This is a genomic window from Streptomyces sp. NPDC104381, from assembly GCF_055583745.1.
Map to the genome: position 1 here is coordinate 506814 of NZ_JBVJNK010000002.1, position 112404 is coordinate 619217.

The following is a 112404-nucleotide window of genomic DNA, read 5'->3' on the forward strand; positions in this document are numbered from 1 at the left end:
AAAGTCCCTGCCGGCACGGTCGGCGCTCGGGCAGAATGGGCCGATGAGCGCCGACCCCTCCTCCGCCCGGGCGCGGGCCCTCGGTCATGTCGCCTCGCTGTCGACCGGGCCGCCCCTCGACCCGTCCCTGCGCGTGACGCTGAACTTCCACCCCGACCGGGTCGGCGGTGGCCTCACGGTCCTGGAACGGATGGCGCGGGACGGTGTGTACGTCTCCCAGTTCGTCACGGGCACCAGCAACGGCGGCCTCACCGCGCACCCGGGCGGCGACCGGTGGCGCTGGGAGAGCCGGATCTTCGGCGGCGCCTACGACGGGGCGAGCGCCCATGAGCGGCCCGTCTACGGTGCGCTGGACTTCCGCCGCTCCCCCTACGGGGCGGCCCCTCGCTTCGGCTCCGCGCACTTCAGGCTGAGCGCCGAGGCCCTGCCCCACGCCACGTTCTGCTATCCGGACAGCTTCCTGGAGCCGACGGACTTCGGTGTGGCGGCGGCCGGGCACCGGCTCGTGGCGCTCGCCGAGGCCGACGCGCGGGACGCCCTGGACGACTACATCGAGGCACAGGTGCACGGCCCCGTCCGGCTCGACCGTCATGTCGAGGCTCTCGTCCTCGACCCGTGTTTCCAGGGCACGGAGGTGGAGAAGGCGGCCGGCGCGCTGCCCTGCCCGGTGGAGTGGCACGGCGGATTCCGGCTGTCCACCGAGGAGTTGGGGCGCCATCCCGAGTACCGGGGCCCGGAGTACGTCGAGCTGGGCACCGCCCTGGCGGTCGGCGGATTCCTCGACGCGCGGATCATCGGGGAGGCGGCCCTGACCGGCCGGCACGATCCGCAGGACCTCAAGCGGGTCTGGCACTGCCTGGCGCGCTTCGGGCGGTGAGACGACGGTGGTCCCGCACCCCACGCGGGGTGCGGGACCACCTCGTACGGACCGTTCAGCGGGTCACTTCAGGCCGAAGGCCCTGATGATCTCCTGGTCGACGGCGAGGCCGCCGGGGCCCTCCGCGTGCGCCTTGAGCGAGACGGACGTGGCTCCCTTGCCGGGCGTCCTGAACCGGGCGGTCCAGGAGCCTTCCGCCCCCTTGCGCAGCTCCACGGCGCTCCAGGTCTTCCCGTCGTCGTAACTGACCGACAACGAAGCCTTCCTGGCCTTCACCGCGCCGTCCAGCCACTCCTGCGTACCGGAGGACAGGCCGATCTCGGTCCAGCGGCCGGCCTTGACGTCACCCGCGAGGTCGATGTCGACGTCGAAGTCCAGCTGAAGCATCGGGATGTCGGCCTGCTGCGTCCCCTCGGGCAGAGCACCCGAGACGAAGCCCCACTCGGAGTGCGTCCGCGTGGAGGTCTTCCACGTGTCCGCGTCCCGGACGGAGTCGATGACCAGCCGGTACGGCAGCCTGTCGGCGGACAGGTCCCCCGCGTATCCGGCGCGTCCGGCGCCCTTCCTGAGCAGGGTGTCGCCCTGGTAGAAGGCGTACGAGGTCGTGTCGTACTCGTCCGCGGGCATCGAACCGGAGTGTCCGGCCCCGGAGTCCGTCCACGGGGTGATGTTGAACTGCAGGTCGTTGTAGACGGTGCGGAACGGCCCCCAGTAGCCCGTCCCGAGGCGCGGGCGGGTGACCGGCGCGAACCACTCGGCGCGGTAGGTGCGGCCCGCCGTGTAGTCCAGCTCCCCGCTACGCATCTCGGCGGCGGTGTCGGTGGCGTCGGCGTTCAGCACGGAGTGGTTCTCGTACCAGAAGGAGTCGCCGGGCAGCGGGTTGACCCACTCGGTGCGGGTGCCGGGGAACTTCTCGTACTCCTCGAAGCCGAGGCCCGGCCCGTAGTCCGGGATGTCGTAGCGGTAGCCGCCGCCGAGTGTCGCCTTGTGGCCGTAGAAGGTGTTCTCGACCTTCGCGAGCTGACGGGCCGCCGGAGCGAAGGCCAGCGAGCGGTCCGGGACCGTGCCGTCGTGACGGTCCACCAGGTCGTAGACGTACGAGGCGTACTTCTTCTGGTCGACGGAGAGCTTCTTGCCGCGCTGCGCCGCCTTGATCAGGGTCTGTCCCGCGAGCTTCTGCACGGATGCGACGGGGATGGTGGTCTGCTCGCCGTACGGCGCGTAACTCTCCATCGCCCGCCCGCGGCCGTCGTTGACGACGAAGAGCGCCTTCGCGCCCGCCGCGAGCGCGTTGGCCAGCCGGTCGGCGGGCGGGACCGCGTCGCTGCGGGTGACGACGACGGCCTTGCCCTTGACGCTGCGGCCCTTGTAGCCGGCCGTTCCACCGTCGCCGGCGTAGACCGCGGTGAGCTTCTGCTCGCTGTCCTCCGCGAGGGCGGAGCCGCTCTGCACGGTGACCGGGACGTCGTGGCCGTCGGCCGTCAGATCGATCAGCTCCTCGCCCTGGCGCCAGCGGGTGAGGAAGCTGAAGCTGCCCTGGGTGACCTTCTTCGTGGGGCTCGCCCACAGCTGGTCGTAGGTCAGCGGGATCTGGAACGCGTCGCGCTGGACCGTGCCGTCCGGGGCGGTGCGTGCCATGTCGTAGCGCAGCTGCCGGGTCTCGGTCTCCTTGGGCGTGCGCACGCTGACCTTGCGGGCCTTCGACGCGTCCAGGGTGACCGTGGTGGCCTTGTCCAGGATGGTCTCGGGGGCCGCGAGGAAGGCGACGGCCTTGGAGTCCGCGCGGTCGCCGTCGATGTCGGCCGACGTCCAGGCGGTGTAGTTGCCCGGGGGCAGCCGCAGGGTGGTGTCGCCCGGGACGGCCACGACACCCAGGTCCGGGTCGCCGAGCTCGGCGATGACGACGACGCCGTCCATCGGCTCGCCCGACCGGTCACGCAGCCGGAGCGTCAGGTCGTAGAGCTCCTGCTCCTTGTTCAGGGCGAAGCCGGTGTGCGCGACGGTCGCGCCGGTCTCGTCGACGGCGACGACCTGCCCGGAGAACCGGGTGGCGTTCGGGACCTTGGACGGGTCCAGCGACAGCACCACCTCGGCCTCGGAGCCGGCCGGCACGGTCACTGTGGACGCGGAGAGCGTGTACGCCTCCGAGTCCGTGTCGGTGGCCAGGATCAGGGTGACGTCCCGGGCCCCGGTGTTGCGGTAGGTGATCGTGCGCTCGGCGACCGGGTCGGACGCGGAGTGCGGCCAGTCGTACGAGGCGACCTCGACGGAGCCGGTGGCCTCGATCGTCGTGTCGACGGCCGCCTTCACGTCGAGACGGCCGGTGCCCTGCTCGTACGGCGAGTGGTCGGGCAGCGCCTTGGAGGAGCTCATCAGCGCGTCCTTGATCCGCTCGCCGGACCAGTCGGGGTGACGCTGCTTCAGGATGGCGGCGGCGCCCGCGACGTGCGGGGTGGCCATGGACGTACCCGACATCGACTGGTACATGCCCTCGATGCCGGGCACCGACTGGGAGGCGGCGGCGTTGATGTCGACGCCCGGGGCGGACAGGTCGGGCTTCAGACCGTAGGACCGCACGAGCGGGCCCATCGAGGAGAAGTCGGCGCGGTGGTCGCTCTTGTCGACGGCGGCGACGGTGAGCGCCTTGGCCGCCGAGCCGGGTGAGCCGATGGTGCCCGCGCCGTAGGCGTTGCCGGCGGCGATCACGAAGAGCGGGCCGCCGTCGGCGGAGAGCGCGTCGACGGCCTGGGACATCGGGTCGGTGCCGTCGTCCGGGACGCTGGAGCCGAGGCTCATGGAGACGACGTCGGCGCCCTCGGCCTTCGCCCACTCCATGGCCTCGATGATGCCGGAGTCGGCGCCCGAGCCCTCGTCGCTGAGGACCTTGCCGACGATCAGGTCGGCGGCGGGGGCGACCCCCTTGTTGACGCCGTCCGACGCCGCGCCCGAGCCCGCGATCGTCGAGGCGACGTGGGTGCCGTGGCCGTTCCTGTCGACGACCTCCTCACCGGGGACGAAGCTCTTCGACTGCGTGATCCGGTCCTTGACGTCCGGGTGCGTCGCGTCGATGCCGGTGTCCAGGACGGCGACCGTGGTGCCCTTGCCGTCGTAGCCCTCGGCCCAGGCCTGCGGGGCGTTGACCTGCGGCACGGAGTCCTTGAGGGCCGCCTCCACCTTTCCGTCGAGCCACAGCCTGGCGATGCCCTTGTCCAGCGAACGGCTCGTGCCCGTACGGGAGATGTCGCTCCAGAACGCGCGGGCGTCGTCCTTGTCGGTCTTCAGCGCCGCGCCGTTCACCGACTCCAGCAGGCGGACCCGCTCGCTGCCGCGCGGGGCGGCGGGCAGCGAACGCGCCGTGCCCGCCGGGTAGGTGGCGATCAGCGGGATGCCGCCGGAACGGGCGTCGTCGTACCCCATCGCGACCAGCGTCGAGATGTCGAACAGCCGGCGGTCGAGCTTCCCCGCGGCGATGAGGGCGCTCGCCTCGTCGGGGATGACGAAGATGTCGTCCCCGGCCTGCTGCACGTGCACGCCGCCCTCCGCGCCCTCGGGGCGGTCGACGGTGACGGTGTCCTGGTTGCCGGCGCCGTCCGTGTAGTGGACGACGTCGCCGGTGATCAGCGTGATGTCGTGGTCGCGGGGTGCCTCGGGGCCTCGGCGGTCCTCGGTGACCGACGGCTTCGGAGCCGCGGTCGCGGAACCCGCCGCGGGGAGCATGACGCCGCTCACGAGCGCGACCGAGGTCGCTATGAGCAGTGCCCTGTGTCCCGTGCGAGCGGGTCTCGCCCGGCCGGAAACGGAGGAGAGGGAAAATGTCATGCAGCTGATCTACCGGTAAATCCGGGGCCGCGGACTGCTTCGCCCCTGGCGTGAAGCCGCCGTGGCGGCAACCCGCCCGGTGTGATCGGCCGCAGGTCGTACGGATCAGGCCACCGAGGCCAGTTGTGTGCCGCTCTCGTGGTGGATCGGGGTGTGGGCGCCCTTCAGCGGCAGCCCGCTGCCGCCGCGCCGCTCGGCGACGATCTCCGCCGCGATCGACAGCGCCGTCTCCTCGGGTGTACGGGCGCCGAGGTCCAGCCCGATCGGCGAGTGCAGGGCGGCGAGCTGGCGGTCGGTGACACCGACCTCGCGCAGCCGTTCGTTGCGCTCCAGATGGGTGCGGCGCGAGCCCATCGCGCCGACGTAGGCGACGGGCAGCCGCAACGCCAGTTCCAGCAGCGGCACATCGAACTTGGCGTCGTGCGTGAGGACGCAGAGCACGGTGCGCGCGTCCACCTCGGTGGCGGCGAGATAGCGGTGCGGCCAGTCGACGACGATCTCGTCGGCGTCCGGGAAGCGGGCCGCCGTGGCGAAGACGGGACGGGCGTCGCAGACCGTGACGCGGTAGCCCAGGAAGCGCCCGGCCCGTACCAGGGCGGCGGCGAAGTCGATGGCGCCGAAGACGATCATCCGGGGCGGCGGGACGCTCGACTCGACGAGCAGGGTGACGGGGCTGCCGCAGCGGGAGCCCTCGGCGCCGATGACGATCTCCCCGGTGCGGCCCGCGTCGAGCATCGCGCGCGCCTCGGCGACGGCCGTACGGTCGAGCTCGGGGTGTCCGCCGAGCCCGCCCTCGTACGCCCCGTCGGGGTGGACCAGCAGCGGGCGGCCGAGCAGGGTGTCCGGCCCCTCGGTGACGCGGGCGACCGCCGCGGCCCGGCCCCCGGCCGCGGCGGCGAACGCGGCGGCGAACACCGGGCGCGCGGGATCGTCCGCGCGCACCGGTGTCACCAGGATGTCGATGACACCGCCGCAGGTCAGGCCGACCGCGAAGGCGTCGTCGTCGCTGTAGCCGAAGCGCTCGCGCACGGGGGTGCCGTCCTCGATCGCCTGCCGGCACAGTTCGTACACCGCGCCCTCCACACATCCGCCGGAGACCGAGCCGACGGCCGTTCCCTCGCTGTCCACGGCGAGGGCGGCGCCCGGCTGCCGGGGCGCGCTGCCGCCGACGGCCACCACGGTGGCCACGGCGAACACGCGTCCCTGCCCGACCCACCGGTGGAGCTCCTCGGCGATGTCCAGCATGGCGTGTCTCCTTCTGACTGAGGGTGCGGAGGGGCGGTGCGGCGTCAGCTGACGCCCAGCCAGCTCTCGATGGGGTGCAGGGCGAAGTAGACGAGGAAGACCAGCGTCAGGACCCACATGAAGGCACCGACCTCGCGCGCCCTGCCCTGGGCGGTCTTGATGGCGACGTACGAGATGACACCCGCCGCGACACCGGTGGTGATGGTGTACGTGAAGGGCATCAGGACGACGGTGAGGAAGACCGGTACCGCGACGGAGCGGTCCGCCCAGTCCACGTGGCGGGCGTTCTGCATCATCATGGCCCCGATGACGACCAGGGCGGCGGCGGCCACCTCGGCCGGCACGATCGCGGTGAGTGGGGTGAAGAAGAGGCACGCCGCGAAGAACAGCCCGGTGACGACGGAGGCGAGCCCGGTGCGGGCCCCTTCCCCGACGCCGGTCGCCGACTCGACGAAGACGGTCTGTCCCGAGCCGCCGGCGACACCGCCGATGGCACCGCCGGCGCCGTCGATGAACAGCGCCTTCGACAGACCCGGCATCCGGCCCTTGTCGTCGGCGAGATTCGCCTCGGTGCCGACGCCGATGATGGTGGCCATGGCGTCGAAGAAGCCCGCCAGGACCAGCGTGAAGACGATCATGCCGACCGTCAGCACCCCGACATCGCCCCAGCCGCCGAACTCGACGTCGCCGAAGAGGGAGAAGTCCGGTGAGGAGACGGCACTTCCGCTCAGCTCGGGCGGGCCGCTGCTCCATGCCTTGGGGTCGATGTCACCGACGGCGTTGACGACGATCGCGATGACGGTTCCGACGACGATGCCGATGAGGATCGCACCGGGGATGTTCCGTGCCTGCAGCATGAAGATCAGCAGCAGGGTCACGGCGAAGATGAGCACCGGCCACCCGGTGAGCGCACCGGTCGGGCCGAGCGACAGCGGGGTCGCCACGCCCTGGTGGACGAACCCGGCCTTGACGAGGCCGATGAGGGCGATGAAGAGGCCGATCCCGATGGTGATGCCGTGCTTCAGGGCGAGCGGGATCGCATTCATGATCATCTCGCGTAGCCCGGTGACGACCAGGAGACAGATGATCACACCGTAGATCACGCACATGCCCATGGCCTGCGGCCAGGTCATGGCCGGTGCGACCTGCGAGGCGAGCACTCCGGAGACGCTCAGTCCCGCGGCGAGCGCGAGGGGCACCTTGCCGACGAAGCCCATCAGCAGGGTCGTGGCCGCAGCCGCGAGAGCGGTCGCGGTGATCAGGCCCGACTGACCGAGGAGCTGGCCGTCGACGTCCTTGCCGCCGAGGATGAGCGGGTTGAGCAGGAGGATGTACGCCATGGCCATGAAGGTCGTGACGCCGCCGCGCACTTCGCGTGCGACGGTCGATCCGCGTTCGGATATGTGGAAGTACCGGTCGAGCCAGGACCGTCCGGCGGGGACGCGCGAGCCGGGGCCCGCGTCCTCCGCGCTCGTCCTGGGTTCCACGGACTGCTGGGTCATGTTGCCTGACTCCCAAGGTTCACAGGGGCACCCGCGTGGAGCTCTGGAGACTGCGGGATTTGGGATGACTGCGAGGCGCACGACCCGGGGGACGGCCCGAGACGAACTCTTCGTGCAGGTACAGCGGTGGTGCGTGGACTCCGGACGGTGCGCGGCGCGGGGAAGTGTGACGTTCACGGCAGGTACGCACCGCCCGGAGGGTATTGACGGCCCGTCAGGTACCGGTGATGTGCTCGGGGCGCACCGGTGTCCTGTTGAGCTCCAGGCCCGTCGCGTTCCGGATCGCCGCGAGGACGGCCGGGGTGGACGACAGGGTGGGGGCCTCGCCGATGCCGCGCAGCCCGTACGGGGCGTGGTCGTCGGCGAGTTCGAGCACGTCGACCGGGATGGTCGGCGTGTCGAGGATGGTGGGGATCAGGTAGTCGGTGAAGGACGGGTTGCGCACCTTCGCCGTCTTCGGGTCGACGATGATCTCCTCCATGACGGCGACACCCAGCCCCTGGGTGGTGCCGCCCTGGATCTGGCCCTCGACCGACAGCGGGTTCAGGGCCTTGCCGACGTCCTGGGCGCACGCGAGCTCGATGACCTTGACCAGGCCGAGCTCGGTGTCGACCTCGACGACCGCGCGGTGCGCGGCGAAGGAGTACTGGACGTGGCCGTTGCCCTGGCCGGTGCGCAGGTCGAAGGCCTCGGTGGGCCGGTGGCGCCACTCCAGCTCGACGTCGACCGCCTCGCCCTCCAGCACATCGGCCAGCGGGGCGAGCACCTCACCGCCGTCGGTGACGACCTTGCCGCCCTCCAGGAGGAGTTCGGCGGTCGCCCACGCGGGGTGGTACGTGCCGAACTTACGGCGGCCGATCTCCAGGACCTGTTCCCGGACGGCCTCGCAGGAGTTCTTCACGGCTCCCCCGGTGACGTACGTCTGCCGGGAGGCCGAGGTGGAGCCGGCGGAGCCGACCTGGGTGTCCGCCGGGTGGATGGTCACCTGGTTGACGCCCAGTTCGGTGCGGGCGATCTGGGCGTGGACGGTCACGCCGCCCTGGCCGACCTCGGCCATCGCGGTGTGCACGGTGGCCACCGGTTCGCCGTTGATGACCTCCATCCGCACCCGGGCGGTGGAGTAGTCGTCGAACCCTTCGGAGAAGCCGACGTTCTTCAGCCCCACGGCGTAGCCGACGCCGCGCACCACGCCTTCGCCGTGGGTGGTGTTGGACAGCCCGCCGGGCAGCGCGCGTACGTCGACGGAGCTGCCCCCGGCGTCGGCGGAGAGCCACTGCTGCTCGGGCGGCAGGGGCCGGGCCTTGACGCGGCGCAGCAGTTCGGCGACGGGCGCGGGTGAGTCGACGGGCTGGCCGGTGGGGAGCAGGGTGCCCTGTTCCATGGCGTTCAGCTGCCGCAGCTCGACCGGGTCCATGTCCAGGGCGGCGGCCAGCTTGTCCATCTGCGCCTCGTAGGCGAAGCAGGCCTGGACCGCGCCGAAGCCGCGCATGGCGCCGCAGGGAGGGTTGTTGGAGTAGAGCGCGATCGCCTCGATGTCGACGTCCTCGACGACGTACGGGCCGACCGCGAGCGAGGAGGCGTTGCCGACGACGGCCGGGGACGCGGAGGCGTAGGCCCCGCCGTCCAGCACGATCCGGCACTTCATGTGGGTGAGCTTGCCGTCCCTGGTGGCCCCGTGCTCGTAGTGGAGCTTCGCGGGGTGCCGGTGGACGTGCCCGAAGAAGGACTCGAAGCGGTTGTAGACCATCTTGACGGGCTTGCCGGTGCGCAGCGCGAGCAGGCAGGCGTGGATCTGCATCGACAGGTCCTCGCGCCCGCCGAAGGCGCCGCCGACGCCGGAGAGCGTCATGCGGACCTTGTCCTCGGGGAGGCCGAGGACGGGGGCGATCTGGCGGAGGTCGGAGTGCAGCCACTGGGTGGCGACGTACAGTTCGACGCCGCCGTCCTCGGACGGCACGGCGAGTCCGGACTCGGGGCCGAGGAAGGCCTGGTCCTGCATCCCGAAGACGTAGTCGCCGGTGACGATCACGTCGGCCCGTTCGGCGGCCGCGGCCGCGTCGCCGCGGACGATGGGCTGCCGGTGGACGATGTTGGGGTGCGGGACATGGCCGATGTGGTGGTCGGTGCGGCCCTCGTGGACCAGGACGGCGCCGGGGGCGGTCGCGGACTCCTCGTCGGTGACGAGCGGGAGTTCGGCGTAGTCGATGCGGATCTTGGCGGCGGCGCGGCGCGCGGTCTCGGGGTGGTCGGCGGCGACGAGCGCCACGGGTTCGCCGTGGTGGCGGACCTTGCCGTGCGCGAGGACGGGGGTGTCCTGGATCTCCAGCCCGTAGTTCTTCATCTCGGCGGGCAGGTCGTCGTAGGTCAGGACGGCGTACACCCCGGGGGTGGCGACGGCCTCGCCGATGTCGATGGAGCGGATCTCGGCGTGCGCGACGGTGGAGCGGAGCGTGTGTCCCCACAGCATGTCCTCGTGCCACATGTCCGAGGAGTACGCGAACTCGCCGGTGACCTTGAGGGTGCCGTCGGGGCGCAGGGTGGACTCGCCGATGCCGCCCCGGGTCTGCGACCCCTGGGTGATCTTGGTGGGGGTGCCGGCCGGTACGGACGCGGCTCGTGGGTGCAGCGCCATGGCTATCGGACCGCCTCTTCCTGACGGGCGGCCGCGAGGCGGACCGCGTCGAGGATCTTCTCGTAACCGGTGCAGCGGCAGAGGTTGCCGGAGAGCGCCTCGCGGATGTCCTGGTCGGACGGGGAGGGCTGTGTCTCCAGCAGCTCGTCGGCGGCGACCAGCAGGCCGGGGGTGCAGAAACCGCACTGCACGGCGCCCGCGTCGATGAACGCCTGCTGGACCGGGGAGAGTTCGCCGGATTCGGCGCTCTGCCCGTCGGTGGGCCTGGCCTGCCACCGCTGGGCGGCGTCGAGCGAGGTGCCGCAGGTGCCGGCGGCGCAGCCGTTGCCGGGGTGGGCGTCGTCGCGGTGCCGGGCGTAGTCCGCCAGGCCCTCGACGGTGACGACCTCGCGCCCCTCCGCCTGGCCCGCGGCGACCAGGCAGGAACAGACCGGCACACCGTCGAGGCGGACCGTGCAGGAGCCGCACTCGCCCTGTTCGCAGGCGTTCTTGGAGCCGGGCAGGCCCATGCGCTCGCGCAGGACGTACAGCAGGGACTCGCCCTCCCAGACGTCGTCGGCTTCCTGCTTCCGGCCGTTGACCGTGAAATTCACTCGCATGGTTATGCAGCTCCTTCGAGGGTGCGTCCCGCTCCGCGGTACTGCTCCCAGGTCCAGCCCAGCGTGCGGCGGGCCATGATGCCGACGGCGTGCCTGCGATAGGCGGCGGTGCCCCGTACGTCGTCGATGGGGTTGCAGGCCCCTGCGGCGAGCTGGGCGAACTGCTTGGCCACGGACGGCGTGATGATCTTTCCGCTCTCCCAGAACCCGCCCTCCTCCAGTGCGGCGTTCAGGAACTCCTCGGCGTCCCTGGCCCGGACCGGGGTCGGGGCGGCGGAGCCGATGCCGGTGCGCACGGTGCGGGTCTCCGGGTGGAGGGCGAGGCCGAAGGCGCAGACGGCGATGACCATCGCGTTGCGGGTGCCCACCTTGGAGTACTGCTGCGGGCCGTCCGCCTTCCTGATGTGCACGGCCCGGATCAGCTCGTCCGGGGCGAGGGCGTTGCGCTTGACGCCGGTGTAGAAGTCGTCGATCGGGATCATCCGCGTCCCCCGTACGGACGCGGCCTCGACCTCGGCTCCCGCGGCGAGCAGCGCCGGGTGGGCGTCCCCGGCGGGCGAGGCGGTGCCCAGGTTGCCCCCGACACCGCCGCGGTTGCGGATCTGCGGCGAGGCGACGGTGTGCGAGGCGAGGGCGAGACCGGGCAGCTCGGCCCGCAGGTGCTCCATGACGGCGCTGTACGGCACGGAGGCGCCGAGGCGCACGGCGTCGGATCCCACCTGCCACTCGGACAGCTCACCGATGCGGTTGAGGTCCATGAGGTACTCGGGCCGGCGGTGGTCGAAGTTGATCTCGACCATCACGTCGGTGCCTCCCGCGATGGGCACAGCCGTCGGGTGCTCGGCCTTGGCGGCGAGCGCTTCCTCCCAGCTGGCGGGGCGAAGGAAGTCCATTGAGTGGCTCTCTTCTTCTCGATCGGGTCGTTCGGCTGGGCTGGGGACGGCCGGCCCTGGACGGGTCGTTCATGTGGTGTTCACGCAGTGTGTGACCCAGTACACAAGCCATGCTCCACCCGGTGCAGTCACCGAAACCATGAAGGAATTGGCTGGTCCCCGTCCGTGTCTTGTAGATTCGAACGAATGGCGGGTACCGGTGACCTCACCGCAACTCACAGGTGACCTCCGCCCTCCCCCGCACCCACGAAGAGATCGGCGGCAATCGACGATGCGGCTGCGCGCACTGCTGGACACCGAGGCGCTGGGCCTCCGGCTGCTCGGCGGCGAGGACGAGCTGGACCGTTCGGTCCGGGGCGTCATGACGACCGACCTGCGCGACCCCAGCCGCTATCTCTCGGGCGGCGAGCTGGTCCTCACGGGCCTGGCGTGGCGCCGGGACGCGTCGGACACGGAGCCCTTCGTACGGATCCTGGCGGGCGCGGGCGTGGCCGGTCTGGCCGCGGGCGAGGCGGAGCTCGGGGCCGTTCCCGACGATCTGGTCGCGGCGTGCCTGCGGCACCGGCTCCCGCTCTTCGCGGTCGACGAGACCGTGGCGTTCGCAACGATCACCGAGCATGTGGTGCGCCAGGTCTCCGGCGAGCGGGCCGGTGACCTCGCCGCGGTCGTCGACCGCCACCGCAGGCTGATGACCTCGGGCCCGGCCGGCGGTGGCCCCGAGGTGGTCCTCGACCTGCTCACCTCCGACCTGGACCTGCGCGCCTGGGTCCTGTCCCCCACGGGCCGGCAGATCGCCGGGGCGGGCGAGCCCCTCCCCGGGCGCACCGGCGCGGAGCTGGCGGGCCGCCATCTCGCGGCGACCCGCACGGGACGCCCGGGGCCGCACCGGGCGGAGGTGGGGGGTACGGCCTATTCGCTGTTCCCGATCCGGAACACCGGGCGTGGGGCCCTGCCCGCCCCGTCCCGCGATGTGCGCGAGTCCGTGCTCTCGGAGTGGCTGCTGGCCGTGGCGGCGGACGCGGGTGACTGGCCGGAGGCCCGTCTGGACCTGCTCCAGGGCGTCACCCAGCTGATCGCGGTCGAACGCGACCGCCGCGACGCGGCCCGCGCGGTACGCCGCAGGCTCGCCCAGGAGGTGCTCGAACTGGTCCAGACGGGCGCGGCCCCGGCCGAGATCGCCGCCAGGCTGCGGGTGGCCGCCCCGGTCCTGCTGCCCGGTGTGGGCACGGCGCCGCACTGGCAGGTCGTGGTGGCCCGGGTCGAGTGGTCGGCGGACGGCCCGGAGCTCTCGGGCGGCCGGGCCGCCCAGGCCCTGCTGGAGGAGATCCTGGTCGACCCGGCCGTGGCGGGCCCCGACTCGGCCGACCGGATCGCCGTGGCGTACACGGGCGAGGAGGCCATCGCCCTCGTACCGCTGACCGCGCTCCCCGCGCCCGGTGCCGACGGGGCGGAGGCGTCCGGGGAGTCCGGCGCCGCGGAGCCGCGGGACACCGCGCTGCACGCGGACGCGCTGCTCGACAGCGTCCGCGCGCCGCTCTCCGCCGGTCTCGCGGACGACGGCCGCCTGACACTGGGTGTCAGCGCCGCCGTCCACTCCGCGGAGGGACTGCGCGGCGCGCTGGAGGAGGCCCGCCACGCCCGCCGGGTCGCCGCGGCCCGCCCCGGCCCGGTCTGCGCGGCCGGCCACCACGAGCTCGCCTCGCACGTGCTGCTGCTGCCCTTCGTCCCGGACGACGTCCGGCGCGCCTTCACGGCCCGGCTCCTGGACCCCCTGCGCGACTACGACCGGCGGCACCGCGCGGAGCTGATCGAGACGCTGGAGGCCTTCCTGGACTGCGACGGTTCCTGGACCCGCTGCGCGGCCCGGCTGCACCTGCACGTCAACACGCTGCGCTATCGCGTCGGACGTATCGAGCAGTTGACGGGACGTGACCTCTCGCGCCTGGAGGACAAGCTCGATTTCTTCCTCGCCCTGCGTATGAGCTGACTTCCCGGGCTCCTCACCGCCCTCCCGGACTTCAGGTGATTGTGAAATCTTTCACCTGACATCGATCCCACCCCTTGGCCCGGCGTGCCATTCCGTGCTGAGATGCGCGCAGACCCTGGCCGGTCCCGGCGTTCGCCGGCCGGCCTCCACAGCTCGATGGCGCGCTCGGGGAGGGCAATGTGGCGCATACCGCCATGTCTGGTTCCGGAACGACCGCAGATGACGATCCGCCGCTCCAGACCGCGGTATGGCGGCTGCGCTCACGGGCCTGCTGGACGGACGCCGCCGCGCTGCTCGGTCCGCAGGCGGCCACCGACCCCGCGGCCGCACTCCAGCGGACCTCGCTGCTGACCGAGCGGTGCCTCTACACGGGGACCGGCTGGACCGACGCCGAGGACGCGCTGCGCGCCGCGGAGGCGCTCGCCCAGGACGACTCCGAGCGCGGGGCCGCCGCCTGCGAGCGCGGCTATCTGGCCTACGCCTCGACGCTGCTCGGGGCGCGCGACCGGGCCGACGAGGCCAGCGTGGCGCTCAGCAGGGCCGCAGCGCTGCTCTCCCCGGCGGCCCCGGGCCGTCCGCTGCTGGACTTCCGCCGGGGCCTGATCGCCCAGAACATCGCCGACTCGCCCCAGTCCGCCCGCGCCGCGTACCGCAGGGCGCACGCCGGTGCCACGGCCCGGGGCGACGCGCTCCTGCTCTCCTTCACCTGGCGGCACCTCGCCTCGCTCGCCCTGGGCGAGGGCGAGCTGGCGGAGGCGCGGCACGGCTTCGCGGAGTCGCTGCGGATAAGGGAGGAGCTGGGCTATCTCGTGGGCACGGCCCCGGCGCTCATCTCGCTCGCGGACGCCGAGCCGGAGCCCGAGGCGGCCGCCCGGCTGCGCGCCGAGGCGGGCCGGCTGTTCCGGCTGCTGGGCGGCGTACCGACCTGGCTCGCGCCCCGGCTGGAGCCCCCGGCCCCGGAGACCGTCGAGGCGAACTGAGCACCCGGCGGCGCCGGGACCTCAGACGTCCGCGCCGTTGAAGTGTTCGCGTACGAGGGACTGCACCACCGTCAGGTCCCGGGCGATGAGCGCGTCCAGCAGCGCCGTGTGCTCCGAGGCGTCGGCGAGCAGGTCGGCCCGGCGGCCTGCCGGGCTGTTGACCAGCGGCCACTGGGACCGGCGGTGGAGCTCGTCGGCGACCGCGACGAGCTGCTGGTTGCCCGACAGCGCGAGGACGGCGCCGTGGAAGGCGCGGTCGCTCTCGGCGTACGCCGCCCGGTCGCCGACGGCCGCCGCCGCGACCGTGGCGTCGGCCAGCGGGCGCAGCGCGCACCAGCCGGCCGCCGGAACCGCGTGGGCGAGCCGCAGCATGACGGGGACCTCGATCAGCGCGCGCACCTCGGCGAGCTCCGCCAGCTCGCGGGGGCCCCGCTCGCTCACCCGGAAGCCGCGGTTCGGCACGACCTCGACGGCGCCCTCGACGGCCAGCTGCTGCATCGCCTCGCGCACCGGGGTGGCGGACACCCCGAAGCGGGCGCCGAGCACCGGGGCCGAGTAGACCTCCCCGGGCTCCAGCTCCCCGCCGACCAGCGCGGCGCGCAGGGCGTCCAGGATCTGCCCGCGCACCGAGTGCCGCTGGACCGTACGGGGCGGGGACGGCTCGCCGTGGGTGTGCTCGCCGCGCGCCTGCTCGGGCACACGGACGTCCTGCGGGGTCCCCGCGGACGCGTACGGCCGCGCGCTCTCCCGCGCTCTGCCCTGCTCCACCGGAACCTCCTCGCACTGGCGGGCCGACTCGCGCGCGCCCGGCCCCTTGTGCACGATAGGCGGAGCGGGCCTCAGTTCAAACACCGATCTCTTCGGGTAAGGTAAGGCTTACCTGCAAAAGATCGTGATTCGGTGGTCCCTGAATGACCGTGCCCGCTCTGCTCGCCGCCACCGCCCCGTCCCCGCTGACGGCGGCGTACACCCGCCTGGCCGAGGTCTTCCCCGGGCTGCGTGCCGAGGTGCTCGCGGACGGCGCCGATGCGCCCTCGGGCAGCGGATGGGTCGGCGCCGCCGAGCTCGCCGCGGGCGGTGCCGCACTGGACGACTTCCTGGCCTGGGACGAGGCACAGGTGCTGCGGGACTACGGCACCCGGGCCCGGCCGGACGTGGTGGCGAGCTTCGGTCTGCACCGGTACGCCTGGCCCGCCTGCCTGCTGGTGACCCTGCCGTGGTTCACGCACCGGCGGGTGCCCCGGATCCCCGTCGCCGACGTCTCGTTCCACCGCGGCCTGGGCCATCTGACGCTGCGCGTCGGCGAGTTCGCCTGTCTGCCGGACGACCCCGCGGCGGACCTGCCCGGCGCCCGGGTGGTTCCCGACGAGCAGGCGCTGCGGGCCGAGGTCCTCGACTCCGTGGCCCAGCACCTCGAACCGGTGCTGGACGGCTTCCGGCCGCGGATGCGGCGCGGGAAGCGGGCCCTGTGGGGCATGGCGACCGACGAGATCGTCGAGGGCCTCTGGTACATCGCCCACCTCCTCGGTGAGGAGAGCCGCGCGATGAAGGAGCTGGAGCTGCTGCTGCCGGGCACCACCAAGCCGTACGTCGGCACGGCCGGCTTCCGTGAACTGACCGGCCCCGACGGCGAATCGCTCCCGACGCGCGACCGCGCGAGCTGCTGCCTCTTCTACACCCTGCGGCCCGAGGACACCTGTGTGACCTGCCCGCGCACCTGCGACGCGGAGCGTGTCCGGAAGCTCACCCCCGCCGCCTGAACCCCCGAGGGCCTCCACCACCCGGGCGAGCGACTGGAATTCGAACGCAACTCGGCTTCTCCGCCCGGGCGTTCGGTTGAATTCCACCCATAGGGAGGCCGCGCGAACCCAATGACGTCCGCTAGTCCCGAAAGCGGCGGGGAGGGACGTTATTTCCGCCAGAATGGCGCCCGAAACGTCCTACGTGACACAAGGGACCGCGCATGAGACTGACCGACATCTCGCTCGACTGGTTGCTTCCGGGCGCCGTACTGCTCGTGGGAGTTCTGGCGGCGGTGACGGTGGTCGCGCGCGGCAAGCGCGCCGCCGAAAAGGCCACAGCCGACGACAGCTGGGAGCGCAGCGAGGAACGCCGCAGGCGCAAGGAAGCGCTCTACGCGACCGCCTCCTACGTCCTGCTGTTCTGCTGCGCCGCCGTCGCCGCCGCCCTCTCCTTCCACGGGCTCGTCGGCTTCGGCCGGCAGAATCTCAACCTCTCCGGGGGCTGGGAGTACCTCGTTCCCTTCGGGCTCGACGGGGCCGCGATGTTCTGTTCGGTGCTCGCGGTCCGCGAGGCCAGCCACGGCGACGCCGCGCTGGGCTCCCGGCTGCTGGTGTGGACGTTCGCGGGTGCCGCCGCCTGGTTCAACTGGGTGCACGCGCCGCGCGGGATGGACCACGCGGGCGCCCCGCACTTCTTCGCGGGGATGTCGCTCTCGGCGGCGGTGCTGTTCGACCGCGCGCTGAAGCAGACCCGCCGGGCGGCCCTGCGCGAACAGGGCCTGGTGCCCCGCCCGTTGCCGCAGATCCGGATCGTACGGTGGCTGCGCGCCCCGAGGGAGACCTTCGGCGCCTGGTCGCTGATGCTCCTGGAGGGCGTACGCACCCTGGACGAGGCGGTGGACGACGTCCGCGAGGACCGCCAGGAGAAGGAGCAGAGCCGGCACCGCCGAAGGGACCAGGCCAAGCTCGACCGGGCCCGCATCAAGGCGCTGAACCGGCAGAACCGGGTCTGGGGGCGCGGCGGCCGGGCCGGCCGTCAGGTGGACGTCCAGGCCCTCGTTCCGGCGCCGGGCGGCCCCGCGGCCGTGGAGCCCGCCCCGACGGAGCCGGGACAACTGCCTCTTCGCCCGCGGCCCTCGCTCCAGGCGGTGAACGGAACGCCTCCCAGGGGCGCGTCGGCACCGGCGGCCGCGGGTGAACCGGCGACCGTCGACCTCACGGCCGAGGACGACACCCAGGCCCTGCCCCGGCTCGATTCGCTGGAGCAGAAACTGAAGGACCTGGAGCAGCAGTTCGGCTGAGCGTCAGGTCGTCCCGGCATTCAGCTCGAACCAGACCACCTTGCCCAGCGCCTGCGTCATGACTCCCCAGGAGTCCGCCAGGCTCTGGACGAGGAGCAGCCCCCTTCCGTGCGTACCGTCGTCGGCGTTCGGTACGTACGGCGCGGGCTCCTGGCCCGTCACGAAGTCGCGCACCTCGACCCGCAGTCTCGCGGGTACCGAGGTGACCGTGACCACGGCGCCGTTCCTCGTGTGGATGAGGGCGTTGGTCACCAGCTCGCTGAGCAGCAGCTCCGCCACCTCCGTCTCCTCCGGTCGCCTGCGACAGCGCAGGAACTCCCTGAGCGCGGCACGCGTCTCTCCCACGGCCGAGAGGTCGGCGTGCCCGAGTCTGCGGTACAGCCGCATGGGCGGGCTCTCCTGTCGTTTCTTCATGTCCCCCGCACGCACTCCGAATCGGCCTCCTTGGTCCGTTTCATGACGTCATGTCTCGAACGCCTTCACCGGATGCATGCCCCACAGCGCCGCCGTCACGCGTCCCGAGGCGTCAACATATGAACGGGCGGTCACGCGGCCCCGGGCGGACGGCCGGCGTGTGACGTTTTCGTACTCACGGTTAACTTCCCAAAAATTCACTCGTGTTGGCGTTGACGGATGGGGTTCTACGCGCGTCATCATGGTGGGCATGCGAATCCCCCCACGGATCACCACGCTCGGCGGCATCGCCGCCCTCCTGTCCGTCCTCTTCGTCGGCGGGCCGGTCACCGCATCGGCCGCGACGGCTCCCCACGCCGCGGCGGTCGGCAGCGTCTGCTACTCCGCGCTGCCGTCCCAGGCCCATGACACGCTGGATCTGATCGACGCGGGCGGCCCGTTCCCGTACGAGCAGGACGGCACCGTCTTCCAGAACCGCGAGGCCCTGCTGCCCAGCCGGAGCACGGGCTATTACCACGAGTACACGGTCATCACGCCCGGCTCCTCGGACCGCGGGGCCCGCCGGATCGTGACGGGCGAACAGGCCGAGGAGGACTACTACACCGCGGACCACTACGAGTCCTTCGACCTGGTCGACCACGACTGCTGAGCCGCACACCCCGGTCCGGTCCGCGCCGTAGTCCCCCACCTGCGGCGCGGGCCATCGGGCCGAAGCCGGAACGCACGCGCTTGTACGCTCCACACATGACCGTGACCTATGTGATCGACGGCTCCCGGATCACCGGCCTGGACAGCTTCTGGGATGTGGTCGGGGAGGCGGTGAACGGCCCGGGCGGCCGTTTCGGCCGTAATCTCGACGCCTTCGCCGACTGCCTCGGCGGTGGCTGCGGCACACCGGAGGACGGCGACTTCGTCTTCGAGTGGCACGACCACGCCCGCTCCGCCCGCGTGCTGGGCCACGAGGAGACCGCCCGCCGGCTGGAGGCTCGGCTCCCCCGGGTGCACCCGACCAACAGGGCGCGGATCGAGGGGGAGCTGGCCGAGGCGCGGGCGGGCCGCGGCCCGACGCTCTTCGACGCCCTCGTCGGGATCTTCGATGAGCGGACCGGGCCCGGGACCCTGCGGCTGCTCTGAGTCCCACGCCCCGAGGCCGCTACGAGCCCACGCCGGCCTCCTCCCGTACGTGGTGCCGGCCGATGGGAAGCATCAGGGGCTTCCCGGAGACCGGGTCCTCGATGATGCGGCTGCGGAGGCCGAACACCGTCTCGACCGTCTCCTCCGTCAGCACCTCGGCGGGGCTGCCGGCGGCGTGGATGCGCCCCGCCGCCAGGGCGATGAGGTGATCCGCGTACCGGGCCGCCAGGTTGAGGTCGTGCAGGACCATCACCACCGTCGTGCCCCGCGTCCGGTTGAGGTCGGTCAGCAGGTCGAGCACCTCGATCTGATGGCTGGCGTCGAGGAACGTGGTGGGCTCGTCGAGCAGCAGCAGATCGGTCTGCTGCGCCAGGGCCATGGCGATCCAGACCCGTTGGCGCTGTCCGCCGGAGAGTTCGTCCACCGCGCGGTCGGCGAGCTCCGCGGTCCGCGTGGTCTCCAGGGCCGACGCCACGGCGGCGTCGTCCTTCTCGCTCCACCGGGTGAAGACCCCCTGGTGGGGGTGGCGCCCGCGGCCCACCAGGTCGAGCACCGTGATGCCCTCGGGGGCGATGGGTGACTGCGGCAGCAGCCCCAGGGTGCGGGCGAGTTCCTTGGCGGGCATCCGGTGCACCTGCCTGCCGTCCAGGAGCACCTGGCCCTTCCGGGGCGCGAGGAGCCGGGACATCGAGCGCAACAGCGTCGACTTTCCGCAGGCGTTGGCCCCGACGATGACCGTGACCTCGCCGGGCGGGACCGTCAGATCGAGGGACTCGACGACCACCCGGTCGCTGTAGCCGAGCGTCAGCCGCTCGGCGGTGAGGGAGTGGGACGTGGTCATATCGAGCCTCCAGCCCGATGGGTGCGGACAATCAGGTAGACGAGGTACGGCGCGCCGAGCACCCCGGTGACGACGCCGACCGGGTAGCGGGTGTCGAAGGCGAACTGGCCGGTGAAGTCGGCGACCAGGACCAGGAGCGCCCCGACCAGTCCGGCGGGCACCAGGAGGGAGCCCCCCGCCCCGACGATCCGGGCCGCGATCGGTCCGGAGAGGAACGCCACGAAGGCGATGGGCCCGGCGGCGGCCGTGGCGAAGGCGATCAGGCCGACGGCGGCCACGATGACCGTGATCCGGGTGCGCTCGACACGGACCCCCAGGGCCGAGGCGGTGTCGTCGCCGAGCCGCAGGGCGGACAGGTTACGGCCCTGCGACAGCAGGACGGGGGTCAGGACGACGACCGCGATCACGGCGGGCACGGTCTGGTCCCAGCCCACGCCGTTCAGGCTGCCCGTCAGCCAGCGCGTGGCCTCCTGGAGGTCCCACTCGGCGGCGCGGGACAGGACGTACGAGGTGATGCTGTCGAGCATCGCGGAGATCCCGATGCCGATCAGGATGAGGCGGGTGCCGACGACGCCGTCCCGGAAGGCCAGGGTGTAGACGAGCAGGGCGACGACGAGGGCGGCGACGATCGCGAGGGCCGACACCTGGGTCTCGTCGAGCGACAGGGTGACGATCGCGATGGCCGCGGCGGCGCTCGCCCCCGAGCTGATGCCGATGACGTCGGGGCTGGCGAGCGGGTTGCGCAGCATCGTCTGGAAGGTGACGCCGGCCATGCCGAAGCTGAACCCGGCCGTCACGGCGAGCACCGCGCGCGGCAGCCTCAGCCGTCCGACGGTGAACGACGCCCCGGGCACCTGCTCCCCGAGGATCACCCTGATCACGTCGCGGGGCGGGTAGAAGGTCTGGCCGGCCATCAGGGTCACGGCGAACGCGGCGACCACGAGCACGGCCAGGACCAGCGCGACGAGGCGCCGGCGGGAGGCGTTCCTGACGCGTCCGCGGGTGACCTCGTGGAGGACGGAGGGCCGGGTGACGGCGGGGGCGCTCACAGGGCACGCACTTTCTGACGGCGGACGGTCCAGATGAAGAACGGGGCGCCGATCAGCGCCGTCACGATGCCCACGTCGACCTCCGAGGGCCGTGCCGCGATCCGGCCGACGACGTCGGCCGCGGTCAGGAGGGCGGCCCCGGTCACCGCGGAGAACGGCAGCAGCCACCGGTGGTCGACGCCGACCATCAGCCGGCACGCGTGCGGGACGACGAGTCCGACGAAGCCGATCGGTCCGGCGGCGGCCGTCGCGGCGCCGCACAGGACGACGGCGCCGACCGCCGCGGTGGCCCGGGCGACCGCGACCCGTTCGCCGAGCCCGGCGGCGAGTTCGTCGCCGAGGGCCAGCGAGTTGAGCGCCCGCGCGGAGAGCAGGCAGATGAGCGCGCCGACGCCGAGGAACGGCAGCACATGGCCGATGCGTTCGTAGGAGGCGCCTCCGACGCCGCCGATCTGCCAGAGCCGGAAGGACCCCGAGATGTCGTTGCGGGGCAGCACGACCGCGGTCACCAGCGAGGCGAACGCCGCCGAGGTGGCGGCGCCCGCGAGGGCGAGCTTGAGGGGCGTGGCACCGCCGCGCCCCAGGGAGCCGACGGTGTAGACGAACACGGCGGAGAGGCCCGCGCCGGCCATGGCGACCCAGACGTATCCGGTCGGCGACGTGAGCCCGAAGAAGGCGACGCCGGTGACCACGGCCAGCGAGGCGCCCATGTTGACGCCGAGGATGCCCGGGTCGGCCAGCGGATTGCGGGTCACCCCCTGCATGACCCCGCCGGCCAGCCCGAGGGCCGCACCGATCACCACGGCGAGCAGGGTGCGCGGGATCCGCTTGGTGACGGCCGCCTGTTCCAGCGTGCCGTCCGCGCCGCCGAGCGCGCTCCAGACGTCGGACCAGGCCACGGTGCGCGAGCCGACGGCGACCGAGAGCACGGACACCGCCGCCAGCAGGAGCAGGGTGAGCAGCAGCCACAGGATCCGGACACGCGCCGGACGCCGCACCACGGCGGCGTCCGGTGTGTGTCGGGTGTCGAGCGTCGTCACTTGACCTTGTCCGCGGCCTTGGCGAGCTCGGCCACGTAGTCCTCCAGCACCCAGGAGATCGACAGCGGCGTGGGGTTCGCGGCGGTGGCCAGCGGGGCGCTGCCCGGCAGCAGGTAGACGGAACCGCGCTCCACGGCGGGGATCTTGGAGAGCAGCGGGTCCTTCTGGAGCGTCCTGAGCAGTTCGCCCTTGTCGTCGCCGTAGCCGGTGATGATGTCGACGTCGTCGAACGCGTCGATCTGCTCCGCGCTCTTGGTCAGCGCGAACTTGTCGGTGCCCTTGGACGCCTCGGCGATGCTGCCGGGGATCTTCAGGCCGAGGTCCTCGAAGAACAGGGTGCGGGTGTCGTGGCTCGTGTAGAAGCCGACCTCGCTCACGTCGTTGGGGTCGACGTGCGTCATGAACATCGCCGACTTCCCCTTCAGCTGCGGGTACTTGGCGACGGTCTTCCTGATGTCGCCCTTGACCTCGCCGATCAGCTTCTCGCCCTCCTCGGCGCGGCCGATCGCCTTGCTGTTCATCTGGATGATCTCGCGCCACGGGGTGGCCCACGCGGCCTCCGGGTACGCCACCACGGGGGCGATGTCGCTCAGGGTCTTGTAGTCCTGCTTCGTCAGCCCGGAGTACGAGGCGAGGATGACGTCCGGCTTCGTGTCGGCCACGGCCTCGAAGTCGATGCCGTCGGTCTCGTCGAACAGGACCGGGGTCTTGGCGTCCAGCTCCTTCAGCCTGTCGGCGACCCAGGGCAGGACGCCGTCGCCGTCGTCGTCACCGAAGTTCGCGGCCGCCATGCCGACGGGGACGACCCCGAGGGCCAGCGGCACCTCGTGGTTGGCCCAGTTCACCGTGGCGACGCGCTTGGGTTCGGACGGGATCGTGGTCGTGCCGAGCGCGTGCTCGATCGTCATCGGGAAAGCCCCCGAACCGGCCTTGCCGCTCGTGCCCTTGTCGGACTCGGACTCCCCGCCGCAGGCCGTGAGGCCCACCAGCAGGGCAGCCGCGACGACGACTGCGCGAAGGGGGTGTGGACGCATGGATCCGTACTCCAGTTTCAGGATGGGCGGTGCCGCCTCACACGTCCGCGTGGGCGGTGCGCCGGAAACGCTCAAGGCACTCGCTCAAGGCACTTAGGTAAGGCTTGGCTTCCCTGTGACCTTATGGAACCCATAGGTTTGTCGCAATCGACCATTTGAGACAGCGCTTGTAGCGATCGGGACATCAGGAGCGCACGGAACCGTCGGGCAACCCCGCGAGGGGCACGCTCAGCGGCCCCGGAAGGATCCCGGTGTCAGTCCGGTCGTACGGCGGAAGGCGGCGCCGAACGCGCTCGCGGAGCGGTAGCCGACCTCCTCCGCGACGGCCTCCACCTCCCAGCCCCGGGTGAGGAGTTCGACCGCGTGCTGTGCCCGGACACCGGCCACCCAGCGCGCGAAGCTGGTGCCGGTCTCGGCGTTGAAGGCACGGGTGACCGTGCGGGTGCTCACGCCCAGCTCGGCGGCCCACCGCGACAGCGTCCGCTGGTCGCCCGGGTTCTCGCGCACCGCGTCGGCGATCGGGCGCAGCAGCGGCGACGTCGGGACCTGGACCAGCAGCTCCCGGGGGGACGGGGTGAGCACGTCCAGCACCATCGCCTCCGTCGCGCCCCGGGAGCCGGGGTCCAGACCGGCGTCGCCGAGCCGTTCCAGCAGCAGGCGGAGCAGCGGGGTGATCTCGACGGCCACGGGGACGTCGGAGAGCGAGGGCGTGGTGGCACGGCCGAAGAAGGTCGCGCGGAACCACGTCCCGGCGACGGCGGAGCCGGAGTGCACGGTCCCGGCCGGCATCCACAGGCCGAGGGTCGGGGTGATCGTCCAGGCCCGCGCGCCCACCACGGCCATGGAGGCGCCCCGCTCGTTCCAGAGCAGTTCGTCCCAGGGGTGGGCGTGGGCGTTCCAGCTGGTGTCGCGCGCGACGGTCTCTTCGTACCCGTGGATGACGAACGACGCCCGCACCGCCGCCGGGTCCTGCTCCGGCACGGTGCGGGTCTCCCTGGTCACGGCGCGGCCCCCGGCCCGCCGGTGGCCGGCACCGGGCCGTCACCGGCGGGAGGGGTCAGTCGCATGCCCTCAACATTACCGAGGCCACCGGGCGGCCCCGGTCACGGCTCGGGTCAGGGCCGCGGGACGTTACGCAGGTTGGAGCGGGCCATCTGGAGCATCCGGCCGACCCCGCCGTCCAGGACGATCTTGCTGGCGGAGAGCGCGAAGCCGGTGACCATGTCGGCGCTGATCTTCGGCGGGATGGAGAGGGCGTTCGGGTCGGTGACCACGTCGACGAGTGCGGGCCCCTTGTGCTTGAAGGCGTCCTTGAGCGCGCTCTCCAGCTGCTTGGGCTTCTCCACCCGCACCCCGTAGGCGCCGGCGGCCCGCGCGATCTCCGCGAAGTCGGGGTTCTTGTTGGTCGTACCGAACGAGGGCAGCCCCCCGACCAGCATCTCCAGCTCGACCATGCCGAGCGAGGAGTTGTTGAACAGGACGACCTTCACGGGCAGGTTGTACTGGACGAGCGTGAGGAAGTCGCCCATCAGCATGGTGAATCCGCCGTCGCCGGACATCGAGACGACCTGCCGGTTCCGGTCGGTGAACTGGGCCCCGATCGCCTGCGGCAGCGCGTTCGCCATCGAGCCATGACTGAACGAACCGATGACCCTGCGCTTGCCGTTGGGCGTGAGATAGCGGGCCGCCCACACATTGCACATGCCGGTGTCGACGGTGAAGACGGCGTCGTCGTCCGCGAGTTCGTCGAGGACCGAGGCGACGTACTCGGGGTGGATCGGGACGTGCTTCTCGACCTTGCGGGTGTACGCCTTGACCACGCCCTCGAGCGCGTCGGCGTGCTTCTTCAGCATCCGGTCGAGGAACTTGCGGTCGGTCTTGACCTTCACGCGCGGGGTGAGGGCGCGCAGCGTCTCGCGCACGTCGCCCCACACCGCCAGGTCGAGCTGGGACCGCCGCCCCAGGTGCTCGGGGCGCACATCGACCTGGACGATCTTCACATCGTCCGGGAGGAACGCGTTGTACGGGAAGTCGGTGCCCAGCAGGATCAGCAGATCGCACTCGTGGGTGGCCTCGTACGCGGCTCCGTAGCCGAGCAGCCCGCTCATGCCCACGTCGTACGGGTTGTCGTACTGGATCCACTCCTTGCCGCGCAGCGCGTGACCGACCGGGGACTTCACCCGCTCGGCGAACTCCATCACCTCGGCGTGCGCGCCCGCCGTCCCGCTTCCGCAGAACAGCGTCACCCGTTTGGCCTTGTCGATCATCTCGCAGAGCTTGTCGATCTCCTGGTCACCGGGTTTCACGGAGGGCCGTGAGGTGACCAGGGCGTGCTCGATCGACTTCTCCGGCGCCGGCTGCGAGGCGATGTCGCCGGGCATGGTCACGACGCTGACGCCACCGCGCCCGATGGCGTGCTGGATCGCCGTCTGGAGCAGCCGCGGCATCTGCTGCGGGTTGGAGATCATCTCGTTGTAGTGGCTGCACTCCTGGAAGAGCAGCTCCGGATGGGTCGCCTGGAAGTAGGCGAGGCCGATCTCGCTCGACGGGATGTGCGAGGCGAGGGCCAGCACCGGGGCCATGGAGCGGTGGGCGTCGTAGAGGCCGTTGATGAGGTGGAGATTGCCCGGCCCGCACGACCCGGCGCAGGCGGCCAGGGTGCCGGTGATCTGGGCCTCGGCACCGGCGGCGAACGCGGCGGTCTCCTCGTGCCTGACCTGGACCCACTCGACGGCGGGGTTGCGCCGGATGGCGTCGACCACGGGGTTGAGGCTGTCGCCGACGACGCCGTACAGCCGCTTGACCCCCGCCCGCACGAGGATGTCGACGAACTGTTCCGACACGTTCTGCTTGGCCATGGGTGCGCACCCTCTCTGCCTCAGGCTGTCCGTGCCTCCATCAACCCACGGCGTGCGCGGTTACGCCTCCCAGACGGCGGCGCTCGTACGGTCGTCGGCGTACCCCTTGATCCTCAGCTGGGTGTCGGCGAGATAGGCGGGCAGCCCGGGCGGGCCGTCGGTCCCCCAGCGCCGCGCGAGCTCCTCGGCGAGCGCCGGCTCGTCGCGCATCGGTTCGGCCAGGCCGTTCCCGCAGAGCAGCAGGGTGTCCCCGGGGCGGGCGACGGACGCCCGGAAGCGGAAGGGCTCGGCGGGCGGTGGCGGCGGGCCCCCGGCATACGGGGAGGGGTGCGTGGTGATCTGGAGGTCCATCGTCAGCCGGTCCCCGCCGGGGGTCTGTTCGCCCACCGCCCCGCCGGTCGCGGGGAGCTCCGGGTCGAGGTCCTGCCAGGCCCCGTCACGGAGGCGGAAGAGGCCGCCCGGCCCCGTGCCGAAGAAGACCCGGGTGCGGCACTCCGGGTCGGCGGAGAGCAGCAGACAGCGCAGGCCGGCGGTGTACGCGGACGGTTCGAGGCCGAGTTCGGCGGCGCGGGCGCGCAGCTTGCCGTGGGTGCGGTCGGTGAGGCGGTGCAGCCCGGACCTGAGGTCTCCCCTGCGGCCCTGCCGTATGTCGTCGGAGAGCCGGGCATGGCTGCGGGCGACCGATCCGCCGATCCAGCGACAGGCGTCGGCCGCGGCGCGGTGCGCCTCCTCCGGACCCCGGGCGCCGCCGGCCACCGCGACCAGCACCAGGGCGCCGTCGCCGGTGCCGAAGCGGGCGGTGAGCAGCGCGTCGCGGCGGGGCTCCCCACGGAAACGCGCGGAGTCCCCGCGCACGGAGGCGGCCCGCAGGGTGTACGTCCCGTACCTGGCGCCGTCGAGGACCGTGTCGGGGACGAGGGCGTCGAGGTCGTCGGGGCCGGAGGCGGGGAGCGCGGCGGGCTCGGCGTCGTAGGTGGGCGGCCGGTCCCCGATGTGGCCGACCTCGGGGCGCACCGGCGGGCCTGATGCGGCCGAAGGCGCCGGGGCCTTCTCCGGCGCGGGAGCCGGAGGCGCGGCGGGCGTCCGTACGGCGAAGGTCCGCGGCCCCGCGGGCCCGGCGGGAGCCTCCCAGGGGGCGCGCCCGACCGCGACGGTGGGCGGGGGCGAGGGTGCCACTGGGGCGGTCCCGGGCTCGGCGGTGGGCGGCGGGGGCGGGGATACCTCTGCGGCGGACCCGGGATCGGCGGTCCGCGGCGCGGGGCCCTTCGGCGGCCGCGGGCCAGGACCGGGGGCGTGGTCCGTCTCCGGCAGGCGCGGGTCGGGCAGCGGCACCGCCGCGGCCGGGCGGCCCACCGGCTCCGCCTCCGGCCCGCCCACGGCGTCCGACGCCGAGTCGAAGCGGTCGTCGAGGCTGTCGGCGGCACCGCTCGGCCCGGTGTCCGGAGCGGTCTCGTCGTACAGCGCGCGCCACCAGTCGTCCTCGTGGGCGGCCGGCTTCTCCCCCTGCTGACTCATGACCGTATTGTCGACCGCTCGGGCCGCGCGAAAACGGGTCATCGGGAAAAGTGGCCCGGAAGTGGCACCACGAGGTGACCCGCCAGGCGTCCCCACCCCCCACGGGAAGGTCGCCCGGCGGGCCGGTCTCTACGATCAGCCCACCGCCCGTGGGGCGGCTGTTGCTGCGGTGGCGCCAGATTGACAGAGAGACAGGTGCTACGGGGCATGATGGGCCCGGCGGGTTTACGCCGTGGCTCTTTTCCGCCACCGCGCGCCCCGCCCGACGGGCGCAGGCTTGCGCGAGCACCGATCCGGGGAGGGCCCGAGGATGCTGTCAGCGATAGGTCTCGACGAGAGACAGGAAGCGGCTTACCGGGCGCTGGTCGCGGCCGGTGCCGCAGAGCTCTCCGACCTCGCACGCCGGCTGGCACTTCCGGAGGCGGACACCGAGCGCGCGCTGCGCCGGCTGGAACAGCAGGGGCTCGTGGCCCAGTCGTCGTCACGGGCGGACCGCTGGGTAGCCGCGCCGCCCGGGGTCGCGCTGGGCGCCCTGCTGACCCAGCAGCGTCATGAGCTCGAACAGGCGGAGCTGGCGTCCGCGCTGCTCGCCGAGGAGTACCGGGCGGAGGCCGCCGAACCCGCGGTCCACGACCTGGTCGAGGTGGTGACGGGCGCCAGCGCCGTGGCGCACCGGTTCCATCAACTGCAGCTGGGCGCCACGTCCGAGGTCTGCGCGCTGGTCACGGGGAAGCCGATCGCGGTCACCGGGATGGAGAACGAGTCCGAGGAGCGGGCGGCGATGCGGGGCGTGTCCTACCGCGTGGTCGTCGAGCGCGACGTGCTGTCGCTGCCGTCCGGGATCGTGGAGCTGTCGGCGGCACTGAGCCGCGACGAGCAGTGCCGGGTGGTGGACCGGGTGCCGACGAAGCTGGTGGTCGCCGACGCCGCGCTGGCCATGGTGCCGCTGACCGGCCGGGGGGCCGAGCCCGCCGCGCTGGTCATTCACGCCAGCGGGCTGCTGGAGTCCCTGATGGGCCTCTTCGAGGCCGTCTGGCGGGACGCGATGCCGCTGCGGCTCGGCACGGGCGGGATCAGCGAGGAGAACGGTCCGGGTGCGGACGCGACCGATCTGGAGATCCTCTCGCTGCTGCTGGCCGGTCTGACGGACGCGAGCGTGGCGAAGCAGCTCGACCTGGGGCTGCGGACGGTGCAGCGGCGGGTGAAGGGGCTCATGGAGCTCACCGGGGTCACCACCCGGCTGCAGCTCGGCTGGCACGCGTACGAACGCGGCTGGGTGGCCCGCGCCCCGCGCTGACCGCCCCGGTCGGCGCCTTCGGCCGCTCGTGGAGCCGCGCTGACGGGCGGGACCCGGCGTCCTCCTGCACGCTGGTCGAATGAGTGTGTGGCAGCTCGTTGCCGTCGGGGCGGTGATGCTGCTCGGCCTGGTCGGCGTACTGGTGCCGGGCGTGCCCGGGCAGGCGATCGTCTGGGCCGCGGTGCTGTGGTGGGCGCTGACCGATCCGACGCCGGTCGCCTGGGGCGTGCTGATCGGCGCGACCTGTCTGCTGCTGTTCAACCAGGCGCTGAAGGCGCTGCTGCCCTCGCGGCGCCCCCGTGAGTCGGGGGCGCCGCGCAGAACGCTGATGGCCGGCGGGATCGCGGCGATCGTCGGCTTCTTCGTGATCCCGGTGGTGGGCGGGGTCCTGGGGTACGTGGGTGCGGTCTACGGTGCCGAACGCCTGCGCCTGGGCAGCCGCGCGGCGGGCTGGACCTCGCTCAGGTCGGTGATGCGGGCGACGGGGTACTCGGTGCTGGTGGAGCTGTTCTGCTGTCTGCTGGCCGTGGGGGCCTGGCTGGGCGCAGTCGTCTGGGGCTGAGGACTGCTGGGCTGAGGACCGCCGGGGCCGAGGACCGCCGGGGTGGCCGTGTGGCCACCCCGGCCGCCCCTTCAGCGCAGCCTGCCCCGCTTCATCTCCATGGCGGCCCGGCCCTCGGCGCCCCTGCGCTTCCATTCGCGCAGGGTCTCCGAGCGCAGCCGTGCGTCCGTCTTCGCCGCGATGCGGTGGTTCTCGCGGAGCAGCTTGCGGTAGCTGTCGAGACGCCGCTCGGGCAGCGAGCCGTCGTCGACGGCGCCCAGCACGGCGCAGCCGGGCTCGGCCTCGTGGGCGCAGTCGTGGAAGCGGCACCGCCGGGCCAGGTCCTCGATCTCGGAGAAGACCTGGCCGACGCCGGCCTCCGCGTCCCAGAGGCCGACCCCCCGCAGCCCGGGGGTGTCGATGAGGACACCGCCGTCCGGCAGCACCAGGAGGTTGCGCGTGGTCGTGGTGTGACGGCCCTTGCCGTCCACGTCCCGCGCCGCCCGCACGTCCATCACGTCCTCGCCGAGCAGCGTGTTGGCGAGGGTGGACTTGCCGGCGCCGGAGGTGCCGAGCAGCACGCTCGTACCGCCGCCGACGATCGCGCGGAACACGTCGACGCCCTCCCCCGTGGTGGAGCTGACGGGGAGCACCTGCACCCCGGGGGCGATGCGTTCGACGTCCTCGACGAGGTGGGACAGCGTGGTCGCGTCGGGGACGAGGTCGGCCTTGGTGAGCAGCACGAGGGGGTGTGCCTCGGCCGCCTCGTGATGGCCGGGCGGGGTCCCGTCGCCGAGCAGGGCGGCTCCGTCGGTGCTGGACATGGCCAGCGCCAGGAACCGTTCCAGCCGTCCGAGGTCCAGCTCGACGGCGAGCGAGACACAGATGACGACGTGGTCGATGTTGGTGGCGAGCACCTGCCCCTCGGAGCGCTGCGAGGAGGTGGAGCGTACGAACGCGGTACGGCGGGGCAGGAGCGTACGGACGAACCGCGGGTCGCCGTCCGGGTCGACGGCCACCCAGTCGCCGGTGCAGACGATCCGCATCGGGTCACGGGGCACCACGAAGGCGGTGTCCGCCTGGAGGGTGCCGGCCGGGGTGACCACGTCGCACCGGCCGCGGTCCACCCGCACCACGCGCCCCGGCAGGAGTCCCTGCTCGGCGTACGGGGCGAAGGTGTCGGCCCACGCGTCGTCCCAGCCGTACGGGGCCAGCGGGTGCGACGGGGTGGAAGCCTGGGAAAGGGAGAAAGACAAGGGAAACCCTTCACAAGGGCGGCCCCGGCACCGCGCGTTCGAACGCGGAGGGAAAGAGTGAAGGTCAGCCGGTGGCCGCAGGGGTGGGAACGATGTACTCCGGGACGTGGGCAGCGCCCACCGCGACGACAGTCATCAATGTCCTCACCTCCTGGTTCCTCGAACTGCGCACACCCTAGCCCGGGCACTCCACGGGCCGTCAACGGGTTTTACCGGGCCGGGGCACCCCGCACCGGATTGGACCGAGTTGGCATCGATCTTCCCCGATCAGGTGATACGGGTGCACAAGGACCGGTCTCGGGCCGTTAGGGTGCCGGACATGACCTCACCCACATCCCCCACCGCCCCTTTCTCCCCTGCCCAGTTGGGCACCCAGATCCTGATCGGCTGGAGCGGGGCGAATCCCGGAACGGGGCGTGAGACCGCCTTCCTGCTCACCTACACGCTCGGCGACGCGCCGGGCGGACCGGAGGCCGGCGAGAGGGCCATGCACATCGCTCTGGAGCGCAGCGGTCTGCAGGTGGGGGGCGAGACGCTGGACGCATCGGAGCAGCCGAACCTTCCGGTGAAGCTGCTCGTCCAGGCCGGGCAGGCCGTCCTGACGCTGCCTCACTTCACGGCGCAGTACACCGTGCCGCGCGAGTGGCTGGCGGCGGCACGGTCGGAGGGCACCGTGCACGGGATGTTCGCGACGCGCCCGTGGCCCGAGGCGGTCCCCGGGCGGCCGGTCGGCGAGGACCAGCTGCGGGCCTTCGTGGGCGACCCCGAGACCATCCGCACCTCCGCCCACTGCCTCATGCCCGTACGCAGCCTGGGCTGACCCGCGCCGCGCGTGACGGTGCCCACCACCCCCCGTGGAGTGGTGGGCACCGTCATGTGTGCCGCACAGCCGAAGGCGGGCGGCCCCGCAGGCGTGATGCCCCGGACCGCCCGCCCTCGGTGGTGTCAGTTGTTGCCGACGCCGTTGCCCGAGAGAACCGGGATGTCGTTCAGGATGTGCGACAGCGGCTCGTCACCCTTGGCCTGGGTGGAGTTGTCCGCGCACTGCTGGTTCTGCGGGTTGGACAGGACGTTGACGTCCTGGACCGCGATCGGGATGAGACCGACCAGCGAACCGACGTTGGCCTTGACCGGCAGAGCGATGCACGGCTTGTTCAGCGAACCCTGCACGAGGCTGAGCTGCGGGCTCTGGTCACCCTTGGTCGCGCTGTTGCCGTACTCGGCCTCGGCGCCGTTGCCGTTGACCGTGGTGGTGCCGTGGTCGTCACCGATCGCCATGGCCGAGGGGGCCGCGGCGGCGGAAAGGCCGATCAGGGACACAGCCACAGCGGCGGCGGCGGTCATCTTCTTCATTGCGCTTCACCTTTCGGAGCGTCCCGTTGTGGAACGTCCTGTCCAACCGCAATCGGAGCGTTTGGTTCCGGTTCACCACTCGAAAGGGTTGGATCTTTCGTCCAGGTCGACGCGGCCGTTACCCCCGCCCCTTCTCCGCGCGTGCGGCGGGGACGAACGCGCCGGTGCGGCCGCGTGCGGAGCCCCGGGCCGCCGTCCCTCCGGACGACACGTCCACCGGGTCCGGCCCGGTCTCGCGCCGCGCCGCGTCCCGCCATTCGGCGAGCAGCCGGTCGTAGATGGGCGTGGAGCTCTCGGACAACCGGTCGTGGCCGGGCGCGTGATGACTGTCGTACGGGTCCATGAAGCGCATCTACCCGGCCCCGTGGGCGGCGCGGGCCCTCCGTACGGCAACCGGCCCAATTCCCGCACCATCGGGCTACCCGACGTGCGGACCGGTGGGTGACCGGCGGGCGCGGACATGCGCGTGGGGCCGTCCCCGGGCGGAACGGCCGGAGGCCGGCCGTGGCACGGAGGGAACGGCCCCACGCGGTTTCGCGAACTACGACGAGGCGGGTAACGGTGCGCCCTGGCCTGGTCGGACGCAGGGAGAGCCGGGGTGGCGGGGCGTCAGCTGTTGCCGGCGCCGTTGCCCGAGAGGATCGGGATGTCGTCCAGGATGTGCGACAGGGCCTCGTCACCCTTGGCCTGGGTGGAGTTCTCCGTGCACTGCTGGTTCTGCGGGGAGGACAGGACGTTGATGTCCTGGACCGAGACCGGGATGAGCCCGAGGAGCGAGCCGACGTTGGCCTTCGCCGGCAGCGCGATGCAGGGCTTGTTGAACGAGCCCTGGATGAGGCCGATCTGCGGGCTCATGTCGCCGTGCGTGCTGCTGTTGCCGTAGTACTGGTCGGCGCCGTTGCCGTTGACCGTGGTGGTGCCGTTGTCGTTGCCGATCGCCATGGCCGAGGGGGCCGCGGCGGCGGAAACACCGGCGACGGAGGCAGCGACTGCCGCCGACGCCAGAATCTTCTTCATCATGAACGTGCCCTTCTGGTATTTCTGTTGCCCGCCTGTCCGGAGCATTCTGTTCAACTCCGCCCGGGGACATTCGGTTGCGCCATTTCACCCGAACGATTTCACCGCCGGGGCCGTCGCCGAATTCAATGGGCGACGGCACGGTGACAACGGCGCGGAGAAAGTGCGGCCGGGCGCCGCGAGGCGGGATCAGCCGCCGAGCGGCAGCCCGCCCAGGAGCGAACCGGCCTCTCCCGCCACCCCGGTCACCGTGTCGGCCGACCTGGAGACCGTGCCGTCCTCGTGCACCGCTTCGGCGGTCTGCCCGACCGCGTCCACCACGGGGTTCACCACCTGGTCGGGGATCTGCGGCGCGGTGGACGTCAGCTCGTTCACACCGGTGGTGAGGCTGAGCCTGGGGGCCGTGGGGGTGGTGGCGGCGAACGCGGGAGCAGCCGCCCCGAGAGCGGCCACGGAACCTGCGACAACGGCGACGGTCTTCGCGTACTTCACTTTTCCGAAATCCCTTCCTCGGGCGGCGTTCCGCCGCCTCTGACCGGGACAACGATCAGGCCGCACACGGGGAAACTGCACACGTCCGCATTTCTCCGCGGAAAGCGAGAAGGCCCCGGAACGCCGTAGCGCTCCAGGGCCTTCTCAAGTCGAGCTGTGGGCTCGGTGCACGAAGATCAGTCGTTGATGCAGGCGTTGCCGAACGCCGGGTTCAGCAGACCGATCACGTTGATCGTGTTGCCGCAGACGTTCACGGGGATGTGGATCGGAACCTGCACGACGTTGCCGGACAGGACGCCCGGGGAGCCGGCGGCGACGGCACCGGCACCGGCGTCGGCCATGGCCGGAGCGGCGGCACCCAGAGCCATGAGGGTTCCGGCGGCGACGGCGGCAACCTTGGTGTACTTCACTTTCGTCCCTTTCTGCAGCGGAGTCCTGGACGGACACGTCTTTCGTGCCGTACGAGCACTTCTTGCGAATCCACTCGTGACTCCGGAGCTGTAATCCGTAACGATTGACGGGCGACATCGAAACGCTATGGGAGCCGTTTCCCGGAAAACCGCCCGAATGCTGCAGGCCCGGGCCGCACGATGGAGGAGTGTCGGCGGCCCGGACCGGTCGTTGTGGCCCGGTCAGCTGTTGCCGGCGCCGTTGCCCGAGAGAACCGGGATGTCCGACAGGATGTGCGACAGCGGCTCGTCACCCTTGGCCTGCGTGGAGTTGTCCGCGCACTGCTGGTTCTGCGGGTTGGACAGGACGTTGACGTCCTGGACCGCGATCGGGATGAGACCGACCAGCGAGCCCACGTTGGCCTTGACCGGCAGGGCGACGCAGGGCTTGTTCAGCGAACCCTGCACGAGGCTGAGCTGCGGGCTCTGGTCACCCTTGGTCGCGCTGTTGCCGTACTCCGACTCGGCGCCGTTGCCGTTGATCGACGTCGTGCCCGTGTCGTCGCCGATCGCCATGGCGCTGGTCGCCGAGAGACCGAGGATGGAGGCGGCGACGGCGCCCGTAGCCAGAACCTTCTTGATCACGATGAACCCTTCTCGTACCGAGTGCCCCGCAGCGGAGCGCCCTGATCAACTCGAAGCCGGGCGTTTGGTTCCCCCCGTTCGCCCTCGTTCACCCGAATGCCAGAACTCCCGCTGTTGGACGAACACCCGTGCGTGACCCTTTCGAGTGGTTACACAATTTCCACGGATCTCCAAGTTTCCCCCGCAACCCCCGCGTCGTTATGGATACGTCCGCGTCGATGGAATGACCGCCATCAGGGTCACCGCCCACGCGAAATTTCCCGGAGAAGGGCATGTAATGCGACAGGTTCTGAATAAAAGCATGATCGTCATGGCGGCGGCGTCGGGCATCCTGACCGCTGCGGGCGGGTACGCCCACGCCGACGCCTCGGCCGACGGTGTCGCCGCGAACTCCCCCGGTGTCGGCTCGGGCAACGCCGTGCAGGTTCCGGTGCACGTTCCGGTCAACCTCTGCGGCAACACCGTGAATGTGATCGCCCTGCTCAACCCGGCCTTCGGCAACAGCTGCGCGAATGTCAGCTCGGGCGACGAGCACGGTGACGAGCAGGACGACGCGTACGGTGACGGACACGGCGACGACGCGTACGGCGGCGGGAGCGGTCACCACGGCTCCGGCGCGAGCGCGGACGGCAAGGCCGTCGGTTCGCCCGGTGTCCTGTCGGGCAACCTGGTCCAGGCCCCGGTCCACGTCCCGGTGAACGCCTGTGGCAACAGCGTCAATGTGGTCGGTCTGCTGAACCCCGCGTTCGGCAACACCTGCGTCAACGAAAGTGGTCACGACCACCCGCCGGTCGAGCCGCCGGTGGTGGAGCCCCCGACCGTCGAGCCCCCCACCGTCGTGCCGCCCACCACGAAGCCGCCGGTCGAGCCGCCGGTCTCCGAGCCGCCGGCCCAGGAGCCGCCGGCCAACCCCGGTCCGAACACGCCTGACACGCAGCTGGCCCAGACCGGTGCGGGTGACATCGGCATGGCCGCCGGCGCGAGCGCGGCGCTGCTGCTGGGCGGCGCGGTGCTGATGCGCCGCACCCGCCGCAACTAGGACATGTCTTGAGAGGAGCGCCGTCCGCCCGGAGGGCGGGCCCGGCGGGACTCTCGGAACACCCCCCGGTCCCTCGACGCGGAAAGGGGCCGCCCGGCAGCGAAGTCGCTGCCGGGCGGCCCCTTCGCACGTTCCGGGCCGGCGCGTCAGACGCGGGAGAGACCCGCCCGGTCCAGGTAGGCGGCGACCGCCGCCGTCTCACCCTCGTCCAGCCGGCGCATCGGCGGGCTCATCACGTTCGTCGCGATGACACCGCGCAGCATCAGGGCCGTCTTGAAGGCGCCCAGGCCGGCCGCGGTCGCCGAGGCGGTGCCGGGTGCGGCGGCCGTGACGATGTCGAACAGGCCGACGAGGCGGTCCTGTTCGGCCTTGGCGGCGGCCCAGTCACCGCGCACGGCGGCCTCGTGCAGGCGAACGTAGCCGTGCGGGTCCACATTGCCCAGGCCGGGTACGGAACCGTCGGCGCCGCTCAGCATCATCGCGTCGACGACCAGTTCATGGCCCGTCAGCACGGAGAAGCCGGGGAGCTCCCGTGCTCCGATGGCCAGCCGGCGGAACGAACCGTCGTCCCCGCTGGAGTCCTTCACACCCGCGAGCACCCCGTCCGCGGCGAGCGGGAGGAGCAGTTCCGGGTCCAGCTTGCTGTGGACGCAGACCGGCACGTCGTAGGCGAGGAGCGGGGCGTCCACGGCCGCGGCGATGTCGCGGAAGTGGCGGTCGATCTCCGTGGCGTGGGTGCGCGTGTAGAAGGGGGCGGTGGCCACGACCGCGTCGGCGCCGAGGCCGACCGCGGCGCGGGCCCGCTCGATGGCCCGGTTGGTGGTGGTCTCGATGGCGCCGACGAGGACCGGCACCTGGCCCGCGGCGGCCGAGGTGATCACCTTGATGACCTCGTCCTGCTGTGCGGGCGTCAGATAGGCGGTCTCGCCGGAGCTGCCGAGGGCGAAGAGTCCGCTGACACCCCCGTCGAGCAGGTGGCCGACGACCCGCTCCAGGGACGCCCTGTCCAGTTCTCCGTCCGCGGTGAGCGGCGTGACGACGGGAGGGATCACTCCGGAGTAGGAGGTGATGGCGGTCATGCGGTGCTCCTTGCGGGCGGTACGGGGGTCCGGTCCCCGGCGGGGGACGCGGGGGTCTGGGGGTGGACGCAGTGCCAGCGGTGTTCGCCGGGGCCGAAGGTCTCGGCCGGGAAGACCGTGGAGCACTCGGCGTCCGCCTTCCAGCAGCGGGTACTGAACGGGCAGCCGGGCGGGGGGTTGGTCGCGGAGGGCACCGGGCCGGTCAGCACGATGCGCTCCGTCGCCTCCAGCAGGCTGGGGGTCGCGGAGAGCAGCGCCTCGGTGTACGGGTGCCGGGGGGCGCCCCCCACGTCGGCGGCCCGGCCCTCCTCGACGATGCGGCCGAGGTAGAGGACGGCGATGCGGTCGGCGAGGTAGCGCACGGTCTGGATGTCGTGCGAGATGAACACCATGCCGAGGCCCAGGCGGTCGCGCAGGTCGACGAGGAGGTTGAGCACCTGGGCGCGTACGGAGACGTCGAGTGCGGAGGTCGGTTCGTCGGCGACGATCAGCTCCGGTTCCAGGGCCAGGGCCCGGGCGATGGCGACGCGCTGGCGCTGGCCGCCGGAGAGCTGGCCGGGCAGGGCGGCGAGGGTGTGGCCGGGGAGCCCGACCAGGTCGAGCAGTTCCTCGACGCGGGCCTCGCGCGCCTCGCGGGTGCCGCGCCGGTGCACGTCCAGCGGGTCGCGCAGGATTCGGCGGACCGTGAGGCGGGGGTTGAGCGCGGTGGAGGGGTCCTGGAAGACGACGCCTACGGCCGAGCCGAATTCGTCGCGCCGCTCGGCGCCCGTCATGTCCCACAGGTCGCGCCCGTGGAAGAGGACCTCGCCCTCGGTGGGCTTCTGGAGCCCGGTCAGTACACGCGCCATGGTGGACTTGCCGCAGCCGGACTCGCCGACCAGGCCGACGATCTCGCCGCGCTTCACCTCCAGGGTGGCGTCGGTGAGCGCGTGGACGGCGTCGCGGCTGAACAGGCCTCCGCTGCGAGCCTTGTGGCGTACGTGGACGCCGTCGAGCCTGATCACAGGGCGCTCCCTTCCAGCTTCTTCGCGGCGGCATCGGCCGGGTGGTGGCAGGCGAAGCCGTGGTCCTTGGTGGTGCCGCGCCCGCCGAGTACGGGGGTCGTGGTGCGGCAGAGGTCGGTGGCCGCACCGCAGCGCCCGGCGAAGCGGCATCCCTCGCCGAAGCCCTGGGGCGCGGGGACGACGCCGCGGATCTGGTGGAGCCGTTCGGCGCCCGCCTCCAGGGAGACGACGGAGCCGAGGAGGCCGCGGCTGTAGTGGTGGGCGGGGTCGGTGAGGACGGCGCGGGTGTCGCCGACCTCGGCGAGCCGGCCGGCGTACATCACGGCGACCCGGTGCGAGAGGTCGCCGACCAGGGCGAGGTCGTGCGAGACCAGCACCATGGCGAAGCCGAGCTCGTCGCGCAGCCGGATGAGGAGTTCGACGACCTGGGCCTGGACGGTGACGTCCAGGGCGGTGGTCGGCTCGTCCGCGATCAGCAGGCGGGGGCTGCGGGAGAGGGCCATGGCGATGAGGACGCGCTGGCGCTGGCCGCCGGAGAGTTCGTGCGGGTAGCTGCGCAGGGTGCGCTCGGGCGCGAGGCCGACGAGTTCGAGGAGTTCGGCCGGGGTCTTCGTACCGCCGCGCGAGGTCAGCTGCTTGAGCTGGGTGCCGACGAGCACGGAGGGGTTGAGGGAGGAGAGCGCGTCCTGGTAGACCATCGCGATCTCCGGGCCCATCAGGGCGCGGCGTTCCTTGGGCGGGAGCTTCAGCAGGTCCCGGCCGCGGTAGAGGATCTCGCCGCTGACCTCGGCGTTGCGGGCGAGGAGGCCCATGACGGCGAGGCTGGTGATGGATTTGCCGCAGCCGGACTCGCCGACCAGGCCGAGGGTCTCGCCCTCGTGGACGGTGAAGTTCAGCTTGTCGACGACGGGGATCTCGCCGTAGCGGTCCGGGAAGCGGATGGCGAGGTCGCGTACGACGAGGAGTTCGTCGGCGTCCTCGCGTACCGGGGTGATGGTGGGCCCGGTGGACCCGATGTGCCGGGCGAGCTCGGCGAGGGCCGCGTCGATGTCGACGGTGGCGGCGGCCTCGACCGGGTCCGGTGCCGTGGTGGCGGTGGGCTCGGCATGGGCGCGGGCGCTCGTGGGCGCCGCGGAGGCGTCGGTGAGGCCCTCGGAGAGGATGTTGAGCGCGAGGACGGTGATCAGGAGGGCGAGGCCGGGGAAGAAGGTGGCCCACCAGCCGCCGGCCAGGAGGATCTGCCGTCCGTAGGCGAGGACGCTGCCCCAGCTGGGGTCGGGGTCCTGCACGCCCGCTCCGATGAAGGAGAGGCTGGCCTCGAAGATGATGGCCTCGGCGACCATGACGGTCGCGAACACCATGACGGGGGCCATGCAGTTGACGGCGACGTGGCGGAGCACGATGTAGCCGCGCCGGGCGCCGATGACCTTCTCGGCGGCGACGTAGTCCTCTCCGTACTGGGCGAGGACGTTGGCGCGTACGACGCGGGCGAGCGAGGGGGTGTAGACGAAGGCGATGGTGAAGATGATCACCGGGATGCTGGTTCCGAAGACGGCGACGAGGACGGCCGCCAGCGCGATCGGCGGGAACGACATGACGACGTCGAGGGTGCGCATGACGGACTCGTCACCGAGCTTGCGCGAGGTCGCGGCGAGCGATCCGAGGAGGGCGCCGGCGACCAGGGCGACGGCGGTCGCGCCGAGGCCGATGACCAGCGAGTAGCGCGATCCGTGCACGACGCGGGCGAAGACGTCGCGTCCCGCGCGGTCGGTGCCGAACCAGTGGTCGGCGCCGGGGGCCTGTACGGGCGTGCCCGTGGTCAGCGGGTCCTGGGTGAGCAGGGGGGCGAGTACGGCGCCGAGGACGACCACGACGAGGACGCCGAGGGCGACGCGTGAGGTGACCGGGAGGGCGCGGAAGGCGACGCCGGGTCGGGAGAGCTTCTTGGCCAGACGGCCCGTGGCGAACATGTCACACCGTCCTGATGCGCGGGTTGACCAGCAGGTAGAGCAGGTCGACGATGACGTTGACCACCAGGAAGGCGATGGCGATGGTCAGTACGGTGCCCTGCACCAGGGCGACGTCGCCGCCGGTGACACCTTCGAGGATGAGCTTGCCCATGCCGGGCAGGTCGAAGATCGCCTCGATGACGACGGCTCCGCTGAGCAGGTAGCCGACCTTGACGCCGAGCACGGTGAGCGGGGTGACGAGCGCGTTGCGCAGCACCGAGCGGATCACCAGGAAGACCGGGAGGCCGTTGCCCTGTGCGGTGCGGACGTAGTCGCGGTCGAGTTCGGCGACCATCGAGGTGCGGACGAGGCGGGCGAGCGACGCGGCGACGGGCACGGCGAGCGAGACGGCCGGCAGGGCCATGGTGGTCAGCCAGCCGCCGAACGAGTCGGCCGGGTTGGTGTATCCGCCGGTCGGGAAGATCCGGGTGTTCAGTGCGAACTGCTGGATGAGCAGGACACCGAGCCAGAACGAGGGGATGGCGACCCCGGCCATGGACAGGATCCGGAAGAGCTGGTCGGGCCAGCGGTCCCGGTACACGGCGCCGAGCACTCCGCCGACGACGGCGAGGACGATCGCGAGGGCCAGCCCGAGGAAGGTGAGCTGGAGGGTGAGCGGGAAGGCCGCGGTGATCCGGTCGATCACGGGCTGGCTCGGGGGGACGGTCATCCCGAGGTCGAAGTGGAGGAGCCGGCCGAGGAAGTCGAAGTACCGAACGGGCAGCGGGTCGTTGAGCCCGTTGGCCTCGGCGAAGGCCTCGCGGGCCTCGGGGGTGGCGCTCTCACCGAGCGCGTTGAAGGCCGGGTCGGCCGGCGAGAACTGCAGCACCACGAAGACCAGCAGCGCGATGCCGAGGATCATCACCGGCATCATCGCGACGCGTCGCAGCGCGAGCCGGAGAAAAGCAACCATCGTCGGGTTCCTTGCGATTGGGCGGACGGCGGGTCCGGGCCGCCGGGGAGGGCGGCCCGGGCCCGTGGGCGTCAGGCGCGGCCGACGTCCACGAAGGACAGGCCCGTGGTGGGCAGCGGCTCGAAGCCGGGCAGGGCCTTCTCGTTCCACGCGGTGGGCAGCTTGCGGTGGAGGATCGGGTAGAGCGCGGCCTCTTCGGCGACGACGTCGGTGATCTGCCCCCACAGCTGCTTGCGGGTGGCCTCGTCGGCGGCCTGGGCGGCCTTGTCGAGGAGCTGCTTGACCTTCTTGTACTCGGCGGTCTTAGCCCAGCCGTAGCGCTTCTCCGGCCAGAAGCCGTAGTAGAACCAGCGCAGCAGGAGGTCGGCGTCGTTGCCGAAGACCGAGGGGTCGCCGGGGGCCACCATGACCTCGAAGTCGCCCGCGTCGACCTTGGCCCACTGGGCCGGGGACTGGGCGATGTTCAGGGTGGCCTCGATACCGGCCGCGGCCCAGCTCTCCTTGAGGAGCGGGGCGATGTCCTTGACCCAGCCGGTGTCGGTCGTCAGGACGGTGAACTTGAGCTTGCCCACGCCCGCGTCGGCCAGCAGCTTCTTCGCCTTGGCCACGTCGTGGGTGTAGACGGTGGCGGCCTTGTGGTAGTCGGGGTGCGTCGAGGGGACGTATCCGGTCGCGGCGGCCGCGTTGCCGACCATGGCGGTGGAGATGATCTTCTCGGTGTCCAGCGCGTAGTGCAGGGCCTGGCGGACCCGCTTGTCGGCGAACCGCTCGTCGGCGGTGTTGAACATCAGGAAGAGGAGGCCGAAGGACTGCACGGACTCGGTCTTCGTGGTCGCGGAGAGCCGCTTGACGTCGATGTACGGGACGTCCTCGATGGCCTGGACGCGGCCGGACTCCATGGCGCTGACGCGGGCCGACTGGTCCGACATGAGGCGCCAGATCATCTTCTTGGCCTTGGCCGGGTGGGAGCCGTTGTACGCGTCGAACTTCTCGAAGACGATCTTGTCCTCGCGGGTGGCCTCGACGAACTTGTACGGACCCGAGCCGACGGGCTTGGCGTCGAATCCCTTCACGTCCGCCTCGACGATCTTCTTCGGCACGATCCGGGCCACCGCGATGCGCGAGGGGAAGAGCGCGAAGGGGTACGTGAGCTTGAACTCGACCGTCTTGGCGTCGACGGCGGTGATCGTGTCGATGAAGGGCACGAACTGGGCCATCAGCGACGCGTTCTTCGCGTCCAGGATGCGTTCGAAGCTGAAGACGACGTCCTCGGCGGTGACCGGTGAGCCGTCGTGGAAGGTGGCACCGTCGCGCAGGGTGGCGCGGTAGGTGGTGGCGTTGATCTTCTTGGGCATCTCCGTGGCGAGCGCGGGACGCGCCACGAGCGTGGCCGGGTCGAGATCGACCAGGCCCTCGAAGATGTGCATGTTGGCGGCGTACGGCGTGGCACCCGACGTGATCATCGGGTCGAATCCGGTCGACAGGGGATACGACAGGCCGGCCTCGATGGTGCCGTTCCCGTCGCCCCTGCCCGCCGCGCCGTCGGCGGTCGAGGAGGGCCCGCCGCACGCCGAAAGGCCCGCCGTGATGGCGGCGGCCGCCCCGATGGCGCTGGTGTAACGCAGGAAGGTGCGGCGCTCGACGCCGGCCGGCCTCAGCTCGGGCACGGGTCCTCCAAGGGACGTTGAGGATGAGGAATGGGTGGGGAACAGCTGTTTCGGCGGTTCTCGGCACTCCGATGAACCACTGAGCATCAGACGTCAGATGTCTGATGCCTTGATAGCGTGGGAACGTAGCTTGACAATCGAGAGGGGTCAAGAGGTGGGGAGTTCACATATGTCCGGCACGCGACCCGGTCGCACCCTGTTGAGACAGGAAGTCGTCGAGGGCATCAAGCGCTACATCCTCGACGAGCGGCTGCGCCCCGGGGACCCGCTCCCCACGGAGCCGGCCCTGTGCGAGGCGCTCGGCGCGAGCCGGTCCAGCGTCCGCGAGGCCGTCAAGATCCTGGACGCGCTCGACATCGTCGAGGTGCGCCACGGCCACGGGACGTACGTCGGCCGGCTGAGCCTGTCCGCGCTGGTGGAGAGCCTCACCTTCCGCGGCCTGCTCTCCCCCGACGACGACTTCCAGGTGATGGCGGACCTCGTCGACGTACGCGAGCTCTTCGAGCGGGGCATGGCCGACCGGATCATCTCCTCGCTCAGCCCCGAGCAGCTCGACTCCCTGGACGCCCTGGTGGCCACCATGCGCACCACCGGCGCCGGTGACGGCCACGGCTTCGTCGCGGCGGACCGGACCTTCCACGCGCTGCTCGTGGCGCCGCTCGGCAACGCCCTGATCGGCCAGCTCTCGATGGCCTTCTGGGACGTCTACACGATCGTCGCGCCACACCTCGACGGCTTCACGCACGCCGACGAGACCGCGACGATCGCCGCCCACCAGAACATCGTGGACGCGGCCCGGGCGGGCGACGTCACCGCGTTCCTGAAGGCCCTCGGTGAGCACTACGAGCCGGTCAGGCGCCGGATCGCCGAGGCCAGGTCGCGCGGGACCGACCAGCCCTGACCCCGGACGCCGCGCCTCCGCCCCCGCCCTCCGGGGGCGGAGGCCCCGTCGGGGCCCCGCTCTTGACGCCCGGCCACAAGGCTCCCTAGGGTCCGGTTGCCACCAGGACATCTAACGTCTTCTGTCCTGTCGCTTCCCGCGTCCCCAGGAGGGCACAGCCATGCCGTCGGCCGATCTCCCGCTCGAGGAATGCCTCACCTACCGGCCCGAGCTCCCGCTGCCCGACGGCTTCGACGCCTTCTGGGCGGACACCCTGGGCGAGGCGCCCTTCGACGGCGTCCCCGACAAGCCCCGCTACAAGCAGGTCGACTGCGGGCTGGCCCAGGTGCGTACGTACGACGTGAGCGTCCCGGGGTACGGCGGACGTCCGGTGCGCGGGTGGCTGCACATGCCGGCCGGGGCCACCGAACCGCTGGGCTGCGTCATCGAGTTCCTCGGTTACGGGCGCGGCCGGGGCCTTCCGCACGAGCAGCTGATGTGAGCCTGCGCCGGATACGCGCACCTGATCATGGACACCCGGGGCCAGGGCTGGTCGGCGGCGGGCGGCGTCACCGCGGACACCGACGCCGGGGCCGCCGGGACCGTTCCGGGCTTCGTGACCCGGGGCGTCGAGAGCCCCGGAACCCACTACTACCGGCGGGTGTTCACCGACGCGGTCCGCTGTGTGGAGGCGATGCGCGAGCACCCGGAGGTCGACCCCGCGCGCCTCGTGGTGACCGGGTTCAGCCAGGGCGGCGGCATCGCGCTGGCGGTCTCCGGACTCGTGCCGGGGCTGGCGGGAGTGATGCCGGACGTGCCGTTCCTGTGCAACATCCCCCGGGCCGCGCGGATCGCCGGGGTGCCGCCGTACACCGAGATCGCCGCCTACCTCCAACTCCACCGCGACCGGACCGAGTCGGTGTTCCGCACGCTGGCGTACTTCGACGCGGCGCACCACGCCACCCGGGCGACCGCTCCCGCGCTGTTCTCCATCGCGATGATGGACGAGACCTGCCCGCCCTCCACCTGCTTCACCGCCTATCACCGTTACGCGGGCCCCAAGGACGTACGCGTCTACGAGTTCAACGGGCACGAGGGCGGCGCCGAGCACCACCGGGCGGAACAACTGGCCTGGGTGCGCTCCCTGTTCGCCGGTCTGCCGTCCGGGCCAGGAGCGGCGACGACGGCCAGGCCCTCCTCTCCCTGCCCGGCGGCGGGCTCCACCGCCGCGAGCGGGGCCCTTTCCACCCCCTGACGCGCCGGCCCCGCGCCGTGCGCTCCGCTCCCTCTCCGCAGCTCTCCCCCTCACGAGAAGAGAGACCGCTCATGCAGCGCAGAGTCACCCTCGCCCTGTTGTCCGCCGCCGTCATGGTGGCCACCGCGGCCGGCACCGCCCAGGGCGCCCCCGCCGCCGCGGCCGCCGCCGGTGAACTGGCCTCGCAGGACATCGCGACCGCCGGCGTCGGGTCCCCGTACTACCGCATCCCCGCGCTGACCACCTCCGTCAAGGGCACCCTGCTCGCCGCCTACGACGCCCGTCCCACGCTCGGGGACCTGCCCGGCAACCTCGGGGTGGTGCTGCGCCGCAGCACCGACGGCGGCGCCACCTGGCAGACCCAGCAGGTCGTCCGCAAGGAGGCCGCCCCCAAGGGTTTCGGCGACCCGAGCCTGCTCACGGACACCACCACCGGCCGCATCTTCGTCTTCTACGCGGCCTCCGTGAACCAGGGCTTCTTCGGCTCCGCCACCGGCAACGACGAGAGCGACCCGGACGTCCTCCAGGCCGACTACAGCTACTCCGACGACGACGGGCTGACCTGGACCCACCGCCGGATCACCAGTCAGATCAAGAACCCCGCCTGGGCCGGGATGTTCGCCGCCTCGGGCCAGGGCATCCAACTGCGCAACGGCACGTACAAGGGGCGGCTGATCCAGCAGTACGCCATCCGCGACAACGGGGCCAACTACGCGGTCAGCGCCTACAGCGACGACCACGGGGCGACCTGGAAGACGGGCACCCCGGTCGGTCCGGGCGGTGACGAGAACAAGACCGTCGAGCTGAACGACGGCCGCATCATGCTCAACAACCGTTCCGCGCCCTACCGCACGATCGCCTACTCCTCGGACGGCGGCGTCACCTACACACCGTTCACGCAGGACACCAGCCTGCCCGACCCGGCGAACAACGGCTCGGTCATCCGCTACGCCCCGGACGCCGCCGCCTCCGACCCGCAGTCCTCCTGGCTGCTGTTCAGCAACACCGAGAGCACGTCCTCGCGGAGCAACCTCACCGTGAAGATGTCCTGCGACAACGGGAAGACCTGGCCGATCCGGAAGGTCGTCGACGCCGGGAGCGCCGCGTACTCGACGCTGACACGGCTGCCCGACGGCCGCCTCGGACTGCTGTACGAGCGCGGGGGTGTCGACGCCATCACGTACTCCTCCTTCGACCTGAAGTGGCTCGGCGGCACCTGCGCGGACATCACCATCACCCCGCCGGCCACGCTGAAGGCGGGGACCACCACGGAGGTGACGGTCCGCGTCGTCAACCGGATGGACGTGACCCGGAGCGCGGGGACGCTGGATCTGACGGTGCCCTCCGGCTGGACCACGAAGCAGGTGGCGTTCCCGGCGACGAGGCCGGGCGAGGGCGCCACCATCAAGGTCCCGGTCACGATCCCGGCGGGCGCCTCCGGGAACGTCGAGCTCACCGCGACCTACCGGGCCGACGGCAAGCAGGCCTCGGGCCGCCGGACGGTGACCGTCACCCCGTAACACCCCTCCCCGGCGGTGGTGTTGTTCACCCGTCCGCACCCGGTCGGCTGCGACGATGGTGAACGACACCTCCCCGGGAATCCCGGGCCGGCGGACGGAGGGCGGCGGCATGGCGGCGACGACGACGGGCCTGCGGATGGGCGTGGTCGGCGGCAGCATCGCCGGGTGCGCGGTGGCGGTCGCGGGCCTCAGGGCGGGAGCGGACGTCACCGTGTACGAGCGCAGCGCCGGCGCGCTCCAGGACCGGGGGCTCGGGATCGTCATCCCGCCCGCCCTGCACGGACGGCTGGTCGCCACGGGGTATCTGGACGCCGCCATGCCGACCGCCCCGGTGGCGGCCCGCGTCTGGCTGACCCGGGCGCCGGACGGATCGGCACGCGAGTTCGCGCGACAGCCCAGCCCGGTCACCCCCTGCAACTGGGGTCTGCTGTGGCGGGCGTTGCGCACCACCTCCGCCGGCGCCCGCCATCACCGGGGGCTCCCCGTCACCGCCGTCGGGCAGACCGCCTCGGGCGGCGCCTTCGTCCGTACGGCCCGGGGCGAGGACACCTACGACATCGTCGTGGGCGCCGACGGGCACGCCTCGCTCACCCGCCGCGTCCTGGCACCGGGCCTGCGCCCCTCCCCCGCCGGGTACGCCGTGTGGCGCGGCACGCTCCCGCCGAGCGCGACGGCGGACCACCGCCGGCCCCGGGAGCTGCTGCGCGAGGCCTGGGTGACCATCGGCTTCCCCGGCGGGCACGGCATCTTCTACCTGATCCCCCGGGGCGACGGCTCGGGTCCGGACGGCCGTCTGCTCGCCTACGCGATCTACGCACCCCCGCCCGGGCGTTCGCGGGACGAGGCCGGGTACGTACGCCGGCTGGCCGTGGAGCACTTCCCCCGGGAGTGGGCCGAGATCGTGGCCCGGGGCGAGCACACCGCGATGACCTGCCACCCCGTCGCCGACGTGCACGCGCCGGTCGCGGCGGACCCGCCGTTCCTGCTCGCGGGCGACGCGGCGGGGGTGACCCGCCCGCACACCGCGAGCGGGGCGACCAAGGCGCTCCAGGACGCCCTCTGCCTGGAGGAGACGCTGCGGACCGCCGGCTCGGCCGCCGGGGCGCTGCGGCACTACGCGCGTGAGCGCACGCCCGAGGGGGCGCGGCTGGTGGAGCTGGGCCGCCGGCTCGGCCGCGCCCAGGTGGAACGCACCCCGGACTGGACCGCGATGGACCAGGGCGCGGTGGACGCGTGGTGCCGGGCCACCCTGGCGGGCGCGAGCAGCTATCTCTACGCGGGCACGGAGGGCGGCGCGGACTGAGGTCCGGGAGGGCCGGACTCCAGGCGGTGGCGGATGCCGTCGAAGTGGGTGCGCATCGCGCGTACCGCACGGGCGCCGTCGGCCGCCGCGACCGCCTCGACGATCTCGTGGTGCTGGGCGCAGGTGACGGCCGGGTCCTGATGGCCGTCGTCGACGTCCTCGCGCACCCGGTCCATGGCCGCCCAGAACGCGTCCAGCACCTCGCTGAGCAGGTGGTTGTCGAGGGAGGCGTAGAGCGCGAGGTGGAAGGCGCGGTCGGTGGCGCGGGCCACCCGGCCGCCCTGCGCGGCCTCGCTCTCCATGGTCCCGACCAGCGCCCGCAGCACGGCCAGGTCCTCCGCGGGCACGCCCGCGGTGACGGCGCCGACCAGCCCGGTCTCCAGTGCCTCGCGCACCTTCATCAGCTCCAGCAGGCCGGGTTCCCCCTGCCCGTGCCGGACGGCGGCCCGGAAGGCCAGCCCCTCCGCGAAGGGTGACAGGGAGAGGGAGCCGACGAAGGTCCCGAAGCCTCGGCGGATCTCGACGACGTTCATCGCCTGGAGAGCCTTGAGCGCCTCGCGCACCGAGACGCGTCCGGCCCCGAACAGCTCCATCAACTCGGCCTCCGTGGGCAGCGGGTCGCCCGGTCCGAGCCTGCGTTCGAGGATCAGTTCCTTGATCCTTCGCTCGATGTCCTGAGCCATGGTGGGGCGGGCCACAACGGTCCTCCTGCGGTGTCGCCGGCTTCCGGGACCTCTTGACCGGCCGCCGGTGCATCTGTTTAAGGTGAGTCCAGACATAGGACATCTTACGTCTCATGTCGCGGCCTCGTCTCCCCTTCCGGGCGACGGGCGCGTTCCGAACGAGCTGGAGCCCCACACCATGTCCTTGACCGCACCGCTGCACGGCGTCGTACCGCCGGTCTGCACCCCGCTCGACGACCGCGGGGACGTCGACACCGCGTCCCTCGCCCGGCTCGTCGGCCACCTCGTCGACGGCGGCGTGCACGGACTCTTCGCCCTCGGTTCCACCAGCGAGGTCGCCTATCTGACCGACGACCGGCGCGCCACCGCGCTGAGGACCGTCGTCACCGCCGCCGCCGGCCGGGTCCCGGTCCTCGCCGGGGTCATCGACACCACGACCGCCCGGGTCGAGCAGCACGCGCGGACGGCGGCGGAGCTCGGTGCGGACGCCCTCGTGGCGACCGCGCCCTTCTACACCCGTACGCACCCCCAGGAGATCGCCGCGCACTTCCGCGCGCTGCGCGCCGCCGTCGATCTCCCGCTCTTCGCCTACGACATCCCGGTCGCGGTGCACTCCAAGCTCTCCGCCGCGCTGGTGCGCGAGCTCGCCGAGGACGGCACCCTCGCCGGCCTCAAGGACAGCAGCGGCGACGAGGGCGGACTGCGCCGGCTGATCGTGGAGCTCGGCGGGCGCGAGGGCCGGGCACGGGGCCCGGTGCCGCACTTCAGCGTGCTGACCGGTTCCGAACTCACCGTGGACGCGGCGCTGCTGGCCGGAGCCGACGGCGTCGTACCCGGCATCGGCAACGTGGACCCGGCCGGTTACGTCCGGCTGTACGACGCCGCGCGCGCCGGTGACTGGGATCTCGCCGCCCGGGAGCAGGAGCGTCTCGTCGAGCTGTTCGCCATGGTCGACGTCGGCCCGGAGCAGGACATGGGCCGCAGCTCATCGGCGCTCGGCTCCTTCAAGCACGCGCTGCGGCTGCTCGGCGTCATCGACGACGGCGCCACCGTCTTCCCGCAGATCCAGCTGTCCGACGACTCCGTCGCGCTGATCGCGGAGCGGCTGAGCGCCGCCGGTCTGCCCCCGGTCCGATGAGCGCGCAGGCGACCGGCGCCGTGGTGACCGGCCTCGACCTCGGCGGTACGAAGATCGCGGCCGCCCTCTTCGCCGCCGACGGCACGGTGCTGGCCCGGCACACCCGGCCCACCCCCGCCCGGGACGGTGCCGGGGCGGTGCTCGACGCGCTCGCCGCGGCGGCGGCCGAGGTGGACCCGGGCGGTCTGGCCACCGCGCTCGGCGTCGCGGCGGCCGGGGTCGTCGACCCCCGCAGCGGCATGGTCACCAGCGCCACCGACTCCATCAGCGGCTGGGCGGGCACCGCGCTCGGCGCCGGACTCGCGGACCGTACGGGTCTCCCGGTGGCCTGCGACAACGACGTACGGGCCACGGCGGGGCCGGAGCTCGCCGCGCTGCCGGCCGGCCGGGGTTCGCTGCTGTTCGCGGCCGTCGGCACGGGCGTGGGCGGCGCACTCGCCGTCGACGGCCGGATGCTGCACGGCGCCTCCGGGATCGCGGGCCACCTCGGGCACCTGCCCAGCGCGGAGGCGGCCGGACTGCCCTGCACCTGCGGGGCCACCGGGCACCTGGAGGTCATCGCCTCCGGGCCGGGCATCACCGCCCACTACGGGCGGCTCACCGGCGCACCGGTGGACCGACTCGAAACGGTGGCCGCCCGCGCCGCCGAGGGCGAGGCGGCCGCCGTGCGCGCCATCACCACCGGCGCGGCGGCGGCCGGGCGGGTCCTCGGCGGACTCGCCAACGCGCTCGGCCCCGACCGGGTCGTCGTCGGCGGCGGCGTCCCGCGGATCGGCGCGCTGTACGGCGACGCGCTGGCCGCCGCCTTCGCCGCCGAGCTGATGCCACCGCTGCGCGGGCTCCTCCCCGGGCCCCCGCTCTTCGGCCACGACGCCGCCGTCCTGGGCGCCGCCGCCCTGACCACCACTCTTCCCCTCCACCACCCGGGAGCTCTCCGATGACCGCACAGGACCTGGCCGACGCCCTGAAGGGCCGGCTGATCGTCTCCTGCCAGGCGCCTCCCGGCGACCCGATGCGGGAGACCGCCACCCTCGTACGCCTCGCGCTCTCCGCCGTCGCGGGCGGCGGCTCCGCGATCCGCGCCAACGAGCCGGAGGTCGTCGCCGCGATCACCGCGGCCGTGGACCTCCCGGTCATCGGCCTGTGGAAGGACGGCGACACCGGGGTCTACATCACCCCGACCGTCCGGCACGCCCTGGCGATCGCCGAGGCCGGAGCGGCCGTCGTCGCCGCCGACGCCACCGACCGCCCGCGCCCCGACGGCTCGACCTTCGCCGAGCTGGTCACCGCCGTGCACGCGGCGGGCGCCCTCGTCATGGCGGACGTCTCCACGCTCGCCGAGGGGATCGCCGCCGCCGGTCAGGGAGCGGACTTCGTCTCCACCACCCTGTCCGGATACGTGCCGGGAACCCCGCAGCAGACCGGCCCGGACCTGGACCTTGTGACATCTCTCTCGGCCGCCGTATCTGTACCGGTGGTCGCCGAAGGCCGTATCAATACCCCCGAGGAGGCTGCCGAGGCTCTCGCCCGCGGCGCCCACAGCGTCGTGGTCGGCACGGCCATCACCGCACCCACCGCCCTGACCTCCCGCTTCGTCGCCGGCCTCGCCCGGCCCTGAGCAGCCCTCACCACGCGGGACGGCGCCCGCCCGACGCGACGCCGCCGTCCCGCACCATGGAGCGCACCGTGCAGAAAACATCCCCCACGCTCCCCTGGTACCGCGAGGTGAGCGGTACGCAGTGGAAGTCCTTCTTCGCCGCCTGGATCGGTTACGTCCTCGACGGGTTCGACTTCGTCCTGATCACCCTCGTCCTCACCGAGATCAGTGACGACTTCGGGCTGAGCACGGTGCAGGCGGCCAGCCTGGTCTCCGGTGCCTTCATCACCCGGTGGCTGGGCGGCGCGGTCCTGGGCGCCATCGGCGACCGGTACGGCCGCAAGCTCTCCATGGTGCTGAGCATCCTGCTCTACTCGCTGGGCACCTTCGCCTGCGGGTTCGCCTGGAACTACCACAGCCTCTTCGCGGCCCGGCTCGCCATCGGCATGGGCATGGCCGGTGAGTACGGCGCCAGCGCCACGTACGTCATGGAGAGCTGGCCCGCCCGGCTGCGCAGCCGGGCCAGCGGCTTCCTGATCTCCGGCTTCTCCGTCGGGTCGGTCCTCGCCGCGCAGGTCTACGACTGGGTGGTGCCCTCGCTCGGCTGGCGCTGGATGTTCTACCTGGGCCTGATCCCGATCGCGGTGGCGCTGTGGATGCGCAGGGCCCTGCCGGAGGCCGAGGAGTGGACGGCGGACGTCGCGGACCAGGGCGCCAAGCCGAATCCCTTCAGGCCGCTGTTCCGCACCTCGCGGCTGGCGGTGGCGAACACCGTCCTGATCGTGGCGGCGACCCTCGCGCTCTTCATGGTCTTCACCCCGGGCGGCGAGGGCATGGTGCCGGTGCTGTCGGTGGTCGCGGGTCTCGCCCTCGTGGCGCTGGCGGTCCAGCTGGGCGGTGAGCGCGGCTGGCTGCTGTACGTCTCGATGATCGTGACGCTGTTCTTCGCGTTCCTGTACTCCTGGCCGATCCAGGCGCTGCTGCCCACCTATCTGAAGACCGACCTGGGCTACACGACCGGCCAGGTGACCGACGTCCTGTACTTCGCGGGCTTCGGCACCATGGTGGGCTGCTGGGGGGCGGGCTTCCTGGGCGACCGGATCGGTGCGAAGAAGGCGTACGCGCTGACCCTGCTGGCCTCGCTGGCCTTCGTCTACCCGGTCTTCGCGGTGCAGGACAACCTGCTGCTGCTCGGCTGTCTGCTGTTCCTGCTCCAGGCCACCAGCTTCGGCATCTCCGGGCTGCTGCCGCGCTGGATCGGCGGCCACTTCCCGACCGCGAGCCGCGGGGCCGCGCTGGGCTTCACGTACAACGTGGGCGCGCTCGGCGGGGCGGTGGCCCCGGTGCTCGGGGCGCACCTGGCGTCCGGGATGGAGCTGGGACAGGCCCTGGCGGTGCTGACCTTCGCCGGGACGGTGATCGTGGTCCTGCTGGTCGGCTTCGACGTACCGGCCAGGCTGAACCGGCTGACGGACCCGGACGCGCAGGCGGACCACCTGGACGCGCCGGAGGGCCCGGCCGGTCAGCAGGCGGCGGACCGCGTCGGCTAGCGCGTCCGCCCACGCACGAAGGCCTCGCCCGGGATCCCCGGGCGGGGCCTTCGTGCGTGCTCCGAGCCCTACGGGTAGAAGTGCGTCAGCGACTCGGCGACGCAGGCCGGCTTCTCCGACCCCTCAAGTTCGAAGGTGAAGCCCCGCGTCATCTGTACGCCGCCCCGCGCGACCTCCTTCACCTCGGTGACGGACGCGTGCAGCCGGACCCGGCTGCCGACGGGGACGGGCGCCGGGTACCTGACCCGGTTCACCCCGTAGTTGAGCGCCCGTCCGACACCGGTGACCTGGAGCAGTTCGCCGAACATGGGGATGCCCCAGCTCAGCACCATGTAGCCGTGGGCGATGGTGCGTCCGTACGGCCCGGAGGCGGCGCGTTCGACGTCGGTGTGGATCCACTGGTGGTCCCCCGAGACGTACGCGTAGGCGTCGATCAGCTCCTGGGTGACCTCCTTCCACTCCGAGCGCCCGAGGTCGCGCCCGCCGAGGGCGAGGATCTCCGGGATGCCGTGGGCGGTCAGGGGCATGGGCGTACTCCGTTCTGCGGGTGGGGCGGCAGGGGGTCAGGCGGTGACGGGCGCGGTGCGGGGCGCGGCGACCGGCTCGGCGGCCTGCTCGTCGTGGTTGGGACGCTTGAGCAGGAGGAGCATGCAGCCCAGGGTCAGCGCCACCTGGAAGACGGCGTACGCGATGACGGCGGTGATCGAGCCGGTCCGGTTGAGCAGGAACTGGCCGATGATCGGGGTCGTCCCGCCGAGCAGGGTGCCGCAGAGCTGGTAGCAGAGCGAGATGCCGGTGTAGCGCAGATGGGCGGGGAAGCGGCTGGCGAGCATGCCGGCGAGGGCCGCGTAGTAGAGGCAGTGCGGGATCGTGGCGACCGCGACGCCGACCATGGCGAGGCCGTAGTTCTCGGTGCTGATGAGGACGAACATCACCGGCATCAGGATCAGTTCGGGGACCAGCATCACGATCACCGCGCGCGACCAGCTCTTCATCCGGGTGGCGATGAGGGCGCCGAAGGGCTGCACGACGATCTGGGTGATGTTGGCGACGAGGATGATCGTCAGGAACGAACTGCGGTCGAAGTCCAGGGAGGTGGTGGCCCAGGACAGGGCGAACGTCGACTTGAAGTACGTCGCCGACAGACCGATGGTGCAGGCGCCGATGCCGAGGACGATCAGCATGGGGTGGCTGCGCAGGACCTCGGAGAGCGGGAGCTTGGCGACTTCCTTCTTCTCGATGAGCTTGGCCATCGCCGGGGACTCGGCGACCTTCAGGCGGACCAGCAGACCGACCATGACGAGTGCGGCGGAGGCGAGGAAGGGCACGCGCCAGCCCCAGGAGACGAAGGCGTCGTCGGGCAGCTGGCTGATGGCCAGGAAGCTCACGGTGGAGAGGGTGTTGCCGACGGGCGAGCCCTGCTGGGCGAACGCCCCGTACAGCACGGACTTGCCCTTGGGGGCGTGCTCGGAGGCGATCAGGACGGAGCCGCCCCACTCCCCGCCGAGGCCGATGCCCTGGATCATGCGGATGCAGACCAGCAGGATCGGGGCGGCGATGCCGATGGAGGCGTAACCGGGCAGCAGGCCGATCGCGGTGGTCGAGACGCCCATCATCAGGAGGGTGATGACGAGGGTCTTCTTACGGCCCAGCTTGTCGCCGTAGTGGCCGAAGATGATGCCACCGAGGGGGCGGGCGAGGAAGCCGACCCAGAAGGTGGCGAAGGCGACCAGGGTGCCTATGGGGCCTTCGAGTTCGGGGAAGAACACCTTGTCGAAGACGAGCGCTGCCGCTGTTCCGTAGATGTAGAAGTCGAACCACTCGATGGTGGAGCCGATGAAGGCTCCGAACCCTGCGCGGTTGGCGGCTTTCGTTCGCTCGCGTGCGGTTGCGGTGGTCGCACTCATGGTGGCTCCCGTGAACATGGTGGATCAAGCGGATGGGGCACGGCGGACCCGGCGTCGCCCGAGACGCCCTGGGTCGCGTGGTGGAGAGAGGGGACAGAAGAAGGGGGACGCGGCGTCAGGCGGCGATGCGTTCGAAGACCGCGGCGAGGCCCTGGCCGCCGCCGATGCACATGGTCTCCAGGCCGTAGCGCGCCTCGCTGCGGTGCATCTCCCGGCTGAGCGTGGCCAGGATGCGGGCGCCGGTGGCGCCGACCGGGTGGCCCAGCGAGACGCCGGATCCGTTGACGTTGACGCGCTGCTCGTGGTCGGTCTCGCCGAGGCCGAGCTCCCGGGTGCAGGCGAGCACCTGGGCGGCGAACGCCTCGTTGATCTCGATCAGGTCGAGGTCGGCGAGGGTGAGGCCGGCCCGGCCGAGGGCCGCGTGGGTGGCCGGGACGGGGCCGAGGCCCATCGTCGCGGCGGGGACACCCGCGCGGGCGAAGGAGACGAGCCGGACGAGAGGGGTGAGCCCGAGCCGTTCGGCGGTGGCGGCACTGGTGACCAGGCAGGCGGCCGCCGCGTCGTTCTGCCCGCTCGCGTTGCCCGCGGTGACGGTGGCCTCGGGGTCGGACTTGGCCATGATCGGGCGCAGCGCGGCGAGCTGCTCGGCGGTGGTGTCGGGCCGGGGGTGCTCGTCGGCGGTGACGACCGTCTCGCCCTTCCTGGTGCGCACGGTGACCGGGACGGTCTCGGCGTCGTAACGCCCCTCCCGCGCGGCGCGGGCGGCGCGGGCCTGGGAGCGCAGGGCGAGGGCGTCCTGGTCGGCGCGGCTGATCCCGTACTCCCGGCGCAGGTTCTCGGCGGTCTCGATCATGCCGCCGGGCACCGGGTGGTGGATTCCGCCCGCGGTGACCCGGCCCCTGGCCAGCGAGTCGTGGAGCTGGAGGCCGGGGCCCTTGATGCCCCAGCGGCCGTCGTGCGTGTAGTAGGGGGCGGCGCTCATGACGTCGACGCCGCCCGCGACGACGACGTCGCTGAATCCGGCCCGGATCTGCATCGCCGCGTCGAGGACGGCCTGCAGGCCGGAGCCGCAGCGCCGGTCGGTCTGGATGCCGGTGACGGTGTCGGGGAGTCCGGCGTCCAGGGCGGCGACCCGGCCGATGGCGGGGGCCTCGGACGAGGGGTAGGCGTGTCCGAGGATCACCTCGTCCACCCGGTCCGGGTCGATGCCCGTACGGGCGACGACCTCGGCGATGACACGTGCGGCGAGCGCGGCCGGGGTCTGCTGGGCGAAGACGCCGCCGAACCGCCCGATGGGTGTGCGCAGCGGCTCGCAGATGACGACATCGGTCTGGTCGGGCACGGCGGACACCTCTCGGCGGGTTCGATTTGTGTGGGGCGACCTTCGCACTGGACCACTGAGTCGGTCCAATATCGAGTTGCCGCATCATCAAGACGCCAGGCGTCTCAATCGGTCATCTGCGGCGTGGGCAGGGCTTCCTCGGCGACCGCGAGCACCGCGCGGAGGGCGGCCGAGGGGTTGTCCGTGCGCCAGGCGAGGGCGGCCTGGCGCCGGACGGGCGGGCCGGCGAGGGGCCGGTAGACCAGCCCGTTCTGCTGGATGTGGCGGACGGAGGAGACCGTGAGGGTCACGCCGACGCCCGCGGCGACGAGGGCCAGGATCGTGTACGAGTCGGGGGCCTCCTGCACCACGCGCGGGTTGAAGCCGGCGCCCTCGCAGACCTGGACCATCACGTCGCGCACCGTGGAGCCGGCGTTCGCCGGGAAGGAGACGAAGGGTTCGTCGGCGAGGATGCCGATCGGGACGCTCTCCAGGCGGGCGAGCGGATGGTCGGAGGGCAGCGCGCAGAGCAGCTCCTCCTCGTCGATGACCCGGCAGGCCACCCCGGGCTGGGTGACCGGCAGCCGGACGAATCCCAGGTCGAGGGAGCCGTCGGCGACCCGGGAGAGGGCGACGTTGGCGTACGTCTGGCCCTTCATGGCCAGCTCGATCCCGGGGTGGGCGGCGCGCACGGCCCGGGTCAGCAGGGGCAGCGTCTCGTGGCTGGAGGCCCCGGCGAAGCCGATGGTGACCCGGCCGTACTCCCCGCGCCCGGCGGCCTTGGCGGCCCGTACGGCGATGTCGAGGTCGTCGAGCACGGTCCGTACGGGTTCGAGGAAGGACTCCCCCGCGCTGGTGAGCCGCACCGAGCGGGTGTTGCGCTCGAAGAGCTGGACGCCGAGCTCCTTCTCCAGCTGCCGGATCTGCTGGCTGAGCGGGGGCTGCGCCATCTGGAGCCGCTTGGCCGCGCGGCCGAAGTGCAGCTCCTCGGCGACGGCGGTGAACGCGGTGAGATGACGCAGTTCCATCGGAGGTCCATTCATTAACCGTGAGTCTTGATCCGACCTTAATTCGGTATTGGACAGCAATCAATGACCGCTGACACGGTAAGGGCGACCAGGACGCACTCGCCGAGGAGCACCGTGAAGCGGACGGAAACGGCCGACGACGCCGGCAAAGTCATGTCGATGAGGGAGGCCGTGGCCGCCTTCGTCCACGACGGAGCCACCGTCAGCCTCGAAGGGTTCACGCATCTCGTCCCCACCGCCGCCGGGCACGAGATCATCCGCCAGGGCCGCAAGGACCTCACCGTCGTACGGATGACGGCGGACATCGTGGTGGACCAGATGCTCGCCGCGGGCTGTGTCTCGCGGCTGGTGTCCTCCTTCGTGGGCAACTCCTCCGCCGGTTCGCTCGGTGAGCTGCGGCGCAGGATCGAGCGCGCCGACCCCGCCCCGCTGGCCTTCGAGGAGTACAGCCACTACGGGATGGTCTGCCGCTACCTCGCGGGGTCCCAGCGGCTGCCCTTCTACCCGCTGCGCAGCTACGGCGGCAGCGACCTGCCCTCCGTCAACAGCGATCTGCGCAAGGTGGTCTCGCCGTACCCCGGGCCCGACGGCGAGCAGGAGCAGATCTACGTCGTACCGCCGGTGAACCCGGACGTCACGATCATCCACGCGCAGCGGGCCGACCGCCGGGGCAACACCCAGATCTGGGGACTGACCGGCATCCAGGCCGAGGCGGTGTACGCGGCGGACAAGGCGATCGTCGTCGTCGAGGAGGTCGTCGCGGACGAGGTGGTCCGCTCCGACCCCAACCGCACGGTCGTCCCCTCCCACGCCGTGGACGCGGTCGTCGTCTGCCCGCGCGGCGCGCATCCCTCCTTCGCGCAGGGCTACTACGACCGTGACAACGCCTTCTACCGGGCCTGGTCGCACATCAGCAAGGACCCGGAGCGACTGCGGGCCTGGCTGGCCGAGTGGGTGTACGGGACGGCGGACCACGCCGAGTACGTCGACAAGCTGGGCGAGGACTTCTGGGCGGGGCTCGCGGTGGGCGAGGCGCTCAGCGAACCGGTGAACTACGGGCGGCGGCTGTGAACGCGCCGCAGGGGAAGGAAGGGCACATGACCACCGCCACCGCACCGGAGGCCGTCACCTCGTCCGAGCTGCTCTCCGTTGTCGCCTCCCGCGAACTGGCGGCGCGCCGCACGGTGTTCGCCGGAATCGGGCTGCCGACGCTGGCGACCGAGCTGGCCCATCTGACGGTCGCCCCGGACATCGAGGTGGTGTACGAGTCCGGGGTCTGCGGCGCGCACCCCTCGCATCTGCCGGAGACCATCGCCGACGCCGTACTCATCTCCGGCGCGGAGGCCGTGCTGTCGATGCCGGCGCTGTTCGGCTGCGTCCTGCAGGGCGGTCATATCGACGTGGGCTTCCTCGGCGCCGCGCAGATCGACCGGTGGGGCAACCTCAACACCTCCGTCATCGGCGACTGGGAGAGCCCCGCGGTACGGCTGCCCGGCTCGGGCGGCGCCGTCGAGGTGATGGCCAACTCCCATGAGGTGTTCGTGGTGATGCGCCGCCACAACCCCCGCTCCTTCACCGGGATCCTGGACTTCTGCACCACCCCCGGCCCCGACCGCGCGCTCGCCGAGGGCATCCGGCCGCTGGGCGCGGGCGTCACCCGGGTCATCACCGAACTGGGCATCCTGGCCCGTGAAGGCGTCGGGGCCGAGCTGGAACTGATCGCCGTGCACCCGGGTGTGACGGTGGATCAGGTCCGGGAGGCGACCGGCTGGGAGCTGAAGGTGTCCGACGAGGTGGGGACCGTCCCGCCGCCGACCCCGGCGGAGCTGCGGCTCCTGCGGGAGGACGTCGACCCCGGCCGCGTCTATCTTCGCTGAGACGACTCGCTCTTCCCGTCCGTCCGCTTCAACGAGAGGACCCTCACCGTCATGCGCATCAGGATCGTCGGCGCCGGAGCCATGGGCCGCGGCATCGCCCAGTGGGCGGCCGCCGCCGGACACACCGTCGAGCTGGCCGACGTACGGCAGGAGGCGGTGACGGCGGCCGTGGACTTCGTACGGTCCATGCTGGAGCGCGCCGTGCAGAAGGGCCGGGTGTCCGAGGGGGACATGGCCGCGTCCCTGGAGCGGCTGGTCCCGCTGGACGACCCGTGGGCGCCGGGCCCCGGCGTCGAGCTGGTCGTCGAGGCGGTACGGGAGGACCTGGACACCAAGGCCGAGGTCTTCGGGAAGCTGGAACAGGCCCTGCCGGACTCCGCGGTCTTCGCCACCAACACCTCGTCGCTGTCGGTGACGCGGATCGCCGCGTCGCTCCAGGACCCTTCGCGGCTGGCGGGGCTGCACTTCTTCAACCCCGTCCCGCTGATGCGGATCGTCGAGGTGGTGCCGGGTGCCGCGACCCGGCCCGGAATCCCGCCGTTCCTCACGGAGCTGGTGGAGAGCTGCGGCCATCGCGCGGTCACGGTCGCCGACACCCCGGGCTTCCTGGTCAACCACGCCGGGCGGGGGCTGGTGACCGAGGCGCTGGCCCTGCTGGAGGAGTCGGTGGCCGGGCCGTCGGACGTCGACCGGATCGCCAGGGACGTCCTGGGGCTCCGCATGGGCCCGTTCGAACTCATGGACCTCACCGGGCTGGACGTCACGGCCGCCGTGATCGACTCGATCTGGACGGGCTTCCGCCACGAGCCCCGGCTGCGCCCCTCCTACCTGACCCCGAACCGGGTGACCGCGGGCCTGCACGGCCGTAAGACCGGCCGGGGCTGGTTCGCGTACGGCCCCGAGGCACCGGCTCCCGCACCGGAACCGCCGGTGACGGGGGACGCGGACCGTCCGGTGTTCGTCGCGGGCGGCGGGAGCGGCGGGGCCGCCCAGGAGCTGCGGGCCGCGCTGGCCGCCGCCGGTGCCACGGTCGAGACCGGTGCCGGCCCCTCCGGCCGCGCCCTGGTCCTGGTCCCCGTGTGGGGTTCCACCGTGGCGGCGGAGGTGGCGTCGGCCGGGCTGCCCGCCGACCGCGCCTTCGGCGTCGACCCGCTCGCCCCGGCGGGCCGCCGCCGGGTGCTCGCGGTGACGCCCGCGTCCGACCCGGCAGCGGCGCGGGACGCCCGCGCGGTCCTGGCCCGTGCGGCGGACGGCGAGGAGGCCTGGGCGGTGTCGGTGGTGCGGGACACCGCCGGTTCGGTGGCGCAGCGGCTGCTGGCCTCGGTGGTCTCGGTGGCGGCCTCGATCGCCGAGCGCTCGCTGGCCACCCCCGCGGACATCGACCTCGCCGTCACCACCGGGCTGGGGTACCCGGCGGGGCCGCTGGCCTGGGGTGACCGGATCGGCGCCGCGCGGATGCTGGAGCTCCAGCGGTCGCTGCACGCCACGACGGGCGACGACCGGTACCGGCCGACCCGGTGGCTCACCGAACGCGCCCAGCTGGGCCTGCCGCTCACGGCGCCGGGCACCTCGCCCGCCGACTGCGTGTAGGGCCTCCGCCCGGGTCGTGCCGGGCTCGTGCGGCCCGCCGCCGGTGGCCGTGACCGTTTCGTACAAGACCCGGTCACGGCCACCGGCATACGGTCGTCCCATGACTCCACGACTCGACGCGATCTCCCTGATCACCGCCGACCTGCCCGCATCGCTCGCCTTCTACCGCAGGCTGGGGCTCGACATCCCGGCCGGTGCCGAATCGGCGCCCCACGTCGAGGTGGCCCTTCCCGGAGGGGGACGTCTGCTGTGGGACACCGAGGACGTCATCCGCTCCTTCGACCCGGGCTGGACGGCGCCGAAGGGCGGTGAGCGTCTCGGACTCGCCTTCCTCTGCGACAGCCCCGCCGAGGTCGACGCGCTGTACGCCGATCTGACCGGAGCCGGTCACGAGGGCCACATGGAACCCTGGGACGCCGCCTGGGGGCAGCGTTACGCGGTGGTGCTGGACCCGGACGGCTGCGGCGTCTCGCTGTTCGCCGCCAACCCGTCCGCCCCGTCCTGACCCGTGGCGGCCAGATAGCCGCCGAGCGTCGTGCCGGCCAGGGCCCGCATCTCCCGCGCCAGGTGCGCCTGGTCGGTGCAGCCCGACGCGTACGCCGCCTCCGCGTAGGGCGTTCCCGCGCGTACGAGGTCCAGGGCGCGCTGCAGCCTCAGCACCCTGGCGAGCGTCTTGGGGCCGTAACCGAACGCGGCCAGCGAGCGGCGGTGCAGCTGGCGGGCGCCCAGCCCGACGGCGTGCGCGGTGGCGGCCACGGAACGCCCCTGCCGCAGCTGCGCGGCGACCGCGACCGTGAGCGGGTCCGGGGGTTCGGCGCCGGCCGCCCGGCGCAGGGCGATGCCCTCCAGAACGGCGGCCGGGTCGCGGGCGACGGCGGCCCGCTCGGTGAGCCTGCGGACCTCGGGGCCGGACCAGAGGGCGTCGAGGGCGACCCGGCGGTCGCGCAGCTCGTGGGCGGGGACGCCCAGGAGCGCGGGTGCCGTGCCGGGGGCGAAGCGGATGCCCGCGCAGCTGCCGGAGAGCGCCGCGGCGGGGGTGAACGCGTGGGTGTCGGGGCCCGCCACCAGCAGCCGGCCTCCCGCCCAGAGCAGGTCCATGCAGCCGTCGGGCAGCACGGGCCGGGCGGGTTCGCGGAGCCCCCTCCAGGTCCAGAGAACCGCGCCGTCCAGGCGTGAGGTCCGCTCCTCGTAGCGTGCGCCCATGGGCCGGCCCGCTAGGGGGTGTCCTTGTCGCGGTTCCCGTGCAGCCGGGACTTCACGTCGTCCGGGGGCAGGAACCGTGACCATCGCTCGGGGAACTCGGACGGCATGGACACGTCTTCGTCCTCCTCGTCGTCATCGGCGTACGCGTCCCAGTTCGCGGCCCGTGCCACGAGTTCCGCGGCCTGGGCGGCCTTGATCCGGTCGCTGGCGGCGCGGGCGGCGGCCGTGGCGAGGGAGGGCCAGACCCGGTCGATCGCCGCGTTCACCGCGGCGCCCACGAGTACGGCGAACGCGGAGATCCCTATCCAGAGCAGGACCGCGATGGGGGCCGCCAACGAGCCGTAGATGGTGGGCCCTTCCACCGTGCTCGTCAGATAGATCCGGAGCAGGAAGCTCCCCAGCACCCACATCCCGAGCGCCACGAGCGCCCCGGGCACGTCCTCTATCCACGGCGAACGGACGGGGACGGACACGTGGTAGAGCGTCGTCAGGAAGGCGATGGACAGCAGTATCACCAGCGGCCAGTACATGACCGCGAGCACCTCGGTGCCCCACGGGACGAACTCCACCACCCGGTCGGGGCCGACCACCAGGAGCGGCAGCACCACCGCGCCGAGCAGCAGCGCGACCACGTACAGCAGGAAGGCGAGGAGGCGGGTCTTGACGATGCCGCGGTGGCCGTCGAGCCCGTACATCACGGTGATGGTGTCGATGAAGACGTTCACCGCGCGGGAGCCGGACCAGAGCGCGATCGCGAAGCCGAGGGAGATGACGTCGGGGCGCGCGCCCGTGGTCACGTCGGCTATGAGGGGCTTGGCGATCTCGTTGACACCGCGCTCGGACAGCACCGTCTGCACGGCGCCCAGGATGTTGCGCTCGATGGAGGAGACCGTGGTGGTGGCCGTCCAGTCGTCGACGTAACCGAGGAGCCCGATCAGGCCGAGCAGCAGCGGCGGCAGGGACAGCAGGGTGAAGAACGCAGCCTCGGCCGCGAGGCCCAGGATGCGGTATTCGACGCACGAATTGACCGTGTCCTTGAGCAATTGCCACGCCATCTGCCGCTTCGAGACGTTGCGGTAGAGGACACGGGCCCGGTGGAGCCGGCCCGGTGGCCGCTCGGGTGTTTCATTTGCTGCCTGCACCTCCTTACCGTATCGGCATGGCACCTAGCACCCACACAGTGACCAACCAGGTTCCGCCGCTGGTCGGCTATGACGTCTTCGCCGGCGACCTGGCCCTGACCGAGGCCGTCGAGCGGCATCTCGCGCCCGGGATCCTCGGCGAGGCCCGGGAGGAACTCGGCGCGCTCGGCCGGTCCGCCGGCTCCTTCCAGGCCCAGGAGTGGGGCGCGCAGGCCAACGAGAACCCCCCGAAGCTGCGTACGCACGACCGGTACGGGCACCGGGTCGACGAGGTGGACTTCCACCCGGCCTGGCACCGGCTGCTGGGGCACGCGGTCACGGCCGGTCTGACGGACGCCTGGGGGCGGCCGGGCGGCCATGTCCGGCGCGCGGCCGGGTTTCTGGTCTGGACGCAGGCCGAGGCGGGCCACGGCTGCCCGCTGTCGATGACGCACGCGGCGGTCCTGGCGCTGCGGACCGACCCGGTGCTGGCCGCGGAGTGGGAGCCGCTGCTGACGTCGCACGTGTACGAGGAGGGTCTGCGCCCGGCGTCGCAGAAGGCCGGTGTGCTCTTCGGGATGGGCATGACGGAGAAGCAGGGCGGCACCGACGTACGGTCCAACACCACCCGCGCGGAGCCGCTGGCCGGTGACGGGGAGTATCTGCTCACCGGCCACAAGTGGTTCTGCTCGGCGCCCATGTCCGACGGCTTCCTGGTGCTGGCGCAGGCGCCGGGCGGGCTGACCTGCTTCCTCGTGCCGCGGGTCCTGCCGGACGGCGCCCGCAACGTGTTCGCGATCCAGCGGCTCAAGGACAAGCTGGGCAACCGGTCCAACGCCTCCAGCGAGGTCGAGTTCGACGGGACGTGGGCCCGCCGGGTCGGCGAGGAGGGGCGCGGGGTGCGCACCATCATCGAGATGGTGGCGGCGACCCGGCTGGACTGCGTGGTCGGTTCGGCGGCGCTGATGCGCCAGGCGGTGGCGCAGGCGATCCACCACAGTGCCCATCGCAGCGCGTTCGGCGGGCTGTTGATCGAGAAGCCGCTGATGCGCAACGTACTGGCGGACCTGGCCCTGGAGTCGGAGGCGGCGACGACCCTGGCGCTGCGGCTGGCCGCCGCGTACGACGCGGACACCGAGGCGGAGCGGGCCTTCCTGCGGATCGCGGTGCCGGCGGCCAAGTACTGGGTGACGAAGCGGTGCACGGCGGTCGTCGGGGAGGCCCTGGAGTGCCTCGGCGGCAACGGGTACGTCGAGGAGTCGGGGATGCCCCGGCTGCTGCGCGAGGCCCCGCTCAACTCGATCTGGGAGGGCTCGGGCAACGTACAGGCCCTCGACGTGCTGCGGGCGTTGCAGCGTGAGCCGGGGGCGCTCGACGCGTTCCTCCAGGAGGTCGGGAAGGCGCGCGGCGCGGACCACCGGCTGGACGCGGCGATCAAGGACCTGCTGACGGAGCTGGCGGACCTGGACGCCGTGGAGGCGCGGGCGAGGCGGCTGGTGGAGCGGATGGCGCTGGTGCTGCAGGGCTCGCTGCTGCTGCGCTGGGCGCCGCCGGAGACCGCGGACGCGTTCTGCGCGTCACGGCTGGGCGGGGACTGGGGCTCGGCCTTCGGGACGCTGCCGCACAGTCTGGATCTGGCGACGGTGGTGGAGCGGGCGCGGGCCCAGGAGGGCTAGAAGGCCGGTGGCCGGGGGCCGGGGGGCCGGTGGCCCGTGGCCGGGCAAACGACGGAGGGTGGTGCTGCGCCGACACGGCACCACCCTCCACGCTTGTGCAGCACCGCACGGCGGGTCGAGGACTCCCCGCACGGTGCTCCACCACTCTTCTACGGTCATCGGCTGGGTCACCAGAGTTGCAAAGGGTTGCAACCATTGCGTGGAGTGCGAGCCAACGGGCCCGGTCCACGGCAGGATGTGTCCTCCGGGCCGGGTTCTCCTCTTCCGGACCAGGCCCACGCTTTGTTGGGGGGACCCGTCATGCACACTCAACCCGCCGCGCGGCCGCGGCCTTCAGGCACCTCGCACCCGGTCACCGAGGGGCTGGTCCACCGTGCCCGGGAGGCCCGGCTGGCGGGCGAGCGTACGGCCGTGGCGCCGCGCGCGGAGATCGACGCCTCCTGGGACCGGGCGCTGCGCAGCGGCATCGACCCCGAGCAGTCCCCGGAGAGCAGACTCCTGGAGACGGACGAGATCGAGCACCGGCGCAGGAGCACGACGCTGGGCGAGGTCATGCCGCTGCTGCGGGAGGGGCTGGCCACGATCGCGGACGCGGCGCAGCAGATCATGGTCGTCACCGACACCGAGGGCCGGGTCCTGTGGCGCCAGGGCCACGCCGCCGTGATGCGCCGGGCCAAGGACATCTGCCTGGAGGAGGGGGCCGCCTGGACGGAGTCCGCGACGGGCACGAACGCCATCGGTACGGCGCTCGCCGCGCGCACCCCCATCCAGGTCCACTCCGCCGAGCACTTCATCCGCGCCCTGCACAGCTGGACCTGCGCGGCGGCCCCGGTGCGCGACCCCCGGGACGGCCGGCTGATGGGCATCGTCGACATCAGCGGGCCCGCCTCCACCTTCCACCCGGCGACGCTGGCCCTGGTCGGTTCGGTGGCGGCGCTGGCGGAGAGCGAGCTGCGCAGCCGGCATCTGGTGGCGATCGAGCGGCTGCGCTCGGTGGCCGCCCCGCTGCTGTGCCGGCTGGGGGGCCGCGCGCTGGTGGTGGACACGCACGGCTGGCTGGCCGCGGTCAGCGGGATGCCGCCGGTGGACCGGCTGCCGCTGCCGAAGTCGCTGGAGCCGGGCACGGTGTGGCTGGCCTCGCTCGGGATGTGCCGGGTGGAGCCGCTGCCCGGCGGCTGGCTGGTGCAGGTCGCGGAGGGCGCGCACGAGCGCCCGCCGCGCCGGGTGGTGCTCGACCTGAGCCGGGAGCGCGGGCTGGTCGTGCATGTGGCGGGCCCCGTGGGCAGCTGGTCGCGCCGGGTCTCCCCCCGCCACGCGGAGCTGCTGTACGCCCTGGCCCTGCACCGGGAGGGACGCACCGCGGCCGAGCTGGCCGAGGACGTCTTCGGTGACGCGTCCAGGACGGTGACGGTGCGGGCCGAGATATCGCGGATGCGGCGCCATCTCGCGGAGGTGCTGGCGCATCGCCCGTACCGGTTCCGCGAAGGCGTCGAGGTGGAGGTGGTCCACCCGGATGTGCCGGCCGATCTGCTGCCCCGCTCGACGGCTCCGGTGGTGCTCAGGGCACGTATGCCGGCGGGGGCGGTCTGAGCCGGGCGGGTTTGGGCGGCGGGGCCCGGCCATGGTTTTCTGACCGCCATGAGCCACTCCACGCACTGCGCCCCCGCCGTCTCCGACGTGACCGTCTGGTATCTGGAGCAGACGTCGCCGGCCGATCTGAGCCCGGCCGCGGCGCCCGCGGACGGAGTGACCGTGGCCCGCGCGGAGATACCGCTCCCTGAGTTCAGCCGGTTCCTCTACACGGCGGTGGGCGGCGACGTCCGGTGGACGGACCGGCTGGGCCTCACCTACGCGCAGTGGCGGGAGATCGTCGAGCGCCCGGCGGCCGAGACCTGGGTGGCGTACGAGAACGGCACGCCGGCCGGGTTCATCGAGCTCGACGCGCAGGAGGGCGGGGCGGTCGAGATCGCCTACTTCGGCCTGATCCCGGCCTTCCGGGGCCGCCGGATCGGCGGGCACCTCCTGTCGTACGGCGTGGCGCGTGCCTGGGACCTCGCCGAGCGGCACCCGGGGCGGACCCCGACCGCGCGGGTGTGGCTGCACACCTGCTCCAACGACGGCCCGCACGCGATGGACAACTACCTGCGGCGCGGGTTCCGGCTGTTCGACACGAGGACCGAGCAGGAGCCCGACGTCGCGAACCCCGGCCCCTGGCCCGGCGCGCACGCCTGACCACCGACGCCCGGGCCGCGCACGCCCGGGCCACGCACGCCTGACCACCGACGCCCGAGCCGCGCACGCCCCGGCACAGGGCCTTCGCGCCGCCTTCACCCGTCGTTCGTATCGCTTTGTCGACAGAGCGGCGTGATCAGCGCCACAGCGTCTCAGATGTCGGGACCATCTCGTCCACATGATGGATCGTGGTGGACTGGCCCGAGATTCGCGTGACACGCTTCCGTCATGTCTGGAACTGGAATTGCCTTGGTGAGTCGGCGGCACGTCGACCTCGGCCGCATGTCCAGCGCCATCTGTCCGGTCCGCTGAGAGTCTCCAGCACCGCGATTTCCTGAAGCCCGCTCCATCCCTGCGCACCGCCGCGCCTCACGCGAGTGTGCAGTTCAGAGCCGCCCTCCTGCAGTCCCGAAGGACGTATAGCCATGGCCGCCAGCCCCGAGAAGCCTGCTACCGCCACGCCCCGGCGCAAGGCCGGACGCCACCGTGGTGAAGGTCAGTGGGCCATGGGTCACTTCACCCCGCTCAACGGGAACGAGCAGTTCAAGAAGGACGACGACAGTCTCAATGTGCGGACACGCATCGAGACGATCTACTCGAAGCGCGGATTCGACTCCATCGACCCGAACGACCTGCGCGGACGCATGCGCTGGTGGGGTCTGTACACCCAGCGCCGCCCCGGCATCGACGGCGGCAAGACCGCCGTGCTGGAGCCGGAGGAGCTGGACGACCGCTACTTCATGCTGCGCGTGCGCATCGACGGCGGGAAGCTGACGACCGCGCAGCTGCGCGTCATCGGCGAGATCTCCGAGGAGTACGCGCGGGGCACCGCCGACATCACCGACCGGCAGAACGTCCAGCTGCACTGGATCCGCATCGAGGACGTCCCGGCGATCTGGGAGAAGCTCGAAGCGGTCGGGCTGTCGACCACCGAGGCCTGCGGTGACTGCCCCCGCGTGATCATCGGTTCGCCGGTGGCGGGCATCGCCGCCGACGAGATCATCGACGGCACCCCCGCGGTCGACGAGATCCACGAGCGGTACATCGGCAGCAAGGAGTTCTCCAACCTGCCCCGCAAGTTCAAGACCGCGATCTCGGGCTCGCCGGTCCAGGACGTGGTGCACGAGATCAACGACATCGCGTTCGTGGGCGTCGACCACCCCGAGCACGGCCCCGGCTTCGACCTGTGGGTCGGCGGCGGGCTCTCCACCAACCCGCGGTTCGCCGAGCGCCTCGGCGCCTGGGTGCCGCTGGACGAGGTCCCCGACGTGTGGGCCGGCGTCGTCGGGATCTTCCGCGACTACGGCTACCGCCGGCTGCGCACCCGCGCCCGCCTGAAGTTCCTGATGGCCGACTGGGGCCCGGAGAAGTTCCGCCAGATCCTCCAGGACGAGTACCTCAAGCGTCCGATGCTGGACGGGCCGCCGCCCGCGCAGCCCTCCTCCCGCTGGCGCGACCACATCGGTGTGCACGCGCAGCAGGACGGCCGCTTCTACGTGGGCTTCGCCCCGCGCGTCGGCCGGGTGGACGGCTCCACCCTGGCCAAGATCGCCGACCTGGCGGAGGCGCACGGCTCGGGCCGGGTCCGCACCACCGTCGAGCAGAAGATGATCATCCTGGACGTCGAGCAGGACCAGGTCGCCTCCCTGACCGCCGGTCTCGAGGCACTGGACTTCCAGGTGAACGCCTCCCCGTTCCGGCGCGGCACGATGGCCTGCACCGGCATCGAGTTCTGCAAGCTGGCGATCGTCGAGACGAAGGCGCGCGGCGCCGCGCTCATCGACGAACTGGAGCGCCGCATGCCGGACTTCGAGGAGCCGCTCTCGATCAACATCAACGGCTGCCCCAACGCCTGCGCCCGCATCCAGACCGCCGACATCGGCCTCAAGGGCCAGCTCATGCTGGACGGCGAGGGCAACCAGGTCGAGGGCTACCAGGTGCACCTCGGCGGTGCGCTCGGCCTGGAGGCCGGCTTCGGCCGCAAGGTCCGCGGCCTGAAGGTCACCTCGGCCGAACTCCCGGACTACGTCGAGCGGGTGCTCGGGAAGTTCCAGGAGGAGCGCGAGGACGGCGAGCGCTTCGCGACCTGGGCGGCCCGGGCCAGTGCGGAGTCGCTGTCATGAGCGAACGAGCAGCGCCGTTCTACTGCCCGTACTGCGGCGACGAGGACCTGCGTCCGCACGAGGCCGGGCACGGCGCCTGGGAATGTGCTTCCTGCAACCGCGCGTTCCAGCTGAAGTTCCTGGGCCTCCTGGCCCAGGGTCTCCAGCGCGACGACGCCGAAGGGCAAGGGACATGACGGACACTCTGCACACCGCCGAGCTCACCGACGAGGCCCTGAAGGACCTGGCCGAGCAGGCCGGGCGCGACCTGGAGGACGCCTCCGCGAGCGACATCCTGAGGTGGGCAGCCGACACCTTCGGCAAGCGCTTCTGCGTCACCTCCTCCATGGAGGACGCGGTCGTCGCCCACCTCGCCTCGCGGGTCTTCCCCGGGGTGGACGTGGTCTTCCTGGACACGGGCTACCACTTCGAGGAGACCATCGGCACCCGGGACGCGGTCGGCGCCGTGATGGACGTCAACCTCATCACGCTGACCCCCCGTCAGTCGGTGGCCGAGCAGGACGCCGAGTACGGGCCGAAGCTCCACGACCGCGATCCCGACCTGTGCTGCGCGCTGCGCAAGGTCAAGCCGCTGGAGGAGGGGCTGACGGCGTACGCCGCCTGGGCGACCGGGCTGCGCCGCGACGAGTCCCCCACCCGGGCGAACACCCCGGTCGTCGGCTGGGACGCGAAGCGCCGCAAGGTCAAGGTCTCGCCGATCGCCCGCTGGACGCAGGAGGACGTGGACGCGTACGTCGCCGAACACGGCGTACTGACCAACCCGTTGCTGATGGACGGCTACGCCTCCGTCGGCTGCGCGCCCTGCACCCGCCGGGTGCTGGAGGGCGAGGACGCACGGGCCGGCCGCTGGGCCGGACGGGGCAAGACCGAATGCGGGCTGCACGGCTGATGACGACTGATCAGGAGATATCGATGAGCGTGACGGAGACGGGGGCCACCGTCTGGCTCACCGGTCTGCCGAGCGCGGGCAAGACCACCATCGCCTACGAGCTGGCCGGCCGGCTGCGCGCCGAGGGCCACCGGGTCGAGGTCCTCGACGGTGACGAGATCCGGGAGTTCCTCTCCGCGGGCCTCGGCTTCTCCCGCGAGGACCGGCACACCAACGTCCAGCGGATCGGCTTCGTCGCCGAACTGCTGGCCGCCAACGGCGTCAAGGTCCTCGTCCCCGTCATCGCGCCGTACGCCGACAGCCGTGACGCGGTGCGCAAGCGTCATCAGCAGGAGGGCACCGCGTATCTGGAGGTGCACGTCGCGACCCCGGTCGAGGTGTGCTCCGAGCGGGACGTGAAGGGGTTGTACGCCAAGCAGGCGGCCGGCGAGATCAGCGGCCTCACCGGGGTCGACGACCCCTACGAGGCACCCGAGTCGCCCGATCTGCGGATCGAGTCGCACCAGCAGACCGTGCAGGAGTCCGCAGCGGCGCTCCGTGCGCTGCTCACCGAGAGGGGCCTGGCGTGAGCACCGTCGCCACCGTGCCGGAAGGCACCGTCAACCCGTACGCGCTGAGCCACCTGGACTCCCTGGAGTCGGAGGCGGTGCACATCTTCCGCGAGGTGGCGGGTGAGTTCGAGCGGCCGGTGATCCTCTTCTCCGGCGGCAAGGACTCGATCCTGATGCTGCACCTCGCGCTGAAGGCGTTCGCCCCCGCGCCGGTCCCCTTCACGCTGCTGCACGTGGACACCGGGCACAACTTCCCCGAGGTCCTCGACTACCGCGACCGCACCGTCGAGAAGCACGGGCTGCGCCTGCACGTCGCCTCCGTCCAGGAGTACATCGACGCGGGCAAGCTCCGCGAGCGCCCCGACGGCACCCGCAACCCGCTGCAGACGGTCCCGCTCACCGAGGCCATCCAGCAGCACCGCTTCGACGCCGTGTTCGGCGGCGGACGGCGCGACGAGGAGAAGGCCCGGGCCAAGGAGCGCGTCTTCTCGCTGCGCGACGAGTTCTCCCAGTGGGACCCCCGCCGCCAGCGCCCCGAGCTGTGGCAGCTCTACAACGGCCGCCACGCCCCCGGCGAGCACGTCCGGGTCTTCCCGATCTCCAACTGGACCGAGCTCGACGTCTGGCAGTACATCGAGCGGGAGGGCATCGAGCTCCCGGAGATCTACTTCGCCCACGAGCGCGAGGTCTTCAGCCGCAACGGCATGTGGCTGACCGCCGGCGACTGGGGCGGCCCCAAGGACCACGAGAAGGTCGAGACCCGCCAGGTGCGCTACCGCACCGTCGGCGACATGTCCTGCACCGGCGCCGTCGATTCCGACGCCACCACCCTGGACGACGTGATCACCGAGATCGCCGCCTCCCGGCTCACCGAGCGGGGCGCCACCCGCGCCGACGACAAGATGTCCGAGGCCGCGATGGAAGACCGCAAGCGCGAGGGGTACTTCTAACCATGAGCAGCAGCATCACCACCACCGAGCAGTTGTCCGCCACCACCCTGCTGCGGTTCGCCACCGCAGGCTCGGTCGACGACGGCAAGTCGACCCTCGTCGGGCGGCTGCTGCACGACTCCAAGTCGGTCCTCACCGACCAGCTGGAAGCCGTCGCGCTGGCCTCCACCAACCGCGGCCAGGAGGCACCCGACCTGGCGCTGCTGACCGACGGGCTGCGCGCCGAGCGCGAGCAGGGCATCACCATCGACGTGGCGTACCGCTACTTCGCGACGCCCCGCCGCCGCTTCATCCTCGCGGACACCCCGGGCCATGTGCAGTACACCCGCAACATGGTCACCGGCGCCTCCACGGCCGAGCTGGCCGTCGTCCTCGTCGACGCCCGCAACGGCGTGGTCGAGCAGACCCGCCGGCACGCCGCGGTGGCCGCGCTCCTGCGCGTCCCGCACGTCGTCCTCGCCGTGAACAAGATGGACCTGGTGGACTACGCGGAGCCGGTGTTCGCCGCGATCGCCGAGGAGTTCACCGCGTACGCCGCCTCGCTCGGCGTCCCGGAGATCACGGCGATCCCGATCTCGGCGCTGGCCGGCGACAACGTGGTGGAGCCCTCCGCCCACATGGACTGGTACGGCGGCCCGACGGTCCTGGAGCACCTGGAGACGGTGCCGGTCAGCCATGACCTCACCGAGTGCCATGCGCGCTTCCCGGTCCAGTACGTGATCCGCCCGCAGACCGCCGAGCACCCCGACTACCGGGGGTACGCCGGTCAGATCGCCGCCGGGGTGTTCCGGGTCGGCGAGGCCGTCTCCGTACTGCCGTCCGGCCGCACCACGACGATCGAGGGCATCGACGCGCTCGGCGAGAGCGTCGACATAGCCTGGGCCCCGCAGTCGGTGACGCTCCGGCTGGCCGACGACATCGACGTCTCGCGCGGCGACCTGATCGCCCCGGTGGGCGACTCCCCCGGCGTCACGCAGGACGTCGAGGCGACCGTCTGCCACGTGGCCGACCGGCCGCTCACCGTGGGCCAGCGGGTGCTGCTCAAGCACACCACCCGCACGGTCAAGGCGATCGTCAAGGACATCCCGTCGCGGCTCACCCTGGACGACCTCTCCCAGCACCCGGCTCCCGGGCAGCTGGTGGCGAACGACATCGGCCGGGTCGTGGTCCGTACCGCCGAGCCGCTCGCGCTCGACGCGTACGCGGACTCGCGGCGCACCGGCTCGTTCCTGCTGATCGACCCCGCCGACGGCACGACGCTGACGGCCGGCATGGCGGGCGCCTCCTTCGCCGCCGTCACCGACGGGGCCCAGGACGCGGACACCTCCGCCGAGGACGCGGAGTGGGACTTCTGATGACGGACTTCTTCTCGACCTTCGCGAAGGAGGGCGGCCGGGTCGGCAGCGGCGCCCTCGGCAGCGGCCAGGGCGGGGTCGGGCGATGTGCGTGATGACGTACGCGCACTGCCTGCGCGCCCGCCCGTACCACCCGCACCGCCCGTTCAGACGAAGACCTGCCGACCGCCCGGCCGCGCCACCCGATTCCGGGGGGACGTGAGCACCGGGCCTACGAGAGGAAAACCTCCCGTGCGTGCCACCCGTACCACCCTGCGCCGCGGCCTCGCCGCCGCCGTCGCTCTGCCGCTGCTCGCCGTGGCGGCCACCGCCTGCGGCTACGGCTCCGAGGCGAAGGACGACGACGCCAAGTCGGACGCCTCCGCCGGTGGGAAGAAGCTCTCGGCCGACACCGTGAAGATCGGCTACTTCCCGAACCTCACGCACGCCACCGCCCTGGTCGGTATCCAGGAAGGTCTCATCGCCAAGGAGCTGGGCGGCACCTCGGTCAAGCCCTCGACCTTCAACGCCGGGCCCTCCGAGATCGAGGCGCTCAACGCGGGTTCGATCGACATCGGCTTCATCGGCCCCTCCCCCTCGATCAACGGCTACGCCAAGTCCAAGGGCCAGAGCCTGCGGATCATCGGCGGCTCGGCCTCCGGCGGCGTGAAGCTCGTCGTCGACCCGAAGAAGATCAAGACCCTGGACGACCTCAAGGGCAAGAAGATCGCCACCCCGCAGCTCGGCAACACCCAGGACGTGGCGTTCCTCAACTGGATCTCCGAGAAGGGCTGGAAGGTCGACGCCCAGAGCGGCAAGGGCGACGTCTCCGTGGTCCGCTCGGACAACAAGGTGACCCCGGACGCCTTCAAGTCCGGTTCCCTGGACGGCGCCTGGGTCCCGGAGCCGACCGCTTCCAAGCTGGTCTCCGAGGGCGGCAAGGTCCTGCTCGACGAGTCGACGCTGTGGCCGGACGACAAGTTCGTCATCACGAACATCATCGTGTCGCAGAAGTTCCTCTCCGAGCACCCGGACGTCGTGGACGCGGTGCTGCGCGGCACGGTGAACACCAACAAGTGGATCAACGCCAACCCGGACAAGGCGAAGGCCTCGGCCAACTCGGCGCTGGAGAAGCTGAGCGGCAAGGCGCTGCCCGCCGAGGTCCTCGACCCGGCGTGGGAGTCCATCCAGATCACCGACGACCCGCTGGCCGCCACGCTCCAGGCGCAGGCCGACCACGCGGTGAAGGCCGGTCTGCTGGAGAAGCCCGATCTCGCGGGCATCTACGACCTGAAGCCGCTGAACAAGATCCTCAAGACCGCGGGTCAGCCCGAGGTCGCCGACGCCGGTCTCGGCGTCAAGTAGCCCGACCGACCGCACCAGGATCTCCGATGACTCCCAGGAGGTGACGACCATGGCGACCACCACCCTCACCAAGGCCGAGGACCGCGCGGCGGTCGAGCACGCCGCTCGTCTCACGAACGTGTCCAAGTCCTTCTCCGGGCCCACGGGCCGGCAGCTCGTCCTGGACGACATCTCGCTCGATGTCGCTCCGGGCGAGTTCGTCACCCTCCTGGGAGCGTCCGGGTGCGGTAAGTCGACGCTGCTCAATCTGGTGGCCGGACTCGACCGCCCGACCGGGGGGTCCATCGAGACCCCCGGCGGGCGGCCGGCCCTGATGTTCCAGGAGCACGCCCTCTTCCCGTGGCTGACCGCGGGAAAGAACATCGAACTGGCCCTGCGGCTGCGCGGGGTACCGAAGTCGGACCGCCGCCCGGAGGCGGAGCGGCTGCTCGAACTCGTGCGCCTCGGCGGGGCGTACGGGAAGCGGGTGCACGAACTCTCCGGCGGTATGCGCCAGCGGGTGGCGATGGCCCGGGCGCTCGCCCAGGACAGCCAGCTGCTGCTGATGGACGAGCCGTTCGCCGCGCTCGACGCCATCACCCGCGATGTGCTGCACGACGAACTGACCCGGATCTGGCGCGAGACGAACGCCTCCGTCCTCTTCGTCACCCACAACGTGCGCGAGGCCGTGCGGCTCGCGCAGCGCGTCATCCTGCTGTCCTCGCGTCCCGGCCGGATCGCCCGGGAGTGGACGGTCGACATCGAGCAGCCCCGCCGTATCGAGGACACCGCCGTGGCGGAACTGTCCGTCGAGATCACCGAACAACTGCGTGGGGAGATCCGCCGACATGGCCAGCACTGAAACGAAGGCCGACGACCTGGCGGGGCTCGAAGCGGGCCTGGACGCGCTCGACGCCGTACAGGTGCGCCGGACGCCGGCCCGCGAGATCTTCCTCGGCAAGGTACTGCCGCCGGCCGTCGCGGTCGTCCTGGTCGTCCTCGTCTGGCAGGTGCTGGTCTGGGCGAAGGTCACCGACGACTACAAGCTGCCGCCGCCCGCCGCGGTCTGGGACAGCCTGACCGAGATGTGGGTGCAGGGCACGCTGCTGGAGGTCATCTGGACCAGTGTGTCGCGGGGCCTGTTCGGCTTCGTCATGGCCGTGGCGATCGGCACCCCGCTGGGTCTGCTGGTCGCGCGGGTCAAGGTCGTCAGGGCGGCGATCGGGCCGATCCTGTCCGGGCTGCAGTCCCTGCCGTCCGTGGCGTGGGTGGCCCCGGCGATCATCTGGCTCGGTCTCGACGACAAGACGATGTACGCGGTGATCCTGCTCGGCGCGGTGCCGTCCGTCGCCAACGGGCTGGTCTCCGGCGTCGACCAGGTGCCGCCGCTGTTCCTGCGCGCGGGCCGCACGATCGGCGCGACGGGACTGCGCGGGACGATCCACATCGTCCTGCCGGCCGCGCTGCCCGGCTATCTGGCGGGCCTCAAGCAGGGCTGGGCGTTCTCCTGGCGTTCCCTCATGGCCGCCGAGATCATCGCGTCCTCGCCCGACCTGGGCCTGGGCCTCGGCCAGTTGCTGGAGAACGGCCGGAACAACTTCGACATGCCGGGGATCTTCCTGGCGATCCTGCTCATCCTGTTCGTCGGCATCGCCATCGACCTGCTGATCTTCAGTCCGCTGGAGCGGCGGGTGCTGCGCAGCCGCGGTCTCCTCGTCAAGAGCTGAGTTCCCATGGCCTCCCCCGTCCTGCTCGTCATCGCCCACGGCAGCCGCGACCCGCGGCACGCGGCGACCGTGCACGCGCTCACCGCGCGGGTACGGGCGCTGCGGCCCGGGCTGCGCGTGGAGACGGGCTTCCTGGAGTTCAACGCCCCGTCCGTGCCCCGGGTGCTGGAGCGCCTGGCCGCCGCCGGCACGGACGAGGTCATCGCCCTCCCCCTGCTGCTGACCAGGGCCTTCCACGCGAAGTCGGACATCCCCTCGGTGCTGCGTGAGGCCCGGGCGCGGCTGCCGCGGATGCGGATCGGCCAGGCCGACGTCCTCGGCCCGTCCCCGCTGCTGAACGCCGCTCTGGAGCGGCGGCTGTACGAGGCCGGGGTGGCGCCCGGCGACAAGAGCTCGACCGGGCTGGTCCTGGCCTCGGCGGGCTCCACGGACCCGGAGGCGATCGCAGTGATCGCTGAAATCGCGCGGGAGCTGCGGCACACCGGTTGGTGCGCCGTGCGGCCTGCGTTCGCCTCCGCATCACTTCCGCGCACCGCGGACGTCGTACGCGCCCTGCGGGCGGACGGCGTCCGGCGGGTCGCGGTGGCCCCGTACGTCATCGCCCCCGGACGGCTCCCGGACCGCATCGCGGCGGGCGCGGAGGAGGCCGGCGCCGATGTGCTGGCCGGTGTCCTGGGACCGTCCCCGGCACTGGCCCGGCTGCTGCTGACCCGCTACGACGAGGCGCGGGTGCCGGTGACCGGGGCGCTGAGCGCGTAGGGCGGTCAGCCGAGGTCGAGGCTGCCGGTGCGCTCGCGCTTCAGCTCGAAGAAGTCCGGGTGGCCGGCGAGGACCCGGAAGCTGTCGAAGAGCCGCGCCGCCTCCTCGCCCCTGGGTACGGAGTTGAGCACCGGGCCGAACCAGACGGTGCCGTCGACATGGATGGTGGGCGTGCCGACGTAGGAGCCGGCGGCGGGGTCCTTCCCCCGGTCGTGGCTGCGGCGTACCGCCGTGTCGTACGTGTCCGTGTGCGCGGCCTCCGCGAGGGCGGCCGGCAGGCCCAGTTCGGCGAGGGACTCGGCGACGACGGCGTCGAAGTCCTCGTTCCTGCCGGGGTGGATGCGGGTGCCCATGGCCGTGTAGAGGTCCCTGAGGACGCCGGGGCCGTGGTGCTCCTCCACGGCGGCGGCGACCCGGACGGGGCCGACGGACCGGTCGACCAGGTCGCGGTACCAGCCGGGGAGTTCGTTGCCGGTGTTGTGCAGGTGGAGGCTCATGACGTGGAAGCGGAGGTCGAGGGGGCGCTCGCGCTCGACCTCCAGCATCCACCGGGAGGCGATCCAGGCGAACGGGCAGGCGGGGTCGAAGTAGAAGTCGACCGCCGTCCTGTCCGTCGTGTCGTTCACGTGGGTGCTCATGCGAGGAGCCTAGAGAGGCCGTGGCCCGCTGTTCTGGGCCATTCGGCCGTCGTTCCGCTGGGCCATCTGCCGGGTGGTCAGGACGCCGCGTCGACGAGGGCGGTGAGCTCGGCCACCGTCATCGATCCGGCGGCCCGCCGCTCCCGGGCGAAGGAGTTCGCGGTGCGCCGCAGTACGTCGTTGACGGGTGTCGGGACACCGTGCAGCCGGCCGAGCAGGACGATCTCCCCGTTGAGGTAGTCGGCCTCGATGGTGCCCGTGCCCCGGCTGAGGCTCTGCCAGGAGGATCCGCCGCCGCGCTCGGACCCGTCGAGCGGGTCGAAGCGGATCCGTCCGCCGCGCGCCGCTTCCTGCTCGGCACCGTCCGTGGCCTCGATGCCGGCGGCGGCGAGCACCGCGCGCCCCTCGGACTTCGCACGGTCGAAGAGGGCGAAGGCCTCGGGGCCGTTCAGCACTCCGGTGACCGCTTCGATGGCGTTGGCGAGGTTGGAGAGCAGCTTGGCGTACTTCCAGCGCATCACATCGGGGACGACAGGGGCCTCCAGCCTGGCCTTCTCCCAGTCGGCGGCGACGGCGCGCACGGTGTCGTCGGTGCCCGAGGGGTACCGGCCGAGGTGCAGGATGCCGGTGAGCGGGGCTCCGGAGGCGAGCACCCTGCCCGGCTCCACGTAGGTGGCGGGGAGGAAGACGCAGCAGCCGTAGACGCGGTGGAACCGGCGCAGGGCCAGGCGTTCGCCCTCGACGCCGTTCTGCGCGCAGATCAGGGGGAGCCGCTCCCCCGCCGTTCCGCCGCCGGCCACCGGCCGCGCGCTCCAGGCGTCGAGGGCGGCGACGCTGTCCTGCGTCTTGACGGCGAGGACGAGGACGTCGTCGGGGGCGAGGTCCACCGCCGACGGACCGTCGGCGACGGGGAGCCGGTGGGTCTGTGTGCCCTCGGGTGTGGTGAGGCGCAGCCCGTCCTCGCGCAGGGCGTCGTACTGCGCTCCGCGCGCGACGAGCACCACCTCGTGGCCCGCCTCCGCGAGCCGTCCGCCTATGGCGCCGCCGACGGCGCCCGTTCCCACGATGATGTAGCGCATGACGTGAGCCTCGCACAGCGCCGGACCTCGGGGAAAGCGGTCACGACAACGGGCCGCGCTCGGTGAGCGCGGCCCGTCGGCAGGTCGGTGGGTGCGTGAGCGCTAGAAGACGCTGACGCCGTAGGCGCTCAGCGCCTCGGTGACCGGCTGGAAGAACGTGGTGCCGCCGGAGGTGCAGTTGCCGCTGCCGCCCGAGGTCAGGCCCAGCGCCGTGGTGCCGGAGAAGAGCGAACCGCCGCTGTCGCCGGGCTCGGCGCAGACGTTGGTCTGGATGAGGCCGCTGACGATGTCGCCGCCGCCGTAGTTCACCGTCGCGTTGAGGCCGGTGACGGTGCCGCTGTGGACGCCGGTGGTGGAACCGCTGCGCTTGACGGACTGGCCGACGCTGGGGGTCGCGGCCGAGGTGATGTCCTGGTAGCTGCCGTTGTAGAGGTAGACCCGGCCGTCCGCCGCGGCGGAGCTGGAGTGCCGGATCAGCCCGTAGTCGTTGCCCGGGAAGCTGGAGCCGGCCCGGGTGCCGAGGGTCGTGGTCTGGCCGGAGTTGGTGTACCAGGTGCTGCCTATCTCGGTGCAGTGGCCGGCGGTCAGCGCGTAGTAGGTGCTGCCGCTGCGGACGTTGAAGCCGAGGGAGCAGCGGCCGCCGCCGGCGTAGATGGCCTGGCCGCCCGCGATGAGCTTGTTGAAGGTGCCCTCGGTGCGCTTGATGTCGGCCTTCGCGCCCGAGTCGGTGACCGACTCCTTGATCGTGGCGATCTCGGCGGCGGTGACCGAGCTGTCGACGGTCACGACGACCTTGCCGGTGCTCGCGTCGGTGTACCAGGCGGTGCCCGCGATGTCGGCGCCGCGGACGGCCGAGCTGGCGTCGGCGAGCGCGGCCTTCGTCACGGTGGCGTCCGGGGCCGCCTGGGCGACCGCGGTGGGTGCCGCAAGCGCCACAGCGGTGACCAGACCTGAGGTCGCGGCGATGAGGCGAGCGCGTCTGGAGAGCGAGCTGAGGGGGGCGAAGCGCTTGAAGGTCACAGGATCCTCCGTCGTTGGGGGGTGTCCGGTCCGCTGGGTGGGCGGGCCGAGGTGTGCGGTTCTCCTCGACCAGCGGGTTTACTCGTCGTGGACCTGCCAACCGCACGACTCGAATCCTTGACTCCGCTTGCACCGGTGACAAGGTCGCCTTCCGGACCTCGACGGAGAACGGACCCTGAACTCCGCTATGCGTGCGGGTGGCCCCCGAACAACCGCGTCCGCCCACCGAACGGAGGCCGGCAGCGAATTGCAGCAAAGCCCGGAACGGGGAGCGGACGTCGGCGACTGTCTACGCGCATCGCGTTCCTACACACCGACCCTGCCCGCGAGGCGCACCACCGGCCGTGTCCGCGTTCCGGACCGGGCCCGCCGGGGCGCGGCCCGTTCGGACGGCTTACCTGCGTTTTGCCCGGAGGCCCCAGGTGGCCGGAATCAGCCCCTCCGGCGAGAACCGGCCGCGCTCCGGGCGCAGATCAGTCCGGGGCGGCACTCTTGCGACGCCGCACCGGGGTGTGCTGCGGAGGCCCCTGGGGCCCCGCGGCCCCGCCGGCTCAGACCTCGGCGAACGGGTCGTCGATGAAGGGCGTCGCCTGGTGGAAGTAGAGCCGCCAGCCGCCCCCGGTCAGCCGCCACAGTGAACTGCGGTGGGAGCGCAGTCCGTTGGACTCGGTGTCGAAGGTGAGGTGCACCAGGTCGGGGGCGAGCTGGTCGCCCCTCATCCGGGTCGCGACGAGCGGCTCGGGGCGCGGGGCGCCCGGGTCCGTGAGCATGGCGATGATCGTGTCCCGCTCCCAGAGCCGGCCGCTGGTGCCGATCTCCCGGAAGTCGGGGTGCAGCAGGGTGGCCAGCACGTCCGCCGAGGCCCGTACCACGGGGTCGAGGAGGCGGAGTTCGCCCTCCACGGCTGTGGCCACGGCGGGCAGGGGCTCATTCACGCGTCATCTCCACAAGCTTGGCCACGGTGTTCCAGTTACGGCTGGTGGCGACGAGGCCACGGGTGATGGCGGGGCGGCCGAGCGCCACGGCGAGCTTGGAGCGGCCGAGCCCCTCGGGCGCGTACAGGTAGAAGGCGCGGTCGCCGAGCCGGAACTCCTCCGGGCGGAACGCGTCGGCGTCGAGCGGGGCGAACCGTGCCGCGTCGAGGGGCTTGTCGACGTACGTGACGTGGAGCTGCTTCGCCTCGAGCTCGGCGGCGGGGAAGGGACAGGCGTCGGCCACGGCCGCGAGATAGGCCCCCGAGCGCACGAGGCAGTCGACCGGAAAGCCGAAGTGCTCCTCGATGGCCCGCTCCAGTCCGGCGGCGAGCTCGTCCTCGTCCCCCGACGCGCTGCGGAACACGGCGTTCCCGCTCTGCAGATGGGTGGCGACGTCCTCGTGCCCCAGCTCACCGAGCAGTGCACGCAGCTCGGCCATCGGGACCCGCCGGTGGCCGCTGACGTTGATCCCCCGCAGCAGCGCCGCGTACATCGTGCTCATGTCCCCACCCTAGAGCTTTCCCATGGAACAGGCCGCCGCGCCCCGTGGGGGAGGGCGCGGCGGCCTCCTGCATGTGCTGTGCGGCCCTTCGGACCTACTCCACGACCTTCAGGAGCTTGTTCGCGGTGCCCTCGGTCGCGTTGGAGATGGCGTCCGGGGTGGCGCCGTCGGTGAGCGCCGTGGCGACCTCCTCGGGGGTGGCGTCCGGGTGACCGCCGAGGTAGACGGCGGCCGCGCCGACGACGTGCGGGGTCGCCATGGACGTACCCGAGATGGTGTTCGTCGCGTCGTCGCTGTCGTTCCAGGCCGACGTGATGTCCGAGCCGGGCGCGTAGATGTCCACGACCGAGCCGAAGTTGGAGAACGACGACTGCTCGTCGTCCACCGTGGACGAGGCGACCGTGATGGCCTCGGGGACGCGGGAGGGGGAGCCCTCGCCGGCGTCGCTCGACTCGTTGCCCGCGGCGACCGCGAAGGTGACGCCGGAGGCGATGGCCTTCTGCACGGCCGCGTCCAGGGCCGGGTCCGCGGAGCCGCCGAGGCTCATGTTGGCGACGGACGGGCCCTCGTGGTTCTCGGTGACCCAGTCGATGCCCGCGACGACCTGCTCGGTGGTGCCCGAGCCCGCGTCGTCCAGGACGCGGACGGCCACGATCTTCGCCTTCTTGGCCACACCGTGGGACGCGCCCGCGATGGTGCCGGCGACGTGGGTGCCGTGTCCGTTGCCGTCGTCGGCGTCGTCGTCGTTGTCCACGGCGTCGAAGCCGGACGTGGCGCGGCCCTCGAAGTCGTTGTGGGTGACGCGGACGCCCGTGTCGATCACGTACGCCGTGACGTCGCCGCCGGCGGCGTCCGGGTAGGTGTACGCGTCGTCACCGGCGGTCTCGGCCTGGTCGATCCGGTCCAGCCCCCACGACGGCGGGTTGTCCTGGGTGGCGTCGATGTGGAACTTCTTGTTCTGGACGACCTTGGAGACGGCCGGGTCGGCGGCGAGCCGCTTGGCCTCGGTCTCCGAGAGCCCGCTGGCGGAGAAGCCGTTGATGGCCGACTTGTAGTTCCGCTGGAGCTTGCCGCCGTACTGCTCGGCCAGCCCGGCCTTGTCGGCCTTCTGGTCCAGCATCACGATGTAGCTGCCGGAGACGGCTGTCGCCGCGTCCGCGCCGTAGACGGTGCCCATCGCGGGCGCCGGAGCGGCTCCGGCGAACGGGGTGGTGAGGAGGGTGACGCCGGCGGCGGCTGCCACGGCGGTTATCGCGGCGGTGAGCTTGACCGAACGCACACGCTTGTGAAGTGCCATGAAGAGGGGTCTCCTCGTCATTCTTTGTGGGGGGATTGGCCCTCGGCCGGAAGATCTCCGGGGGCTGCCTCGAAACACTGCTCGATTGACGCGCCCAGATCAAGAACTTCATGCAGCCGTCACCCACTCGGCAAACTTTGGTCACAGAAAACCCGCGCACTTCCCTCGATGCGGGGCAAACCGCCGGGGCGTTCTTTCGAACATGCAGGCCCACGCGCTTTCCTGACGGGTGAACTCGGCGCGATCGAGGACGCCTGACCTCACATCACTGCTAATGAGCGCGTGAGTGGAATGCCGGATTTCGGTTGTGCGGACCGTTCACACACCACCGGGGCCGCTGGGAGCGGCCCCGGTGGTACGCGGTCGGGTCAGCCCTTCGGGGCGGGCAGTTCGGCCTCGACGAGGTCGGCGGCCCCCTTCGTCCCGCCCTCACCGGCCATCCGCTGCCGGATCCGGGCCAGCCGGGCCGCGACCTCGGGGTCGTCCACCAGGGCGAGCACCGCGGCGCGCAGGGAGGCGGCGTCGGCCTCCTCCTTCGGCAGGTGGCGGGCGACACCGAGGGCCTGGAGCATGTCCGCGTTGCCGAACTGGTCGACGGCCTGCGGGACCGCGACCATCGGGGTGGCGGTGGCGAGCCCCTCCTGGCTGCCGCCCGCGCCCGCGTGGGTGATGAAGGCGTCCGCCTGCTTCAGCACGGACAGCTGCGGGACCCAGGAGTGCACCTCCACGCTGTCCGGTACGTCGCCGAGCACGGCGGGGTCCACCCGGGTGCCGATCTGCAGCACCACATGCCAGTCGGGCAGGTCGCCGAACGCCTTGACGCACTCGCGGTAGAACGCCGGCTCGTCGGTGTACGAGGACCCGAGGGAGACCAGCAGGACCTTCCCGGCACCGTCGGGCCGCTTCCACTCGCCCTGCTCGGACCGGTCGCCCTGACAGGCGCCGACGAAGGTGAACCTGGCGTGATCCACCCGGTCGGCGTTCGGCTGGAGCGCCTCGGGGATCAGTACGAGACCACGGCGGGGCCGGGCCACGAAGTCGTCCGAGGAGAGGTCGCCCAGACCGTTCTCGGCGAGCCAGGCGGCGAAGCGCGCGTAGTACGCCCGGCCCCGCTCGGTCTCCTTCAGCCCGGCGGTCGCCGGCTCCCCCACCTCCTCCGCGTACCCCTCCCAGGGGACGAGATTGGGCCAGAGCTGGACGGCGGGAACGCCCCAGCGGTGGGCGAGCACACGGGCCGGGTAGGAGGTGATGTCGTGCAGGACGAGGTCGGGCTCGTCCCCCTCGAAGGCTTCGGCGAGCTGCGGGAGCGCCTGGACCGCGTCGTTGAGGAACGGCTCGATGTTGTCGATGAGTTCGGTGCCCCAGTCCTCGGGGTTGTCCGCGGTGGGCAGCACCGAGGTGTAGATCACCGGCTCGGCCCCGGTGGCGGCGACCGTCTCCGCGAAGGAGGCCGGGATGGCGTAACTGACGCGGTGCCCACGCGCGACGAGCTCCCGGATCACTTCGAGGCTCGGGTTCACATGTCCGTGGGCGGCGATGGAGAACATGGCGATGTGGGCAGGCTGGGTCGTTGGCATGCCGCCACCTTAAACGAGACGATACGTCTCGTCCACTGTTTTGCGCGGGCCGGCCCGCCGCCGGTTCAGCGCTGGTAGCGGTCCAGCACCCGGTTACCGTCGTCGACCAGGCGTTTCCTCAGCTCCTCGGTGTCGATGGCCCCGCTGTAGTACTCCTGGAGGGCGGGCGTGGCGACCTTGTCCTTCCACTCGGGATAGCCGCGCACCGACTGCGCGGGCGCGGGGCGCAGCTCCCGGGCGAGCGCCGTGCCGGTCGCCCAGCCGTTCTCCTCGGTGTGCAGCGCGGGATCGGCCAGCGCCTCGGTGCCGGTCGGCAGCATCCAGTCCCCCTTGGCCAGCCGCACCATGTTGGCCGGGCGCAGCAGGAAGTCGATGAACCGCGCGGCCTCCTCCTTGTGCGGGCTGTCCTCGGCGACCGAGAGGGTCTGGGGGCTGACCCCCTGGGCGAGGCCCCCGCTGCCGGCCGGGGTCGGCAGCACCGTCCACCCGAAGCCCTCGGGGGCCTGCTCGACGACCTGCTGGCGGTAGGAGAAGCCGAGCGGGACCATGGCGTACGTGCCGCCGAAGAAGCCGGGGAGCGTGTCCGACCCTCCCATGCCGAGGGACGGACGCGCGGCGCTGTGATCGGCGTCGACCTGGTCGCGGACCGTGCGGGGCATGACCAGGTCGCCCGCGTCGGACCGGATGGTCACCTTGCCGTCAGCGCCCCGGTGGAAGAGCTGCCCGCCGGCGGAGAGGCCCAGGTTGAGGGTGACGGAGACCGGCTCCTTGAGCGGCCAGGCGACCCCGTACCTCCCCTTCTGCGTCAGCTCCGCGGTGACCTCGCGGAATTCGGGCCAGCTCCAGGGTTTCTCCGGGGTCGGGATCCGGACGCCCGAGGCGGCGAGGATCTTCGTGTTGGCGATGAGGACCTTGGGCTCCTGGAGGAAGGGGACCCCGTAGACGCCGCCGTCGAAGGTGGTGGTCTCCCACGACCGGCGCGGGATGTCCCGGGTCAGCCGGTCCGGCAGCAGCTCTTGCAGATCGGCGAGGTATCCGCCGTACGCGAAGTCCGCGAGGTCGTCGGAGGCGTCGTGGATGATGTCGGGCGCCTCGCCGCCCTCGAAGGAGGTGAGCAGCTGGTCGTGGACGTTGTCCCAGCTGCCCTGGACGTAGTCCACCTGGATGTCCGGGTGGGCGGCGTTCCACTCGCGTACGAGCTGCTTGTTGGCGTCGACGGACTCCTTCTGCCAGGCCAGCGACTGGAAGCTGAGCCGGATCGTGCCGTCGGCGTCCGTGCCGTCGTCCCCTCCCGAGCAGCCGGTCAGCAGGAGGGCGAGCGCGGTGGCCGTCGCGGCGAGCGCGGGCAGGCGGCGGCGCATCAGTGCTTCACCGCCCCGGCGGTCAGGCCGCCCGTGATGCGCTTCTGGATGATCGCGAAGAGCACGAGGGAGGGGAGGGTGGCGAGGAACGCGGCGGCGGCGAGCGGGCCGAGATCGGCCACCCCCTCCGCGCCGAGGAAGTGGGTGAGGACGACCGGCAAGGTCTGCTTCTCCGGGGTCTTGAGCAGGACGAGCGCGAAGAAGAACTCGTTCCATGCGGTGATGAACGCGAAGAGCGCGGTGGCGACGATCCCCGGGGCCAGCAGCGGCGCGGTGACCGAGACGAGGATCCGTCCCCTCCCCGCGCCGTCGACCGCGGCGGCCTCCTCCAGCTCGGGCGGCACGGCCCGGACGTATCCGGCGAGCATCCAGAGCGCGAAGGGGAGCGACCAGACGACGTACACCAGGATCAGCCCCCACAGCGAGTTGATCAGGTGCAGGTACTTGAGGACCAGGAAGAGCGGGATGATCACCAGCACGAAGGGGAACGCCTGGCTGACCACGACCCATCCGGTGGCGGCCGTGGAGAGCCGTCCGCGGTGGCGGGCCATCACATAGGCCATGGGGGTGGCGATGACCACGGCGATCAGGGCGGCGCAGACCGCCGCGGTGAGCGAGTTCGCGGCGGCCCTGAGCAGCGGCTGCTCGTCGAAGGCCTGCCGGAAGTTGTCCAGCGTCGGGTCCTGGGGGATCCACGTGGGGTGCAGCGAGCCGAGCTCACGGGCCGGCTTGAACGCGGTGGAGATCAGCCAGAGGAAGGGGAACGCCAGGAAGACGAGGTAGCACAGGAGCGCGGTGTACTGCCCGGCGCGCGCGGTTCCGCCCGTACGGAGGCTCATGCGTCCTCGCCTCCCCTGAGCCGGCCGACGAGGTACACGGCGAGGAGCACCGAGATGACGGCGACCATCACGCATCCCATGGCGGCGGCGTAGCCGAACTGTCCGTAGCGGAACGCCTCCTCGTAGGCGAAGAGCATCGGCAGCCGGGTGCGTCCGCCGGGTCCGCCGCTGGTCAGGACGTAGACCAGGGCGAAGGAGTTGAAGTTCCAGATGAAGTTGAGCGCGCTGATCGCGAGTGCCACCGGCCTGATCGCCGGCCAGGTGACGGTACGGAAGCGGCGCCAGGCCCCGGCGCCGTCGAGGGCGGCCGCCTCGTGCAGTTCGTCCGGGGTGTTCTGCAGACCGGCGAGCAGCGCCACGGCCGTCTGCGGCATACCGGCCCAGACGCCGACGACGATCACGGCGGGCAGCGCGGTGGCGAGCCCGGTCAGCCAGTCCCTGCCGTCACCGAGGCCCAGGTCCCGGACGGTCTCGTTGAGGATGCCCGCGTCGGGGTTGTAGACCAGGCGCCACATGATGCCGACGACGACCTCGGGCATGGCCCAGGGAACGATCGCCAACGCCCGGGCGAGCCAGCGCATCCGCAGGTTCGCGTTGAGCAGCAGGGCGAGGCCGAGGGCGAGCACGAACTGCGGGACCGTGACCCCGACCGCCCACAGCAGGCCGATCCGGAAGGAGTCCCAGAACAGGGTGTCGTGCAGCAGGTCCTGGAAGTTGAGTACGCCGATCCACTGGGTGGAGCGGGTGCGGCCCGACTGCGCGTCGGTGAAGGCCAGCAGGATGCCGTACAGCAGCGGGCCGACGCTCAGGATGAGGATCGGGATCAGCGCGGGCAGCACCAGGAACCAGGTGGCGCCGTCCCGCCGACGGCTCCCGCCCCCTCCGCCGGGTGGGCGCGTGCGCCCGGACCGCCTCGTTGCGGTCGCCAGTGTCATGAATTCGACCCCTTGTCATCCTTGGATCGGTTTCATCCCCGTATGGCCGACCGGGCGGCCCCCGTCATCGTGCTGACGGGCCGCCCGTTCGTCAAGGTGGCCTGCGAGGATGAGAAAATCGGGGCCATGGACGAGATGCGCGCACGCGAGGTACTGACGGCCGCCGGACTGCCCTCCGGTGCGGAGCTCCTCGCGCTGGGCGAGAACGCGGTGTTCGCCGTCGACGGCCTCGTGGCCAAGGTCGGCCGGAACGCCACCCACCACCCGGAGCTGCGGGAGCGGGCCGAGCGCGAGGTGGCCGTCGCCCGGTGGCTGGCCGACGCGGGCGTACCCGCCGTACGGGCCGCGGAGCCGGAGGCACGTCTGGTGGAGGGCCACCCGGTGACCCTGTGGCAGCGGCTTCCCGACGCCGTGCGGCCGACCGAACCGCGCGATCTGGCCCCGCTGCTCACCCGGGTCCACGCGCTGCCCGCACCCCGGGACTTCACGCTGCCGAGGCGCGAGCTGCTGGGCGGTGTCGAGCGCTGGCTGCGGCTCGCGGGTGACGCGATCGACCCGGCGGACGCCGACTATCTGCGCGGCCGGCGCGACGGCTTCGCGAAGGCGGCGGCGGCCCTCGCCCCGCACCTGCCGCCGGGACCCGTTCACGGTGACGCGCTCCCCCGCAACGTCCATGTCGGCCCGGACGGACCGGTCCTGGTCGACCTGGAGACCTTCTCCTGCGACCTGCGCGAGCACGACCTGGTGGTCCTGGCGCTCTCCCGCGACCGGTACGGCCTGCCCGCCGAGGCCTACGACGCGTTCACCGAGGCGTACGGCTGGGACGTACGCGCGTGGGAAGGGTGCGCGGTGCTGCGTGGCGCCCGCGAGACGGCCAGCTGCGCCTGGGTCTCCCAGCACGCCCCGGCGAACCCGAAGGCGCTGGCGGAATTCCGGCGCCGGGTGGCGTCCCTGCGCGAGGACGACCCCGAGGTGCGCTGGTACCCGTTCTGAAGGGGCCGGGCCGCACGGGAGCACGAGGTCCGCGCCGGGCCGACGCGTATGCTGCCGACTGTTTGCCCCGATCCGGCCGGAGCACCGTCCGAACGGCGGACCAGGAACACAGAGGAGCTTGTCATGACCATACCCCGACTGCCCATGGTGGCATGGAGCCTCGCGACGGTGGCGGCCGGTGCGCTCCTCGTCGGCTGCTCGGGCTCGGTGTCCATCGGGAACGTGGAACCGAAGAAGTCCGCCGGTGCCGGATCCGAGGGGTCCGACGGGACCTCCACGCCGAAGGTGTCCGCGACCCAGCTGGGCGACACGGTGGCGGAGAAGCTCGCCGCCACCACGGGCCAGCCGAAGCCGGACGTCACCTGCCCCGACGACCTGGTCGGCAAGGTCGGCACCACCACCCGCTGCACGCTGGAGGCCGCCGACGGCAGCACCCTGGGTGTCACGGTCACCGTCACCGCGGTCGACGGCGACAAGATCGACTACGACATCAAGGCCGACGACACCCCCACCCCGGCCCCCAACTGACCCGGGACGATCCTTGGCTCATCGCATCCGGGGAATGAGCGGCCAGGCCGGCTCGACGACCGCCGCCGGATCCGCGGTGCGCCGCAGGTAGGCCTGCAGGGAGAGCGACTGCTCGGCCGCCGCACGCACCTGGAGGCCGTGCAGCTCCTCGGGCGCCATCACCCCGACGGGCTGGTGCTTCTCCCCCATGCGCCGCACCACACGGGCCGCGGCCACGGCGTCCGCCCTCGCGTCGTGCGCGTCCTCCAGGGACACCCCGTAGTGGGCGCACAGGGCGTGGAGGGCCCGCTTCCCCTTCCGGTACTTGTCGACGTGCTTGTCGATCACCAGAGGGTCGATGACGGGTGAGGGCGCGTCACCCAGGCGCTCGCTGACCGACTCGATCCCGTACCGCCGGCACTCGCGGTCGAGCAGGGACAGGTCGTACCGCGCGTTCATCACCACCAGCGGTGTCCCCGAGCGCAGCCCCTCGGCGACGGCCCGCGCGATCTCCTCGATCGCGGCCGCGGCCGGTGCCCCGTGCGCGCGGGCCCGTTCCGTCGAGATGCCGTGGATCGCCGACGCCTGCTCGGGTATGGCCACACCGGGATCCAGCAGCCAGGTCCGCTCGTGCGACACCGATCCATCGGCCTCGAGCCGGACGACGGCCGCCGTCACGATGCGGTCGGTCTCGACGTCCGTCCCCGTGGTCTCCAGGTCGAACGCCAGCAGCGGTCCGCTGATCCAGCTCATCCCGTACCTCCTCATTTGGTGCGTTCCCCCAAGTGATGACCACCTTCGCACGCACCACTGACAACGCCGGAAGGGGCGTCAGGAGACGGGCCTGGAGTCCGTCCAGACCGATTCGAACTCCTCGCGGTAGGTCTCGAAGAGGCCGTGCTCACTGTCCTGCCCCGACCTGACCACCGCACGCCCGCCGCCGCGCAGCACCAGCACGGGCGCCTCCATGCCGCGTGCGCGCCGCAGATACGGCTGGACGACCCCGACCGCGTCGGCCCCGTCCCCGTCCACCAGGTACGCCGTGAACCTCGGCGTCTCGTCGAAGACGTGGATCTGGAAGGCGCCCGGGTCGCGGAGCTTGGAGCGGACCCGGCGCATATGGAGGATGTTCATCTCCACGGAGCGGCTCAGCTCGCCCTTCTTGAGCCCCAGTTCGCGCTCGCGGCGCTTGACCGCGCTGCTCGCCGGGTTGATGAACAGCAGCCGGACCCGGCAGCCCGACTCGGCGAGGCGGACCAGCCGGCGCCCCGAGAAGTTCTGCGTGAGGAGGTTGAGCCCGATACCGATCGCGTCCAGCCGGCGCGCCCCGCCGAACAGGTCCTCGGCGGGCAGCTGGCGCTGCAGCCGCACCCGGTCGGGGTGGACGGAGACCACGTCGGCGTACCGGTCGCCGACCAGCTCCTCCACGGCGTCGACCGGCAGCCGCTCGGCGGACGGGACCGCCGCCCCGCTGCCGAGGATCTCCAGGAGCCGCGCGGAGGCGCGTTCGGCCTGCGCCAGCACGGCCTCGTTCAGCGCGCGGTTGCGGGAGACCACGTTGCGCGCGACCTCCAGCTCGTCCAGCGCGAGCTCCACCTCGCGGCGGTCGTCGAAGTACGGCTCGAAGCAGGGCCAGTGCTGGACCATCAGCTCCCGCAGCTGCGGGAGCGTGAGGAAGCTCAGGACGTTGTCGTCGGCCGGGTCCAGCAGATAGCCCTTGCGGCGGGAGACCTCCCGTACCGCGACGGCGCGCTGCACCCACTCCTGCCCCGCGGGACCCGCGGCGGCCACCACCCAGTCCTCGCCGTGCACCGGCTCGTAGATCGGCCGGATCACGGCGGAGACCACGGCGCGCAGCCGCTGTTCCACCAGATTCAGCCAGATGTACGCCCGCCCGGCGCGCTGGGCCCGCGTGCGGACCTCGTTCCAGGCGTCCGCTCCCCAGTTCAGATCGGCACCGATCTCCATGGGCTGTGCGAGGGAGACAGCGCCTGGCGGGGCATCGGTCGATTCCCCCTCGTGACCCGCGTCACCTGGGGGCAGCTCGAACCCTCCCGAGCTCACCCGTGTACCGCCTTCCACTCCCCCACCAACGATCAAGGAAGGGTACTCCGGTAGCGGGAGCCGGTGCAGCAGGATGCACAGGCTCCTCACTCAACTCCCCTGTGCGGCAGGCTCGTTCCTTGCGGTGAGATCGGGTGGAGTGAGATGGTTCATAGTGATTGCGCACCCCCTCGCACGCCGCATACCGGACGGAGGAGCGACCCGGCGGCCCGGACCCCTGTCCGGGCGACACCGAGGTGTCCGGGGTTGACCGGCACGGCGGGATCACGCGACGGAACCCGGCCGCACCGGTCGACGTACTAGGTACAGGACCGTCTTTCGGGGAGTATCGGGGCGAAACCCCCCAGCACCCGGATCAGAAGTGGAAGAGTCCTATCTATGCAGGTCTGGCCGGGACACGCGTATCCCCTCGGCGCCACGTACGACGGCGCAGGAACCAACTTCGCGGTCTTCTCGGAGGCCGCCGACCGAATCGAGTTGTGCCTCCTGCACGACGACGGTTCAGAAACGGCGGTGGAACTCCGCGAGACCGACGCCTTCGTCCGTCATGCCTATCTGCCCGGGGTGATGCCGGGGCAGCGCTACGGCTTCCGGGTGCACGGACCGTACGAGCCGCAGCACGGACAGCGGTGCAACTCCGCGAAACTGCTCCTCGATCCGTACGCACGTGCGATCTCGGGGCAGATCCAGTGGGGCGAGGCCGTCTACGGCTACCCCTTCGGCAAACCGGACGAGCGCAACGACCTCGACTCGGCGCCGCACACGATGAGCTCCGTCGTGGTCAATCCGTACTTCGACTGGGGCGACGACCGCCGCCCCCGTACGGACTACCACCGCACGGTGATCTACGAGGCCCATGTGAAGGGCCTGACGATGCTCCATCCGGGCCTGCCCGAGGAGCTGCGCGGCACGTACGCGGGGCTGGCGCACCCCGAGATCATCGCGCATCTGACCGAGCTGGGCGTCACGGCGATCGAGCTGATGCCGGTGCACCAGTTCGTCCAGGACCACCGGCTCGCCGACGCCGGGCTGGCCAACTACTGGGGCTACAACACCATCGGCTTCTTCGCCCCGCACAACGCGTACGCCTCCTGGGGCGACCGCGGTGAGCAGGTGCTGGAGTTCAAGCAGGCGGTGAAGGCGCTGCACCAGGCGGGCATCGAGGTGATCCTCGACGTGGTCTACAACCACACGGCCGAGGGCAACCACCTCGGTCCGACGCTCTCCTTCCGGGGCCTGGACAACGCCTCGTACTACCGGCTCGCGGACGACCAGAAGTACTACATGGACACCACCGGCACGGGGAACTCCCTGCTGATGCGGTCGCCGCACGTCCTCCAGCTGATCATGGACTCCCTGCGGTACTGGGTGACCGAGATGCATGTGGACGGCTTCCGCTTCGACCTCGCGGCGACCCTGGCGCGCCAGTTCCACGAGGTGGACCGGCTGTCCTCGTTCTTCGACCTGGTGCAGCAGGACCCGGTGGTCAGCCAGGTGAAGCTGATCGCCGAGCCCTGGGACGTGGGCGAGGGCGGCTACCAGGTGGGGAACTTCCCGCCGCTGTGGACCGAGTGGAACGGCAAGTACCGGGACACGGTGCGGGACCTCTGGCGGGGTGAGCCACGGACCCTCGCGGAGTTCGCCGGGCGCCTCACCGGCTCCTCGGACCTGTACCAGGACGACGGCAGGCGCCCGCTGGCCTCGATCAACTTCACCACCTGCCACGACGGCTTCACGCTGCATGACCTGGTCTCGTACAACGACAAGCGCAACGACGCCAACGGCGAGGGCAACCGGGACGGCGAGAGCCACAACCGCTCGTGGAACTGCGGGGCGGAGGGGGAGACCGACGACAAGGAGGTCCTGGAGCTGCGCAGCCGTCAGATGCGCAACTTCATCGCCACGCTGATGCTCTCCCAGGGTGTGCCCATGCTGAGCCACGGCGACGAGTTCGCCCGGACGCAGCGGGGCAACAACAACGGCTACTGCCAGGACAACGAGCTCTCCTGGGTGCACTGGCCCGATCCGGCGGCCGCCTCGCGCGCCGAGGACGGCGAGGAGGACTCCGGCGGTACGGACACGAGCCTGCTGGAGTTCACCCGGGCCATGGTCTGGCTGCGCCGCGACCACCCGGTCTTCCGCCGCAGACGCTTCTTCCACGGCCGTCCGGTGGAGGGCACGCACGACGAGCTGTCGGACATCGCGTGGTTCACCCCCAGGGGGGACGAGATGACGCAGCGGGACTGGCAGGCGGCGCACGCGAAGGCCATGACGGTCTTCCTGAACGGGCACGCCATCTCGGAGCCGGGGCCGCGCGGTGAGCGGATCTCCGACGACTCGTTCCTGCTCATGTTCAACGCGGGCGCCGAGACGCTGGAGTTCGCCGTTCCGATGAACCACGGCAAGCAGTGGCAGGTCGTCGTGGACACGGCAATCCCGGACGGGGTGCCGCCGGGGGCCGGGCCCAAGGTCTCGGCGGGCGAGCGGGTGACGCTCGTCGGGCGGAGCCTGACGGTGCTCAAGCGGCCGGCGTAGGCCGCCCGGGTGACCGGACCGGCCGGGCGGGCGCGCCCGGACGGTCCGGGTGGCGCAGGAGGTGGGAGAGAGGCCTCCGGCTGGGTACGTACGAGTCCATGACGCCCACCGCCACGTACCGGCTGCAGCTCCAACCGGACTTCCCGTTCGCCGCCGCCGCGGACGCCGTGCCGTACCTCGCCGAGCTCGGCGTCTCCCATCTGCACCTGTCGCCCGTCCTGGAGGCCGTGCCGGGGTCCGGGCACGGCTACGACGTCGTCGACCACAGCACGGTGCGCGCCGAGTTCGGCGGCGAGGAGGGCCTGCGGGAGCTGGCCCGGACGGCGCACGCCCATGGGCTCGGGCTGATCCTGGACATCGTGCCCAACCACATGGCCGCCGCGCCCCGGCACAACCTGCCGCTGTGGGAGGTGCTGCGCGAGGGCCCGGAGTCCCCGTACGCCCGCTGGTTCGACATCGACTGGGCGGCGGGCGGCGGCAAGGTGCTGCTGCCGGTGCTGGCGGGGCGCGTCGGCGAGGAGAGCGCCGGCTTCGAACCGGGCACCCGGGAGGACGGCACGCCGGTGCTCCGCCACGGCGATCTGGAGTTCCCGCTGCGCGCGGGTACGGAGGACCTCGCGCTGCCGGAGCTGCTGGCCGCCCAGCACTACCGGCTCGCCTGGTGGCGGCTGGCCAGGACGGAGCTGAACTACCGGCGGTTCTTCACCATCTCCGACCTGATCGGCGTCCGGGTGGAGCACCCCGAGGTGTTCGCCGCCACCCACGGCAAGATCCTCGAACTGGTCCGCGACGGGGTCGTCGACGGGCTGCGCATCGACCACCCGGACGGGCTGGCCGACCCCGCCGCGTATCTGGGGGAGTTGGGCGACGCCACCGGCGGGCGGTGGACGGTGGTGGAGAAGATCCTCACCGGTGACGAGGCCCTGCCCGCCGGCTGGGCGGTGGCGGGCACCACCGGCTACGACGCGCTGCACCGGATCGACGGCCTGTTCACCGACCCGACGGGCGCGGCGGACCTGCTAGGCCGCTACCGGGACTTCGCGGGCCCTCCCGGGGACCGCGGCGGCTACTGGACCGCGACCGTCCGCCGTGCGGCGTACCGGGTGGTCACCCATGAGCTGGCCGCCGAGACGGAGTGGCTGACCCGTCTGGCCGTCGAGGTGTGCGCCGGGGACACGGCACTGCACGACCACGCGCCGTGGGCGCTCCACACCGCGTTGCGCGAGCTGCTGGTGCGGGTGCCCGTCTACCGGCCGTACGTGACCGCGGGCGGCCCGCTCACCGAGATCGCGGAGTCGACGCTCCCGGCCGAGGCGGTGCGGGACGCCAAGGCGGTGTTCCCGGTCCCCCAGGAGGCGGAGGCCGTCGACGTGGTGCGGGACCTGGCGCTGGGCCGGCTGGGCGACGGGCCGGCGCACGCGGCGTTCTGCGCCCGGTTCGCGCAGACGGCGTCCGCGCTGCACGCCAAGTCGGTGGAGGACACCGCGTTCTACCGCTACGTCCCGCTGATCTCGGCGACCGAGGTGGGCGGCGACCCGGGCCGGCCGGCGGTGGCTCCGGAGGAGTTCCACGCCTTCTGCGCGAGGATCGCACGGGACTGGCCGGCGACCGGCACGGTGCTGACCACCCATGACACCAAGCGCAGCGGGGATCTACGGGCCAGGATCGCGGTCCTTTCCGAGTGCCCCGAGCGCTGGTCCGCGCTGGTGGCGCAGCTGTCGAGGTCCGCGTCCGCGCCGGCCCCGGATCCGCAGCTGGCCTGGCAGGCCTGGCAGTCGGCGTACGGCTGCGTGGGCCTGCCCGCCGGGGAGATGGCGGGCAGGCTGGAGCCCGCCCTGCTGAAGTCCGTGCGGGAGGCGGGGCTTTTCACCAGCTGGACGGAGCCGGATCCCGCGTACGAGCGGGCGGTGACCGACTTCGTGGCGTCCGGTCCCGGCAGCGACGCGGGCGAGGCCCGCACGCTGCTGGCCAGGTTCGCGGACACGCTCGCGCCGTTCGTGCGGGCCAACGTGCTGGGGGCCGCGCTGGTGCACCTCACGATGCCCGGCGTGCCCGATCTGTACCAGGGCACGGAGCGGGAGTACATCGCGCTGGTCGACCCGGACAACCGGCGGCCGTTCCGCCGGCCGCCCTCCCCGGACACCGACGAGAAGGCCGCGCTGACGACGACGGCGCTGCGCCTGCGCCGGGAGCGCCCGGAGCTCTTCGGCGAGTCGGCCACGTACACCCCGCTGGCGGCGCGGGGCCCAGCGGCCGCGCACTGCCTGGCGTTCGGCCGGTCCGGTGAGGTGGTCACGGCGGTGACCCGGCTGTCGCTCAGGCTGGCGGAGGAGGGCGGCTGGCGCGATACGGAGCTGGCGCTGCCCGACGAGGGCCCGTGGGCCGATCTCCTGTCGGACGGGCGGGAGTTCAGGGGCCCGGTGGTCCCGGTGGCGGGGCTCTTCGCGGACCGGCCGGTGGCGTTGCTGGTGAGGGCGGGGCGCTGAGCGGGCCGCCCGCTCAGGACGGGGGCATCGGCAGCGACGCGATGAGCCGGAAGGACATCCGGCCGAAGCTGACCTGGTCGCCGTCGCGCACCACGACCGCGCCGACGACCCGCTGGCCGTTGACGCAGGTGCCGTTTGTCGAGCCCAGGTCGCGCAGGATCCACCGGCTGCCCTGGGCGGTCAGTTCGGCGTGCAGCCGCGACACCGTCTCGTGGCTGAGCCGGAGCCCGTTGCCCGGGTCGCGGCCGATGCGCAGCGGGTGCGGGCCGGGCAGCGGGAGCAGGAGTTTGGGGAGCCGCTCGGACTGCCAGGCCCGGCGCACCCGGGCGGGGAAGGCGGAGACCCCGCCCACCGCGCGGAACAGTCCGCGGGACCAGCGCCCGTCCCGTTCCAGGTCGGAGGTGAGCGCCTTCAGCTCCTCCGGACGCCGGGCGGTCAGGGCCAGTTCCATGCGGCGGAGGAAGGTGTCGTGGGAGAGCTTGCCCTGTGCGGCGCCGTCTCTGAGCACACCGAGTACACGGTCGCGCTCGGCGTCCGAGAGCCGCGCGGGATACGTGGAGGACTCGAAGGAGGACGTCACAGCACCGATTGTCCGTCCGAGGGGCCCGAGGTGTCCAGACGATGCCCGTTTCCGGCCTTCCTGACCTGCGCGGCAGGGGGCGGGTGCGGCGGGAAAATACCGCTCGCCGGACGCCGGGGAGTTGTTAGGGTCACGCGCTGCCGCCTTCGGAGGCGGCGTACACGTCGAGGAGACCCTGTGACATCTGCACCATCGGAACTGACCGTCCGTCCGCTCACCGGAGCGGACGAACTCGGTCTCTTCCAGCGGCTTTCCTATGTGCTCGACCATGAGCTCGCCGATGACCTCGCGGCGGGGCGCCGCCGCCCCGAGTGGATGTGGGTGGCGCTGCGCGGCGACCGTGTGGTGGCACGGATCGCCTGGTGGACGGGCGAGAGGGGCGGCGCTCCCCAGCTCCTGGACTTCTTCGACCTGGACGACACCCTGCCGGAGCCGGAGCGCGGCGCGATCGGGCTGGAGCTGGTGGAGCGGGCGACCGCCGCCGTCGTCCCCGCCGGGTCGGCCCGCCCGGAGTACGGCCGTTACATCCCGCCGGACTGGCGCGAGGACCCCGCCGCGCGCGAGGTCGTGGAGGCCCGGATACGGGTCATGGAGGCGAGCGGGGCCCGGCTGCTGGTGGAGCGGCTGCGCCTGGAATGGCGGGCCGGCACGCCGGTCCCCGAGGACTCGGGCCGGCTGGTCCACCGCCGGGTCACCGGACGCGAGGACCTCCTCGCGCTGATGACCCCGGTGATGGAAGGCACCCTGGACGCGCACGGCCGGCAGGACCTGGCGTCCGGGCTGAGTGCCCGCGAGGCCGCGGAGAAGCAGTACGACGAGGAGTTCGCCGGTCTCCGGACGCCCCAGGAGTGGTGGCGGATCGCGGAGCTGCCGGACGGGGAGCCGGTCGGCTTCGTCGTTCCGGCGCGCAACAACTACCACCCGATGATCGCCTACATCGGGGTGCTGCCGGCGCACCGGGGGCGCGGCTACATCGACGACATCCTCGCCGAGGGCACCCGGGTGCTGGCCGCGCAGGACGTGGAGCGCATCAGGGCGGCGACCGATCTCGGCAACGTCCCCATGGCGAAGTCGTTCGCGCGCCTGGGTTACGTCAACTTCGAGCGCGCCTTCGACATGGTGTGGGACCAGCCCTGACGGGCCGTGGAAAATCGGTGGGCCCCGACGTGCCCGCCCCACAACCGGGCCGGCCACCGCATCACCCAGGAGCGCGTTCCCCCGGGGTGGGCGCCGACGCCCCCGACCCGCCCGTCCGCTGGGCGCGGATCAGGTCGCGGTACCACGCGTAGGACTCCTTGGGGGTCCTGCGCAGGGTCTCGTAATCGATGTGGACCAGGCCGAAGCGCTTGCTGGCGCCCTCGGTCCACTCGACGTTGTCGGTGAGCGACCAGGTGAAGTAGCCGCGTACGTCGACTCCCGCGTCGATGGCCGTACGCAGCGCCTCCAGGTGCCCTTCCAGGAAGGCGATGCGGCGGCCGTCGGCGACGGGTTCGTCGACGGCGCAGCCGTTCTCCGTGATGTAGACGGGCGGCAGCCGGTCGCCGAAGCGGTCCCGCAGCTGGCCCAGGGTCTCGGCGAGCCCTTCGGGGACGACGGGCCAGCCGAAGTCGGTGGTGTCGTAGCCCTCGATCTCCCGGATCCCGAAGGGGAGCCCGGCCGGCATCGCGTACCCGGAGAAGGAGTCGAGCGCCTCGGGCCTGGGGGCGCCGACGAGGGTCGGGTTGTAGTAGTTGACGCCGTACCAGTCGAGGGGTGTGGAGATGACCTTGAGGTCGTCCTCGACCGGGCCCGGCATGAGCGGGGCGAAGCCGTCGTCGGGGTAGCGGCCGGTGAGGACCGGGTCGGCGAAGAGCCAGTTGGTCAGGGTGTCGTAGATCTCCGCGCCCGCCCGGTCCTCGTCGGAGTCCCCGGCCGGCCAGACCGGGGTGTGCGAGAGCGCGATGCCGATGTTGCCCGCACCCGCCGCGCGCAGCGCCCGTACGGCCAGTCCGTGCGCCAGCAGCTGGTGGTGGGCGGCCGGCAGCGCGTCGAAGAGCAGCGTGCGGCCGGGGGCGTGCTCGCCGAGGGCGTAGCCGAGCATCGTGACCTCGGCCGGTTCGTTGATGGTGATCCACATGGGGACCCGGTCGGCGAGCCGCTCGGCGACGATCCCCGCGTACTCGGCGAAGCGGTAGGCGGTGTCCCGGTTGAGCCAGCCGCCCGCCTCGTCCAGCGGGAGCGGGGTGTCCCAGTGGTAGAGGGTCGGGGCCGGGGTGATGCCGTGGGCGCAGAGCTCGTCGACGAGCCGGTCGTAGAAGTCCAGGCCGGCGGGGTTGAGCGAGCCGCTGCCGCCGGGGACGACCCGGGGCCAGCTGATGGAGAAGCGGAACGCGTCCGCCCCGAGTCCCGCGAGCAGGGCGACGTCCTCGCGGTAGTGCTCGTGGAAGCCGGTGCCGCGCGTGGTGTCGGTGCCGTCCTTGATCCGGCCGGGCTGCGCGGCGAAGGCGTCCCAGCCGGAGGGCCCCTTGCCGTCGGTGTCGAAGGCTCCCTCCGTCTGGAAAGCGGAGGCGGAGGCGCCCCACAGGAAGCCGGGTGGGAAGGTCGGCACGGTCATCTCGGCCTCCAGCAGCCGTAAGAGGGACCTTGTGGTACTGCCCGGGCTCGCCGCGTATGAGCGGAACCCGGCAGGGCAATGATCAGGACCAGACCCTAATCGGCAGTCGCGTGCCCGCTCCAGTGTCCGGGGGTCGTGGGTGCGCACGGGGCCGGTCACGGGGCTCCGGCGAGCGTCAGGTCCTGGACGAGGAGTGGTGGATGCGGTTCGAGGTGTGGGCCCCCGAGGCCGGTTCGGTCGAGCTGTGCACGGCGGGCGGCCGGCAGCCCATGGAGGGCGACCCGCTGCGCGCGGGGCGGTGGACCGCGGAGGCCGGGGCGGCGGACGGGGACCGCTACGGGTTCTCGCTCGACGGCGGCCCCGTGCTGCCCGATCCGCGCTCCCGCCGCCAGCCGGACGGACCCGACGGCGAGAGCGCGGTGGTTGACCACGACGCGTACGCCTGGCGGACCGTCTGGGCCGGGCGGGGCCTGCCGGGCGCCGTCCTGTACGAGCTGCACGTCGGCACGTTCACGGAGGAGGGGACCTTCGGCGCGGCGGCGGAGCGGCTCGGCCGTCTCGTGGACCTCGGCATCACCCATGTGGAGCTGATGCCCGTCTGCCCGTTCCCGGGAACCCACGGCTGGGGGTACGAGGGAGTGTCGCTCTGGGCGGTGCACGAGCCGTACGGCGGTCCGGAGGGGCTGAAGCACTTTGTCGACACGGCGCACGGTCTGGGCCTCGCGGTCGTCCTGGACGTGGTCCACAACCATCTGGGCCCCTCGGGCAACCACCTTCCGGCGTTCGGCCCGTACTTCACGGACACGCACCACACCCCCTGGGGTTCGGCCGTCAACCTCGACGCCCCCGGATCGGACGAGGTACGCGACTACCTGCTGGGCAGCGCGCTCGCCTGGCTGCGCGACTACCGCCTCGACGGTCTGCGCCTGGACGCCGTCCACGCGCTGGCCGACGGCAGGGCGCTCACCTTCCTGGAGGAGCTCTCCACGGCCGTCGACGCCCTGGCCTCGGAGCTCGGCAGGCCGCTCGCGCTGATCGCGGAGTCCGACCTCTGCGACCCGAGGACGACCACGCCGCGCACCGAGGGCGGCATCGGGCTGCACGCCCAGTGGAACGACGACTTCCACCATGCCCTGCACACCGCGCTCACCGGCGAGTCCCAGGGGTACTACGCGGACTTCGCGACCGCCCCGCTGGCCGCCCTGTCCAAGACCGTGACCAAGGCGTTCTTCCACAACGGCACGTACTCCAGCTTCCGCGGCCGTACGCACGGCCGGCCCGTGGACGTCACCCGGACGCCCGCCCACCGCTTCGTCGGCTACGCCCAGACCCATGACCAGATCGGCAACCGCGCCCTCGGCGACCGGCTCGCCGCCGGGCTCTCCCCGGGGCTCCAGGCGTGCGCCGCGGCGCTCGTGCTCACCGGCCCGTTCGTCCCGATGCTCTTCATGGGCGAGGAGTGGGGCGCCCGTACCCCGTGGCAGTTCTTCACCGACCACACCGACCCCGGTCTCGCGGAGGCCGTGCGCAACGGGAGACGCCGGGAGTTCGCGGCGCACGGCTGGGCCGAGGAGGAGATCCCCGACCCGCAGGACCCGGCCACCCGGGACCGCTCCTGCCTCGACTGGAGCGAACCGGAGCGCGAGCCGCACGCCCGGCTGCTCGCCTGGTACCGCGAGCTGATCGCCCTGCGCCACGCCCTGCCGGACCTCTCCGACCCCGACCTGGCGTCGGTGAGGACGGCGTACGACGAGGAGGCCCGCTGGATCGCCTACCGGCGGGGCGATCTGCGGATCGCGGTCAACCTCTCGGCGGAGCCGGCCGCCATCCCGCTGGGTGCCGGACGGCACCGGACCGGCGGGGGCAGGGTGCTGGCGGCCTGGGAGCCGGCCGAGGCGCCGGGCGCCGACGGTGTGCTGCGCCTGCCTCCGGAGTCGTGCGTGCTGCTCGCCGACGACTGACACCGCGCCATCCGGACAACTCCCTTGCCTTCGTGTGCACTTCAACGTCTATGGTCCGGACCAAGGTCCGGACGGTCCGGACGGAGGGGGGGACCCATGGAGCAGCGATTCCTCGGCCGGTCGGGGCTGCGCGTCAGCGAACTGTGCCTCGGCACGATGACGTTCGGCCAGGACACCGACGAGACCGAGGCACACCGCGTACTCGACACCTTCACGGAGGCGGGCGGGACGTTCATCGACACCGCGGACGTCTACCAGCGGGGTGTCTCGGAGGAGATCATCGGCCGCTGGCTGAAGGGCCGCCGCCGCGACGAACTCGTCATCGCCACGAAGGTGTTCGGCACGATGGGTGAGGCGCCGAACGCGGGCGGGCTGAGCCGCAAGCACATCGTGCGGGCCGTGGAGGACAGCCTGCGGCGGCTCGGCACGGACCACATCGACCTCTACCAGACCCATGTCTGGGACGCGACGACTCCGGTGGAGGAGACCCTCGCGACGCTGGACACCCTGGTCAAGGCGGGGAAGGTCCGCTATCTCGGCGCGAGCAACCTCTCCGCGTCCCAGCTCCAGCGCTCCCAGGACCTGGCGCGCCGCAACGGCTGGGAGCCCTATGTCGCCCTCCAGCCGCTCTACAACCTGCTGGCGCGCGAGGTCGAGTGGGAGCTGGCCCCGGTGAGCCTGGCGGAGGGCGTCGGCATCATCCCCTGGAGCCCGCTCCAGGGAGGCTGGCTGACGGGCAAGTACCGGCGGGGCATGACCGCGGTGGAGCCCGGCACCCGCGAGGCCCGCTACCAGGAGGAGCTGGGCCGCGAGGCCTGGCGGGAGCGGGACGACGAGAAGACCTGGCGGGTCGTCGAGGCGGTCGTCGCCGCCGCCGAGGAGGCCGGGCGCACGCCGGCGCAGGTCGCCCTGCGCTGGCTGCTCGGACGCCCCGGCGTCACGGCCCCGATCGTGGGGGCGCGCACGGCCGCGCAGCTGACCGACAGCCTCGGCGCGGCGGGCTGGGAGCTGACGCCGGAACAGGCGGCCCGGCTGGACACGGCGAGCGAGCGCCCGCTGCCCTACCCGTACGACGTGCTGCACCGGTTCCGCGCCCGCGAGCCGCAGGACTGATCCGGGAGGCTGACGGTGGGGCCGGGGGCGGGAGGGCTACTCGACGATCGCCAGTTCGCGCGCGGTCGTGTTCAGCCGCCTGCCCCCGCTCTCCGTGACCGTGACGATGTCCTCGATACGGACGCCGAAGCGGCCCGGGAGGTAGATGCCCGGCTCCACGGAGAAGCACATACCGGGGACCAGCGGCTGTTCCTCGCCCTCGATCATGTAGGGCGGCTCGTGGGTGGTGACGCCGATGCCGTGGCCGGTGCGGTGGATGAAGCGTTCGCCGTAGCCGAACTCGGTGATGACGGCGCGGGCCGCCCGGTCCACGTCCTGGCAGGCCGCCCCGGGCCGCACGGCACGGCAGCCGGCCTCCTGCGCCTCCCGTACGACGTCGTGGACCCGCTGCTCCTCGGCGGTGGGTTCGCCGACATGGACCGTACGGGAGGTGTCGGAGCCGTAGCCGTGCTTCAGCCCGCCGAAGTCCAGGACGACCATGTCGCCCCGCTCGATGGTGCGGTCGCCCGCCTCGTGGTGCGGGTTGGCGCCGTTGGGGCCGGACCCCACCACGGTGAAGTCGACCTGCGAGTGGCCGTGTTCCCTGAGGAGCGCGGCCAGATCGGCGGCCACGTCGCTCTCCCGCCGGCCGGAGAAGCGGACCTTCAGGATCTGTTCGTACGTCGCGTCCGCTGCGGCCCCGGCCGCGGCGAGGCGTTCCAGCTCGGCCGCGTCCTTGACCGCCCGGAGCATGGGCAGGGCGTCGGTGAGCGAGGCGTAGGAGCTGTCGGGCAGTAGCTTGCGCAGGGCCAGCAGGTGCAGCGCCCAGGCGTTGTCGCTGATCCCGAACCGGCCCTTGGCGTGCAGCAGCCCGGCGGTCAGGGTGTACGGGTTCGCGGCGTCGGTCCAGTCCATCGGGGTGAGGGCGGGGGCGCCCGCCGCGCGTTCCGCGTCGGCCGCCTCCAGGGCCGGGACGACGAGGACGGGGTCGTGGCCGGCCCTGAGGACGAGGAGGGTGAGGCGCTCGGTGTCGGCGGTCGGCCGGTAGCCGGTGAGGTGGACCATGTCGGGGCCCGGCGCCACGAGGACGCCCGCCAGGCCGGCGGCTTCGGCGGCCTCGGCCGCGCGGGTCATCCGGGCCCGGTAGTCGTCGGCGGTGAAGGGCACGGGCTGGTCGGTGCTGGGCATGAGGACCTCCTGGCGGGGCGACGCGGCACACAGCATCCTGCCCGGCCGCCCGGTCCGAAGCGAGCGGGATTCCGGGCGCGCGCCGCACCCGGTTCAGGGCAGCCGTACGACGAGGTCGGCGCGGTCCCGGTGCCGCTCGACCAGCCGGGCGTTGCGCTCGTCCGAGTCGGCGACCCACCGCTCGGCGTACGGACGCGGCTTGCCGAAGCGCACGTGCCGGTCCACGAGCCGGCTCACCCGCAGCCCCGTATCGGCGTCCAGGAACCACACCTCGTCCAGCAGTCCGCGCACCGGCGCCCAGGGGCCCTCGTCCAGCAGCAGGTAGTTGCCCTCGGTCACGACGAGCGGGATGTCGGGGGCGACGCGCACGGACCCGGCGACCGGCTCCTCCAGCGCCCGGTCGAAGGCGGGCGCGTACACCGGCTCCGGGCCGGGGTGGCGCAGCCGCCGGAGCAGGGCCGCGTAACCGGCGGCGTCGAAGGTGTCGGGGGCGCCCTTGCGGCCGGCCCGCCCGAGGCGCTCCAGCTCCGCCCCGGCCAGGTGGAAGCCGTCCATCGGGACGAGGACCGCGCGGCCGTCGAGCCGTTCGGTGATCCGGGCGGCCAGCGTGGACTTGCCGGCGCCGGGAGCGCCCGCGATGCCGAGGACGCGTCGGCCGCCGGTGCCGGCGAGGCCACGGGCGCGTTCCGTCAGTGTGCCGAGATCGCTCGTGTCCATGGCGGGCATTGTCCCCGGACGGGGCGGAGACCCGATAGTGTTACGTATAACTCCCCGGCAGCGCCGTACACCGACGAGGTTTCCCATGTCCTACATCGCCCTGGTCACGCTGGTCGTCCGCGACTACGACGAGGCCCTCGCCTTCTACACCGACGCCCTCGGGTTCGAGCTGGTGGAGGACACGGACCGGGGCGACGGCTCCCGCTGGGTGGTCGTGCGGCCGCGGGGCACCACGGGCACGGGACTGCTGCTCGCGCGCGCCAAGGACGGGGCCCAGGAGGCGAGCGTCGGGGCGCAGACGGGCGGCCGGGTCGGCTTCTTCCTGCACACGGAGGACTTCGCGGGCGACCACGAGCGGATGCGCGCGGCCGGCGTCCGCTTCCTGGAGGAGCCGAGGCACGAGCCGTACGGCTCCGTCGCGGTGTTCGAGGACCTCTACGGCAACCGGTGGGACCTGTTGCAGCCCGCGTGAGCCCCTGCCCTACCCAGGGCCGGCCGCCGCTCGCAGCGCTTCCAGGACGGGCTTGATCAGCGGGTGGCCCTCGGCGCCCTGGCGTACGGCGGCGAAGACGCGCCGGGTCGGGGCGACGCCCTCCACGGGCCGTACGACGACCCCGCCGAGCTCCGTGCCGCGCAGCGCCGAGCGGGGCACCAGCGCCACCCCTGCGCCCGCCCCGGCCAGGGCGACGACGGCGTGGAAGTCGTCGGAGGAGTGCTCCAGCAGGGGCTCGAAGCCGGCGTACTCGCAGGCCAGGACCACCACGTCATGGCAGGGGTTGCCGGGGTACGGGCCGATCCAGACGTCCTTGGCGAGGTCGGCGACGGCGACGTGGTCCTGGTCCGCGAGGCGGTGGCCGACCGGCAGCACCGCGTCGAAGGGCTCGGAGTACAGCGGCACCCGGGTCAGCCGCCGGTCGTCGTCACCGGGCGCGCCCCGGTACTCGACGGCGACCGCCACGTCGACCTGCCGGTCCAGGACCATCGGCACGCTCGCGTCGCCCTCGGCATCCTGCACCCGGACCCGGATGCCCGGCGCGGTGCGGGTCAGTTCCGCGATCGCGGGGGCGAGGACGAGCCCGATCCCCGTGGCGAACGCGGCGACCGTGACCGTCCCCGCGACCCCCGCGCTGTAGTCGGCGAGCTCCGCCTCCGCCCGCTCCAGCTGGGCGAGGACCGCGTTGGCGTGGGTCAGCAGGATCTCCCCGGCGACGGTCAGCCGCGCACCCCTCGCCCCGCGCTCGACCAGCCGGTGGCCGGTCTCCTGCTCCAGGGCGGCGAGCTGCTGGGAGACCGCCGAGGGGGTCAGATACAGCGCGGCGGCCGCGGCGGTCACGGTGCGGTGGTCCGCCACCGCACGGAGAATGCGCAGCCGCCGTGCATCGATCATGCGCCCATGATCCCAGATCGTGAGACGGTTCTACGCCTCCGCCTCCGCCTCCAGCGCGGTCCGGGCGTCGACGAACGCGTCCACGGCGCGGTCGACGTCGGCGGTGGAGTGCGCGGCGGAGAGCTGGACGCGGATGCGCGCGGCGCCCTGCGGGACGACGGGGTAGGAGAACCCGATCACGTACACCCCGCGCTCCAGGAGCAGTTCGGCCATCCGGCCGGCCTTCGCGGCGTCGCCGATCATCACGGGGGCGATGGCGTGGTCGCCGGGCAGGATGTCGAAGCCCTCCGCGGTCATCCGGGAGCGGAAGAGCGCGGTGTTGGCGTCGAGCCGCTCCCGCAGCTCGCCGGCGGACTCCAGCAGGTCGATGACCTTGAGGGAGGCGGCGGCGATGACCGGGGCGAGCGAGTTGGAGAAGAGGTACGGGCGCGAGCGCTGGCGCAGCAGCGCGACGATCTCGGCGCGCGCGGCGACGTAACCGCCGGACGCGCCGCCCAGCGCCTTGCCGAGCGTGCCGGTGATGATGTCGACGCGGTCCATGACGCCGTGCAGCTCGGGGGTGCCGCGGCCGCCGGGGCCGACGAAGCCGACGGCGTGCGAGTCGTCGACCATGACCATGGCGTCGTAGCGGTCGGCGAGGTCGCAGATCTCGGCCAGCGGGGCGACGTAGCCGTCCATGGAGAAGACGCCGTCGGTGACGATCAGCCGGCGGCGGGCCCCGGAGGCCTCCTTGAGCCGGGTCTCCAGGTCGGCCATGTCGCGGTTGGCGTAGCGGTGGCGCTTCGCCTTGGAGAGGCGGATGCCGTCGATGATGGAGGCGTGGTTCAGGGCGTCGGAGATGACCGCGTCCTCGGGGCCGAGGAGGGTCTCGAAGACTCCCCCGTTGGCGTCGAAGCAGGAGGAGTAGAGGATCGTGTCCTCCTGCCCGAGGAAGGCGGAGAGCCGCTGCTCCAGCTCCTTGTGGACCTCCTGGGTGCCGCAGATGAAGCGGACGGAGGCCATGCCGTAGCCCCAGCGGTCCAGCGCCTCGTGGGCGGCGGCGACGACCTCGGGGTGGTCGGCGAGGCCCAGGTAGTTGTTGGCGCAGAAGTTCAGCACCTCACCGCCGCGGCTTCCGGAGGTGACGGCGACGGTGGCGGACTGCGGGGTACCGATCACGCGCTCGGGCTTCTGGAGCCCGGCTTCGCGGATCTCGTCCAGGGTGGCGCGCACGTCGTCGCGTACGGAGTCAAACATGAGTGTCTCTCCCAGGTGGTTACGGGTGCGTACGAGAAGCTTCGGGGCGCGGAGCCTCAGGCGGACCAGTCGAGCAGAACCTTGCCACCGAGACCGCTGGCCGCGTCGTCGAAGGCGGCTTCGAAGTCGCGGTAGCCGTACCGGCCGGTGATCACCGGGGAGAGGTCGAGCCCGCCCTCCAGGAGCACGGACATGGCGTACCACGTCTCGTACATCTCGCGGCCGTAGATGCCCTTGATCGTGAGCATCGAGGTGACCACGCGGGACCAGTCGACGGGGAACTCGGCGGACGGCAGTCCGAGCATCGCGATCCGGCCGCCGTGCGTCATGTTGGCGATCATGTCCCGCATGGCCTCGGGGCGGCCGGACATCTCCAGGCCGATGTCGAAGCCCTCCCGCAGCCCGAGGCTGCGCTGGCCGTCGGCGATGGTCGCGCCGCCGACGTTCAGGGCGAGGTCCACCCCGACCTTCCTGGCCAGGTCGAGCCGTGCCTCGCTGACGTCGGTGATGACGACGTTGCGGGCGCCCGCGTGACGGGCGACGGCGGCGGCCATGATGCCGATGGGGCCCGCTCCGGTGATCAGCACGTCCTCGCCGACCAGCGGGAAGGACAGGGCCGTGTGCACGGCGTTGCCGAACGGGTCGAAGATGGCGGCGACGTCGAGGTCCACCTTGTCGCGGTGCACCCAGACGTTGGAGGCGGGCAGCGCCAGGTACTCGGCGAACGCCCCGTCCCTGCCGACCCCGAGCCCGAGGGTGGAGCGGCACAGGTGCCGGCGTCCGGCGAGGCAGTTGCGGCACTTCCCGCAGACCAGGTGGCCCTCACCGCTCACCAGGTCACCGACCTCGATGTCGACGACGTCCGCGCCGGTCGCGGCGACCTCGCCGACGAACTCGTGGCCCAGCACGAGCGGGGTGCGCACGGCCTTCTGCGCCCAGCCGTCGTAGTCACGGATGTGCAGGTCGGTGCCGCAGATCCCGGTGCGCAGCACCTTGATCAGCACGTCCCCGGGGCCGGTCTCCGGCTCCGGCACGTCCATCAGCCACAGTCCCGGCTCGGCCTTGTGCTTCACGAGTGCCTTCACGGCTGCGGCTCCCTGTACGTGGTGACGGCCCCGGGCCGGGGGCATGCCGAAGGCGGCCTGCGGCCCGGGGTGCTTGGGGGGTGACGGCGGGCGGGCGCGTGCGCCGTCCCAGCGGCCACACGGTGCTGTGGCGCTCGTTGCCGTCAGGAAGACCCTGCCGCATCACCGGAGCCCAGGTCCATCGAGGATTTCTTAAGCGCCGCCGCAGCTGCGCTTCACGCCCCCGCCGGGGTGCCGCACGTCAGGGCCGGGGCCAGGGCCGTCCGTCGAGCTGCTCGATGTCGCTGTTGAAGCGCTTGAGGTACGCCGCGAAGCCGGCGACCTCGTCGGGCGACCAGTCGGCCATGACCCGCTCCAGGCCGCTGATGTTCGCCTCGCGCTCCGCGTCCAGGCCGCGTTCACCCGCACCGGTGATACGGAACTTGCGGGCGATGCCTCCGTCGGGGTCCGGGATGCGTTCGACCAGACCGGCCCGCAGCATGGCGGCGGTCTGCCGGTTCAGGGTGGAGGCGTCGAGACCGAAGGCCTCGCTCAGCTGGCCGATGGACATCGGGCCTTCCATACGGATCCGGCTCAGCAGGGTGTACGCGCTGCGGTCGAGGTGTCCGCCGCGCCGCGACCGGACGGCGCCCGGCTGGAGATGCCGCCCGAGCAGCATCGTCTCGAACTCGATCAAGTGCGTCGGCTTGTCCACGGTCCTTCTCTCGACCGCCTGCGCGGCACCTCGGGGCTCTTCCCGCACATATACCACCCGGCTCCCACCGGCATTTACCTATGTTGACATACCTATGACGACGTACCTATGCTGCGGGGATGCCCGACCCCACCGTGCCCGCCCAGGAGATCGACCGCGTGGCCTCCGCGCTCGTGTCGTCCCTGCCCGCGCTGCACCGGGGTCTGGAGCGGCAGGTGGCGCACCGGTTTCCGCATCCCCGGCTGCCCGACGGCCAGTTGGCCCTGCTGTTCCTCGTCGAGGAGCGCGAAGGGATCACCGTCAGGGAGACGGCCGAAGCGCTCCTGATGAAGCCGAACAACGTCAGCGCCCTCGTCTCCCAGCTCACCGACCTGGGACTGCTGGAACGCCGGCAGGACCCCGTCGACAAGCGGGTCGCCCATCTGCACCCCACGCCCACGGCCCGGGAGCGGCTCGCCGAGGCGCGGGCGCTCAAGGAGAGCCACCTGGCACGCGTGCTGCACACGCTCACCGAGGGAGAGCTCGACGCTCTCGGTGCGGCCCTGGGCGCGCTGACGTCACTGAACCGGCACCTGCACTCCCCCGCCGGCTGACCACTCCGCCGGCCGGCGCCGTGCCCCGGTCCCCGGGCGCGGCGCGTTCCCCTGGCGCGGCCGCGGCGCGGCCGTCGTGGCCGGGGCGCTTCCTCTCGTCATCCCGATGATTCACAGACAAGGCTCACGCATGTCCTCCACCACCGTGGACACCTCCGCCCTGCCCGAAAGCAGTCCGCCCGACCTGCCCCGGGGCAGGCGCGGCAACCCCTGGCTGACGCTGATCGCCGTGGCCGTCGGTCTGTTCATGGTCAACCTCGACTCCTCCGTCGTCGCGATCGCCAATCCGGAGATCGGCCGGGACCTCGGCGCGTCCACGGCCGACCTCCAGTGGGTCACCAACGCCTATCTGATCGCCATGGCCGCCCTGTTGATCCTGGGCGGCAAGCTCGGTGACCGCTTCGGACGGCACGCGGTCTACATGACGGGCACCCTCGGCTTCACGCTGGCCTCGGTGGCGATCGCCCTGTCCGGTTCCGTCGAGGGCGTCATCGCCTTCCGCGCGGTCCAGGGCCTGTTCGCCGCCCTGCTGATCCCCAACACCCTCGGTCTCCTGCGGGCGGTCTTCCCGCCCCGGAAGTTCGGCACGGCCGTGGGCCTCTGGGCCATGGTGGCGTCCTGCTCCACCGCGCTCGGACCGATCGTCGGCGGTCTGCTCATCGAGCACGTCAACTGGGAGTCGGTCTTCTACATCAACGCTCCCATCGGCGTAGCCGCGCTGGTCTTCAGCCTGTTCGTCCTCCCGAAGAGCAAGGACTCCACCGGACACCACCGTTTCGACGTACCGGGCGTGATCCTGCTCGCCGCCGGTCTGGTCGCCCTGATCTTCGGCGTGGTCAAGGGGGAGACCTGGGGCTGGGCCTCCGGCGGGACGCTGGGGTCGATCGCCGCGGGTCTGGCCGTGCTGGCCGGCTTCTGCTGGTACGAGACCCGGCTCGCGCACCCGCTGCTGCCGATGCGGCTCTTCCGTGACCGCTCGCTGACCATCGGCACGGCCGTCACCGCGATCAACTTCTTCGTGATGCTCGGTGTCATCTTCTTCGTGATGCTGTACCTGCAGAACGTGCGCGGCTTCTCCCCGGTCGAGGCCGGTGTCCGCACCCTGCCGTTCAGCCTGGCCACCGTGGTGGCGGCGCCGCTCGGCGCCGCCCTGACCCAGCGCTTCGGCCCTCGGCTCACCATGCCGGCCGGCATGACCCTCCAGACCGCGGCCGCCGTGTGGATGCTGACCTGGGACGCCGGTTCCTCGTACGCCTCCCTGTGGCCGCCGTTTCTCGCCATCGGCCTGGGTGTCGGCATCGTGATGTCCGCGTCCTCCGACGCCATCGTCGGCAACGCCCCGAGGAAGGACGGCGGTGTGGCCGGCGGGCTCCAGGCCACGTCGCTGCAGATCGGCGGTGCGCTCGGCACGTCCGTGCTGGTCTCCCTGATCAGCGCGAAGGTGGGCTCCACCCTGACCGGCGAACTGAGCTCGGCCGGCGTCCCGGCCGGCACGGCGGCGGGCTTCGAGAAGGCCGAGGACGCGGTCTCCATGGGCGTCTCCCCCGTCTCGGCCGACATGCCCGCGCGGCTGAGGGCCGCCGTGATCGAGGGCAGCGGCAACGCGTTCATGAACGGCATGCACACCGCGTTGATCGTCACCGCGGCCCTCTGTGCCGCGGGCGCGCTGCTCGCCGGTCTCGGCATGCGCCGCCGCCGCAGCGGACCGGACACCTCCGCGCACTGAGACCGGCGCCCCGGCCGGGTGCGGGCGCGGGGAGTGTCGCCCGCGCCCCGCCGGGCCGGGTCAGGGCAGCGGTACGAACTCCCTGATGGCCTCGGTCAGCCGCCCGGGCTGATCCTCCGGGATGAGGGTGAAACTGTCGGCGACCTCCACGAGTTCGCCCTTCGGCAGCATCTCCGCCAGCCTCCGGCCGTGCTCGGGCGGCATGACCTTGTCCTCGGCCGCCCAGACGACGAGCGCCGGGCGGTCGAACGTGCGCAGCGCCTCCGCCCACGCCAGCAGCACGTCCCGGGGCGGCACCCCGACGATGTACGCCCGCAGGTCCCGCCGGATCGCCGCGGAGGTCCACAGGGGCCGGAGCCACTCGTCCATCACGTCGTGCGGGACCGGCCGCTTGCTCATCCACCCCCAGGTCAGGGGCGTTCGGCGCATCGGCTTCAGCTTCAGCAGCGCGAAGGCCAGCCGCAGCCCGCCGGGGGTCCTGGCCGCGACGGCCAGATTACGGCCGGGCAGACCGGGCGGATAGTTGTCGAACGCCTCGCAGGAGGTGATCACCAGCCTGCCGATCCGCCCGTCCCGGCCGTCCGCGACGAGGGCCTGCGCCCCGCCCCAGTCGTTCATCACCAGGACGACGTCGTGGAGGTCCAGCTTCTCCAGGAACTCCGCCACCAGATGGGCGATCCCGAGCACCGTCAGATCGGCGTCCGGGCGCATCGGCCGGCGGTGGGCGCCCAGCGGCAGAGTGGGCACGACGCAGCGGTAGTCGGGGCGCAGTCCGGCGACGACATGACGCCAGAGCGAACCGTTCATCGCCACCCCGTGCAGCAGGACCACCACGGGCCCGTCCCCACCGGTGTCCTCGTACTCCACCACTCCCGCGGAAAGCGTCACCTCGGTCATACGGCCAACCTAGGGCCCCCTCCTGCCGCGCGCGGCCCAACGGGGCGTCAGGGCTTGATAGCGTCGCCCGCACGACTACGGAAAGCTCCCCGCCGGGGTCGTCGCTCCGCCGGGCCGGGCCGCACCGACAGGGCGGCGAGCGGCGGCCGGTGCGTGTGACGGGGACGCACGTGGCAGGGACGATGAGGGCCTACGCATGAGCCTCCCGCAGTTGCACTACACCTCCGTCACGCCCGGGGACGGGGAGCCCGCCGGCCGGTTCACCGCCGTGGATCCCGCGATACCCGGGCCGGTGCGCGCGGAGGCCGCACCGATCCTCGCGTACGAGGCTCCGGCGGGCACTCCCGACCGGCTTCCCGACGCCCGACTCCGCGCGCTCCCGGTGGCGTTCGGCTTCGTCCTGCTCTCCGACGGCAGCCATCTGCTCAGCCGTACGGTGGCCACGGGCACGGGCGGGTTCCACGCGCACGCCGTGCACCTCCTGCCCGGTACACCGGTGCCCGGCCGGGTGCTGCCGGTCGCCGCGTGGGGGGCCGCGGGGTGGCTCTCCACGACGCCCGACCGCATGCCGGCCGATCCCCTGACCGCCCTGGCCACCGCGCACGGGCCGTCACAGGGGCTGACCCGGGAGGGCCTCGGCGACTTCGCGGTGGCCCGCAGCCCGTGGCTCGCCGCCGTCCTCAGCGATCTGCGCCGGGTGAGCGAGGACCCGTCCGCGCCCCCGGTCGTGCTCGTGGAGCGGCAGAGCGCCGATGTGGCCCGGTGGGTGGCGCTGGCCACCGCGGTCCTGCCCAGGGAGCACGCCGAGCGGCTGACCTTCACTACGTACACCCGGCACCCCGGGCACACCACGCACCAGGTCATCGGGGTCCTCCCCGAGGACGCGCCCGACATCCAGGATCCCCGCTTCCGGGTGCACGCCGCGACAGGTCCGCGCCCGGCGGGGACGGTGGACGACGCCTGGGCGGGGACCGCCGCCAGGATCTGGCGCAGCCGCTCCCCCGAGCTGTTCCGGGAGGCGGCGGAGCTGCCGGGCGAGCCCTTCGCCGCCGGGCCGCTCGCCGTCACGGCGCTGGGCGCCGGCATCGCGCTCGGCTCCGAGGAGCGGGCCGCGGCGGCCGACTGGGCGGCCGAGCGGCCCTACGCGCTGGACGAGAAGCGCACCCGGCAGCTGACCGACGCGCTGACCGCGCCCGCCGACGACCGTACGGCCGCCGAGTGCGCCGCGGCGCTCCGGCTGCTGACGGCGCTCGACGGCCGGAGCCCCGCCTCCGTCACCGCGCCGCTGGCCGCGCTGCTGGTCACGGAGGCGGTACGGGGCGACGACGTGACCCTGGAGCCGCCCGCGCGTTCGGCGTTCGAGGAGCCCGCCGGGGAACGCGTGCTCGCCGGGCTGGTCGACGAGCTCGGCGACGAGGTGCTGGCCGAGCTCTCCTCCGGGGTGCCCGGAGGGGTCGCGCGGACGGTGCAGCTGCTGCGAATAGCCCGGCTGCTGGACCTGGGCCGCGCGGAGCTGCTGCCCGGCGTGGTGGGCCGGCTGGCACGCGCGCTGCTCGACGACCCGGGAGCCGGCGCGTGCCGTGCGCTGCCGGACCTGCTGGACGAGCAGTTCGACGTCCGTACGGGGCTCCTGGGCGAGCTGGACCGGCTCGCACCGGACCGTGCGGCGGACGCGGAACGACTGCTGACCCGGGTGGCCCTCCCGTTCACCGGGACGCAGGCGCTGCCGCATCTGCGGATGTGCGCCGAGGCGCCCGGGGCGAAGGCGCGGGGGGCCGGCCGGGTGGACATCCTGCACACGGTGCTGCGCGCGGCGGGCATGTCCCCGTTCGCCGAGCCGCTGGTGCTGCGGACCGCCGTGGGCCTGGTGTGGGGCGAGGACACCCCGACGGCGGCCGAGGCCCGTTCGCTGCTGGGCGAGACCACGTCCGACGCCCACCGCACGGCCGGCACCTGGGCACGCCTGGTCGACGCCGCGCTCACCGCGACCCTGGGCGACGAGGACGCCGCCGAGCTCGCGCACGACCTGCTGCGCGGCTTCCCCCAGGAGATCGACGCCCGGGTCCGCGCCTGCCTGATGCTGCTGGACTTCGCCCGTGACCTGCGCGCGGGTACGGCCGGCCCGGG

102 protein-coding genes and 1 pseudogene (1 of these 103 cut by a window edge) are annotated in these 112404 nt (G+C 72.2%); 48 read left to right on the forward strand and 55 right to left on the reverse strand.

The features are described from left to right. Positions 1–43: 43 nt before the first annotated feature. Positions 44–877 (forward strand): DUF3626 domain-containing protein, encoded by an 834-nt coding sequence (locus tag ACZ607_RS07265; protein WP_469732650.1) that lies wholly within the window; start codon positions 44–46, stop codon positions 875–877. A 63-nt stretch (positions 878–940) separates the two neighbouring features. Here the strand turns inward: ACZ607_RS07265 and ACZ607_RS07270 are convergent, their stop codons facing one another. The 6 genes from ACZ607_RS07270 to ACZ607_RS07295 all read right to left on the reverse strand — a co-directional run bounded on the left by ACZ607_RS07270 (position 941) and on the right by ACZ607_RS07295 (position 11567). Then, on the reverse strand, positions 941–4594 hold the full coding sequence (locus ACZ607_RS07270) for a S8 family serine peptidase (protein WP_469733414.1): 3654 nt from the start codon (positions 4592–4594) through the stop codon (positions 941–943). 207 nt (positions 4595–4801) lie between these two features. Beyond that, positions 4802–5941, reverse strand: coding sequence for an XdhC family protein (locus ACZ607_RS07275; RefSeq protein WP_469732652.1), 1140 nt, complete (start codon positions 5939–5941; stop codon positions 4802–4804). A gap of 44 nt (positions 5942–5985) precedes the next feature. Further along, on the reverse strand, positions 5986–7443 hold the full coding sequence (locus ACZ607_RS07280) for an NCS2 family permease (protein ID WP_469732654.1): 1458 nt from the start codon (positions 7441–7443) through the stop codon (positions 5986–5988). A gap of 214 nt (positions 7444–7657) precedes the next feature. Further along, a complete protein-coding gene (locus ACZ607_RS07285; RefSeq protein ID WP_469732656.1) occupies positions 7658–10075 on the reverse strand; it encodes a xanthine dehydrogenase family protein molybdopterin-binding subunit in 2418 nt (805 codons plus the stop codon). Between the two features lie 2 nt (positions 10076–10077). Beyond that, on the reverse strand, positions 10078–10674 hold the full coding sequence (locus ACZ607_RS07290; RefSeq protein ID WP_469732658.1) for a (2Fe-2S)-binding protein: 597 nt from the start codon (positions 10672–10674) through the stop codon (positions 10078–10080). 2 nt (positions 10675–10676) lie between these two features. Then, a complete protein-coding gene (locus ACZ607_RS07295) occupies positions 10677–11567 on the reverse strand; it encodes an FAD binding domain-containing protein (protein ID WP_469732660.1) in 891 nt (296 codons plus the stop codon). A 271-nt stretch (positions 11568–11838) separates the two neighbouring features. On the opposite strand from ACZ607_RS07295, the gene ACZ607_RS07300 reads away from it, so the two are divergent. Then, complete coding sequence (locus tag ACZ607_RS07300) at positions 11839–13554, forward strand: PucR family transcriptional regulator (RefSeq protein WP_469732662.1); 1716 nt, start codon at positions 11839–11841, stop codon at positions 13552–13554. A 194-nt stretch (positions 13555–13748) separates the two neighbouring features. Next, on the forward strand, positions 13749–14534 hold the full coding sequence (locus tag ACZ607_RS07305) for a hypothetical protein (protein WP_469732664.1): 786 nt from the start codon (positions 13749–13751) through the stop codon (positions 14532–14534). Between the two features lie 21 nt (positions 14535–14555). Here the strand turns inward: ACZ607_RS07305 and ACZ607_RS07310 are convergent, their stop codons facing one another. Then, positions 14556–15302, reverse strand: a complete 747-nt coding sequence (locus ACZ607_RS07310; protein ID WP_469732666.1) for a GntR family transcriptional regulator — start codon at positions 15300–15302, stop codon at positions 14556–14558. 143 nt (positions 15303–15445) lie between these two features. Here ACZ607_RS07310 and ACZ607_RS07315 point away from each other — a divergent pair, with 143 nt between their 5' ends. Continuing rightward, entirely contained in the window at positions 15446–16294 is an 849-nt protein-coding gene (locus ACZ607_RS07315) for a (2Fe-2S)-binding protein (protein WP_469732668.1), read from the forward strand. Positions 16295–16497: 203 nt separating this feature from the next. Then, the gene (locus ACZ607_RS07320) at positions 16498–17577 is read left to right on the forward strand and encodes a DUF2637 domain-containing protein (RefSeq protein WP_469732670.1); all 1080 of its coding nucleotides are present in this window, start codon (positions 16498–16500) and stop codon (positions 17575–17577) included. A 3-nt stretch (positions 17578–17580) separates the two neighbouring features. Here ACZ607_RS07320 and ACZ607_RS07325 read toward each other — a convergent pair whose 3' ends face one another. After that, positions 17581–17991, reverse strand: a complete 411-nt coding sequence (locus ACZ607_RS07325) for an ATP-binding protein (RefSeq protein ID WP_469732672.1) — start codon at positions 17989–17991, stop codon at positions 17581–17583. A 250-nt stretch (positions 17992–18241) separates the two neighbouring features. On the opposite strand from ACZ607_RS07325, the gene ACZ607_RS07330 reads away from it, so the two are divergent. Further along, positions 18242–18640, forward strand: a complete 399-nt coding sequence (locus ACZ607_RS07330; RefSeq protein ID WP_469732673.1) for a guanyl-specific ribonuclease — start codon at positions 18242–18244, stop codon at positions 18638–18640. A 95-nt stretch (positions 18641–18735) separates the two neighbouring features. Next, on the forward strand, positions 18736–19125 hold the full coding sequence (locus ACZ607_RS07335) for a barstar family protein (protein WP_469732675.1): 390 nt from the start codon (positions 18736–18738) through the stop codon (positions 19123–19125). A 19-nt stretch (positions 19126–19144) separates the two neighbouring features. Here the strand turns inward: ACZ607_RS07335 and ACZ607_RS07340 are convergent, their stop codons facing one another. From ACZ607_RS07340 to ACZ607_RS07370, 7 genes are all read right to left on the reverse strand, one after another. After that, positions 19145–19966 carry an ABC transporter ATP-binding protein gene (locus tag ACZ607_RS07340; protein ID WP_469732677.1) on the reverse strand — a complete coding sequence of 274 codons (822 nt, stop codon included), beginning with the start codon at positions 19964–19966 and terminating at the stop codon, positions 19145–19147. After that, positions 19963–21015, reverse strand: coding sequence for a FecCD family ABC transporter permease (locus ACZ607_RS07345; protein ID WP_469732678.1), 1053 nt, complete (start codon positions 21013–21015; stop codon positions 19963–19965). The genes ACZ607_RS07340 and ACZ607_RS07345 overlap by 4 nt, the downstream gene beginning before the upstream one ends. Further along, entirely contained in the window at positions 21012–22055 is a 1044-nt protein-coding gene (locus ACZ607_RS07350; protein WP_469732680.1) for a FecCD family ABC transporter permease, read from the reverse strand. The genes ACZ607_RS07345 and ACZ607_RS07350 overlap by 4 nt, the downstream gene beginning before the upstream one ends. Next, positions 22052–23089: an iron-siderophore ABC transporter substrate-binding protein gene (locus tag ACZ607_RS07355; RefSeq protein WP_469732682.1), complete on the reverse strand. Its 1038-nt coding sequence runs from the start codon at positions 23087–23089 to the stop codon at positions 22052–22054. Before ACZ607_RS07355 ends, ACZ607_RS07350 begins: the two co-directional genes overlap by 4 nt. A 228-nt stretch (positions 23090–23317) precedes the next feature. Further along, positions 23318–24091 carry a helix-turn-helix domain-containing protein gene (locus tag ACZ607_RS07360; RefSeq protein WP_469732684.1) on the reverse strand — a complete coding sequence of 258 codons (774 nt, stop codon included), beginning with the start codon at positions 24089–24091 and terminating at the stop codon, positions 23318–23320. Between the two features lie 113 nt (positions 24092–24204). Further along, complete coding sequence (locus ACZ607_RS07365; protein WP_469732686.1) at positions 24205–25947, reverse strand: pyruvate dehydrogenase; 1743 nt, start codon at positions 25945–25947, stop codon at positions 24205–24207. Between the two features lie 60 nt (positions 25948–26007). After that, complete coding sequence (locus ACZ607_RS07370) at positions 26008–27462, reverse strand: protein phosphatase 2C domain-containing protein (RefSeq protein ID WP_469732688.1); 1455 nt, start codon at positions 27460–27462, stop codon at positions 26008–26010. 310 nt (positions 27463–27772) lie between these two features. Here ACZ607_RS07370 and ACZ607_RS07375 point away from each other — a divergent pair, with 310 nt between their 5' ends. Further along, positions 27773–28759, forward strand: a complete 987-nt coding sequence (locus ACZ607_RS07375; RefSeq protein ID WP_099174993.1) for a helix-turn-helix domain-containing protein — start codon at positions 27773–27775, stop codon at positions 28757–28759. A gap of 79 nt (positions 28760–28838) precedes the next feature. Next, a complete protein-coding gene (locus tag ACZ607_RS07380; RefSeq protein ID WP_469732690.1) occupies positions 28839–29321 on the forward strand; it encodes a DUF456 domain-containing protein in 483 nt (160 codons plus the stop codon). Between the two features lie 71 nt (positions 29322–29392). Here the strand turns inward: ACZ607_RS07380 and rsgA are convergent, their stop codons facing one another. After that, on the reverse strand, positions 29393–30556 hold the full coding sequence (gene rsgA, locus ACZ607_RS07385; protein WP_469732692.1) for a ribosome small subunit-dependent GTPase A: 1164 nt from the start codon (positions 30554–30556) through the stop codon (positions 29393–29395). Between the two features lie 319 nt (positions 30557–30875). On the opposite strand from rsgA, the gene ACZ607_RS07390 reads away from it, so the two are divergent. After that, positions 30876–31376, forward strand: a complete 501-nt coding sequence (locus ACZ607_RS07390) for a DUF5949 family protein (protein WP_469732694.1) — start codon at positions 30876–30878, stop codon at positions 31374–31376. A 125-nt stretch (positions 31377–31501) separates the two neighbouring features. Here the strand turns inward: ACZ607_RS07390 and ACZ607_RS07395 are convergent, their stop codons facing one another. The 6 genes from ACZ607_RS07395 to ACZ607_RS07420 all read right to left on the reverse strand — a co-directional run bounded on the left by ACZ607_RS07395 (position 31502) and on the right by ACZ607_RS07420 (position 34452). Beyond that, positions 31502–31909, reverse strand: coding sequence for a rodlin (locus ACZ607_RS07395; RefSeq protein WP_469732696.1), 408 nt, complete (start codon positions 31907–31909; stop codon positions 31502–31504). A gap of 118 nt (positions 31910–32027) precedes the next feature. After that, positions 32028–32261 carry a hypothetical protein gene (locus tag ACZ607_RS07400; protein ID WP_469732698.1) on the reverse strand — a complete coding sequence of 78 codons (234 nt, stop codon included), beginning with the start codon at positions 32259–32261 and terminating at the stop codon, positions 32028–32030. A gap of 257 nt (positions 32262–32518) precedes the next feature. Next, entirely contained in the window at positions 32519–32929 is a 411-nt protein-coding gene (locus ACZ607_RS07405; RefSeq protein WP_469732700.1) for a rodlin, read from the reverse strand. A gap of 186 nt (positions 32930–33115) precedes the next feature. Next, complete coding sequence (locus ACZ607_RS07410; protein ID WP_469732702.1) at positions 33116–33418, reverse strand: hypothetical protein; 303 nt, start codon at positions 33416–33418, stop codon at positions 33116–33118. A gap of 176 nt (positions 33419–33594) precedes the next feature. Continuing rightward, positions 33595–33828 (reverse strand): chaplin, encoded by a 234-nt coding sequence (locus ACZ607_RS07415; RefSeq protein ID WP_382992829.1) that lies wholly within the window; start codon positions 33826–33828, stop codon positions 33595–33597. 222 nt (positions 33829–34050) lie between these two features. Then, positions 34051–34452, reverse strand: coding sequence for a rodlin (locus ACZ607_RS07420; protein ID WP_469732704.1), 402 nt, complete (start codon positions 34450–34452; stop codon positions 34051–34053). 277 nt (positions 34453–34729) lie between these two features. On the opposite strand from ACZ607_RS07420, the gene ACZ607_RS07425 reads away from it, so the two are divergent. Continuing rightward, positions 34730–35491: a chaplin gene (locus ACZ607_RS07425; RefSeq protein ID WP_469732706.1), complete on the forward strand. Its 762-nt coding sequence runs from the start codon at positions 34730–34732 to the stop codon at positions 35489–35491. A 146-nt stretch (positions 35492–35637) separates the two neighbouring features. On the opposite strand, the gene ACZ607_RS07430 is transcribed toward ACZ607_RS07425, so the two are convergent. The 5 genes from ACZ607_RS07430 to ACZ607_RS07450 all read right to left on the reverse strand — a co-directional run bounded on the left by ACZ607_RS07430 (position 35638) and on the right by ACZ607_RS07450 (position 42163). Continuing rightward, entirely contained in the window at positions 35638–36570 is a 933-nt protein-coding gene (locus ACZ607_RS07430) for a dihydrodipicolinate synthase family protein (RefSeq protein ID WP_469732708.1), read from the reverse strand. After that, positions 36567–37574 carry an oligopeptide/dipeptide ABC transporter ATP-binding protein gene (locus tag ACZ607_RS07435; protein ID WP_469732710.1) on the reverse strand — a complete coding sequence of 336 codons (1008 nt, stop codon included), beginning with the start codon at positions 37572–37574 and terminating at the stop codon, positions 36567–36569. Before ACZ607_RS07435 ends, ACZ607_RS07430 begins: the two co-directional genes overlap by 4 nt. Next, positions 37571–39544: a dipeptide/oligopeptide/nickel ABC transporter permease/ATP-binding protein gene (locus ACZ607_RS07440; protein ID WP_469732712.1), complete on the reverse strand. Its 1974-nt coding sequence runs from the start codon at positions 39542–39544 to the stop codon at positions 37571–37573. The genes ACZ607_RS07435 and ACZ607_RS07440 overlap by 4 nt, the downstream gene beginning before the upstream one ends. A 1-nt stretch (position 39545) precedes the next feature. Next, positions 39546–40496 carry an ABC transporter permease gene (locus ACZ607_RS07445; RefSeq protein WP_469732714.1) on the reverse strand — a complete coding sequence of 317 codons (951 nt, stop codon included), beginning with the start codon at positions 40494–40496 and terminating at the stop codon, positions 39546–39548. Between the two features lie 71 nt (positions 40497–40567). Continuing rightward, a complete protein-coding gene (locus ACZ607_RS07450; RefSeq protein WP_469732716.1) occupies positions 40568–42163 on the reverse strand; it encodes an ABC transporter substrate-binding protein in 1596 nt (531 codons plus the stop codon). Positions 42164–42332: 169 nt separating this feature from the next. Between ACZ607_RS07450 and ACZ607_RS07455 the strand changes: the two genes are divergently transcribed. The 4 genes and pseudogenes from ACZ607_RS07455 to ACZ607_RS07470 all read left to right on the forward strand — a co-directional run bounded on the left by ACZ607_RS07455 (position 42333) and on the right by ACZ607_RS07470 (position 47121). Then, a complete protein-coding gene (locus tag ACZ607_RS07455; protein WP_469732718.1) occupies positions 42333–43064 on the forward strand; it encodes a FadR/GntR family transcriptional regulator in 732 nt (243 codons plus the stop codon). A 160-nt stretch (positions 43065–43224) separates the two neighbouring features. Further along, positions 43225–44298 (forward strand): annotated as a pseudogene (locus ACZ607_RS07460) (acetylxylan esterase). A 71-nt stretch (positions 44299–44369) separates the two neighbouring features. Beyond that, complete coding sequence (locus ACZ607_RS07465) at positions 44370–45818, forward strand: sialidase family protein (protein ID WP_469732720.1); 1449 nt, start codon at positions 44370–44372, stop codon at positions 45816–45818. Between the two features lie 55 nt (positions 45819–45873). After that, positions 45874–47121 carry an FAD-dependent monooxygenase gene (locus ACZ607_RS07470; RefSeq protein WP_469732722.1) on the forward strand — a complete coding sequence of 416 codons (1248 nt, stop codon included), beginning with the start codon at positions 45874–45876 and terminating at the stop codon, positions 47119–47121. Here ACZ607_RS07470 and ACZ607_RS07475 read toward each other — a convergent pair. Beyond that, positions 47091–47819 (reverse strand): FadR/GntR family transcriptional regulator, encoded by a 729-nt coding sequence (locus tag ACZ607_RS07475; RefSeq protein ID WP_469732724.1) that lies wholly within the window; start codon positions 47817–47819, stop codon positions 47091–47093. The two genes, ACZ607_RS07470 and ACZ607_RS07475, sit on opposite strands and share 31 nt — an antisense overlap. Before the next feature lie 163 nt (positions 47820–47982). Between ACZ607_RS07475 and ACZ607_RS07480 the strand changes: the two genes are divergently transcribed. From ACZ607_RS07480 to ACZ607_RS07495, 4 genes are read left to right on the forward strand one after another with little or no spacing between them, the layout of a single operon-like run. Beyond that, positions 47983–48942 carry a dihydrodipicolinate synthase family protein gene (locus tag ACZ607_RS07480; protein WP_469732726.1) on the forward strand — a complete coding sequence of 320 codons (960 nt, stop codon included), beginning with the start codon at positions 47983–47985 and terminating at the stop codon, positions 48940–48942. Continuing rightward, positions 48939–49883, forward strand: a complete 945-nt coding sequence (locus tag ACZ607_RS07485; RefSeq protein ID WP_469732728.1) for an ROK family protein — start codon at positions 48939–48941, stop codon at positions 49881–49883. Before ACZ607_RS07480 ends, ACZ607_RS07485 begins: the two co-directional genes overlap by 4 nt. After that, the gene (locus tag ACZ607_RS07490; protein WP_469732729.1) at positions 49880–50560 is read left to right on the forward strand and encodes an N-acetylmannosamine-6-phosphate 2-epimerase; all 681 of its coding nucleotides are present in this window, start codon (positions 49880–49882) and stop codon (positions 50558–50560) included. Before ACZ607_RS07485 ends, ACZ607_RS07490 begins: the two co-directional genes overlap by 4 nt. Positions 50561–50616: 56 nt before the next feature. Continuing rightward, entirely contained in the window at positions 50617–52089 is a 1473-nt protein-coding gene (locus tag ACZ607_RS07495) for a sialate:H+ symport family MFS transporter (RefSeq protein WP_469732731.1), read from the forward strand. Positions 52090–52157: 68 nt separating this feature from the next. On the opposite strand, the gene ACZ607_RS07500 is transcribed toward ACZ607_RS07495, so the two are convergent. The 4 genes from ACZ607_RS07500 to ACZ607_RS07515 form a co-directional block, all read right to left on the reverse strand. After that, positions 52158–52616: a MaoC family dehydratase gene (locus ACZ607_RS07500; protein ID WP_129266196.1), complete on the reverse strand. Its 459-nt coding sequence runs from the start codon at positions 52614–52616 to the stop codon at positions 52158–52160. Between the two features lie 36 nt (positions 52617–52652). Further along, positions 52653–53996, reverse strand: a complete 1344-nt coding sequence (locus ACZ607_RS07505; protein ID WP_469732732.1) for an MFS transporter — start codon at positions 53994–53996, stop codon at positions 52653–52655. Positions 53997–54111: 115 nt separating this feature from the next. Then, on the reverse strand, positions 54112–55338 hold the full coding sequence (locus ACZ607_RS07510; protein WP_469732734.1) for an acetyl-CoA C-acetyltransferase: 1227 nt from the start codon (positions 55336–55338) through the stop codon (positions 54112–54114). A 104-nt stretch (positions 55339–55442) separates the two neighbouring features. Continuing rightward, positions 55443–56345 (reverse strand): LysR substrate-binding domain-containing protein, encoded by a 903-nt coding sequence (locus tag ACZ607_RS07515; RefSeq protein WP_469732736.1) that lies wholly within the window; start codon positions 56343–56345, stop codon positions 55443–55445. A gap of 153 nt (positions 56346–56498) precedes the next feature. Here ACZ607_RS07515 and ACZ607_RS07520 point away from each other — a divergent pair, with 153 nt between their 5' ends. From ACZ607_RS07520 to ACZ607_RS07535, 4 genes are all read left to right on the forward strand, one after another. Beyond that, a complete protein-coding gene (locus ACZ607_RS07520) occupies positions 56499–57416 on the forward strand; it encodes a CoA transferase subunit A (RefSeq protein ID WP_469733416.1) in 918 nt (305 codons plus the stop codon). 26 nt (positions 57417–57442) lie between these two features. Next, positions 57443–58222, forward strand: coding sequence for a CoA-transferase subunit beta (locus ACZ607_RS07525; protein ID WP_469732738.1), 780 nt, complete (start codon positions 57443–57445; stop codon positions 58220–58222). A gap of 51 nt (positions 58223–58273) precedes the next feature. Then, positions 58274–59812, forward strand: a complete 1539-nt coding sequence (locus ACZ607_RS07530; protein WP_469732740.1) for a 3-hydroxyacyl-CoA dehydrogenase — start codon at positions 58274–58276, stop codon at positions 59810–59812. A gap of 100 nt (positions 59813–59912) precedes the next feature. Then, a complete protein-coding gene (locus ACZ607_RS07535; protein WP_469732742.1) occupies positions 59913–60317 on the forward strand; it encodes a VOC family protein in 405 nt (134 codons plus the stop codon). Here the strand turns inward: ACZ607_RS07535 and ACZ607_RS07540 are convergent. Both ACZ607_RS07540 and ACZ607_RS07545 read right to left on the reverse strand, forming a co-directional pair. Continuing rightward, complete coding sequence (locus tag ACZ607_RS07540; protein ID WP_469732744.1) at positions 60245–61015, reverse strand: DUF6597 domain-containing transcriptional factor; 771 nt, start codon at positions 61013–61015, stop codon at positions 60245–60247. The genes ACZ607_RS07535 and ACZ607_RS07540 overlap by 73 nt on opposite strands. Positions 61016–61026: 11 nt before the next feature. Next, positions 61027–62157, reverse strand: a complete 1131-nt coding sequence (locus tag ACZ607_RS07545) for a YihY/virulence factor BrkB family protein (RefSeq protein WP_469732746.1) — start codon at positions 62155–62157, stop codon at positions 61027–61029. 17 nt (positions 62158–62174) lie between these two features. On the opposite strand from ACZ607_RS07545, the gene ACZ607_RS07550 reads away from it, so the two are divergent. The 14 genes from ACZ607_RS07550 (at position 62175) to ACZ607_RS07615 (ending at position 75721) form a co-directional block, all read left to right on the forward strand. Next, positions 62175–63812 carry an acyl-CoA dehydrogenase family protein gene (locus tag ACZ607_RS07550; RefSeq protein ID WP_469732748.1) on the forward strand — a complete coding sequence of 546 codons (1638 nt, stop codon included), beginning with the start codon at positions 62175–62177 and terminating at the stop codon, positions 63810–63812. Positions 63813–64112: 300 nt separating this feature from the next. Beyond that, complete coding sequence (locus ACZ607_RS07555) at positions 64113–65402, forward strand: GAF domain-containing protein (protein ID WP_469732750.1); 1290 nt, start codon at positions 64113–64115, stop codon at positions 65400–65402. A 48-nt stretch (positions 65403–65450) separates the two neighbouring features. Continuing rightward, a complete protein-coding gene (locus ACZ607_RS07560) occupies positions 65451–66044 on the forward strand; it encodes a GNAT family N-acetyltransferase (protein WP_469732751.1) in 594 nt (197 codons plus the stop codon). A gap of 228 nt (positions 66045–66272) precedes the next feature. Continuing rightward, entirely contained in the window at positions 66273–66356 is an 84-nt protein-coding gene (locus tag ACZ607_RS07565) for a putative leader peptide (RefSeq protein WP_349817346.1), read from the forward strand. A 113-nt stretch (positions 66357–66469) separates the two neighbouring features. Next, positions 66470–68167, forward strand: a complete 1698-nt coding sequence (locus ACZ607_RS07570; RefSeq protein WP_469732753.1) for a nitrite/sulfite reductase — start codon at positions 66470–66472, stop codon at positions 68165–68167. Then, positions 68164–68343 carry a hypothetical protein gene (locus tag ACZ607_RS07575; RefSeq protein ID WP_469732755.1) on the forward strand — a complete coding sequence of 60 codons (180 nt, stop codon included), beginning with the start codon at positions 68164–68166 and terminating at the stop codon, positions 68341–68343. The genes ACZ607_RS07570 and ACZ607_RS07575 overlap by 4 nt, the downstream gene beginning before the upstream one ends. Further along, positions 68340–69056: a phosphoadenylyl-sulfate reductase gene (locus ACZ607_RS07580; RefSeq protein ID WP_469732757.1), complete on the forward strand. Its 717-nt coding sequence runs from the start codon at positions 68340–68342 to the stop codon at positions 69054–69056. The genes ACZ607_RS07575 and ACZ607_RS07580 overlap by 4 nt, the downstream gene beginning before the upstream one ends. Positions 69057–69079: 23 nt before the next feature. Further along, entirely contained in the window at positions 69080–69625 is a 546-nt protein-coding gene (gene cysC, locus ACZ607_RS07585; protein ID WP_469732759.1) for an adenylyl-sulfate kinase, read from the forward strand. Further along, on the forward strand, positions 69622–70557 hold the full coding sequence (gene cysD / locus ACZ607_RS07590) for a sulfate adenylyltransferase subunit CysD (RefSeq protein WP_469732761.1): 936 nt from the start codon (positions 69622–69624) through the stop codon (positions 70555–70557). The genes cysC and cysD overlap by 4 nt, the downstream gene beginning before the upstream one ends. A 2-nt stretch (positions 70558–70559) precedes the next feature. Further along, complete coding sequence (locus tag ACZ607_RS07595; RefSeq protein ID WP_469732762.1) at positions 70560–71912, forward strand: sulfate adenylyltransferase subunit 1; 1353 nt, start codon at positions 70560–70562, stop codon at positions 71910–71912. A 231-nt stretch (positions 71913–72143) separates the two neighbouring features. Further along, entirely contained in the window at positions 72144–73256 is a 1113-nt protein-coding gene (locus ACZ607_RS07600; protein ID WP_469732763.1) for an aliphatic sulfonate ABC transporter substrate-binding protein, read from the forward strand. Between the two features lie 49 nt (positions 73257–73305). After that, the gene (locus tag ACZ607_RS07605) at positions 73306–74097 is read left to right on the forward strand and encodes an ABC transporter ATP-binding protein (protein ID WP_469732764.1); all 792 of its coding nucleotides are present in this window, start codon (positions 73306–73308) and stop codon (positions 74095–74097) included. Next, a complete protein-coding gene (locus ACZ607_RS07610) occupies positions 74084–74962 on the forward strand; it encodes an ABC transporter permease (protein WP_469732765.1) in 879 nt (292 codons plus the stop codon). The genes ACZ607_RS07605 and ACZ607_RS07610 overlap by 14 nt, the downstream gene beginning before the upstream one ends. Before the next feature lie 6 nt (positions 74963–74968). After that, on the forward strand, positions 74969–75721 hold the full coding sequence (locus ACZ607_RS07615; RefSeq protein ID WP_469732766.1) for a sirohydrochlorin chelatase: 753 nt from the start codon (positions 74969–74971) through the stop codon (positions 75719–75721). 5 nt (positions 75722–75726) lie between these two features. Here ACZ607_RS07615 and ACZ607_RS07620 read toward each other — a convergent pair whose 3' ends face one another. The 10 genes from ACZ607_RS07620 to ACZ607_RS07665 all read right to left on the reverse strand — a co-directional run bounded on the left by ACZ607_RS07620 (position 75727) and on the right by ACZ607_RS07665 (position 85943). Continuing rightward, positions 75727–76359, reverse strand: coding sequence for a mycothiol-dependent nitroreductase Rv2466c family protein (locus ACZ607_RS07620; protein WP_469732767.1), 633 nt, complete (start codon positions 76357–76359; stop codon positions 75727–75729). 77 nt (positions 76360–76436) lie between these two features. Then, positions 76437–77438: a ketopantoate reductase family protein gene (locus tag ACZ607_RS07625; RefSeq protein WP_469732769.1), complete on the reverse strand. Its 1002-nt coding sequence runs from the start codon at positions 77436–77438 to the stop codon at positions 76437–76439. A gap of 102 nt (positions 77439–77540) precedes the next feature. Then, positions 77541–78458 carry a S1 family peptidase gene (locus ACZ607_RS07630; protein ID WP_469732771.1) on the reverse strand — a complete coding sequence of 306 codons (918 nt, stop codon included), beginning with the start codon at positions 78456–78458 and terminating at the stop codon, positions 77541–77543. A gap of 551 nt (positions 78459–79009) precedes the next feature. Next, positions 79010–79393 carry a nuclear transport factor 2 family protein gene (locus ACZ607_RS07635; protein WP_469732773.1) on the reverse strand — a complete coding sequence of 128 codons (384 nt, stop codon included), beginning with the start codon at positions 79391–79393 and terminating at the stop codon, positions 79010–79012. Continuing rightward, positions 79386–79934, reverse strand: a complete 549-nt coding sequence (locus ACZ607_RS07640; RefSeq protein ID WP_469732775.1) for a DUF1697 domain-containing protein — start codon at positions 79932–79934, stop codon at positions 79386–79388. The genes ACZ607_RS07635 and ACZ607_RS07640 overlap by 8 nt, the downstream gene beginning before the upstream one ends. Before the next feature lie 94 nt (positions 79935–80028). Beyond that, on the reverse strand, positions 80029–81231 hold the full coding sequence (locus tag ACZ607_RS07645) for a S8 family peptidase (protein WP_469732777.1): 1203 nt from the start codon (positions 81229–81231) through the stop codon (positions 80029–80031). Between the two features lie 368 nt (positions 81232–81599). Further along, the gene (gene mgt, locus ACZ607_RS07650; RefSeq protein ID WP_469732779.1) at positions 81600–82808 is read right to left on the reverse strand and encodes a macrolide-inactivating glycosyltransferase; all 1209 of its coding nucleotides are present in this window, start codon (positions 82806–82808) and stop codon (positions 81600–81602) included. A 65-nt stretch (positions 82809–82873) separates the two neighbouring features. Then, the gene (locus ACZ607_RS07655) at positions 82874–84169 is read right to left on the reverse strand and encodes an ABC transporter substrate-binding protein (protein ID WP_469732781.1); all 1296 of its coding nucleotides are present in this window, start codon (positions 84167–84169) and stop codon (positions 82874–82876) included. Further along, positions 84169–85008 (reverse strand): carbohydrate ABC transporter permease, encoded by an 840-nt coding sequence (locus tag ACZ607_RS07660; RefSeq protein WP_469732782.1) that lies wholly within the window; start codon positions 85006–85008, stop codon positions 84169–84171. The genes ACZ607_RS07655 and ACZ607_RS07660 overlap by 1 nt, the downstream gene beginning before the upstream one ends. Then, entirely contained in the window at positions 85005–85943 is a 939-nt protein-coding gene (locus ACZ607_RS07665) for a carbohydrate ABC transporter permease (protein ID WP_469732784.1), read from the reverse strand. The genes ACZ607_RS07660 and ACZ607_RS07665 overlap by 4 nt, the downstream gene beginning before the upstream one ends. A gap of 126 nt (positions 85944–86069) precedes the next feature. Between ACZ607_RS07665 and ACZ607_RS07670 the strand changes: the two genes are divergently transcribed. Together ACZ607_RS07670 and ACZ607_RS07675 are read left to right on the forward strand one after the other, a co-directional pair. Further along, positions 86070–86936, forward strand: a complete 867-nt coding sequence (locus ACZ607_RS07670; RefSeq protein WP_469733418.1) for a phosphotransferase enzyme family protein — start codon at positions 86070–86072, stop codon at positions 86934–86936. A 123-nt stretch (positions 86937–87059) separates the two neighbouring features. Next, positions 87060–87464: a DUF4333 domain-containing protein gene (locus tag ACZ607_RS07675; RefSeq protein ID WP_469732786.1), complete on the forward strand. Its 405-nt coding sequence runs from the start codon at positions 87060–87062 to the stop codon at positions 87462–87464. Positions 87465–87482: 18 nt separating this feature from the next. On the opposite strand, the gene ACZ607_RS07680 is transcribed toward ACZ607_RS07675, so the two are convergent. Together ACZ607_RS07680 and ACZ607_RS07685 are read right to left on the reverse strand one after the other, a co-directional pair. Then, a complete protein-coding gene (locus ACZ607_RS07680; protein WP_469732788.1) occupies positions 87483–88196 on the reverse strand; it encodes an exonuclease domain-containing protein in 714 nt (237 codons plus the stop codon). A 78-nt stretch (positions 88197–88274) separates the two neighbouring features. Then, a complete protein-coding gene (locus ACZ607_RS07685) occupies positions 88275–89507 on the reverse strand; it encodes an SAV2148 family HEPN domain-containing protein (RefSeq protein WP_469732789.1) in 1233 nt (410 codons plus the stop codon). A gap of 378 nt (positions 89508–89885) precedes the next feature. On the opposite strand from ACZ607_RS07685, the gene glgX reads away from it, so the two are divergent. Further along, complete coding sequence (gene glgX / locus ACZ607_RS07690) at positions 89886–92042, forward strand: glycogen debranching protein GlgX (RefSeq protein WP_469732791.1); 2157 nt, start codon at positions 89886–89888, stop codon at positions 92040–92042. 98 nt (positions 92043–92140) lie between these two features. After that, complete coding sequence (treY, locus tag ACZ607_RS07695) at positions 92141–94528, forward strand: malto-oligosyltrehalose synthase (RefSeq protein WP_469732793.1); 2388 nt, start codon at positions 92141–92143, stop codon at positions 94526–94528. A gap of 13 nt (positions 94529–94541) precedes the next feature. Here the strand turns inward: treY and ACZ607_RS07700 are convergent, their stop codons facing one another. Beyond that, on the reverse strand, positions 94542–95108 hold the full coding sequence (locus tag ACZ607_RS07700) for a DUF1707 and FHA domain-containing protein (protein ID WP_469732795.1): 567 nt from the start codon (positions 95106–95108) through the stop codon (positions 94542–94544). Positions 95109–95285: 177 nt separating this feature from the next. Here ACZ607_RS07700 and ACZ607_RS07705 point away from each other — a divergent pair, with 177 nt between their 5' ends. Next, complete coding sequence (locus ACZ607_RS07705) at positions 95286–96245, forward strand: GNAT family N-acetyltransferase (protein WP_469732797.1); 960 nt, start codon at positions 95286–95288, stop codon at positions 96243–96245. A gap of 61 nt (positions 96246–96306) precedes the next feature. On the opposite strand, the gene ACZ607_RS07710 is transcribed toward ACZ607_RS07705, so the two are convergent. After that, positions 96307–97701, reverse strand: coding sequence for a GH1 family beta-glucosidase (locus tag ACZ607_RS07710; RefSeq protein WP_469732799.1), 1395 nt, complete (start codon positions 97699–97701; stop codon positions 96307–96309). 200 nt (positions 97702–97901) lie between these two features. Between ACZ607_RS07710 and treZ the strand changes: the two genes are divergently transcribed. Both treZ and ACZ607_RS07720 read left to right on the forward strand, forming a co-directional pair. Beyond that, positions 97902–99662 (forward strand): malto-oligosyltrehalose trehalohydrolase, encoded by a 1761-nt coding sequence (treZ, locus tag ACZ607_RS07715; protein ID WP_469732801.1) that lies wholly within the window; start codon positions 97902–97904, stop codon positions 99660–99662. Positions 99663–99758: 96 nt separating this feature from the next. Further along, the gene (locus ACZ607_RS07720; protein WP_469732803.1) at positions 99759–100775 is read left to right on the forward strand and encodes an aldo/keto reductase; all 1017 of its coding nucleotides are present in this window, start codon (positions 99759–99761) and stop codon (positions 100773–100775) included. Between the two features lie 36 nt (positions 100776–100811). Here the strand turns inward: ACZ607_RS07720 and ACZ607_RS07725 are convergent, their stop codons facing one another. Continuing rightward, positions 100812–101942 carry a M24 family metallopeptidase gene (locus ACZ607_RS07725; protein WP_469732805.1) on the reverse strand — a complete coding sequence of 377 codons (1131 nt, stop codon included), beginning with the start codon at positions 101940–101942 and terminating at the stop codon, positions 100812–100814. 93 nt (positions 101943–102035) lie between these two features. Then, positions 102036–102659: a nucleoside/nucleotide kinase family protein gene (locus ACZ607_RS07730; RefSeq protein WP_469732807.1), complete on the reverse strand. Its 624-nt coding sequence runs from the start codon at positions 102657–102659 to the stop codon at positions 102036–102038. An 85-nt stretch (positions 102660–102744) separates the two neighbouring features. Between ACZ607_RS07730 and ACZ607_RS07735 the strand changes: the two genes are divergently transcribed. Next, positions 102745–103131 (forward strand): VOC family protein, encoded by a 387-nt coding sequence (locus ACZ607_RS07735; RefSeq protein WP_469732809.1) that lies wholly within the window; start codon positions 102745–102747, stop codon positions 103129–103131. Between the two features lie 9 nt (positions 103132–103140). Here the strand turns inward: ACZ607_RS07735 and ACZ607_RS07740 are convergent, their stop codons facing one another. The 4 genes from ACZ607_RS07740 to ACZ607_RS07755 all read right to left on the reverse strand — a co-directional run bounded on the left by ACZ607_RS07740 (position 103141) and on the right by ACZ607_RS07755 (position 107025). Beyond that, positions 103141–104046 carry a LysR family transcriptional regulator gene (locus ACZ607_RS07740; RefSeq protein ID WP_469732811.1) on the reverse strand — a complete coding sequence of 302 codons (906 nt, stop codon included), beginning with the start codon at positions 104044–104046 and terminating at the stop codon, positions 103141–103143. A 30-nt stretch (positions 104047–104076) separates the two neighbouring features. Further along, positions 104077–105282: a glycine C-acetyltransferase gene (locus ACZ607_RS07745; RefSeq protein ID WP_469732813.1), complete on the reverse strand. Its 1206-nt coding sequence runs from the start codon at positions 105280–105282 to the stop codon at positions 104077–104079. Positions 105283–105338: 56 nt separating this feature from the next. Continuing rightward, on the reverse strand, positions 105339–106367 hold the full coding sequence (gene tdh, locus ACZ607_RS07750; RefSeq protein ID WP_469732815.1) for an L-threonine 3-dehydrogenase: 1029 nt from the start codon (positions 106365–106367) through the stop codon (positions 105339–105341). A 241-nt stretch (positions 106368–106608) separates the two neighbouring features. Beyond that, complete coding sequence (locus tag ACZ607_RS07755) at positions 106609–107025, reverse strand: MarR family winged helix-turn-helix transcriptional regulator (protein ID WP_469733420.1); 417 nt, start codon at positions 107023–107025, stop codon at positions 106609–106611. Between the two features lie 155 nt (positions 107026–107180). Between ACZ607_RS07755 and ACZ607_RS07760 the strand changes: the two genes are divergently transcribed. Together ACZ607_RS07760 and ACZ607_RS07765 are read left to right on the forward strand one after the other, a co-directional pair. Further along, the gene (locus ACZ607_RS07760; protein WP_469732817.1) at positions 107181–107654 is read left to right on the forward strand and encodes a MarR family winged helix-turn-helix transcriptional regulator; all 474 of its coding nucleotides are present in this window, start codon (positions 107181–107183) and stop codon (positions 107652–107654) included. Between the two features lie 130 nt (positions 107655–107784). Beyond that, entirely contained in the window at positions 107785–109380 is a 1596-nt protein-coding gene (locus tag ACZ607_RS07765) for an MFS transporter (RefSeq protein ID WP_469732818.1), read from the forward strand. Positions 109381–109440: 60 nt separating this feature from the next. On the opposite strand, the gene ACZ607_RS07770 is transcribed toward ACZ607_RS07765, so the two are convergent. Then, the gene (locus ACZ607_RS07770) at positions 109441–110277 is read right to left on the reverse strand and encodes an alpha/beta fold hydrolase (protein ID WP_469732820.1); all 837 of its coding nucleotides are present in this window, start codon (positions 110275–110277) and stop codon (positions 109441–109443) included. Between the two features lie 196 nt (positions 110278–110473). Between ACZ607_RS07770 and ACZ607_RS07775 the strand changes: the two genes are divergently transcribed. Then, positions 110474–112404, forward strand: partial view of a GTPase-associated protein 1-related protein gene (locus ACZ607_RS07775; RefSeq protein WP_469732821.1) — the 5' portion only. It continues 484 nt past the right edge of the window; the window shows 1931 of its 2415 coding nt (coding positions 1–1931); it begins with the start codon at positions 110474–110476; its stop codon lies beyond the right edge, outside the window.

Bases quoted from the DNA above. Each gene is read 5' to 3' on its own strand.
- ACZ607_RS07265 (WP_469732650.1), top strand. From the start codon at position 44: ATGAGCGCCGACCCCTCCTCCGCCCGGGCGCGGGCCCTCGGTCATGTC.
- ACZ607_RS07270 (WP_469733414.1), bottom strand. From the start codon at position 4,594: ATGCTCCCCGCGGCGGGTTCCGCGACCGCGGCTCCGAAGCCGTCGGTC.
- ACZ607_RS07275 (WP_469732652.1), bottom strand. From the start codon at position 5,941: ATGCTGGACATCGCCGAGGAGCTCCACCGGTGGGTCGGGCAGGGACGC.
- ACZ607_RS07280 (WP_469732654.1), bottom strand. From the start codon at position 7,443: ATGACCCAGCAGTCCGTGGAACCCAGGACGAGCGCGGAGGACGCGGGC.
- ACZ607_RS07285 (WP_469732656.1), bottom strand. From the start codon at position 10,075: ATGGCGCTGCACCCACGAGCCGCGTCCGTACCGGCCGGCACCCCCACC.
- ACZ607_RS07290 (WP_469732658.1), bottom strand. From the start codon at position 10,674: ATGCGAGTGAATTTCACGGTCAACGGCCGGAAGCAGGAAGCCGACGAC.
- ACZ607_RS07295 (WP_469732660.1), bottom strand. From the start codon at position 11,567: ATGGACTTCCTTCGCCCCGCCAGCTGGGAGGAAGCGCTCGCCGCCAAG.
- ACZ607_RS07300 (WP_469732662.1), top strand. From the start codon at position 11,839: ATGCGGCTGCGCGCACTGCTGGACACCGAGGCGCTGGGCCTCCGGCTG.
- ACZ607_RS07305 (WP_469732664.1), top strand. From the start codon at position 13,749: ATGTCTGGTTCCGGAACGACCGCAGATGACGATCCGCCGCTCCAGACC.
- ACZ607_RS07315 (WP_469732668.1), top strand. From the start codon at position 15,446: ATGACCGTGCCCGCTCTGCTCGCCGCCACCGCCCCGTCCCCGCTGACG.
- ACZ607_RS07320 (WP_469732670.1), top strand. From the start codon at position 16,498: ATGAGACTGACCGACATCTCGCTCGACTGGTTGCTTCCGGGCGCCGTA.
- ACZ607_RS07325 (WP_469732672.1), bottom strand. From the start codon at position 17,991: ATGAAGAAACGACAGGAGAGCCCGCCCATGCGGCTGTACCGCAGACTC.
- ACZ607_RS07330 (WP_469732673.1), top strand. From the start codon at position 18,242: ATGCGAATCCCCCCACGGATCACCACGCTCGGCGGCATCGCCGCCCTC.
- ACZ607_RS07335 (WP_469732675.1), top strand. From the start codon at position 18,736: ATGACCGTGACCTATGTGATCGACGGCTCCCGGATCACCGGCCTGGAC.
- ACZ607_RS07340 (WP_469732677.1), bottom strand. From the start codon at position 19,966: ATGACCACGTCCCACTCCCTCACCGCCGAGCGGCTGACGCTCGGCTAC.
- ACZ607_RS07355 (WP_469732682.1), bottom strand. From the start codon at position 23,089: ATGCGTCCACACCCCCTTCGCGCAGTCGTCGTCGCGGCTGCCCTGCTG.
- ACZ607_RS07365 (WP_469732686.1), bottom strand. From the start codon at position 25,947: ATGGCCAAGCAGAACGTGTCGGAACAGTTCGTCGACATCCTCGTGCGG.
- ACZ607_RS07370 (WP_469732688.1), bottom strand. From the start codon at position 27,462: ATGAGTCAGCAGGGGGAGAAGCCGGCCGCCCACGAGGACGACTGGTGG.
- ACZ607_RS07375 (WP_099174993.1), top strand. From the start codon at position 27,773: ATGCTGTCAGCGATAGGTCTCGACGAGAGACAGGAAGCGGCTTACCGG.
- ACZ607_RS07380 (WP_469732690.1), top strand. From the start codon at position 28,839: ATGAGTGTGTGGCAGCTCGTTGCCGTCGGGGCGGTGATGCTGCTCGGC.
- ACZ607_RS07390 (WP_469732694.1), top strand. From the start codon at position 30,876: ATGACCTCACCCACATCCCCCACCGCCCCTTTCTCCCCTGCCCAGTTG.
- ACZ607_RS07395 (WP_469732696.1), bottom strand. From the start codon at position 31,909: ATGAAGAAGATGACCGCCGCCGCCGCTGTGGCTGTGTCCCTGATCGGC.
- ACZ607_RS07400 (WP_469732698.1), bottom strand. From the start codon at position 32,261: ATGCGCTTCATGGACCCGTACGACAGTCATCACGCGCCCGGCCACGAC.
- ACZ607_RS07405 (WP_469732700.1), bottom strand. From the start codon at position 32,929: ATGATGAAGAAGATTCTGGCGTCGGCGGCAGTCGCTGCCTCCGTCGCC.
- ACZ607_RS07425 (WP_469732706.1), top strand. From the start codon at position 34,730: ATGCGACAGGTTCTGAATAAAAGCATGATCGTCATGGCGGCGGCGTCG.
- ACZ607_RS07430 (WP_469732708.1), bottom strand. From the start codon at position 36,570: ATGACCGCCATCACCTCCTACTCCGGAGTGATCCCTCCCGTCGTCACG.
- ACZ607_RS07440 (WP_469732712.1), bottom strand. From the start codon at position 39,544: ATGTTCGCCACGGGCCGTCTGGCCAAGAAGCTCTCCCGACCCGGCGTC.
- ACZ607_RS07445 (WP_469732714.1), bottom strand. From the start codon at position 40,496: ATGGTTGCTTTTCTCCGGCTCGCGCTGCGACGCGTCGCGATGATGCCG.
- ACZ607_RS07455 (WP_469732718.1), top strand. From the start codon at position 42,333: ATGTCCGGCACGCGACCCGGTCGCACCCTGTTGAGACAGGAAGTCGTC.
- ACZ607_RS07465 (WP_469732720.1), top strand. From the start codon at position 44,370: ATGCAGCGCAGAGTCACCCTCGCCCTGTTGTCCGCCGCCGTCATGGTG.
- ACZ607_RS07470 (WP_469732722.1), top strand. From the start codon at position 45,874: ATGGTGAACGACACCTCCCCGGGAATCCCGGGCCGGCGGACGGAGGGC.
- ACZ607_RS07480 (WP_469732726.1), top strand. From the start codon at position 47,983: ATGTCCTTGACCGCACCGCTGCACGGCGTCGTACCGCCGGTCTGCACC.
- ACZ607_RS07485 (WP_469732728.1), top strand. From the start codon at position 48,939: ATGAGCGCGCAGGCGACCGGCGCCGTGGTGACCGGCCTCGACCTCGGC.
- ACZ607_RS07490 (WP_469732729.1), top strand. From the start codon at position 49,880: ATGACCGCACAGGACCTGGCCGACGCCCTGAAGGGCCGGCTGATCGTC.
- ACZ607_RS07495 (WP_469732731.1), top strand. From the start codon at position 50,617: ATGGAGCGCACCGTGCAGAAAACATCCCCCACGCTCCCCTGGTACCGC.
- ACZ607_RS07500 (WP_129266196.1), bottom strand. From the start codon at position 52,616: ATGCCCCTGACCGCCCACGGCATCCCGGAGATCCTCGCCCTCGGCGGG.
- ACZ607_RS07505 (WP_469732732.1), bottom strand. From the start codon at position 53,996: ATGAGTGCGACCACCGCAACCGCACGCGAGCGAACGAAAGCCGCCAAC.
- ACZ607_RS07515 (WP_469732736.1), bottom strand. From the start codon at position 56,345: ATGGAACTGCGTCATCTCACCGCGTTCACCGCCGTCGCCGAGGAGCTG.
- ACZ607_RS07520 (WP_469733416.1), top strand. From the start codon at position 56,499: ATGTCGATGAGGGAGGCCGTGGCCGCCTTCGTCCACGACGGAGCCACC.
- ACZ607_RS07525 (WP_469732738.1), top strand. From the start codon at position 57,443: ATGACCACCGCCACCGCACCGGAGGCCGTCACCTCGTCCGAGCTGCTC.
- ACZ607_RS07530 (WP_469732740.1), top strand. From the start codon at position 58,274: ATGCGCATCAGGATCGTCGGCGCCGGAGCCATGGGCCGCGGCATCGCC.
- ACZ607_RS07535 (WP_469732742.1), top strand. From the start codon at position 59,913: ATGACTCCACGACTCGACGCGATCTCCCTGATCACCGCCGACCTGCCC.
- ACZ607_RS07540 (WP_469732744.1), bottom strand. From the start codon at position 61,015: ATGGGCGCACGCTACGAGGAGCGGACCTCACGCCTGGACGGCGCGGTT.
- ACZ607_RS07550 (WP_469732748.1), top strand. From the start codon at position 62,175: ATGGCACCTAGCACCCACACAGTGACCAACCAGGTTCCGCCGCTGGTC.
- ACZ607_RS07555 (WP_469732750.1), top strand. From the start codon at position 64,113: ATGCACACTCAACCCGCCGCGCGGCCGCGGCCTTCAGGCACCTCGCAC.
- ACZ607_RS07560 (WP_469732751.1), top strand. From the start codon at position 65,451: ATGAGCCACTCCACGCACTGCGCCCCCGCCGTCTCCGACGTGACCGTC.
- ACZ607_RS07565 (WP_349817346.1), top strand. From the start codon at position 66,273: ATGTCTGGAACTGGAATTGCCTTGGTGAGTCGGCGGCACGTCGACCTC.
- ACZ607_RS07570 (WP_469732753.1), top strand. From the start codon at position 66,470: ATGGCCGCCAGCCCCGAGAAGCCTGCTACCGCCACGCCCCGGCGCAAG.
- ACZ607_RS07575 (WP_469732755.1), top strand. From the start codon at position 68,164: ATGAGCGAACGAGCAGCGCCGTTCTACTGCCCGTACTGCGGCGACGAG.
- ACZ607_RS07580 (WP_469732757.1), top strand. From the start codon at position 68,340: ATGACGGACACTCTGCACACCGCCGAGCTCACCGACGAGGCCCTGAAG.
- cysC (WP_469732759.1), top strand. From the start codon at position 69,080: ATGAGCGTGACGGAGACGGGGGCCACCGTCTGGCTCACCGGTCTGCCG.
- ACZ607_RS07595 (WP_469732762.1), top strand. From the start codon at position 70,560: ATGAGCAGCAGCATCACCACCACCGAGCAGTTGTCCGCCACCACCCTG.
- ACZ607_RS07605 (WP_469732764.1), top strand. From the start codon at position 73,306: ATGGCGACCACCACCCTCACCAAGGCCGAGGACCGCGCGGCGGTCGAG.
- ACZ607_RS07610 (WP_469732765.1), top strand. From the start codon at position 74,084: ATGGCCAGCACTGAAACGAAGGCCGACGACCTGGCGGGGCTCGAAGCG.
- ACZ607_RS07615 (WP_469732766.1), top strand. From the start codon at position 74,969: ATGGCCTCCCCCGTCCTGCTCGTCATCGCCCACGGCAGCCGCGACCCG.
- ACZ607_RS07620 (WP_469732767.1), bottom strand. From the start codon at position 76,359: ATGAGCACCCACGTGAACGACACGACGGACAGGACGGCGGTCGACTTC.
- ACZ607_RS07625 (WP_469732769.1), bottom strand. From the start codon at position 77,438: ATGCGCTACATCATCGTGGGAACGGGCGCCGTCGGCGGCGCCATAGGC.
- ACZ607_RS07640 (WP_469732775.1), bottom strand. From the start codon at position 79,934: ATGAGCACGATGTACGCGGCGCTGCTGCGGGGGATCAACGTCAGCGGC.
- ACZ607_RS07645 (WP_469732777.1), bottom strand. From the start codon at position 81,231: ATGGCACTTCACAAGCGTGTGCGTTCGGTCAAGCTCACCGCCGCGATA.
- mgt (WP_469732779.1), bottom strand. From the start codon at position 82,808: ATGCCAACGACCCAGCCTGCCCACATCGCCATGTTCTCCATCGCCGCC.
- ACZ607_RS07655 (WP_469732781.1), bottom strand. From the start codon at position 84,169: ATGCGCCGCCGCCTGCCCGCGCTCGCCGCGACGGCCACCGCGCTCGCC.
- ACZ607_RS07660 (WP_469732782.1), bottom strand. From the start codon at position 85,008: ATGAGCCTCCGTACGGGCGGAACCGCGCGCGCCGGGCAGTACACCGCG.
- ACZ607_RS07665 (WP_469732784.1), bottom strand. From the start codon at position 85,943: ATGACACTGGCGACCGCAACGAGGCGGTCCGGGCGCACGCGCCCACCC.
- ACZ607_RS07670 (WP_469733418.1), top strand. From the start codon at position 86,070: ATGGACGAGATGCGCGCACGCGAGGTACTGACGGCCGCCGGACTGCCC.
- ACZ607_RS07675 (WP_469732786.1), top strand. From the start codon at position 87,060: ATGACCATACCCCGACTGCCCATGGTGGCATGGAGCCTCGCGACGGTG.
- ACZ607_RS07680 (WP_469732788.1), bottom strand. From the start codon at position 88,196: ATGAGCTGGATCAGCGGACCGCTGCTGGCGTTCGACCTGGAGACCACG.
- glgX (WP_469732791.1), top strand. From the start codon at position 89,886: ATGCAGGTCTGGCCGGGACACGCGTATCCCCTCGGCGCCACGTACGAC.
- treY (WP_469732793.1), top strand. From the start codon at position 92,141: ATGACGCCCACCGCCACGTACCGGCTGCAGCTCCAACCGGACTTCCCG.
- ACZ607_RS07710 (WP_469732799.1), bottom strand. From the start codon at position 97,701: ATGACCGTGCCGACCTTCCCACCCGGCTTCCTGTGGGGCGCCTCCGCC.
- treZ (WP_469732801.1), top strand. From the start codon at position 97,902: ATGCGGTTCGAGGTGTGGGCCCCCGAGGCCGGTTCGGTCGAGCTGTGC.
- ACZ607_RS07720 (WP_469732803.1), top strand. From the start codon at position 99,759: ATGGAGCAGCGATTCCTCGGCCGGTCGGGGCTGCGCGTCAGCGAACTG.
- ACZ607_RS07725 (WP_469732805.1), bottom strand. From the start codon at position 101,942: ATGCCCAGCACCGACCAGCCCGTGCCCTTCACCGCCGACGACTACCGG.
- ACZ607_RS07730 (WP_469732807.1), bottom strand. From the start codon at position 102,659: ATGGACACGAGCGATCTCGGCACACTGACGGAACGCGCCCGTGGCCTC.
- ACZ607_RS07735 (WP_469732809.1), top strand. From the start codon at position 102,745: ATGTCCTACATCGCCCTGGTCACGCTGGTCGTCCGCGACTACGACGAG.
- ACZ607_RS07740 (WP_469732811.1), bottom strand. From the start codon at position 104,046: ATGATCGATGCACGGCGGCTGCGCATTCTCCGTGCGGTGGCGGACCAC.
- ACZ607_RS07745 (WP_469732813.1), bottom strand. From the start codon at position 105,282: ATGTTTGACTCCGTACGCGACGACGTGCGCGCCACCCTGGACGAGATC.
- ACZ607_RS07755 (WP_469733420.1), bottom strand. From the start codon at position 107,025: ATGCTGCTCGGGCGGCATCTCCAGCCGGGCGCCGTCCGGTCGCGGCGC.
- ACZ607_RS07760 (WP_469732817.1), top strand. From the start codon at position 107,181: ATGCCCGACCCCACCGTGCCCGCCCAGGAGATCGACCGCGTGGCCTCC.
- ACZ607_RS07765 (WP_469732818.1), top strand. From the start codon at position 107,785: ATGTCCTCCACCACCGTGGACACCTCCGCCCTGCCCGAAAGCAGTCCG.
- ACZ607_RS07770 (WP_469732820.1), bottom strand. From the start codon at position 110,277: ATGACCGAGGTGACGCTTTCCGCGGGAGTGGTGGAGTACGAGGACACC.